This is a genomic window from Affinundibacterium flavidum, from assembly GCF_014284175.1.
GTDB classification, from domain to species: Bacteria; Pseudomonadota; Gammaproteobacteria; order Burkholderiales; family Burkholderiaceae_D; genus Undibacterium; species Undibacterium flavidum.
In genome coordinates, this window is sequence record NZ_JACOGA010000019.1 from 1 (window position 1) to 94,469 (window position 94,469).

General features: G+C 45.9%; 80 protein-coding genes and 1 tRNA gene. 30 read left to right on the forward strand and 51 right to left on the reverse strand.

The window, feature by feature from the left end:
- Positions 1-320 precede the first annotated feature (320 nt).
- Together H8K55_RS17910 and H8K55_RS17915 are read right to left on the reverse strand one after the other, a co-directional pair.
- Positions 321-1,673, reverse strand: a complete 1,353-nt coding sequence (locus tag H8K55_RS17910; protein WP_186943439.1) for a hypothetical protein — start codon at positions 1,671-1,673, stop codon at positions 321-323.
- A gap of 14 nt (positions 1,674-1,687) precedes the next feature.
- The gene (locus H8K55_RS17915; protein WP_230408697.1) at positions 1,688-2,572 is read right to left on the reverse strand and encodes a hypothetical protein; all 885 of its coding nucleotides are present in this window, start codon (positions 2,570-2,572) and stop codon (positions 1,688-1,690) included.
- 540 nt (positions 2,573-3,112) lie between these two features.
- Between H8K55_RS17915 and H8K55_RS17920 the strand changes: the two genes are divergently transcribed.
- On the forward strand, positions 3,113-4,570 hold the full coding sequence (locus tag H8K55_RS17920; RefSeq protein WP_186943441.1) for a M20/M25/M40 family metallo-hydrolase: 1,458 nt from the start codon (positions 3,113-3,115) through the stop codon (positions 4,568-4,570).
- A gap of 94 nt (positions 4,571-4,664) precedes the next feature.
- Here the strand turns inward: H8K55_RS17920 and H8K55_RS17925 are convergent, their stop codons facing one another.
- Entirely contained in the window at positions 4,665-5,360 is a 696-nt protein-coding gene (locus tag H8K55_RS17925) for a glutathione S-transferase family protein (RefSeq protein WP_230408698.1), read from the reverse strand.
- A 345-nt stretch (positions 5,361-5,705) separates the two neighbouring features.
- On the opposite strand from H8K55_RS17925, the gene H8K55_RS17930 reads away from it, so the two are divergent.
- Positions 5,706-7,421 (forward strand): serine hydrolase, encoded by a 1,716-nt coding sequence (locus tag H8K55_RS17930; protein ID WP_230408699.1) that lies wholly within the window; start codon positions 5,706-5,708, stop codon positions 7,419-7,421.
- A 90-nt stretch (positions 7,422-7,511) separates the two neighbouring features.
- On the opposite strand, the gene paeA is transcribed toward H8K55_RS17930, so the two are convergent.
- The 7 genes from paeA to H8K55_RS17965 form a co-directional block, all read right to left on the reverse strand.
- Positions 7,512-8,819 (reverse strand): polyamine export protein PaeA, encoded by a 1,308-nt coding sequence (paeA, locus tag H8K55_RS17935; protein WP_222612525.1) that lies wholly within the window; start codon positions 8,817-8,819, stop codon positions 7,512-7,514.
- A gap of 185 nt (positions 8,820-9,004) precedes the next feature.
- Positions 9,005-9,421: a hypothetical protein gene (locus tag H8K55_RS17940; protein WP_186943443.1), complete on the reverse strand. Its 417-nt coding sequence runs from the start codon at positions 9,419-9,421 to the stop codon at positions 9,005-9,007.
- Positions 9,422-9,924: 503 nt separating this feature from the next.
- Positions 9,925-11,304, reverse strand: coding sequence for a M28 family peptidase (locus H8K55_RS17945; protein ID WP_230408700.1), 1,380 nt, complete (start codon positions 11,302-11,304; stop codon positions 9,925-9,927).
- 200 nt (positions 11,305-11,504) lie between these two features.
- Positions 11,505-12,065 (reverse strand): hypothetical protein, encoded by a 561-nt coding sequence (locus tag H8K55_RS17950; protein WP_186943444.1) that lies wholly within the window; start codon positions 12,063-12,065, stop codon positions 11,505-11,507.
- A gap of 196 nt (positions 12,066-12,261) precedes the next feature.
- A complete protein-coding gene (locus tag H8K55_RS17955) occupies positions 12,262-13,611 on the reverse strand; it encodes an MBL fold metallo-hydrolase (RefSeq protein ID WP_186943445.1) in 1,350 nt (449 codons plus the stop codon).
- 89 nt (positions 13,612-13,700) lie between these two features.
- On the reverse strand, positions 13,701-15,461 hold the full coding sequence (locus H8K55_RS17960) for a M28 family peptidase (protein WP_186943446.1): 1,761 nt from the start codon (positions 15,459-15,461) through the stop codon (positions 13,701-13,703).
- A gap of 107 nt (positions 15,462-15,568) precedes the next feature.
- Entirely contained in the window at positions 15,569-15,955 is a 387-nt protein-coding gene (locus H8K55_RS17965; protein WP_186943447.1) for an Lrp/AsnC family transcriptional regulator, read from the reverse strand.
- A 125-nt stretch (positions 15,956-16,080) separates the two neighbouring features.
- Between H8K55_RS17965 and H8K55_RS17970 the strand changes: the two genes are divergently transcribed.
- Positions 16,081-16,599: a cysteine hydrolase family protein gene (locus H8K55_RS17970; protein ID WP_222612526.1), complete on the forward strand. Its 519-nt coding sequence runs from the start codon at positions 16,081-16,083 to the stop codon at positions 16,597-16,599.
- Between the two features lie 185 nt (positions 16,600-16,784).
- Here the strand turns inward: H8K55_RS17970 and H8K55_RS17975 are convergent, their stop codons facing one another.
- Positions 16,785-17,297: a hypothetical protein gene (locus H8K55_RS17975; RefSeq protein WP_186943448.1), complete on the reverse strand. Its 513-nt coding sequence runs from the start codon at positions 17,295-17,297 to the stop codon at positions 16,785-16,787.
- Positions 17,298-17,540: 243 nt separating this feature from the next.
- The gene (locus H8K55_RS17980) at positions 17,541-18,125 is read right to left on the reverse strand and encodes an HD domain-containing protein (RefSeq protein ID WP_186943449.1); all 585 of its coding nucleotides are present in this window, start codon (positions 18,123-18,125) and stop codon (positions 17,541-17,543) included.
- A 358-nt stretch (positions 18,126-18,483) separates the two neighbouring features.
- Here H8K55_RS17980 and H8K55_RS17985 point away from each other — a divergent pair, with 358 nt between their 5' ends.
- Complete coding sequence (locus H8K55_RS17985) at positions 18,484-20,274, forward strand: S10 family peptidase (protein ID WP_186943450.1); 1,791 nt, start codon at positions 18,484-18,486, stop codon at positions 20,272-20,274.
- Between the two features lie 73 nt (positions 20,275-20,347).
- Here H8K55_RS17985 and H8K55_RS17990 read toward each other — a convergent pair whose 3' ends face one another.
- The 3 genes from H8K55_RS17990 to polA all read right to left on the reverse strand — a co-directional run bounded on the left by H8K55_RS17990 (position 20,348) and on the right by polA (position 24,405).
- Positions 20,348-20,794, reverse strand: coding sequence for a hypothetical protein (locus H8K55_RS17990; RefSeq protein ID WP_186943451.1), 447 nt, complete (start codon positions 20,792-20,794; stop codon positions 20,348-20,350).
- A gap of 211 nt (positions 20,795-21,005) precedes the next feature.
- A complete protein-coding gene (locus H8K55_RS17995) occupies positions 21,006-21,563 on the reverse strand; it encodes a hypothetical protein (protein ID WP_186943452.1) in 558 nt (185 codons plus the stop codon).
- A gap of 43 nt (positions 21,564-21,606) precedes the next feature.
- The gene (gene polA, locus H8K55_RS18000) at positions 21,607-24,405 is read right to left on the reverse strand and encodes a DNA polymerase I (protein WP_186943453.1); all 2,799 of its coding nucleotides are present in this window, start codon (positions 24,403-24,405) and stop codon (positions 21,607-21,609) included.
- Positions 24,406-24,418: 13 nt separating this feature from the next.
- Here polA and H8K55_RS18005 point away from each other — a divergent pair, with 13 nt between their 5' ends.
- From H8K55_RS18005 to H8K55_RS18020, 4 genes are all read left to right on the forward strand, one after another.
- Complete coding sequence (locus tag H8K55_RS18005; RefSeq protein WP_186943454.1) at positions 24,419-25,156, forward strand: LOG family protein; 738 nt, start codon at positions 24,419-24,421, stop codon at positions 25,154-25,156.
- Between the two features lie 182 nt (positions 25,157-25,338).
- Positions 25,339-25,857 carry a hypothetical protein gene (locus H8K55_RS18010; RefSeq protein ID WP_186943455.1) on the forward strand — a complete coding sequence of 173 codons (519 nt, stop codon included), beginning with the start codon at positions 25,339-25,341 and terminating at the stop codon, positions 25,855-25,857.
- A 27-nt stretch (positions 25,858-25,884) separates the two neighbouring features.
- The gene (locus tag H8K55_RS18015; protein WP_186943456.1) at positions 25,885-26,844 is read left to right on the forward strand and encodes a homoserine kinase; all 960 of its coding nucleotides are present in this window, start codon (positions 25,885-25,887) and stop codon (positions 26,842-26,844) included.
- A 16-nt stretch (positions 26,845-26,860) separates the two neighbouring features.
- Positions 26,861-27,625, forward strand: coding sequence for a BPSS1780 family membrane protein (locus tag H8K55_RS18020; RefSeq protein ID WP_186943457.1), 765 nt, complete (start codon positions 26,861-26,863; stop codon positions 27,623-27,625).
- A gap of 115 nt (positions 27,626-27,740) precedes the next feature.
- Here the strand turns inward: H8K55_RS18020 and H8K55_RS18025 are convergent, their stop codons facing one another.
- Entirely contained in the window at positions 27,741-28,190 is a 450-nt protein-coding gene (locus tag H8K55_RS18025) for an OsmC family protein (protein WP_186943458.1), read from the reverse strand.
- A gap of 626 nt (positions 28,191-28,816) precedes the next feature.
- On the opposite strand from H8K55_RS18025, the gene rplM reads away from it, so the two are divergent.
- From rplM to glcF, 9 genes are all read left to right on the forward strand, one after another.
- The gene (gene rplM / locus H8K55_RS18030) at positions 28,817-29,245 is read left to right on the forward strand and encodes a 50S ribosomal protein L13 (RefSeq protein ID WP_186890749.1); all 429 of its coding nucleotides are present in this window, start codon (positions 28,817-28,819) and stop codon (positions 29,243-29,245) included.
- A gap of 9 nt (positions 29,246-29,254) precedes the next feature.
- Positions 29,255-29,647, forward strand: a complete 393-nt coding sequence (gene rpsI / locus H8K55_RS18035) for a 30S ribosomal protein S9 (RefSeq protein ID WP_186890750.1) — start codon at positions 29,255-29,257, stop codon at positions 29,645-29,647.
- Between the two features lie 477 nt (positions 29,648-30,124).
- The gene (argC, locus tag H8K55_RS18040; protein WP_186943459.1) at positions 30,125-31,162 is read left to right on the forward strand and encodes an N-acetyl-gamma-glutamyl-phosphate reductase; all 1,038 of its coding nucleotides are present in this window, start codon (positions 30,125-30,127) and stop codon (positions 31,160-31,162) included.
- 20 nt (positions 31,163-31,182) lie between these two features.
- Positions 31,183-31,908 carry a DUF6776 family protein gene (locus tag H8K55_RS18045; protein ID WP_186943460.1) on the forward strand — a complete coding sequence of 242 codons (726 nt, stop codon included), beginning with the start codon at positions 31,183-31,185 and terminating at the stop codon, positions 31,906-31,908.
- A gap of 234 nt (positions 31,909-32,142) precedes the next feature.
- Complete coding sequence (locus H8K55_RS18050; RefSeq protein WP_186943461.1) at positions 32,143-32,529, forward strand: bactofilin family protein; 387 nt, start codon at positions 32,143-32,145, stop codon at positions 32,527-32,529.
- 68 nt (positions 32,530-32,597) lie between these two features.
- Positions 32,598-32,948: an iron-sulfur cluster insertion protein ErpA gene (gene erpA, locus H8K55_RS18055; protein ID WP_186943462.1), complete on the forward strand. Its 351-nt coding sequence runs from the start codon at positions 32,598-32,600 to the stop codon at positions 32,946-32,948.
- Positions 32,949-33,110: 162 nt separating this feature from the next.
- A complete protein-coding gene (locus H8K55_RS18060) occupies positions 33,111-34,577 on the forward strand; it encodes an FAD-linked oxidase C-terminal domain-containing protein (protein WP_186943463.1) in 1,467 nt (488 codons plus the stop codon).
- Between the two features lie 22 nt (positions 34,578-34,599).
- On the forward strand, positions 34,600-35,652 hold the full coding sequence (glcE, locus tag H8K55_RS18065; RefSeq protein WP_230408701.1) for a glycolate oxidase subunit GlcE: 1,053 nt from the start codon (positions 34,600-34,602) through the stop codon (positions 35,650-35,652).
- Between the two features lie 44 nt (positions 35,653-35,696).
- The gene (gene glcF / locus H8K55_RS18070; RefSeq protein ID WP_186943465.1) at positions 35,697-37,160 is read left to right on the forward strand and encodes a glycolate oxidase subunit GlcF; all 1,464 of its coding nucleotides are present in this window, start codon (positions 35,697-35,699) and stop codon (positions 37,158-37,160) included.
- Between the two features lie 134 nt (positions 37,161-37,294).
- Here the strand turns inward: glcF and H8K55_RS18075 are convergent, their stop codons facing one another.
- The 4 genes from H8K55_RS18075 to glk all read right to left on the reverse strand — a co-directional run bounded on the left by H8K55_RS18075 (position 37,295) and on the right by glk (position 42,685).
- A complete protein-coding gene (locus H8K55_RS18075) occupies positions 37,295-37,906 on the reverse strand; it encodes an OmpW/AlkL family protein (protein WP_186943466.1) in 612 nt (203 codons plus the stop codon).
- A gap of 356 nt (positions 37,907-38,262) precedes the next feature.
- A complete protein-coding gene (locus H8K55_RS18080; protein ID WP_186943467.1) occupies positions 38,263-39,618 on the reverse strand; it encodes an alpha-amylase family glycosyl hydrolase in 1,356 nt (451 codons plus the stop codon).
- Positions 39,619-39,704: 86 nt separating this feature from the next.
- Positions 39,705-41,594 (reverse strand): glycoside hydrolase family 13 protein, encoded by a 1,890-nt coding sequence (locus H8K55_RS18085; protein WP_230408702.1) that lies wholly within the window; start codon positions 41,592-41,594, stop codon positions 39,705-39,707.
- 62 nt (positions 41,595-41,656) lie between these two features.
- The gene (gene glk / locus H8K55_RS18090; RefSeq protein ID WP_186943469.1) at positions 41,657-42,685 is read right to left on the reverse strand and encodes a glucokinase; all 1,029 of its coding nucleotides are present in this window, start codon (positions 42,683-42,685) and stop codon (positions 41,657-41,659) included.
- A gap of 686 nt (positions 42,686-43,371) precedes the next feature.
- Between glk and H8K55_RS18095 the strand changes: the two genes are divergently transcribed.
- Positions 43,372-45,318 (forward strand): glucokinase, encoded by a 1,947-nt coding sequence (locus H8K55_RS18095; protein ID WP_222612527.1) that lies wholly within the window; start codon positions 43,372-43,374, stop codon positions 45,316-45,318.
- 92 nt (positions 45,319-45,410) lie between these two features.
- Here the strand turns inward: H8K55_RS18095 and H8K55_RS18100 are convergent, their stop codons facing one another.
- The gene (locus tag H8K55_RS18100; RefSeq protein ID WP_186943470.1) at positions 45,411-46,778 is read right to left on the reverse strand and encodes a cytochrome-c peroxidase; all 1,368 of its coding nucleotides are present in this window, start codon (positions 46,776-46,778) and stop codon (positions 45,411-45,413) included.
- 414 nt (positions 46,779-47,192) lie between these two features.
- On the opposite strand from H8K55_RS18100, the gene H8K55_RS18105 reads away from it, so the two are divergent.
- The 3 genes from H8K55_RS18105 (at position 47,193) to H8K55_RS18115 (ending at position 50,067) form a co-directional block, all read left to right on the forward strand.
- A complete protein-coding gene (locus tag H8K55_RS18105; RefSeq protein ID WP_186943471.1) occupies positions 47,193-48,764 on the forward strand; it encodes an ATP-binding protein in 1,572 nt (523 codons plus the stop codon).
- The gene (locus H8K55_RS18110) at positions 48,761-49,468 is read left to right on the forward strand and encodes a response regulator (RefSeq protein WP_186943472.1); all 708 of its coding nucleotides are present in this window, start codon (positions 48,761-48,763) and stop codon (positions 49,466-49,468) included. The genes H8K55_RS18105 and H8K55_RS18110 overlap by 4 nt, the downstream gene beginning before the upstream one ends.
- Positions 49,469-49,803: 335 nt before the next feature.
- Positions 49,804-50,067, forward strand: coding sequence for a hypothetical protein (locus tag H8K55_RS18115; RefSeq protein WP_186943473.1), 264 nt, complete (start codon positions 49,804-49,806; stop codon positions 50,065-50,067).
- Positions 50,068-50,335: 268 nt separating this feature from the next.
- Here the strand turns inward: H8K55_RS18115 and H8K55_RS18120 are convergent, their stop codons facing one another.
- Positions 50,336-51,274, reverse strand: coding sequence for a hypothetical protein (locus H8K55_RS18120; RefSeq protein ID WP_186943474.1), 939 nt, complete (start codon positions 51,272-51,274; stop codon positions 50,336-50,338).
- Positions 51,275-51,780: 506 nt separating this feature from the next.
- On the opposite strand from H8K55_RS18120, the gene H8K55_RS18125 reads away from it, so the two are divergent.
- Positions 51,781-52,053 (forward strand): hypothetical protein, encoded by a 273-nt coding sequence (locus H8K55_RS18125; protein WP_186943475.1) that lies wholly within the window; start codon positions 51,781-51,783, stop codon positions 52,051-52,053.
- A gap of 736 nt (positions 52,054-52,789) precedes the next feature.
- Complete coding sequence (locus tag H8K55_RS18130) at positions 52,790-53,062, forward strand: hypothetical protein (RefSeq protein WP_186943476.1); 273 nt, start codon at positions 52,790-52,792, stop codon at positions 53,060-53,062.
- 117 nt (positions 53,063-53,179) lie between these two features.
- On the opposite strand, the gene H8K55_RS18135 is transcribed toward H8K55_RS18130, so the two are convergent.
- The 14 genes from H8K55_RS18135 to mutL form a co-directional block, all read right to left on the reverse strand.
- Entirely contained in the window at positions 53,180-54,469 is a 1,290-nt protein-coding gene (locus tag H8K55_RS18135; protein WP_186943477.1) for an NAD(P)/FAD-dependent oxidoreductase, read from the reverse strand.
- Positions 54,470-54,675: 206 nt separating this feature from the next.
- Positions 54,676-57,795, reverse strand: coding sequence for a bifunctional diguanylate cyclase/phosphodiesterase (locus tag H8K55_RS18140; RefSeq protein ID WP_186943478.1), 3,120 nt, complete (start codon positions 57,793-57,795; stop codon positions 54,676-54,678).
- A gap of 367 nt (positions 57,796-58,162) precedes the next feature.
- Positions 58,163-61,345: a type I restriction endonuclease subunit R gene (locus H8K55_RS18145; protein ID WP_186943479.1), complete on the reverse strand. Its 3,183-nt coding sequence runs from the start codon at positions 61,343-61,345 to the stop codon at positions 58,163-58,165.
- 103 nt (positions 61,346-61,448) lie between these two features.
- On the reverse strand, positions 61,449-62,138 hold the full coding sequence (locus tag H8K55_RS18150; protein WP_186943480.1) for an RloB family protein: 690 nt from the start codon (positions 62,136-62,138) through the stop codon (positions 61,449-61,451).
- Entirely contained in the window at positions 62,128-63,411 is a 1,284-nt protein-coding gene (locus H8K55_RS18155) for an AAA family ATPase (RefSeq protein WP_186943481.1), read from the reverse strand. The genes H8K55_RS18150 and H8K55_RS18155 overlap by 11 nt, the downstream gene beginning before the upstream one ends.
- 237 nt (positions 63,412-63,648) lie before the next feature.
- Positions 63,649-65,250, reverse strand: coding sequence for an ATP-dependent nuclease (locus H8K55_RS18160; RefSeq protein ID WP_186943482.1), 1,602 nt, complete (start codon positions 65,248-65,250; stop codon positions 63,649-63,651).
- Positions 65,251-65,327: 77 nt separating this feature from the next.
- Positions 65,328-66,611, reverse strand: a complete 1,284-nt coding sequence (locus H8K55_RS18165) for a restriction endonuclease subunit S (RefSeq protein ID WP_186943483.1) — start codon at positions 66,609-66,611, stop codon at positions 65,328-65,330.
- Entirely contained in the window at positions 66,601-66,801 is a 201-nt protein-coding gene (locus H8K55_RS18170) for a hypothetical protein (protein ID WP_186943484.1), read from the reverse strand. The genes H8K55_RS18165 and H8K55_RS18170 overlap by 11 nt, the downstream gene beginning before the upstream one ends.
- Positions 66,794-67,843 (reverse strand): PDDEXK nuclease domain-containing protein, encoded by a 1,050-nt coding sequence (locus H8K55_RS18175; protein ID WP_186943485.1) that lies wholly within the window; start codon positions 67,841-67,843, stop codon positions 66,794-66,796. The genes H8K55_RS18170 and H8K55_RS18175 overlap by 8 nt, the downstream gene beginning before the upstream one ends.
- Positions 67,833-69,515 (reverse strand): class I SAM-dependent DNA methyltransferase, encoded by a 1,683-nt coding sequence (locus tag H8K55_RS18180; RefSeq protein ID WP_186943486.1) that lies wholly within the window; start codon positions 69,513-69,515, stop codon positions 67,833-67,835. The genes H8K55_RS18175 and H8K55_RS18180 overlap by 11 nt, the downstream gene beginning before the upstream one ends.
- Before the next feature lie 66 nt (positions 69,516-69,581).
- Complete coding sequence (locus H8K55_RS18185; RefSeq protein WP_186943487.1) at positions 69,582-70,205, reverse strand: GIY-YIG nuclease family protein; 624 nt, start codon at positions 70,203-70,205, stop codon at positions 69,582-69,584.
- Between the two features lie 144 nt (positions 70,206-70,349).
- Positions 70,350-70,426 (reverse strand) — tRNA-Met (locus H8K55_RS18190).
- 106 nt (positions 70,427-70,532) lie between these two features.
- Positions 70,533-71,465, reverse strand: a complete 933-nt coding sequence (miaA, locus tag H8K55_RS18195; RefSeq protein ID WP_186943488.1) for a tRNA (adenosine(37)-N6)-dimethylallyltransferase MiaA — start codon at positions 71,463-71,465, stop codon at positions 70,533-70,535.
- 142 nt (positions 71,466-71,607) lie between these two features.
- The gene (gene mutL, locus H8K55_RS18200; RefSeq protein ID WP_186943489.1) at positions 71,608-73,509 is read right to left on the reverse strand and encodes a DNA mismatch repair endonuclease MutL; all 1,902 of its coding nucleotides are present in this window, start codon (positions 73,507-73,509) and stop codon (positions 71,608-71,610) included.
- Positions 73,510-73,691: 182 nt separating this feature from the next.
- Between mutL and H8K55_RS18205 the strand changes: the two genes are divergently transcribed.
- The 5 genes from H8K55_RS18205 to H8K55_RS18225 all read left to right on the forward strand — a co-directional run bounded on the left by H8K55_RS18205 (position 73,692) and on the right by H8K55_RS18225 (position 77,449).
- Positions 73,692-74,342 (forward strand): VTT domain-containing protein, encoded by a 651-nt coding sequence (locus H8K55_RS18205; protein ID WP_186943490.1) that lies wholly within the window; start codon positions 73,692-73,694, stop codon positions 74,340-74,342.
- A gap of 23 nt (positions 74,343-74,365) precedes the next feature.
- A complete protein-coding gene (locus tag H8K55_RS18210) occupies positions 74,366-74,692 on the forward strand; it encodes a hypothetical protein (RefSeq protein ID WP_186943491.1) in 327 nt (108 codons plus the stop codon).
- 200 nt (positions 74,693-74,892) lie between these two features.
- Positions 74,893-75,945 carry a methionine ABC transporter ATP-binding protein gene (locus tag H8K55_RS18215; protein ID WP_186943492.1) on the forward strand — a complete coding sequence of 351 codons (1,053 nt, stop codon included), beginning with the start codon at positions 74,893-74,895 and terminating at the stop codon, positions 75,943-75,945.
- A gap of 1 nt (position 75,946) precedes the next feature.
- A complete protein-coding gene (locus H8K55_RS18220; protein ID WP_186943493.1) occupies positions 75,947-76,606 on the forward strand; it encodes a methionine ABC transporter permease in 660 nt (219 codons plus the stop codon).
- A gap of 21 nt (positions 76,607-76,627) precedes the next feature.
- Entirely contained in the window at positions 76,628-77,449 is an 822-nt protein-coding gene (locus H8K55_RS18225) for a MetQ/NlpA family ABC transporter substrate-binding protein (RefSeq protein ID WP_186943494.1), read from the forward strand.
- Between the two features lie 185 nt (positions 77,450-77,634).
- Here H8K55_RS18225 and H8K55_RS18230 read toward each other — a convergent pair whose 3' ends face one another.
- On the reverse strand, positions 77,635-78,015 hold the full coding sequence (locus H8K55_RS18230) for a hypothetical protein (RefSeq protein ID WP_186943495.1): 381 nt from the start codon (positions 78,013-78,015) through the stop codon (positions 77,635-77,637).
- Between the two features lie 699 nt (positions 78,016-78,714).
- Between H8K55_RS18230 and H8K55_RS18235 the strand changes: the two genes are divergently transcribed.
- Positions 78,715-80,076, forward strand: a complete 1,362-nt coding sequence (locus H8K55_RS18235) for an ATP-binding protein (RefSeq protein WP_186943496.1) — start codon at positions 78,715-78,717, stop codon at positions 80,074-80,076.
- 133 nt (positions 80,077-80,209) lie between these two features.
- Here H8K55_RS18235 and H8K55_RS18240 read toward each other — a convergent pair whose 3' ends face one another.
- From H8K55_RS18240 to H8K55_RS18255, 4 genes are all read right to left on the reverse strand, one after another.
- Entirely contained in the window at positions 80,210-81,136 is a 927-nt protein-coding gene (locus tag H8K55_RS18240) for a methyltransferase domain-containing protein (protein ID WP_186943497.1), read from the reverse strand.
- A 211-nt stretch (positions 81,137-81,347) separates the two neighbouring features.
- Positions 81,348-81,863, reverse strand: coding sequence for a GNAT family N-acetyltransferase (locus H8K55_RS18245; RefSeq protein ID WP_186943498.1), 516 nt, complete (start codon positions 81,861-81,863; stop codon positions 81,348-81,350).
- Between the two features lie 11 nt (positions 81,864-81,874).
- Positions 81,875-82,645, reverse strand: a complete 771-nt coding sequence (locus tag H8K55_RS18250) for an alpha/beta hydrolase (protein WP_186943499.1) — start codon at positions 82,643-82,645, stop codon at positions 81,875-81,877.
- Between the two features lie 234 nt (positions 82,646-82,879).
- Complete coding sequence (locus tag H8K55_RS18255) at positions 82,880-83,767, reverse strand: DMT family transporter (protein ID WP_186943500.1); 888 nt, start codon at positions 83,765-83,767, stop codon at positions 82,880-82,882.
- A gap of 149 nt (positions 83,768-83,916) precedes the next feature.
- Here H8K55_RS18255 and gcvA point away from each other — a divergent pair, with 149 nt between their 5' ends.
- Positions 83,917-84,804 carry a transcriptional regulator GcvA gene (gcvA, locus tag H8K55_RS18260; protein ID WP_186943501.1) on the forward strand — a complete coding sequence of 296 codons (888 nt, stop codon included), beginning with the start codon at positions 83,917-83,919 and terminating at the stop codon, positions 84,802-84,804.
- Positions 84,805-84,863: 59 nt separating this feature from the next.
- Here gcvA and H8K55_RS18265 read toward each other — a convergent pair whose 3' ends face one another.
- The 10 genes from H8K55_RS18265 to H8K55_RS18310 all read right to left on the reverse strand — a co-directional run bounded on the left by H8K55_RS18265 (position 84,864) and on the right by H8K55_RS18310 (position 94,082).
- Positions 84,864-86,276 (reverse strand): TonB family protein, encoded by a 1,413-nt coding sequence (locus H8K55_RS18265; protein WP_186943502.1) that lies wholly within the window; start codon positions 86,274-86,276, stop codon positions 84,864-84,866.
- Between the two features lie 2 nt (positions 86,277-86,278).
- Positions 86,279-86,884, reverse strand: a complete 606-nt coding sequence (locus H8K55_RS18270; RefSeq protein WP_186943503.1) for a hypothetical protein — start codon at positions 86,882-86,884, stop codon at positions 86,279-86,281.
- Positions 86,885-87,038: 154 nt separating this feature from the next.
- Positions 87,039-87,434 carry a VOC family protein gene (locus H8K55_RS18275; protein WP_186943504.1) on the reverse strand — a complete coding sequence of 132 codons (396 nt, stop codon included), beginning with the start codon at positions 87,432-87,434 and terminating at the stop codon, positions 87,039-87,041.
- Between the two features lie 162 nt (positions 87,435-87,596).
- Entirely contained in the window at positions 87,597-89,120 is a 1,524-nt protein-coding gene (locus H8K55_RS18280) for a radical SAM protein (protein WP_186943505.1), read from the reverse strand.
- Between the two features lies 1 nt (position 89,121).
- Complete coding sequence (locus H8K55_RS18285) at positions 89,122-90,015, reverse strand: hypothetical protein (protein WP_186943506.1); 894 nt, start codon at positions 90,013-90,015, stop codon at positions 89,122-89,124.
- A gap of 10 nt (positions 90,016-90,025) precedes the next feature.
- The gene (locus H8K55_RS18290) at positions 90,026-90,772 is read right to left on the reverse strand and encodes a prolipoprotein diacylglyceryl transferase family protein (protein ID WP_186943507.1); all 747 of its coding nucleotides are present in this window, start codon (positions 90,770-90,772) and stop codon (positions 90,026-90,028) included.
- Positions 90,773-90,952: 180 nt separating this feature from the next.
- Entirely contained in the window at positions 90,953-91,177 is a 225-nt protein-coding gene (locus tag H8K55_RS18295) for a hypothetical protein (protein ID WP_186943508.1), read from the reverse strand.
- Between the two features lie 520 nt (positions 91,178-91,697).
- Positions 91,698-92,351, reverse strand: coding sequence for a CPBP family intramembrane glutamic endopeptidase (locus tag H8K55_RS18300; RefSeq protein WP_186943509.1), 654 nt, complete (start codon positions 92,349-92,351; stop codon positions 91,698-91,700).
- A 189-nt stretch (positions 92,352-92,540) separates the two neighbouring features.
- Positions 92,541-93,293 (reverse strand): substrate-binding periplasmic protein, encoded by a 753-nt coding sequence (locus H8K55_RS18305; RefSeq protein ID WP_186943510.1) that lies wholly within the window; start codon positions 93,291-93,293, stop codon positions 92,541-92,543.
- Positions 93,294-93,596: 303 nt separating this feature from the next.
- Positions 93,597-94,082 (reverse strand): DUF1579 domain-containing protein, encoded by a 486-nt coding sequence (locus H8K55_RS18310; RefSeq protein ID WP_186943511.1) that lies wholly within the window; start codon positions 94,080-94,082, stop codon positions 93,597-93,599.
- Positions 94,083-94,469: the final 387 nt, after the last annotated feature.

Below are 94,469 nucleotides of genomic sequence, written 5' to 3' on the forward strand. Positions count from 1 at the left end.
CGCGATAGTGGCGTGCATGCATAAGTTACTGACCATTTTGAACGCCATAATGAAATCAGGAAAACCATGGGACGACGAATATTTAATCAAAAATCCTTGACTCCAAACACAGTTGCTTCTCCCGCTTGCGGGAGAAGGGAGTTACTAGCTAAATTTGTCAAGCAAATTAATCCGGACAGCAGTGCGCCTTCGCGGGAATGATGAGACATAAGACAAGAGCCTAACAAAACGGCATTAGCCATCGATTGCAGTCTTTTTTGCCCGTATTTCTTTCAATCATAAACACAGGCAGCATCTTAGTAATACCGCCCAGTGTGATCCTAATTAGCGATTAATGTTGAACTGCCTTGATACCTATTTGATTCAGCATTTTTCAAACTACAGGCGCTTTGCGGAAAAGGTTTTCTTGCTTGTTCCGGGTCGAATGCAACTAGCGCTGCCTTGGCCAACGAAACATCCTTGCTGAATTCCTTCAAATGGCGTTGTCTTTCTTCGGTATCCGGTTCTGTATCTGAAAAACTTTTCAGTGTGTAGTTCTTGGTTTTGTAGGCGCTAGATTCAATTCTCGGCAGTAGTAAGCGATCTGGATCTTGGTCTTCTTTCAGCAAATAGCCGTCAATGTCCCGTAAGCTCAGTGGAAAGCTCGCTTGCTGATCGCGCAATAAATTACCGGCTGTGACTAGACGGATTTCTTGTCGCCCTTGTGCGAGCAGATCATTGAAACTCAATAAGGCAAAAGGCTGACCCTTGGCATCGTCCAAGCGCGCATTCACGATGTAACGCCCAGCTTGTCTTACTTCAATAGGTAAATAGAATACTAGTGCGCCATTCTCGTTGGCTTCGCGAATTTTCCCCGCCCAATTTGCGGGTAATTCTGGTGAGTAGATGACGTCAAAAAACACGGCACCTGCTTGTCCGTTCACGTGATAATTCACTTCTATTCGTATGGTTCCATTAAAGCTCGCCAGTCCGGTATTTGCAGGAGCAAACGTGCCGCAGGCGATACCATCATTCGCATGGACATCACCATCTTGCCCATTGTCCGCTAGCGTTACCGGTACCTGCGCTGCCGCACGCGTATTGCCAAAGCTTAAGCCGCTAGCGACGCTACGTGTTACGGAAAGGGGGAGGGTTTGATTATTCGCATCTTTCGCCTGCAGAATGAAATGCACATTTTCATTCGCCGCCATATAGACACGCGATTGACTACTACTAATCTGGATATCGCTATTAGTGCGCCCATTCCCCAGACGCATTGCATGTGTTTCGGTCACTGGCTGGTTCGGGTAAATTTGATCTGGGTGTTCACTGATAGGGCGTGAACTTAGCGGGTACTTAGTCGCCTCGCGATAACTGCACAGCGTATGGTCGACTTCTTCTAATTGGTTGATCAGTTTTTTCTTCAATTCCGCGCGATCAGCGATTGCCAGACTGGGATTGACCAAGGCCGTCGTGCTGCTCACAGGTTGGCTAGTGGCGGAAGCTGGAGGTATAGAGACCAGATTCCCTTCTGGCTGCACGTTGTTTTTCCAAATAAATCCACCTAGCCCGAGTATGAAAATGACCGCAACGACGATGCTTAATTTCGGCAGGAAAGGCTTCTTGCCAGAAGCCTGGACTTCCGCTTGCACAGCGCGAAGTCCAGCTTGGAGCCTATGCTTCTTATTCGACATGCTGAAAGACGAATCTAGAGGGCACTACTGACCATTGCCGTTCGTACGACAGAAACGATCCCTAGCCAATTTCCACTGGCGTAGTGATTGTAAGCTTCATTGTCGTCGCGGAAGGAAACTGAATGGAAGGCCCACTTACTCGAGCCGCCTTCATTGTTGACCGTGCCCATAGTCAAATCATTGCAAAACCAATCGCTGGGATTGCATAAAGAGCTGCCCGACGAGCCCGAGACACCGCCACTGCTGTGATACGCAACGGCTTCATCATCCTGACCCGGCAAGATGCCTGAGTACAGCGTGCCTTTAGCACCAGCGTACATATAGAACCAGACGTTCGCGGTGTTATTGTGGTTGTACATCGCACGTGCGGTCGTGGTTTTTAAGTCTTTGACGAGTGGTTCTGTTAACGCCCATGAACCTGCATCCGATAATTCTGAGCCGCCTCCAGCACCTGAGGCTGCGCGTATCCATTTAATATTCCAGCCGACTTGTGCTGTGCCGTCACTGTTGCCACATTGTCCGGATGAATTGGCGACCGCATTCTTCTTCAAGCGTGATGAACTACCGTAGTTGGCTAAGGTGTAACCCATCATCAAATCACCAGCGCTGTGGGTGGCGATATAACACCAGTTATTGCCCGTGCAAAAGCAATCGAGTGCATCGCGAATTTTGCCATTTTGTGAAGAAATACTATTGTAGCCATCCCAATTGACCGCTTTTTTATTCACGCCAGCCGCAGTGGATGAGGGACCCCAATACGTAAAACTGGTGTAGTCACCGACGACGCCACCGCCAGTGCGGCCGTTCACCCATAAAGTGTAATTTTCTGCACTGGCAATATTTGACATGGCGGTCAGCGCCAATAACAGTAAAGCAAAAAGACTGGTTTTAAATTTCATCATTTGACTCCTAACTCCCATTGAGTGCGGCTTAGTATTTTCAGTACAGCTATTTGCTAATTGCCGCGTGAGTGAAAAAACGAGATCGCTGTGATGTCAGACTTGCGCTTCTTAAATTAATTTAAATCAATTTAAATCAGTCTGCATCACAACTTTACGATGACCATTTTCTTGTGCATTCGCTTATCTTGGTGAAACTGGTCTGCATGGATTATTGAAATCGCGTCTTGTATGGTCAATTTGCGATGCAACAAAAAAGCACGCTGAAAAAAAGTCAGTACGCGTGCATTTAGCTATGAACGCAGAGAGAATTTTGCCAATTAGAGAATTGGTTCTAATCATGTTTTGTAGCCCGAAAGTGTCGCAAAACAAAAACACATCAAGGGGTGTCGTTATTCGCGCAGCTTGTAAGTAGTAGCCTGCATTTAGACGCTACAATGTTCGTCCAATCTTCTTGCTACTTACTTTCTGTAGGTGTTTTTCACCAGTTCCCTCCGCTTGTAATGCAGAGCAAAATTTCAACTCTACTTCAGGATTTTTATGCAGATATCATTGAATTCCCGTTTCACCAGAACCGTACTGAGTAGTGCCGTTTTATCTTGCGCGGCTTGGAGTGCCAGCGCGCAGCAGCCAGTGCCAACATCAATGCAGTTAGCCACGCAGGCTCCACCACAAGTCGCAGCAGAAGCGCGTGAAATATTGAGTGAAATGATCGCCTCGAAGTCGATACATGCGAATGGTTCAACTGCACTAGCACAGAAAATTGCAGCTCGTTTATTGGCAGCTGGTTATAGTCAAACAGACGTGCAAGTTTTGGCGCCTGCAAAACATCCAAACAAAGCGAATGTCGTGGTTCGTTTGCGTGGCAGCGGGAAAGCAAAGCCTGTACTGTATATCGGTCATTTAGATGTGGTTGATGCGAAGCGTGAAGATTGGAATTTTGATCCGTTTAGTCTGACGGAAAAAGATGGTTGGTTATATGGCCGTGGCACCATTGATATGCTGGGACAGGGTAGCGCGATGCTGGCAAGTTTGCTGCGTCTGAAACGAGAAAATTATGTCCCCGAGCGTGACATCATCGTCGCTTTCACCGCCGATGAAGAAGCCGAAGGCGAAGCGAATGGAGTAGAGTGGTTATTGAAAGAGCATCGCTCGTTAATTGATGCTGGATTGGTGATTAATCCGGATGCGGGTGAAGCGGCTATCAAGAACGGTAAGAAAATTTATCTGACTACGCAAACCAGTGAAAAGATTTTTATCAGCTATGCTGTAGAAGCGACTGATAAAGGTGGTCACAGCTCGCGTCCTACGGATCAAAATCCCATTTATCGTTTATCCAAAGGCTTACAGCGCTTGTCGGATTTTAGTTTTCCTTTGCATTTGACCGATACAGTGAAATTGTATTTTGCCGGACGCTCACAGTTAGAGAGCGGACAGAAAAAAGCCGATATGCTGGCGATCAGTAAAGCTAATCCAAGTGCTGCTGTCGTGCGTCGTTTATCGCAGGAAGTCGAAACCAATATCATGTTACGCACTACTTGTACCGCCACGGAAATTAGTGGAGGTCACGCCGAGAACGCCTTGCCACAACGTGCCAAAGCGACCATACAATGTCGTGTGATTCCCGGTGAAACACAAGCGCAGACGGAAGCGATTTTACGTCGTGTAATGAAAGACGATAGCATCAAAATTTCTGTCATGACCCCGGCTAAACCAACGCCAGAGTCACCACCTTCACCAGCGATATTTAAAGCGGTAGAGCAAGTGACAAAATCCATGTGGCCAGAAGTGATTATCTTGCCGAATATGTCGGCTGGTGCCAGCGACAGTGTATTTACCCGCAATGCTGGTTTGGTGACTTATGGTGTGGATGCGATGTTTGATGATTTGGATGATTCCAGAGCACATGGTCGCGATGAAAGAATCAGCGTCAAGGGATTCAATGAAGAAATTGAATTCGTTTATCGTTTGATGAAGAGTATTGCTAAATTACCCTAAACGATAGCACTGGTAACGACGGTCATATGCATTGCTTAATGCCTCATGACCGTCCTAGTTTTCAATAGTCGCTTAGAAAACGATGGAAAAACGATTAGTAATAAGGTGCACTAATGCCTTCTTGTGCAAAGCTGTTTTGTATTGATGGGCGATTAAACATACGCTCCAAATAGCCCGCCAATTGTGGATAGGCGCGTGCCGGTTTTTGCATGCCACGCGTCCAGCGGCAAAGCATGAATAGGAAAAGATCTGCAATGGAAATATCCACGCCCAACAAAAAATCACCACCAGAATGACTGAGCTGCGTGTCGATATACGTCAACATCTGTGCCACGCGTTCTTCCGCATGCGTCTTGACCTGTGCAGCACTATCAGCATCATCACATAAACGCTCGGGATAAAAATAGCTAAGCAATTCTGCTTGCAAAGTGTTTGATAAATACATCATCCATTGATACAACTGCGCACGTTGCAAACTGGCGGGAGCCGGATTGAAGTGCGCGTTTGCCGCATTTGTCGCATGAGTTGCGTATTTCTCAGCCAGATACAGACAAATCGCCGCGCTTTCGGTGAGTGATAAATCGGCATTGTTTTGGTCGATTAAAAGAGGGATTTTTCCTTTGGGATTCAGCTTGAGATAAGCCTCAGTCTGATGTTGTTGTTTGCTGGTATCGACTAACACCAATTCATAAGCGAGACCAAGTTCTTCTAAAAGAAAATGTGGTGCCAGGCAGGCAGTGCCGGGTGAGTAATAGAGTTGAATCATATTGTGCGAATCTTTCTTAGGCATGTAAGGGTAGGTGTAGATGTGCTCTGTCTGAGAACACTGAAGTGTAAGATACAGTATATAAAAAATATTAAGTATGCCATAGTCGAATGAAGAAAGTTGAGTCATCTGTCTTGTGGAAATTCATTAATCTTTGATCTAGATGGCTTCAATACACGATTTTTGCGTTCTATCGCAAATGTCAGGTAACAAGTTTGCAGTGCTATTAGGATGACTATCGCAATTGACTCAAAATCAATTAGAAAGCTATCAAAATCAATCTGTTTTTTCAGCAGCTTAAGCTTGACTATTTTTTTGACCTTTAGCTTTTACCTTTTATCTTTGACCACTTTTTAAAGGAATCACAGCATGTCAACTATGACCATTAAAGCCCTTACTCCAATTGCCCTGGCGGTATTGATGTTGGCGCAGCCAGCGTTGGCGTGGACGCAATCAGGCACCCCTCCAGCAAGCAGCAAGCAGGTGAGCAACGCTCCAACTACCCAGCAACTAGATAAGTTGGTCAGCAACTACTATCAAAATGATCAACCAGGCGCGACTGTAATTGTGATCAAAGATGGCAAGACCTTGCTGCGCAAAGCTTATGGCATCGCCAATCTGGCGAAAGCGGAAAAGCTGCAAGCTGATCATGTGATGCGCTTAGGTTCGATCACAAAGCAATTTACTGCGGTGGCGATCTTGCAGTTGGTGGAAGCCGGAAAGTTAAGTTTGAACGACCCTGTGACACGCTATTTCCCAGATTTTCCAGAAAGTGCCAAGCAGATTACGGTTGAACATTTGTTGACACATACTTCGGGAATACCAAGTTACACCGGCAAGCCAGGTTTTGTGGCGGGTGCAGGCAAAGATATTTCAGTGCAAGAAATGCTCGATAGCTTTAAAAACGATGCACTCGAATTTGAACCGGGAACCGCCTGGAAATACAATAATTCAGGCTATTTTTTACTGGGTGCTTTGATAGAAAAAGTGAGCGGCGAAAGCTATGCCAATTATGTGGCGAAACATTTGTTTGAGCCTTTGGGCATGAAGCACACAGCTTACGAAAATTTTGAACGTCATCCACAGATGAAAGCTTTGGGTTATTCCAAGCGTACAGAAAACTTTGAGCCTTCTATTGTGATCAGTATGACGCAGCCTTATGCGGCAGGTTCATTGTGCTCAACGGTCGACGATTTGGCGAAATGGGATGCGGCAGTTAGTGCGGGTAAGTTGCTGAAGGCAGAACATTGGAAGCGCGCGTTTACGTCTTACAAATTGAAGAATGGGCAAGACACGAATTATGGTTATGGTTGGGGTGTTGGTCAGTTTGAAGGACAAGCTATGCTTTCACATGGTGGCGGCATTCCTGGTTTTTCCACTTTCGCTTTAAGTCTGCCGAAAGATCATGTGTATGTGGCGGTGTTGACCAATGCGGATGGTGGATTGGCTCAGCCGGAGATGGTGGCGAGCAGATTGGCTGCTAGTGCAATAGGTAAGCCTATCCCGGAATTTAAGGCTGTGAAGTTAGATGAAAAAGCCTTAGATCGTTTCACCGGTGTGTATCGTATCGATGACAAGAATCGCCGTCTTATTGTGCGTGAGGATGATAAGTTAGTCATGACGCGCACCGATGGACCGCGAACGGTGATGCAAGCGTATTCTTCCAATGGATTTTTTAAGGACAATAATTCTCTGCTGCGCGTTGAATTTGCACAAAATAGTCAAGGAGAAGTTACAGGGTTGACGGTGCACCAAAACGGAACTTCAATTGTCCATCCAAAGTTGAACGAAGCCTTACCACAAGCGCCTAAAGCATTTGAGATGTCTGCAGAACAGTTTGCCGTATTTGAAGGCGATTACCAGATTCAGCCTAACTTTATTTTGAATGTTCGTCGTGAGGGAACTCGTTACATCACGCAGGCAACCGGGCAAGGCACGGTGGGCATTGTCCCCGTCAGCGCTGATACCTTCAAAGCTCCTGATGTAGGCGCGCAGTTGAAATTTGAAAAAGATACTGAAGGCAAAGTCACACAATTGATACTGACTCAGGGCGGACGGGACATTCCGGCTAAGAAAGTGAAATAAAACATCCAATTTCTTATAGTCTTAAAATGCGCCGGTTTGACAATGCCGGCGTATTTTTTTGAAAGGTTCGCAATCGCAGTGCGGTTTAATTTATGCCTTACTCTCGGTGGCGCTTTTCTTCACTACTAGCAATTGATCGATACGGAATTGGTCAATATCGACGACCTCAAACTTGTAATCACCAACCATCACGAAATCCGTACGTTTAGGGATTTTTCTTAACATGGTCATCATGAATCCCGCAATCGTTTCGTAATTGCCGCTCTCCGGTAAATCCTCAATATCCAAGGCACGGCACACATCTTCTATGGTGGTTGCGCCGTCGATTAACCAAGAATTATCATCGCGTCTGACGATTTGATCTTCGAGGTAAGGATGCACCATGCCATCCATTAACGTGCTTAATACATCGTTCAAAGTGATGATGCCGACGACTAAAGCGTATTCATTTAAGATCACCGCAAAGTCTTCACGAGTTGCCTTAAATTGTTCCAGCATCTCGGATAAGGTTAGAGAATCTGGTACGACCAAGGCAGTGCGTAAAGATAATTCTTGTACTTTAGAAAATGCCTGATTGGTGAGTATGCGCTTGAGAATATCTTTGGATTCGACATAACCGACGACTTTATCAATCTGCCCATCACACACCAGAAATTTGGTATGCGGATGTTCGGCAATTTTTTGCCGTATGCTTTCCTCATTATCTTGTAGGCTCAAATAGACGATGCTATCGCGCTGCGACATCGCCGACGGCACCGTGCGACTTTCTAGTTCAAACACATTGCCTATCATGTCATGTTCGCGGGTTTGCAAAATGCCAGCTTCGGCACCGGCATTTACCACTGCATGAATTTCATCTGAAGTGATTTGATCATCACGTTCGGTTGGTAATTTGAAAGTCGTAAAAATCAAATCAGATAAGCCATTGAATATCCACACCAAAGGCTTGAATAATTTTACGCACAACATCATCGGTGCGACTACAAACATTGCTACGCTTTCGGGTGCGACCATCGCCAGTTTTTTTGGCATCAAGTCGGCAAACAGAATGAAAACTGAGGTCACAAAAATAAATGAACTCATAAAACTTAGGGTGTCTAGCCAGCCAGCGTTACCGAATAGCGAATGAAATAATTGAGCGAAATAAGGCGTTAAGGATTGTTCACCCAAAATACCACCGAGAATGGCGATTGCATTTAAGGCGATTTGTACGACGGTGAAGAAGTGCCCAGGCTCCTGTTGTAGCGCAAGTACTTTACTTGCGCGCCCGTTCCCATCGGCTTCGAGAATTTGTAATTTAACCTTGCGTGCTGCAGCCAAGGCGATTTCCGACATTGAAAAAAAACCGCTGATCGCGACTAAAATCAGGATGACGATAAGATGATCGAACAGTGCCATGATGCCTCCAACTGGTTTTGCTGATATTGCTCCTATAGAACATCATAGCTGAGCTTAGGGCAAAACTGGAAATAGTTCCGTGATGAACGTGGTATCGCCTGAACGACGGACGTGCGACTGCCTAGGCAAAGACTAAAGCATAAATAAAGAGTGATTAAGAGGTGATAAAAAGGGGGGGGGCGTGGCTACGGAATGACTGCTGGGTGCGTTTTGAGCGCGTGCTCTGCCCAGATTTTGGCGCTGGCAAAATCAGGAAAGAAATGATGCAGACCTATACGGCGGTATGTCGATAGCACGAGATCCCGACCCTCTACATTGTCCGCTGCAACGATTAAATTGCCCAGACAGGGTAGTTGTGTGTGACTGTATTCTATGGCCTTGGCTATTCTGTCGATCGCATCGCCCGGGCATAAAATGGATTCGTAGACCGTCGTGATCGCAATATACGGACGCGCTGTAGTAAATTCTTGCGCCAATTCTAATGCCTGCGCCGCCCAATATTCTATGAGTTCGCGGTTCCATGGACCTGTGACTTCGGTCAGTAAAAACTGACCTTCTATCCAAATTTTGAACCGGCCATGCGGGCGGAAAATAGCGTTCATACCGATTCCAGTCGTGCAAACACGACGATAGATGTAAATATGTAAAAAATATATCGCTATTATAAACGCAAGATTAGAGAAGAGCTGTAGATGGAAGGCAATATATCGTTAAATATTTGCTCTAGCGGGGTGCTCACGATGCTCAGCTAAGACTGGTACTACGTACCGTCAATTCCGCGAAGAGTCAGTCGCAAATTGTGAGCTTGAATATTCCCTCTCCCGCACGCGGGAGAGGGCTAGGGTGAGGGTAGTTCAGCGATAGCGAAGTGCTTGAATGATACAAAATAGGGAGAAATTTTAATTATTTTTGCGTTGATGAATGTCATTCGAATCTGAACGTCCGTCAAAGCATGCTTTGATTCTGCGACCTTTGTATGCTGTTTCCGCTCGTGGTAGAAGGAAGTATTCAGCCAAAACTCCCAAGGAAACTATTCCAGACAGTAATGAAATTTCTCATCCTATGCGTGAAGCTCTCCTGTTGTAATAGCACGCTTATTATTTACTTATTTTTTTGAGACGGGTGCAATTTTCGCCCCCGACAAAATGGCTACCGCTGATAAAGTCGTCTGCGCTGCGTTCAAACCCAGCATGAAGTCTTTATCCGAATACGTGCTAAACACATCGCTGGGCTGGTGCCAGTTCGGATTCCAACCTGCACCAATTTGCATGCCACGCTCATTTTCACGCAAAGAAATTGCAGGTACCACATCCATGAACGGCACTGAGTCAGTATTCGTCATATGGAAACCCACTGCAGCAGGATAAGTCGTCGCATATTTATCATTCGCCGCACGGAAAAACCACGCCAATTTGGCCGCCCCTTCGGCTTGTTTAGATGTCGATTGAAATTCGATATTCACATCGGCTTCTGCACGTTGCTCTTTGGGCGAGACATAGACTGGTTTACCTTCGGCATCGAGAACTTGTTTGCCGTGCGCATCCAATTGCGGCACCGGCATGCCATGATCCCACAGCATCATATCGTGCTGTATCATGCCCAGCCATTTGGGTTCTGGGTATTTGCCAGAACCTTTTGGTGATTCTATGCCTTGCAAATCTTTGCGTTGTGCGACGTAGGCATAAGCACCGTTCAAACCAGTCTCTTCGTTATTCCATAAAACAAAGCGTATTGATTTATCGGTGTCGATTTCTGGTGAACTAAAGATACGTGCCAATTCCATCACTAAGGCAGTGCCCGAACCATTGTCATTCGCTGCTTCGCCAAAGCCTATGCCATCAAAATGCGCACCGACGATGTACATCTCATCTGGATTTTTCTTCCCGATTTTGGTGCAATACACGTTCTCACGTTGTGAAGTACCCACGGGTGTTTGTTCTGCATTTAATGTACGCAACTTTTCATTGGTTTGAAGTAGCGGGTCGGTATTTACTCCCGTCTTTGCGCGCTTACCAAATAAGGTGCTACCGCCCTGACCAGCGCCGCCGCCTAAGCCACCGCTAGGGATGACGTTTCTGCGCGGTGCAGGTGTCGCAGTGGTTGTGGCCGATGGTACTGACTGTGCCGATGGCGCTGACTGCGCTGAAGTTGCTGATGGTGCTTGCGTATAATCAAATTGCAAGCGCTCAGTATTTGTGCAACCGTAAGATTTCAGTTGGGCTTCTATCCAATCTAAGGCTCGGCGATTACGTTCAGTTCCCTGACGTCGATCACCAAACTCGGTTAAGGATTTAATCGTCGCCTTATATTTTTCCAGATCTAATTGACGCACCATGCTCACAACCAAATCATCTGGTTTGAGTGCACTGCTTTGCAAAATATCCAATGACTGTGCTTGGCTGTTAGTCGTCATACTCGAAGCAAATAAGCCTGCACACATGCTGGTGGCGAGGATAGATTGTTTGAATTGCCGAGGAAAAATCATGAGTGTCTCCGATATTATTTTTGGGAAAACAGGAGCTGGCAGTGTAGCGGTGAATGCAAAAAATGATCAATGGAATTAACTGTAGATAAAGTCTTACGTTCGCGCACGCTGGATTTTGCTTGAATCTGGTCGTAAAAAAAGACGTAATACCTGTGGCATTACGTCTTGTATTCAGTTTTATCAATTCAAGCGATAGTTGTTTAGTGTGATGGCCACAGTTGCCAGAACACGACGGCACTCACTGCACCGTAGATCAAAGAATCGAGAATATTTTTCAATGTGGCGGACCAAGGTCTACCCATCCAGATGGATTCTTGCACACTACCGCAAGCATAAGCAATCATCGTAAACAGTCCAATAAAATGTCCTGCGTAATGTGGATTGGCTTGAATTCCCATCGTTTGCAAAGCCAATAATCCACCTAAGCTAGCGATGACGATATTTAAGATAAACCACTGCAGTAAATATTTACCCATGGCAGGTGCACCTGGGGCACGAATCGTAATTAGTGCGACCGGACCTTGAATAAACTTCTGTTGCATGGCATCGGTTTGTATTTCCTTCATATCCGTGCAATGTGGTGTCGAATACAAACCGGGATTGAGTTTGACGCTCCCTAAGGCATTACGTACTTCATCTTCATTCGGCAAAGCACGATATTCCGAGTTATGCCATTTAAAAACCATATGTATCAGACTGCTGGCAAAAAATACGCCGATCGCAGCGACTAAAATAGGCAGCCATAATTGTAGTAGTGTCATGTTGTCTCCTCTTGATTTTAGAATAGGTTGACGCCTGTTTTGAAGAAGTTGAAGGCGTGTCAACAATATACGCTAAGCCGATGAAGATTTCAGCTTCAAAATATAAGGGCGTAAGCTAGGCGCAACAGTTCCAAATCAAGGGAACCTACTAGCTGGGCTATGCAAGCTAGTAGTTTCCCCCTGAACTATTTTGAGATTATTTCTTCTGCATGCGTAATCTGACGCTTTCTTTGAGTTCATTTAAATTGGTATGGCGACCGTGTACGCCAAGGATGCGATTGACGGTTAAGCGACGTTCTTGAATGAAGTTAAGCAGTTCTTCGTTGACCTTAAATCCCGCTGTAACAGGACCAATTTCAGCGAGCGTAATAAAATCACCTTGCAATAATGTTTGTGATTTTTGGTCATAGGCCACTAGCATCTCTGAAGCATGCGAACTATTGATGGGGAAAATGCGAATCGGCCGGTTTCCTAAATCAATCAATTGCTCGCTGTCAATTTCTCTGGTTTGTTCGTTAACTCCGTTAGTAAATTGGCGCGCGACTGAAATCTTACCGTTTTTGCCGGTTAAGAAATCTACGCCTGCTTGCAGATAGCTTGCGGCGCCGCCTATATGGTCGCGATGTGTATGCGAAAAAATGACATGGCTGATTTTTTTGCCCGGTACGGTTTTTTCTATCAGTGTACGAATTTGTGCCGTCTCGACTGGGCTGACTGGCGCATCAAATATGGCAATACTCTGATCGCCGACGACGAAATGGCTGTGATAATTCGACGCAGTACCGTTGATGCGATAGACGCCATCGCTCAACTCCTCAACACGCAAACTTCCTTTATCCTGTTTTTCCACATAAGCGCTGGCTACACTAAGTTCCAGGTTTTGTAATGGAGTGGCTTTTGTTTCTATGTGCCACTTTGCATTGAGTGCACCGTTATTCTTAACGGTCACGTCGTAACTACTATCTGTGCCTATCGCATATTCATAGCTGATATTGCCGACGCGTGCGGAGACGATGGCTTGATCCGATTTGCGTACCACCAGCGTGGCAGGCCTGGAGGCAAAGTCGATAAAACTTTCAAACTGGTAGTCTTGTTGATACTCAGCAGGTGTCGTCATAGCTTGACGATTTGTAGCAAGCGTTTTTAACAAACTTGGCGTCAAAAAACTGAGGTCGGCATAAGTTTGACGTGCTGCCTTGCTGTCAGCACGATCAAGTTCATAACCATTGCGCCAGAGCAGCATGTCCGCGGTGACCATGCCTTTGGCATTTCCCTTAATTAAAAAGCCAAATTCAATTTCTCCCGGATACAAAGTATTCGTTTGGATCTGAAATTGCGCTTGGTTATCTAGGTAAACGGTTTGCTTCGCATTGACCTCCGCTATGACCTGATCAGGTGTGCCAGCTTGATTCGGGGTAAACCGAGATCCATGCATGTTGAGTTGAAAAGTAAATGCCGCATTGTTTTGAGCATGGGCATTGGACAAGGCAGTTATGCTAGAGAGAAGAATCGTTGCCGTTAGAAAAGTTTTAGAAAATGTTTGCATAAAGTCGTTTTCATTACAAATACGTGAACACTTTCAGACAATCCTATCGGCAATTAGTTGCATTTCCCGACTATAAAAATTGAGTGCAACTATTTGCTTAATTGCGTTTGCATTCTTAGATTCTCTTGTTGCAGTTTCGCTTTCGCTGCATCAATTTGCGTTTGCAATTTTGAAGTGATGCCATTTACAGGGATATCTTGCATTTTGTCGAAAGCCTTTTGGTACCAATCCGCCCAAACTTCAATAATATGCTGTTCATCTTTTGCCTTAGCACCAGCAGCAATTGCTTTCTTACTTAGAGAGAATTCTGTTTCCAGACGCGATGTCGCGTTGTCCAGAAGTTCTTGCACCAGATAAATGCTGCTTTGCTCATCCGCACTACTCAATGTGAAGGCCGCAGCTAATGCGCTAATTCCCACATTTTGCATCGACGTTTTGGATACCATATCGAGTCTATCCGCATCGGTGTGGTAAAACACATCGGTGAAATGCCACATCAACAGTCCGGGGATTTTGGCGTTTAAAAATGGCGTGTGATCGCTACCACCTTCATAGGGATTGGCATTGATTACCCAGCCATTGTCTTTGCCTTGTTGACGGCAGCGGTTAATTAAAAAGTCGGTGAAATAATTGGGAACCATATCGGATTCTTTGAGGACAGAGCCTCCCCATTCAGTATGTTTGTCGTTGCCGCGTGTCCAGATTGCTGATGGATCAGGCATTTTCTCAATTAAGAAACTACCGCCCGTTTTTGCGGTGTCTTCGCCCACCATATCTAAACTCAGGCCCCATTTGATACCTTCAGCACGTTTAGGATTTTCACGAATATAACGATCGGTCGAACGTATTTCATCGCCCCACAAAAAAGTAATCGTGCGTTGTGGTGCGAACTTTTTATCTTGTACCAGACGCGCCGTCACACGCGCCATCTCGGCTAACGTTCCAACGCCGCTGGCATTATCGTTGGCGCCGGGTTCTTGCACATGCGCGCTGAATACGAAGCGTTCATCTGGCTTTGAAGTCCCGCGTGCATTCGCAATCAGGGTTAATTCTTCTGCTGGATAAATCGAGGTTTTAATATTTACCGTCGCCAAAGTCTGACCTTGTGCCAGACGTGCTTTCAACTTTTCTTTAGCGCGATACGATAAAACCAGACCCCATTTTTGCGTTTCCGGTTGATCAGGATTTAAAAAAGGGATGCCTTGAAACTGAATCGAATTGATATGCTTCTCTGGCTGGGTATAAGCTGGCATCGCATAAGACAAGACACCAATTGCCCCCGCCTTCATGGCGTTCATATACAAACTAGCGATGCCGCCTTCCGCGAAGACGATTTTCCCTTTGACGTCTTTATCCGTAAAATCTTGCGCACGGCCACGCCCAACATTAACGACTTCCGCGGTGACACCTCCGGCTACAGTGCTCGCGGAATTGATCGCCAACATATTCCGATTACTGCTAAATCGCAGCAAAGGCTCGGTATCACCTGCTAGGCTCAAGCTGCCATCAATTGGTTCCCAAGTCGGTTGCTTCATTTTTCTTGACTCGATTCGGTAGCTCAAAGGTGCTTCAGCTTCGCCGGATACCTCTTTTTTATAGCCCGCTTGCTGCAAGATTTTTTCTACGTGCCAGATACTTTCATTGAAACCCGTATTGCCAGCGATACGCCAGCGTTGCTCGACAAAGGCGACAGTTTGGTAAGGATTGTCCTGAATGAAATTGGTACGCAATAATTGGTAATACTGATTGATCGTGGCATTTTCTTGCGTTGATTGTGCGACTGCCGGGACTGTCAATAACAGGGAAGCGCAAGCCATCATCGTGATACGCGCAGTATTTTTTAGATTCATGATTATAGGGATTTATTTAACAGAGGTAAGGTCAAGGTGCGAATGTGGCTTGCAATGATAGATACACAGTGCGTAACAGGCAAAGCCGCATTACACCAATTAAAAGGCTATTTGATATGCCGGATCGCTGTCGCGACTTTGTAGCGACCATAGCTAAGCATGGCATTTAAAAACGGTTCCAGATCACCAGTATTTTGCGAAATAAAAATCAATTGATAACAGCCTTCTCCGGTCACTTTATAAGCCGCCTCGATATGAGTATCGTTTTTCAAAAAAAGTTCAAATCCAGCAAAATCAGAAGTCTCCATGAATACGGTAATAAAATGGCGTTCCGCATTATCTTGCCGTAGCGTATAGCCAGTGATCAGACCCTGATCTTCCATTTGCAATACACGCGCCGCCACCGCTTGCCCAGTTAAATGTACTTCCTTCCCAATCTGCTGCCAAGTCTTGCGACTATTTTGCTTGAGCTGATGCAAAATGGCGCGATTCATTTTGTCCATTATTTTTATACTTTCAAGATGTAAGCAAAAGCCTTTAAATTCACACAGTTTACAATTCTCAACGGAGCATCGAATGTCTATCATGTTCACTTTCCAAGCACAAATGAAAGAACATCATGCGCAAAGCACTCATTGTCATCGACGTACAAAACGATTATTTCCCAAGCGGAAATTTCCCTCTATGGAATGCAGATAAAACCTTAACACACATCGAATTAGCGATTGCCAATGCGATCAAAAACAAAGTTGAGATTATCCATGTCCAGCATATCGCTAATCCGGATAATGGTGTGTCGCCATTCTTCAATGAAGACAGTGAAGGTGTTCAAATTCACCCACGTATTTTAGCTGCCGCCCCCGATGCTCCTATCGTCATTAAGCGCCACGCAGATGGTTTTCATCATACGAATCTGGATAATATTTTGCAGGCACAAGATATACAAGAATTATTCATCTGCGGCATGATGACGCAAAATTGCGTGACGCATACGGCTATTTCCAAAGCTGCAGAAAAATACCAGGTCAGCATACTTGCAGACTGCTGCACCACGGTCGATGAAATGATACATGGCATTGCCTTAAGCGCGGTTTCTACCAGAGTAGTGCTCAGGCAATCGACGGAGGTGTTTTCGTAAGAATGAGCCGAAATAGTGTAGGTATCCTACCTTGTCTGATCAAACAATGATCATCATTCCCTAGATGCTTACAATTCATAAAGCATATCGCATCAATATGTTGCGTGGGCATGCTCTCATCGTGCCTACCTTTTATTATTGTCATATTAATTTCCCCTAGCGAATCGGCGATCGGACGCTTCGTTTCAGATACTGTTATAAACCGCCAAGTAGTGAGTTAGTTTTTCAAATGCGGCCTTATTTTCTAGCATCTCTTCGCTAATGACCGTAGTGCCGTTTATATGCTCTATCAGCAGCGATCTTTGTTTTTCCAGCGTTCTCATTTTTAGACTAAGAATGTGTTTATATTTGATTGAAATCATTTCGCTGCTGAAGGCACTTTTGGGCAAATTAACTTGTGAGTCAAAAACATAGATCTCTTTTTTTGTTGTGATGTTGGTGTAGAAAAAAATGATCGATATGAAGAAAATCAGGGTGAAACAAAGAGCAAAAAATGAATAAAGAACTGTCGCGCCGCGACGTGAAAAATGGAAGATGTTATTAATGACCAAACCACGATCATTATGTATTGCGTCATTGATCGAGAGATAGCTGAGGAGGGCAAAGACAAGAATTGCAAATAAAAGCCGCAAAAATTTAGGCTTATATTTGAATCTTATGGGAGTTTTCTTCTGCTGCGGATTTGTCGTAGCTTGCATCGGTTTATAAACATTAAAATAAACCCTTATGATCAGTTAATGTGTAATAAATTGCAATATTAAAAATTGATATTTAGAGAATATTGTTAAATATCCCGGTCTCGCGACATTGCTTACCTGATGTTAGGCAAGTAATTTCAGATAAGTCTTCATACTAATTATTCAAACCAAATCCAAACTATGGTGCGCCATCAGTTCGCAAAGACGAAATTACATTGAGCGCGCCTTGTTTAAAAAAGTGATTTACTGGTTTGGACCAAAATGCTTCTGAACCAACTGCTCACACAATTGCCACAATATAGGTGAACCACGTTGTATTGTTGGCCCATAGCGCTGTAGAACTAGCTCTAGTGATACGCCATTGTCGTTCCAGGTTCCGCCACCGGTGATCACGTTCACCAGTAAAGGTTGAACCCTATCCAAAGCTTTCGCAAACTTTGCATCTTCTGTCTGTGCTTCTTCAAACTCTTTCCACAGCGCCAGTAGTTCGCTGCTCTCTGGTTCTGGCAAGAGGCCGAATAAACGCGCGGCAGCCTGTATTTCCGCGTGATATTGATCTTCGGGTGAAGCTGAACTATGGAGCGGAGTATCACCCACATCCACCTCAACGATATCGTGTAGAAGTAACATTTTGATGACGCGGTTTGCGTCCACTGGAACTGTCGCATAGTCTTGCAATAACAGCGCATACATCGCTAAATGCCAAGAATGCTCCGCACTGTTTTCTTTGCGACTGCGATCAAGTAAAGGCGACTGTCGAATGACTGATTTCAGACGATCTATTTCGTGTAGGAACGTGAGTTTTTGGAGAAGTGGATTAGTTTGCATAGAGGATTATTTGATGAACTTAGGTCATTTGATTTGTATAAAGAGATCAGCGTTTCTTTGCTTGCTGCATTCACATAGCGCTGGAAACGCGAATATTGCGTATCGATTGCCTGCGTGAATCAGCTATGTTTTACGGGATTGTAATGCAAATAATTGAGTACGTCGGATGTAACAGGCGAAGCCGTAGTGCGGTAATAAATTATAGAGAAGTCGTTGCCAACGCCTCACGCTAAGACTGCGTGACTGTGCAGTGGCTCTAGTGATCACAGAAACGTTGATTGTGGTATTCGACTTGTTATGAAATACTGAGAGCGAGCGGCTGGAATTTGCTAAATGTTTGTATGCATGGAGGTGGAAGATGAAGACATCTGTACATCAATGGCTAAGAAGCGGCATGCTGACGTCGCTATTGCTGCTAGGTGCTTGTGGTGGAGGTGGCAGTAGTGGTGGCAGTGCCAGCACCTCCGATCCAGTGGCAGAATTGCCAGGCACCTTGGTTGATACGGTCAGTTATGCCTCAAATGCCAACGCCTCGCTGACCTCAGCCGTCGACGCGACCGCCAATACGACGCACAGTATCACTTTGAACGGCGTCACCATTCCCTACACTGCCAGAGCAGGCCACTTAACGGCAAAAGCGCCAGGAACAGGGCAGGATCAGGCTTCGTTTTTTTATGTTGCTTATACTGCCGATAATCAGCCAGCCGCAACTCGACCCATCACTTTCTTTTATAACGGCGGACCCGGTTCGGCAAGCGTCTGGTTGCATTTGGGTTCCTATGGACCTAAACGTTTGGCGACCGGGATCCCGTCTACTACCGTGCCGCGCCCCTTTGCTTTAGTGGACAACTCCGAAAGCTTGCTCGATACCAGCGATCTGGTTTTTGTCGATGCGGTTGGCAGTGGCCTGTCGCAGGCGATTGCACCTTTTACCAATCGTAGTTTTTGGAGTGTGGATGCTGATGCAGCGGTGTTTCGTGATTTTGTCCAGCGCTACATCACCGTTAATGCTCGTCAGGCGTCACCTAAATACTTGTTCGGTGAGTCGTATGGTGGGCCGCGTACTGCGGTGTTGGCAGCGCTGCTAGAAAGTGCAGGTGTGCGACTCACTGGCCTAGTGCTGCAATCGCCAGCAATGGACTACAACAGCAATTGTGGTGTCGTTAGCCCGGCAGTTATAAGTTGCGGCGGCTACTTACCTAGTTATGCCGCGACGGGTCAGTATTACCGCTTGACCCGACCGCTGGTAGACGATTTGAGTGCCTATATGACGCAGATACGTGACTTTAGTTCGCGTCGTTATACGCCAGCAGTGAATGCACTATTAGCTGGCGGTACTGTCCCTGCCGAGTTACCTCCGCTGCTCAGTGACTATACCGGCACGACGCTTACGCTTTGGCAAAGTAGTTTTAATATGCAAGCTGGACTATTTCGCAACCAGTTGCTAAGTGGTAGCTTGCTTGGTCGTTACGATGCACGTGTGTCAGCGCCAGTCGGCAGCGCATTGGCCAGTGAGGGCGATCCTTCCAGCACCATCATCAGCGCATCATTTTCCAGCGCAATCACTAGCTATCTGCGCGATACACTGCGCTACCGCAACGCGTCAACTTATGTGCTATCAGGCACCGCTATTGAAAACTGGGACTTTCGTCACGCGGGTAGGAATCTGCCAGACACCGTGCCAGACCTAGGCGCGGCATTGTCACTGAACCCACAATTGCGTGTACTGACGTTGAATGGCTATCACGATTTGGCAACGCCTTTCTACCAAACCGAACAGGATCTGGCACGACTGAATCAGCCCAGTCGCGTGATCGTGCGCAATTATGCCGGTGGACATATGACCTATTTAGACGACGCCGCTCGTGTGGCTAGCAAAGCGGATCTGCAAGCTTTTTATCGAGGAACTTTGACAGGAGTGCAGGCAACCACGCCAACGGCAAATACACTAGCCGCACCGCCAAGCTTTGTTGCGACTAGCATTGTCAGCACGCTTCCTTCAGAGGCGCAACAAACTCCACTACGCGACCCTTGGGTGCCATCGGCACAACGACCGCTTGTGGCTCCGCCGCCGCCTAGTCAAGGCTTAGCTTTACAGCGTGAGATCGAAGCAAGGATGCTTGAGGTGCATCAGCGGGATGGTAAGTAGGTTTTATTTATGGCCGCTTACCCTGGGGGTGTTGGCATCTTAGGAAATGATTAGGCTTGATCAGGCTGCAAAGTTAATTCTTAACTGCAAATTCGAGTTTTTCGAATAACTTTGCCTGAGCTTGCCTTCCAAGATCTGTCGTTTTGAAGCCAAACGAAATCTTCTCATTTTTTGCTTTTGCGTCTGCGTATTCGGCCGCGGTGTATTCTCGAATAAAGCCTAGTTCGGTTAATTCCTTGGTATTGTCTGAAAAAGATCCTGCGCTTTCTTGATAGCTCACCGAGTCACCAAGACGTATGACTTCATGAATTCCACTTCTTGTAAGTCGACGAAGTAGCTTATCCAATTCCGACTCTGAGTTAGTAGTTTCTTTGTGCAGAATCTGCATATTTGAAGAGTTACTTTTCGATTCGCTGTGGAGTTTTAACGCCAGAAAATCCAAGGCAAATATCCAGCAAGACAGCACAACGAGAAATTTTATGGGGTGAGATCTAATCCAAGCTGAAAACACATTGTCCATTTTTTTCTTTCATAGGAAGTAGTGCGTAGGGTTAATCGGCAGAACCGTATTGTACCGTCTGAAGGTGAAATGAAAAACAGCAAAGCACTTTATGTGCAAATCCAACGCACCTAAGAAAATGATGGATAGTCATTGTTAACGTTCATGCGGCACAATATACCTGCGGCGGTTGATATTTTACGAAAAGGTTACTTCTTATCGAATTGTCGAATCAAGTAATCCAAATATTTACTTGCTGGGTAATTTTCCATCGTCCGTTTTCCTTTGATAATAGGAAAAGATCACCAGCACCAAATTGACCTCCTGAGGAAATTGATAGAAGCACTAAAGCTTGTCTGCCTTCTTTATCTATGCCGACACGTGAAAACTTAATTAGACTGTGTGATTTCGGAAACTGACGGTAAAAATTCTTCCATGCTTCCTTTAATTTCATTGATCCATTGAATAGCTTTATGTAGTCTTTTTCTGAAAGTGCGATTACTCTATTACCAAGTGTGGACGTTAGTTTTTGAATGTCGAAATGCAGCTCCTTTTCGCCAACGTTTAAAAAATCTGAAATTACAGACTTCGTTGCAATTGGCATGAGCCCACTTATTTCATCTGCCTTTGATGTCAACAAGCTTTGTGATAACGGCCTTGTCTTCGCTAATATGACAAGGACTGGGTTTTGAGGGTTTTCTTTTGATAGTGCTTTCACTAAATCGGTATAGACACTTATTTCTTCCGATCTTATTTGTGCTAATGCAGGTCTATCGATGAATAAATTCATCAAAATGACGCACAGAAGGAGAAATATCGGTTGTCTCCACATATCAATGCGCCTCTTCCCAATTCAACCCAACCCCCACCTCAGCCAACAAAGGCACCTTCAATTCAGCCACCCCAGCCATTAATTCAGGCAACTTACGCTTCACTAATTCCAACTCTTCAGCCACAACTTCCAGCACCAATTCATCATGTACTTGCATAATCATTTTGGATTTGAGCTGATCGGTTTCTAACCAACCCTGCACCGCAATCATCGCCAGTTTAATCAAGTCCGCCGCCGTACCCTGCATAGGCGCATTAATCGCCGCGCGTTCTGCGCCTTGGCGGCGTGGGCCGTTCGGGCTGTTGATTTCTGGTAGCCAGAGTCGGCGGCCGAAGACGGTTTCTACGTAGCCGTGGGCTTTGGCTTGGAGTCTGGTGTCGGCCATGTAGTGCGCGACGCCTGGGTAGCGGAGAAAATATTTGTCGATGTAGCTTTGCGCTGCGCTACGTTCTATGCCGAGGTTGCCTGCTAAGCCAAATGCGCTCATGCCGTAGATCAGGCCGAAGTTAATCACTTTGGCGTAACGTCTTTGTTCGCTGGTGACTTCCGCTAATGTGACGCCAAAAATTTCTGATGCTGTTGCTCTATGCACGTCTTCGCCGTCGGCAAAGGCTTTGAGCAAACTCGCATCGCCCGAGATGTGCGCCATGATGCGTAATTCGATTTGTGAATAATCGGCCGAGACGATGCTATTGCCCGGTGCGGCGACAAAGGCTTCGCGGATGCGGCGACCTTCGGCGGTGCGTACGGGAATGTTTTGTAGATTAGGATCGTTGGATGCGAGACGGCCTGTGACCGCAACGGCTTGCGCGTAGTTTGTGTGGACGCGACCGGTATCGCTGTTGACCATCTTCGGTAATTTGTCGGTGTAAGTCGATTTGAGTTTGGCGAGGCCGCGATATTCCAATAACACCTTCGGCAGTGGATAATCTTCTGCCAGTTTTTGTAAAACTTCTTCGTCGGTGGATGGTGCGCCGGATGGTGTTTTTTTGACGACGGGCAGGCCGAGTTTGCCGAAGAAAATTTCACCGAGTTGTTTGGGTGAATTTAAGTTGAATGGCTGCTCAGCCAGCTCGTAAGCCTTTTGTTCCAGCTCTAATAAACGATTGCCGATTTCATGTGATTGCGTGGCGAGTAAATCTCGATTGATCAGCACGCCATTGCGTTCTATCTTTTGTAAAACGACGGACGTTGGCAATTCAATTTTGTCGTAGATGAAGCGTAATTTATCGTAAGGTTCAACTTGCGGCCACATTGCTTGATGGAGTTGTAGAGTGATGTCGGCGTCTTCTGCCGCGTAAGCTGTGGCACGTTCCAGATCGACTTGGTCGAATCCAATTTGCGACGCGCCTTTGCCACAGACTTCTTCAAAGCTAATCGTTTTGCGTTCTAAATGACGCATCGCTAAGCTATCCATGTCGTGCGATTTGTGTGATTCGAAGACATAGGATTGCAGCAAGGTGTCATGCAAAATGCCATGCAGCTGTATGCCGTGATTGGCGAAGATGTGGCTATCGTATTTGAGGTTTTGTCCGACCTTAGCTTTGCTCGCGTCTTCTAACCACGCCTTCATTTTGCCTAGTACAAATTCACGATTCAGTTGTTCTGGTGCGCCTGGATAATTGTGTGCCAGTGGAATGTAAGCGGCTATGCCAGCTTCGCAGCATAAAGAAATGCCGACCATTTGCGCGTTCATCGGTTCTAGCGACGTGGTTTCGGTATCGACCGAGGTGAGGGCGGCTTGATTGATTTTATCTAACCAAGTGTCGAGCTGAGCTTCGGTCAAAATCATTTCGTAATGTGTGACGGCGGGCGCGGCTGGGATTGCTGCGGGCGTATTGCTTGCGACAGCATTGTTGGTTGCATTGTTAGCAGCGTCGTCGCCAAACAAACCGCCTTGCGCTGGCGCTGCTTTGGCTGGTGCCGAGCCTGCCACAGGGTCAACGCCAAACTCACGCAATAAACTCTTGAAGCCTTGATGTTGCAAGAAGGCGATCATTTCTTCCCGATTTTCTTCTTTCGCTTTGAGCGATTCGTCGATAGAAATATGATGACCAGCGAGATCGCAATCGGTCTTCACTGTGATCAATACTCGACCTTGCGGTAACCAATTTAAGGCAGCACGAAGATTGTCACCGACCACGCCTTTGATCTTATCCGCATTGGCGATTACGCCATCTAGGCTATCAAACTCGGTCAGCCATTTCACGGCAGTTTTTGGCCCGCACTTGGCGACACCTGGGACGTTATCGACGGTGTCGCCGATCAGCGTTAAATAGTCGATGATGCGATTCGGAGGCACGCCAAATTTGGTCAATACGCCGGCTTCATCAAGCTTTTCATTGTTCATGGTGTTGATCAAAGTCACGTTGGCATTGACTAATTGCGCCAGATCTTTGTCACCAGTGGAGACGATGGTATTCATGCCACGTGCAGTGGCTTCCACCGCCAATGTGCCGATCACGTCATCAGCTTCTACGCCTTCGACCATCAAAATAGGCCAACCCATCGCCGCAACGGCTTGGTGTATTGGTTCGATTTGTAAGCGTAAATCGTCTGGCATAGGCGCGCGCTGTGCTTTATATTCTGGATAGAGATCGTCGCGAAAGGTCTTGCCCTTGGCATCGAACACGCAAGCCATGTAAGCTGCAGGATAATCTTGGCGCAGGCGACGCATCATATTGACCATGCCGTGAATCGCGCCGGTTGGTTCGCCGCGCATATTGCGCAGATCGGGCAGGGCGTGGAAAGCGCGGTATAAATAGCTGGAGCCGTCGACTAATAACAGAGTTTTTTGCATAAGGATTTGAGGTATGAATGACAGCGGAAAAAGAATCTTAAAATTGCGCCAGATCGTCGACAAGGATAAGGCCACCGCCTTAAAAGCCCGTGAGTCATGGCATATGTTCACGATTATGGCAGAGTTTATCGAATCTACCGAACGCCTGTCGGCACTGGGGCCGGCGGTGACGATCTTCGGTTCGGCGCGTATTGCTCACGATAATCCCTATTATCAGGATTGTGTGGATGTGGCGAAACGCTTATCCGACGAAGGTTTTGCCGTGATTTCTGGTGGTGGTCCGGGAATTATGGAAGCGGCCAATCGGGGCGCTTTTGATGGTGAATCTGCCTCGGTAGGTCTCAATATTGAATTGCCACATGAACAGACCACCAATCCCTGGCAAAACATTTCTTTGAACTTTCGCCATTTTTTTGCACGCAAAGTGTCTTTTGTGAAGTACGCCGATGCTTATGTGATTTTTCCAGGTGGCTTTGGCACTATGGATGAGTTAATGGAAGTGCTGACCTTGATGCAAACTGGTAAAACCAAAAAAATACCGGTGATCTTGGTCGGTACCAGCTTTTGGCAGGGATTCTTGGATTGGATTAAAACGCAAATGGCGGATAAGGGTTTGATTGAGGATAAGGATCTGAATTTGGTGCAGTTAATCGACGAGCCAGCAAATGTTGTTGATGCTATTTTTGCATTTTATGAAGCGCATGATATTGAGCCATCGGATGAAGAGCGTCAGCGTATGTTGTACTTGTAAGATTAGTCGTTTGTCTGATTTGCAGAGTAAGCCAGTGCATTTTCCCCGTGGAGAGCGCTGGCTTTGCTACAATGTTAGACAAGCTTGTGTATTTTGGCTGCATTGAGCGCAATTAATTTTGATCAGGCCAGAATAGACCGTATTTTCCGCATTACATATTGATCACATTTAAAGTGAAAATCATGAAAATTTCTTTGACTACCATCGCTAGCCTCATCGCTGCCTGTTTTGCAATTTCCGCCTCGACTCTGGTCGCAGCGCAAGAAAAGGCAGCGCCACCTCCACCGAAACTGGAAAAACTGGAAGAGGGTCCTGAAACCGACGTTAAGTTGATCAAGCCAGAAGGCACTAAGCTGAAAACAGTCGAGCGCAAAGAAAATGGCAAACTGACTGAAGTACAAGTACGTTCAGGTAAAAGCACTTACACAGTGAAACCAAACAACGCCCCAAAAGGGACGCCAGAGGGTGACGCAAACCGCGCTGCGCAATGGAAGGTGATGGAATTTGGCGGCAAGAAAGAGACTAAAGAGCCAGAGTCTTTGCCAGTCTTAGCACCTGGCCCTTACTCCACGTCAAAAACTGGTACGACGAAAGTGCAGTCCGCACCAGTAGCAAAACCTGCTTCGGCAAGCTCAGCGGCTGCTTCAGCAGCGAATGCGACCAGTGCAACATCGGCATCCATGCCGGCTGAGAAAAAATAATTTACCTAATCATTGATAAATAAAGACATGGCTGTATTTACATCGGTAACACTAGAAGACCTCGCCCCTTGGATGACGCAATTCCCACTTGGCAAAGCATTGGCAATTCGAGGCATCGCTTCAGGAATAGAAAACAGTAATTTCTTTATTGATACAGAACAGGGTGAATTTGTTCTCACGATTTTCGAAAATCTGAATTTTGAGCAATTACCTTTTTACTTAAAATTGATGCGGCATTTAGCTGATCGCGACGTTCTGGTGCCAGCGCCGATTGCGAATGCCGACGGTGAATTGTGTGTCGCTTTGCACGGTAAACCTGCAGCCATCGTCAGCAAATTGAGTGGTAGTTCACAGATGGAGCCATTGCCTGTGCATTGCGCTGAAGTGGGAACGATGTTGGCGCGCATGCACCTTGCTGCGCAAGATTTCACTATCTATCAACCAAATCTACGTTCGCTGGATTGGTGGCAAGTGACTGTGCCTAAGGTTTTGGGATTTCTGAGCGATGCCAATCGCCAGTTAATGCAGGATGAAATTGCATTTCAATCGAGTTTTGCACAGACGCCTACGTATCGTGCTTTGACGCAAGGCCCGGTACATGCGGATTTGTTCCGTAATAATGTGATGTTTGATGGCGACAAATTGACGGGCTTTTTTGATTTCTATTTCGCGGGTTGTGATAGTTGGTTGTTTGACGTCGCTGTGACGATTAATGACTGGTGCATCGACTTGGCAACAGGGGAGTTAGATTTGCCACGTGTCAACGCCATGCTTAACGCCTATCATGCGGTGCGTCCATTCACGCCAGAGGAATCCTTGGCATGGCAAGCGATGTTACGCGCTGCGGCTTTCCGTTTCTGGTTGTCGCGTGTATTTGATTTTTATCAGCCGCGTGATGCTGAAATGCTGACGCCGCACGATCCTACACATTTCGAGCGTATATTGCGCCTGCGAGTTTCGCAAGTGGTAGCGCCGCTGCCACAATAAAATTGATGTTAACTTCATGAGTACACCTAAAGCAATTGCAGGATGGCATTGGATTACCCACGCTGCTCAATTATTAAAGAAAAGGCCTTTTGAATTGCTATTTTCCTTTATGGGGCTGATTTTCTGCTTGTTCGGAATGGTGGCTATTCAGTATGTTGGCATCGTCATCTTGATGGTACTGGCGCCTGTATTGGGGATGGGTTTTATGCAGGTTTGCAGGCAGGTTGATGAAAATCAGGCTTTTCAACCAGGTGCGCTTTTCATTGCTTTCCGAACTCCTGCATTGAAGGCTTTGTGCATCTCTGGCTTTTTGCAATTATTGGCGTTAATGCTGTCATTTGCTGTGACGATGGCGGTTGATGGTGGGGTTTTATGGGATTTTGTGAGTAATAATCGCGTGATCGATGAGAGGGCTTTGCGTGAAACCTCGATCGTCGGCAGCTTGTTATTGGCGCGACTCTTCAATTTACCCGCAATGATGGGGTTTTGGTTTGCTGCGCCTTTGATTATGTGGAATGGTATGGGCGTTGGGAAAGCCATTTTCTATAGTTTTTTTGCCGTTTGGCGCGCTCGTGCTGTATTTGCGACTTACTTAATTGCCTGGGCAGGGATTTTGTTGTCTCTGCCTGCAATGCTGGCATTATTGGCGACTTTGCTGCCTGGCGTTTTGGGAGTAATAAATCTCTTTCTGTTGCCTTTGGTATTGGTGGTATTTGTCGTTCTGTACATCACCTTCTACACATCGTATAAAGAAATTTTCGCTCTTGATACGAAAGTCTGAAGCACGCCTATACGATGATTGATCTGAGCCTGATATAAGTTTGGTGCTCAACAATGGAAAATGCCGAAATCTATTCGGCATTTTTACTTTGAAGAGATGTGAAACTTGATATAGCTTACTTATCGTGTTCCGAAGCGAGGGTCAGGTCTTCAATAATCTCATAGCTGTGTGACATTTCTGCCGTTTTGGCCAGCATGATCGAGGCTGAGCAATATTTCTCGTGCGATAGTGCGATCGCACGTTCCACCAGATTTGGCTTGAGATTGCGGCCAGTGACGACGAAGTGGAAATGGATTTTTGTGAAAACCTTAGGCTCGGTGCTGGCGCGTTCAGCGGATAACTTAACTTCGCAGCCACGTACATCTTGTTTGCCTTTGCGCAATATCAGTACTACGTCATAAGCAGAACAGCCACCCGTCCCCAGTAATACCATTTCCATAGGGCGTGGTGCAAGGTTATGGCCGCCACCTTCCGGTGCACCATCCATCAAAACTGCGTGGCCTGAACCAGTTTCTGCTAAAAAACTCATACCGGAAGTACCGGTCCAACTTACCTTTGCTTCCATCGCATTCTCTCCTGCATTTGTATTAGTTTGTTTTGGTTTGGTTTAAATACCTAATCGGCTATTGTAGCTTATTGTAATTATGTTGTACGAAAGCACTAATTTGCGAATGTATTTATTGATGTATTCGTTTGAGCAAGAAAAGAGTTGTGGATTGAATTTGCACCAATTTTATAAAGAAAACTTAAAAAAGCATTGAAAAAGAGCAAATGACGGTACTTGTTAGGGCGAATTTTGATACTTTCCAGATAGCATTAAGTTTCCCTAGCATAAGACCAATGATTCGCCTACTATGCATATTCAGATTTCGTGTGAGCTTGTTTATCATCTCTTCACGCATCTCCTCCGTCACTCCAAGTGACTTCTTCCCGAAGCCTAGACTTCGGGTTTTTTTTGCCCAAAAGGACTGCATTTATCTCGTTTAGACGTGAAATGACGACGAAATCTACGGAGAATTTCCCTAAGCCTGCCTAAAACTTAAACAGTGCTTGCACTAAGTCTTTGAAAATACTATAATTTCCGACTCTCTGTTCGCCCAGGAGAGAATTTAACAAGGGAGCGTCTGCTAGATGTAATTAGCAGAACCACCGAAATCAGGGTGTTTTTTATCTTTTTATTTAGGATTCAACATGAAAACCTTTTCCGCTAAGGGCCATGAGGTTCAGCGCGACTGGTTCGTGATTGACGCGACAGACAAAGTTCTCGGACGTGTTGCCAGCGAAGTGGCACTCCGTTTACGCGGCAAGCATAAACCAGAATTTACTCCACACGTCGACACGGGCGATTTCATCGTCGTAGTTAATGCAGCTAAACTGCGCGTGACTGGTACTAAAGCTCTGAACAAGATTTACTATCGTCATACTGGATACCCAGGTGGTATCTACGAAACGAACTTCCAAAAAATGCAAGCTCGCTTCCCAGGTCGCGCATTAGAGAAGGCTGTTAAAGGCATGTTGCCTAAAGGCCCACTCGGTTACGCAATGATCAAGAAGTTGAAAGTGTACGCAGATGCAACGCATCCGCATGCAGCTCAGCAACCACAAGTACTCGACATCTAAGGAATAGCCATGATCGGTAATTACAACTACGGAACTGGCCGTCGCAAGAGCGCAGTTGCTCGCGTATTCCTGAAAACAGGTAGCGGCAAGATTGTTGTCAACGGCAAACCAGCTGACGAATATTTCTCTCGTAAAACTGGCTTGATGGTTATTCGTCAACCACTCGAGTTGACTAATCACCTCGAAACATTCGACATCATGATCAATGTACACGGTGGTGGTGAATCCGGCCAATACGGCGCGGTTCGTCACGGTATCACACGTGCTTTGATCGACTACGATGCAACTTTGAAATCTGAATTGTCCAAAGCTGGCTTCGTTACTCGTGATGCTCGTGAAGTTGAACGTAAAAAAGTTGGTTTGCGCAAAGCACGTCGCGCAAAACAATTCTCCAAGCGTTAATTTGCTTTTTGCAGATTTCTGCTGGAACAAAAAACCGCCAAATTTTTGGCGGTTTTTTTTCGCCTTCACATTAATTGACCACGTGAGATGAAAACCCCTCAACGCCGAGGCGCAAAGACGCTGAGGAGCGCCGAGATTTTGTACTAAGTAGAATAAATGCAGAGGAGCTACTTATTATTTTCTCCGCGCCTCGGCGTTGAGGGGTTTCAAGCTTTTAAGCGAGGCTGATGTTGAATAAGGCACTTTCATTTGGTGTAATCGTCTATTGAGACCTTTGCACAACCGTAGCGAGCGGTCGAAGTTTGAGCCGAGAAGCGCACCTGTGCTAGAGCACAGTGACGCATTTGCAAATAGCAGGCTCGAAATTCGGTCGCGCAGTAGGTTGTGCGGAGGTCTCCTATTGGGAATTCAGGTTTCGACTGCTAGAATGCACGCATAATTTCTTAATGGCATCAGCTTAAGTCTAGGACAGTAAAAATGATCAAAATCGGTATCGTAGGTGGAACGGGTTATACAGGCGTGGAGTTGCTCAGAATTTTAGCGACGCACCCACAAGCGCAATTGACTGCCATTACTTCGCGTAAAGAAGATGGCGTACCAGTTGCTCAGATGTATCCATCCTTGCGTGGCCGTGTTGATCTGGCGTTTTCTTCGCCCGATAAAGCGAACTTAAATGAGTGCGATGTGGTGTTCTTTGCGACTCCACATGGCGTGGCAATGGCACAGGCACCGGAGCTATTAGCCAATGGCGTGAAGGTCATTGATCTCGCTGCGGACTTCCGTATGCAAGATGTGGCACAGTTTGAAAAATGGTATGGTATGGAACATAGCTGCAAAGACTTATTGTCAGAGGCTGTGTATGGTTTGCCTGAACTGAATCGTGACAAAATTAAGAGCGCACGTTTGATTGGGAATCCTGGTTGTTATCCAACGACCATGCAACTGGGTTTCGCACCTTTATTGAAAGCTGGCGTGATTGATGCCGGCAATCTGATCGCCGATTGTAAGTCCGGTGTTTCGGGGGCGGGTCGCAAAGCAGAAATCGGGATTTTGTTTTCAGAATCTAGCGACAGCTTTAAGGCTTACGGTGTGGCTGGACATCGCCATACACCTGAGACTATCGAGCAACTACAACATCTGACACAAGACAAAGTCAGTCTCCTATTTACGCCGCACTTAGTGCCTATGATACGTGGCATGCATTCCACTTTATACGCACAGTTGACGCAAGAGATTAGCAATGAAGCTTTACAGGCCTTGTTTGAAGATGCTTACAAAGACGAGACCTTCGTTGACGTCATGCCATTTGGATCACACCCAGAGACGCGCTCAACTCGTGCTTCGAATATGCTGCGAATCGCTGTGCATCGTCCGGGTAATGGCAAGCATGTCGTGATTTTGGTGGTTCAGGATAATCTGGTCAAAGGTGCATCCGGTCAGGCAGTACAGTGCATGAATATCATGTTTGGTTTGGATGAAAGCACTGGCTTACAGCATGTGCCAGTGAATCCATAAGCCGCCCCCACATCACTACCATGCCAGTTTCTAAATTCTTTCATCGACGTATTACCGCGTCCAAGATGACGATCAACCAGCATTTGCCTTGGCCAATTAAGTTCGCCTTAATTGCCGTGGTGATAGGTGTTGGCGGTGCAATTGCGATGTGGACTTATGATATGGGACGCAGTTTTGCCTTTGGCCCTAAGTTTTCACCGGAGCAAATGACAGCTTTGCAAGATAAAGTGGCGAGTTTGAGTGCCGAGCGTGATAAGTTGCAAGCGGCCGCTGCGACCATCGAAAGTCAGCAAAATATTGAAAAATCGATACAGAAACAATTGACCGATCAGATTAATAGCCTGACTGCAGAAAATAACCGGATTAAAGATGATCTGGCATTTTTTGAAAGCTTGATGCCTTCGGCTGCTCGTCCGCAAGGGATTACTTTGCAAAAATCTAAGATCGAAATGGCTGGTCAAAATCAATTGCGTTACCGTACTTTAGTCATGCAAGGCGGCAAGGCCATGCGTGAATTTTCTGGTGAAATGCATATCAGCTTGACACTAGTTCAAGCTGGAAAACCTGTTATGATGGAATTTCCTGACCCTAAAGCAGGTGAAGCAGCAAAATTAAAACTCTCGTTCAAGCAGTATCAGAGGCTTGAAGGGCAAATTACTTTGCCAGAGGGAGCAACAGTAAAATCAGCACAAATGACAGTTCTCGAAAAAGGCGAATTACGGGCAAAGCAGTCACTGAGTCTGTAAGCGCAATAGTCTTATTTCTGGCCTATAGTGAATAGAGTGAATGCAGTGAAATAAGAATATGCTTTTATTAAACACCGTGAGACTTTCGCACGAGTGTCGCGAGCACCTAAAGTTTGGATCGAGAAGTGCACCTGTGCTCTTGCATAGCGAGCATCGCAGAGTCAAAATTTGGGCGCGAAGTAGCTCGTGCAAAGGTCTCATTGTCAATATTCTAAAAAAGATAGAGGAGTTTGCATGTTTAATCGTAAAAACAAGAGCACTATTGATAGCCTGATCGGATCTAGTACCAGTATAGAGGGCGATATTCACTTTAAAGGTGGATTGCGGATTGATGGTCATGTGAAAGGCAATGTCTTCGCAGAAGCAGGTACAGCGAGTATTTTGGTCATTTCTGAACAAGCGGTGATCGACGGCGAAGTGCGTGCTGGCCACGTTGTCGTGAATGGCGTGATTAATGGCCCTGTGTTTTCGACAGAATTAATTGAATTACAAAGCAAAGCCAGAATTTCTGGTGACGTGGTGTATAAAGCATTAGAAATGATGAACGGTGCCTTAGTTTCAGGAAAGCTTGCGCATGATCAAAATGCGGAGCCAGTTTTGAAGTTGGCCGCATCCAACTAGGTTTGTAAATACGGTCTATAATAGCAGCCTGATTTGAACGAATTTGAATTAACAAGCAGGAGTCAATTATGAACGCTGTTACCGATATGCCATCCCCAATTATCTTCACTGATAGTGCCGCCTCTAAAGTAGCACAACTGATCGAAGAAGAAGGTAATCCAGATTTGAAATTACGTGTATTCGTGCAAGGTGGCGGATGCTCAGGTTTTCAGTATGGTTTCACCTTCGATGAAGTCACCAATGAAGACGACACCGTCATGGATAAAAATGGTGTGCAATTATTGATTGATGCAATGAGCTACCAATATCTGGTTGGTGCAGAAATCGATTACAAAGATGATTTAGAAGGCGCACAGTTTGTGATTAAAAATCCAAATGCACAATCAACTTGTGGTTGCGGATCTTCATTTTCCGCATAAGCCTGCTTCACTATGCATACCAAAAAAAGACGCTTCGGCGTCTTTTTTTATAGGTAAAATTATTTCTCACTCACAAACTCTAGCGCACAGGCTACACTCGTCATGAAGCTTGCCAAGACTAATTGATAGATGAAAATGCATGACCATTACAAGAGGTAAAAGATGGAGAGTTCAAAGCTAAGAACGGCTATCGTCAAAGCCTTACGTCAAGTCATTCCCGCGCATTGCATACTGGCGGATGCCGAAGATACTCGTCCCTATGAATGCGATTCTTTGAGCACATATAAACAATTGCCATTGGTCGTCGCGTTGCCAGAAAATGAAGCGCAGATAGTCGCCATCCTTAAAGTCTGTCGCGAATTACAAGTCACCATTGTGCCGCGTGGTGCTGGTACCGGATTATCAGGTGGCGCGACACCGATAGAAAACGGTGTCGTCTTATCGACCGCCAGGTTGAATAAAATCATCGAAATTAATCCCTACGCACGAACCGCCAAAGTGCAGCCCGGTGTGCGGAATCTGGCGATTTCTGATGCGGCTGCGAGTAGTGGTTTGTATTACGCGCCCGATCCTTCATCGCAGTTAGCTTGCACCATAGGCGGCAATGTCGCAGAAAATGCTGGTGGTGTGCATTGTCTGAAGTACGGTCTGACCGTTCACAATGTCTTACATGTGCGGATTGCGACGATAGACGGTGATATTTTGGAGTTGGGGAGTGAAGCACTCGATGCGCCCGGTTTAGATTTACTGGCGGTGTTCATCGGTTCCGAAGGTATGCTCGGCATCGTCACAGAAATCACCGTCAAGTTAATTCCTAAGGCACAGACGGCGCAAGTCATCATGGCATCCTTTAGTGAAGTCGAACAAGCTGGTCACGCAGTGGCTCAAGTGATTGCAGAGGGTATTATTCCGGCCGGTTTAGAAATGATGGATCAGACTTCAATCAAGATGGTCGAGCCCTTTGTGCATGCAGGTTACGACATGAGTGCGGCGGCGATTTTGTTATGCGAAGCGGACGGCAATCCTGAGGAAGTCGCGGAAGAAATCATGCGTATGAGTGCGGTATTGAATGCGGCGGGGGCAAGCAATCTGACCGTTTCATTTAGCGAAGCAGAGCGTTTGAAATTATGGTCGGGACGTAAAAATGCATTTCCTGCGGCAGGTCGAATTTCGCCCGATTATTACTGTGTCGATGGCACCATTCCGCGCAAACATCTGGCGCAAGTCTTACGCGCGATCACTGAGATGGAAGGTCGCTACCAGATGGTTTGCGCAAATGTCTTCCATGCGGGCGATGGTAATTTACATCCATTGATTTTATTCGATGCGAATCATGTTGGTGCTTTTGAAAAAGCCGAAGCCTTTGGTGCGGAGATTCTGGAACTCTGTGTAAAACTAGGCGGCACGATCACTGGCGAACATGGCGTCGGTATCGAAAAACTTAATTCTATGTGTGTGCAATTTAACGCCGAAGAATTAGCGAGTTTTATGGCCGTTAAACACGCGTTTGATCCTCACAATTTACTTAATCCAACCAAAGGTATTCCTAGTCTGAATCGTTGTGCTGAGTTTGGTCGTATGCATGTCAGCAACGGTAGTATAAGCTTCCCTGACTTGCCACGCTTTTGAGGTAGATGAATTGGAAAAGGTATTGCAAGAATTTCGCGAACAAATTTTAGCTGCCAGTGCAGCAGGTTCTGCCCTCCGCATACAAGGTGGCGCAAGCAAGTCTTGGTATGGCAATGTTTGTGAGGGGGAGATTTTAGATACGCGTGCTCATACCGGCGTGATCGCGTATGAGCCGACCGAACTCTATATCACCGCCCGTGCAGGTACGCCATTACTGGAGATCGAAAACCTGCTCGCGCAGCATGGGCAAATGCTGGCATTTGAACCACCGCATTTTGGCGCTACCGCAACAGTCGGCGGAATGGTTGCGGCTGGCTTATCCGGCCCCAGACGCGCTACCAGCGGCGCTTTACGTGACTTTGTACTGGGCGTATCGCTAATGAATGGCAAGGGTGAGTTTCTGCAATTCGGCGGACAGGTTATGAAAAATGTCGCGGGTTATGATGTCTCTAGGTTGATGGCAGGCGCTATGGGGGAATTGGGTTTGTTACTCGATATTTCACTCAAGGTGATGCCGCGCCCTGTGGTCGAAACTAGCCTGGCATTTGCAATGTCAGAGGTCGATGCCTTGCATGCTTTGAATACTTGGGCGGGGCAAGCCTTGCCTATGTCTGCGAGTGCATATCACGCTGGACGACTCACAATACGCTTGTCAGGTTCGGAATCAGCTCTGCGTTTGGCGCGCGCTAAATTGGGCGGACAAGAACTTGGCGATATGCAAGCGTTCTGGACTAGCCTGCGCGAACAAGAGCATCAATTTTTTACGCCAGAAGAAGGTTTAGCGCTACTGCGTTTATCTTTGCCATCGAGCGCGCCAGAACTGAAGATACGGAGCAAAAATTTAATCGAGTGGGGCGGTGCGCAACGCTGGATTTGGACGCATGAACCGCTCAGTGCTGTGCGTGAGATGGTGCAAAATATGGGTGGTCATGTCACGCAATTTCGGTATGCCGATTCAAGCCAGCCGGTCTTCACGCCGCTTAATCCGGCGCTATTGAAGATACATCAGGAATTGAAAAAAGCCTTTGATCCTGCCGGTATTTTTAACCGTGGCCGTTTGTTTGCCAGTGCCTAAATTGATTAAGCTTAATCGTCTCATCAGAATGGTGATTACATCGTATGCAAACTAAGATCAGTGAAGAATTTAGTCACAGCGCGGAAGGGCAAGAAGCCGAACAGATTTTGCGTCAGTGCGTGCATTGTGGCATGTGCAATGCGACTTGTCCGACTTATCAATTATTAGGTGATGAATTAGATGGTCCGCGTGGACGGATTTATCTGATTAAGCAAGTATTAGAAGGCCAACAGCCAACGCAAAAAACACAAACACATTTAGATCGTTGCTTAACTTGTCGTAGCTGTGAAACGACATGTCCATCGGGCGTGCAATATGCGCGTTTGTTAGAAATTGGGCGTGACATTGTTGAGAAAAAAGTCGGACGATCAATCACGCAGAAAATGTTGCGTGGTGTATTGAAGAATGGCCTAAGCAATCCGCGTTTGTTTCAACATGCTTTAACGTGGGGGCGAAAAATCAAGCCCGTATTACCGCGCCAGTTACAGGAAAAAATTCCCGCAGCGACATCACCCGGAGTAATGCCGCAAGCCGAACATGCACGCAAAGTGATTATGCTCGAAGGCTGCGTACAGCCGGGTTTGGCACCGAATATTAATGCCGCAACGAGTCGGGTATTAGATCGCTTGCAAATCCAGACAGTCAGGCCGCAGCAGGCAGGCTGCTGTGGTGCGGTGCGTCTGCATTTGAGTGATACCGATGGCGCAATCGTGGCTGCTAAAAATAATATTGATGCCTGGTGGCCGTTGGTGAACGAGGCACTGGATACGCGCGTCGAACATATCGTCATGACCGCTGCCGGTTGTGGCGTCACCGTCAAAGATTATGGGCATTTGTTGGCACATGATAGTGCGTATGCAGAGAAAGCAAAAAAGATCAGCGCTTTGACTTGTGACTTGAGCGAACTGTTGACAGATAGCGTGCCCGAATTGATTGCACTGGTCGGCGGTGAAATCACAGAAAAGCTGGTCTGGCATGCACCCTGTAGTTTGCAACACGGACAGCAAGTGCGTGGCAAAGTCGAAAGTATATTGCAAAGCCTGGGTGTCGCCGTGCAAACCTGTGCGGACAGTCATCTTTGTTGTGGTTCCGCAGGTACTTATTCAATCTTGCAATCAGACTTAGCGCGGCAGCTACGCGACAACAAAATACGCGCACTCGAAGCGAGTGGGGCGGATGTAATAGTTAGTGCCAATATGGCGTGCCAACAGCATCTGCAAACCGGAACCAAGATGCCTGTGTTGCATTGGATAGAGGTACTCGATCAGGCGCTTGCCAATCGCTCTGCACTTATTGGGCCTGTTGATGCTGTTAGCGATGGGACCGATATCGCGACTGTCGCAGAACCCGTTGTTACAAGTCCAGTGCTTATGCCGTCAGAATCTGAGATTGCAGCGATGCTGCAAGCAAATGGCGAAACGACCGTAGCGAAGAAAAAGAGTGGCAAGGCGACGGGGCGTAAAAAAGCAGCGGGACCAACTAAGACCGGAAAATCTAAGAAGCAGTAGAGGGCTTAACTGAGGGGCACAACCTCTGTGCCCATTCAAAGAAAAAAGTCCTGACGCTTAACAGCACAAGGACTTTTTCACGTGTGTAGTAAGTGGGATCTCACTATTTAAGCCAGACCCTGCAAACGAACAACTTAGAAGCGATAGCCAACACCAACGCCGATCAACAATGGATCAACTTTAACGGCACTAGCTTTCGCGCCACCGATATTCACGTCGCTACGGATCTGTACTTTTTTCACATCCAGATTCACAGACCAATTTTTATCGATCTTGAAATCCACGCCAGCTTGTAAAGATAAACCGAAGCTGCTGCTTTCCAGACCGCCTTTGCCACCTAATAAATTCACTTTGGAAATATTTGTGTAGTTCACACCCAGACCGAGATATGGATTAACGTCCGCGTTTGGCGCGAAGTGATACTGTGCAGATAAGGTAGGTGGCAAGTGTTTGAATGTGCCGATATTGCCGCCATCCAGATACACATCATGTTTTTGTGGATAGGTCAAAATCAATTCTGCAGAAACATTTGGTGAAAAGAAGTAAGAGATATCGACTTCAGGAATGGTTTTTTTGCTGACGGTAATGCGATCTTCTGCGCCTACGCCACCAACCTGATCAGAATTGTTTGCGGGGCTGATATTCACTACACGAGCACGTACCATCCATGGGCTATTTTGTGCCATGGCTTGAGTACTGACGAGGCCGATTGCGGCCAATGAGAGTGCGAGAACGAGTTTTTTCATTTTCATTTCCTTAGTTATTAAGATTAATAAGTCGAAATTTGCAGAATTAATGTGCGCCATCATCTGCCTAGTTCTATCTGGCTGGCGCGCTTAAATTCAATGAAAGTAGTGTAGTTGCGCACTGCAACATGCATCTTGAGCTAAATCAAATTTACTGTTTGTGTAATAAGAAATCTGAAAGTGTGAAGTTTTTGTCAGGCGTAAAAAAACGCCAGTCATGATGGGATCAATGATCTGACATCATGGTGCTGGCGTTTTTTATTTTTGGTTTTTCTTGGTGATACTTCGCTGCTTGAGCGACACAACAAGGTACGACTAGGTACAACTAAGTGCAACGGCTTACTGCACTTTACATCTTACTGCGCAAACACTTTATATTCCCATGGCTTCAAATCAAATTTAATAGACGCGCCTTGCGGTGCTTTGCTACCATTACTGATATCTTTCAAGCCGCCTTTTGCTAAGGCGCCTTTGACTTCAGCCGTTTGCGGGTTCTTCGATAAATTGAAAACCGCCACGATTTTATTGCCGCCTTTTTCGCGGGCAAAGGCAAATACATTGCCATCATTGCCGGTATTGAGGCGTTGCATTTCACCACCTTCAACACCATTCCATAAAGCCTTATTGGTTTTCTTTAATTGAAACAGTTTGGTGTATAACTGCTTAAATGGATGGGCTTTCCATTCGATAGGGTCGCGATCAAAGAAATTTAAAGCCTTGTTATTGCCCGCTTCCTGCCCGCTATACATCAGTGGCATACCTTTCATGATGTTGGACAACACCAGGAAGGTTTCTACTGCATCACCGAGGCGTACAAACTCAGTACCTTCCCAGCTATTCAAATCGTGATTGGTAATATGCAACATGCGATATGAATTTGGATGATAGTGTTTCTCTTCACCGTTCAAATAGGCATCAAGATCCTTCACCGATTTTTTACCTTGCGCAATTTCATTGAATAAGTCTTTGTATTGCCAGCCATAGGTCATGTCAAAAGCTTTTTCTTGCAATTCAAATTCGTGCGCTTCTGCCAGCATAAAGACTTTTTTCGTTTTATCTAATTCTTTGCGTGTATCGTTCCAAAAGTCGGTTGGCACCATCGCTGCCACGTCGCAGCGGAAACCATCAATGTTATATTCCGTCAGCCAAAAACGCATGGCATCGACCATGGCTTTTCGCACTTGCGGATTGCTGTAATCGAGTGCGATCACATCGGCCCAATCTGGTACTGGCGGAACGAATTTACCGTCCTTATCTTTTTTGTAGAAGTCGGGATGCTCAGTCGCCCATGGATGATCCCAGGCTGTGTGATTCGGTACCCAATCGATGATGACATACATGCCTTGTGCATGAATTGATTTCACCAATTTTTTGAAATCAGCTGGTGACCCAAATTCTGGATTCACGCCCTTGTAATCGCGCACCGCATAGTAACTACCTAATTCACCTTTGCGATTGACTTTGCCGATAGGATTAATTGGCATAATCCAGATCACTTTGACGCCCATTTTTTTTAATTCAGGCAGGTAGGCTTCAAATTTCTGAAAGCTGCCTTCCTTGGAGTGTTGGCGAATATTTGCCTCGTAAATGGTGGCATTTTTAGTCCATGCCGGATGCACGACTTCCGAGTTCGATTGTGCGTGTGCGGGTAGAGTAGCTATGGCACTGATTGTGCCGATGCTGAGCAATAAAGAGAAGAGTAAGTGTTTCATGGTTTAGTCTCGTGTGTTCTTGCGTTGGTGTTTCAGTGGGGGGGAGAATTTGTTTTGCTTACTTAATGAAGTACTTAAATTTGATTTCAATTCAATTCCAGGATCAATGCACTTTTCGCTTTGACCTTCAGTTTGTGTTCTAAAGTGAATTCTTGTTCGCTAATAATGTCGCGTGCTTTTTGGGTAGGGCCTAAGACTTCTGCAAATCGTGCTAAATCGAGTTCAGTATTTTTATCATTGCGATTGATCACGACCATCACAGTCTCTTTACCAGCGATGCGGAAATACACATAACAATTATTTTCTGGTAAGAAGTGGATTAATTTTCCTGTGTGAATGGCTGCTTGTTGTTTGCGCCAGTTAAACAAACGACGCACAAAATTTTGCATATCCTGTTGTGCTGCACTCAGATTTTTACCGCTGAAAGCGTTCACTTGATCGCCATTCCAACCGCCCGGAAAGTCACCACGGACTTTGCCATCGTCGCGTTGTTTAGGGCTGGTCATTAAGATTTCAGCGCCATAAAACATTTGCGGAATACCACGCAATGTCGCCAGCATGACGAAGGCTAATTTATTTAGCGCGATGTCTTCATTTAATGCGGAAAAAATGCGCGGCGTGTCGTGATTGCCTTCAAAAATAGTGAGATTGTTGGGATGCGGATAAATGAAATCATTCGCAATCGCTTCGTACATCGTCATCATCTCTGCGGGTTTGCCTGCATCGCCAATCAAGCTCGTATGTAGTGCTTGGTACACGGGAAAATCCATCATGCTGGGCATGGATGAGCGATAGTTGTCGTGATTGTTTTTATCGCGCTGCCAGTAAGCGATGATGTTGGGATTCATACTCCATTCTTCACCGACGATATTTAGCTGAGGATATTCGTCCATGATCCTGTGCGACCAACGCGCCAAGAATTCACGATCCGAATAGGAATAAGTATCCGTGCGCAAGCCCGATAAATCTGCATACTCTATCCACCACAGGCTATTTTGTATCAGGTAATTTGCCAGAAAGGGATTACGTTGATTCATATCGGGCATGGTCTTGACGAACCAGCCATCGGCGAAACGGCGCTTATCACTTTGAGCTGCGTGCGTATCTTGTATCGTGCTGCGGATATGATTTGTCTCGGTATATTGACCTGGATAATTGAGCCAGTCTTTCGTCGGTAAATCTTTCATCCACCAATGATTCGAACCTATGTGATTGAGCACGATATCTTGAATCACGCCCATGCCTTTTTGTTTGGCCTCTTGCACTAATTGTTGATAGTCGAGATTGCTACCAAAGCGCGGATCGACTTTGTAAAAATCGGTCGCTGCATAACCATGATAGGAATTGATTGCCTGCGCGTTTTCCATCAGCGGTGTTGGCCACAGCATGGTGAAGCCCATTCCGGCAATATAGGCTAGGTGTAGGCGCATCCCTTGTATATCGCCGCCATGACGCGCACCGGGGACCTGCCGTGCTAGCTTATCGCTGTATCCAGGTACATTGTCGTTACCGCTATTGCCATTCGCAAATCGATCTGGCATCAATAGATAAATTGCATCGCTAGGCGTATATCCTTGTCGTTGTGCGGAGCCATTACGACGTTGCTGCAATAGAAAATTGTGGCGCGCTATGAGTTGTCCGGCTCTTTGAAATTTGATCTCAATATTGCCAGCCGCGCTGTTATCGGCGATCCGTAAATCAATAAACAGATAGTTAGGATTGTCACTGTGTTGGATTTTTTGGATAGTGACGCCGGGATAATCAATGACGGGCGTTAGCTCCGCAATCTTGTTCCCGTGAACCATCAATTGGACTTCGGGATGTTTCATTCCTATCCACCAGGAAGCCGGTTCCAAATGCTGTACCTGATATTCACTCGTTTGAGCCTGAGCCAAATTAAATGTACAGAAAAAAAATACAGCGCCGCTTAACACCTTATTGAGTGATGAAACAAGTGATGACATGAGTGGGGACATGTATCTGCTCAATGAGACGCGAGGAATAACATTTGGAGGAAATGTGCGGCGCTGCATACGACTTAAACTTCACTCTGTTCGATAGCAAAGGCAGCACCACTGAGTGCCGCCAAAGTATCGATAATTAAAGCAGTAGGGATTTGTTGCAGATAGGGCTGCAATCGACCTTTTGCTTCAAATTGGGTACGGAAGCGCGACTGAAAGAAATAGTCGCCCAGACGCGGCACAATCCCGCCGCCTATGTATAGGCCGCTGCGAGCGCCCACAGTTAATGCGATGCTGCCGCAGAAGCTGCCGAGCAAGGCGCAGAAGCAGTCCAAAGTTTTGGCGCAGACGGCATCTTGTCCATTCAAACCACGCTCAACAATTTGCTCTGTGCTGAGTTCTTGCGGCGTTTCATACAAGGTGCGGGCTACTGCGCGATACAGTACGGGCATGCCGATTCCAGACAACAAACGCTCGGCCGATACGTGGCTAAATTCTGTACGTGCGTGTGCGAGTACGCTAGCTTCAAAATCATCACTGGCAGCGAGCGTCGCATGCCCACCTTCGCCCGGAATAGCGATCCAACCGTGACGAGTTTGAATCACTGATCCGACGCCCAAGCCTGTGCCAGGGCCGACGACGGCCAAGGTGCCCGTGTGCTGCGGCAAGGCGTCGTGCGCGCGCACTTGTGTGGCATTCAGACATGGCAGCGATAATGCCAGCGCTTCAAAGTCATTTAAGGCGATAAAGCGGTCCAACTGCAACGCAGCTTTGACTGTCGCTTGAGAAAAACTCCAGTGACTGTTCGTGAAACTAATTTGATCTTGCCCCACCGCAGTAGCGACCGCAAATGCAGCACAACGCGGCGCTTGATAGCTTGTGCCAGCTTTGTGATTTGATTGTTGCAATTGTTGAAGATAAGCCTCACTGGCTGCAATCGGCGTGGCGAAATCAGAAACCGCCAAGGTCTGTACTTGAGTAATCCCCGCGCCAGCTGAAGCTACCCAGCCGAAGCGGGCATTGCTGCCGCCAATATCGGCTACCAGCCACGGATAGGGGGCTGTCGTGTTTGTCGAATTCGTGATGGCGGAGTTCGCTGTAGTCATTGCTGGCAATTCCTGCTGTGCAAATCGGATACGGTCGTGCAATTCAAGTTAGTACATTCGTCTTATGGTTGCCAGATCGTGGTTGCCAGATCGTGGTTGTCAGATAGCAGCGCGCATCGCTAAAGACGAGTAGGTGTTGAATGCTGTACGTATGCCGATCAAGGTAAATTAGTATTGTTGGAATATATTTTGATTGAATGTAGCAAAACTACAGAAATGTCGCAATGTTTTTGTTGCGTAGTTTCAGAATTTTGTCGAAAGTGTGGTTTTCCACTGAGTAAACTTTGCAAATAGATACCTGCGCAGTAGATTTTCCTCCTAATACCCGCGCCGATATTCTAAAAACCATGTAACTATTTGATTCTATAACTATTTTTAATCGCTAAGAAATGCGGCAAAGTTTGTGTAAATTGACATCGACACGTGATAGTTTGCGCTTATAAACATAATTATCGGCATAAATTTGTAGTCTAGTTACAAAATTTTGCGTATTAAGAAGAAAAATCTTGTTTAGAATTTAAGTGTAATCAGATATATCCATACGCGGTCTAGTCAGACTACAATGCAATCAGACTAATTTGTTAGCTGACGTCACCCGCAGGATTTGTCAACCTGCGAGGAAAATGAAGGTCACCAGCTGACTACCGTTATTACAAAGCAAGCAGAGCACTATATTCTGGAACCCTATGCAAGCAAATCAAGCAGCACGAATTCAAACAGTGCAGACCGCGCAACATCCAACGCCCCATTTATTGGCAGATATTGGCGGAACCTATGCACGCTTTACTCTGGAAATGAGTAAAGGGGATTTCCAATATACGCGTTCTTTATTGTGTGCCGACTATCCTGATTTTTATGCCGCGGTCAAAGCCTATGTGCAAACTTTGCCGAATATTCAAATTGAGCATGCGGCGGTAGCGATTGCTAATCCGGTTGATGGCGACCAAGTCAGTATGACTAACTACCATTGGCAATTCTCCATTGAAGAAATGCGGCAAAAACTGGGTTTTGATACGCTACTCATCGTCAATGACTTTACTGCTTTGGCGATGGCTTTGCCACGTCTCGGGGCGAATGATGTACAGCAAATCGGTGGCGGTGAAGTACGTAAGCAAAGCGTAATTGGCTTATTAGGGCCAGGTAGTGGTTTGGGAACTTCGGGTTTGATTCCGGCTGGAGATGGTTGGATCTCGCTAGGATCAGAAGGTGGACATACTAGCTTTGGACCACGTGATGAGCGTGAAATCGCGATTTTGCGCTATGTCTGGAAACATTTTGAACACGTCTCTTTTGAACGATTGGTGTCTGGCCCCGGACTTGAATTGATTTATCGTGCGCTCGCAGATCGGGCTCAGGTCGCGGCGAAAGAATTGACTGCACCAGAAATCACTCAGCATGCTCTGGATGCGAGCGACGCCCAATGTGTAGAAGCACTGGAAGTGTTTTGCGCCTTGCTCGGAACCGCCGCAGCGAATCTGGCAGTGACTTTGGGCGCGATGGGAGGTATTTATATCGGTGGCGGTATCGTACCGCGTCTCGGCGAGTATTTTGCGGCTTCCAGTTTCCGTTCTCGCTTTGAAGAAAAAGGGCGTTTTAGTCGTTATGTTGCCGCGATTCCAACCTTTGTAATCACGGCCGAACACGCGACCTTCATTGGTGCTGCCGCCATTTTGGATGCGCAATTGCGCACCCTACAAACTGAACCCGGCTCCGCCATACTTGGGCAGATACGACGCATACGCGCTGATCTGTCGCCAGCAGAATTACGCGTTGCTGAACACGTGTTGGCGCATGCCAGGGCAGTGGTGAACGATCCGATTGCAGAAATCGCACGCGCGGCGGACGTTAGTCAACCAACGGTGATTCGGTTTTGCCGCTCCTTGGGTTGCGAAGGTTTATCTGACTTTAAGTTACGTTTAGCATCTGGCTTGACTGGTACCGTGCCTGTCACCCATATTCAAGTAACTGACGATGACTCGGCATTAGAGTTAGGTGCAAAAGTTTTGGGAAATACCGCATCCTCAATTTTGCAGGTGCGCAGCCAACTTAATCGCGACATGATAGAGCGCGCGATTCAACTGATCAGTGGCGCGAATAAGCTCGAATTTTATGCGATTGGCCACTATGGCGTCGTTGCGCAAGATGCGCAGTTTAAGTTTTTGCGACTCGGCATACCGAGTATCGCGCATACCGATTCGCGCTTGCAGTTATTGTCAGCCAGTGTCCTGGGCGATAAAGATGTGGTTGTGATTAGTAGCAGCAGTGGCCGCTTGCCTGAGCTGATCGAAGTCGCCGAGAAAGCCCGTGAACGCGGCGCAAAAATTATTGCTATCGCCGCTAGTCATTCACCTTTGATACGCAAAGCCGATGTGGCCTTGATCGTCGATCATGTGGAAGATGTGAGTACCCATTTGCCTATGGTTAGCCGGATCTTGCATCTGCTGGTGATCGATATGTTGGCAGTTGGGGTGGCGATGGGACGTAATCCTGGCGCTGCGAACTTGATGACAGGCGAGGCCGACGAGCGACTGGATGAAACCAAACCCGTCGTCAGCAAACCAGCGGCACGCAATCAAGCTCCTGGCGTTAGCTTGGCATCGCCGTTGGCTAAGCTGACTTCGCATAGTCGCTAGGTAAATTGCTCATTCAATTTGCAAGGTCAAGTGATTTGCCTCTGCGAGTCTCTGCAAACCCTGTGCAGGGCAAATCACAGTCAGAACAATTTCTATTTTCTAAATGGATTTGTGGCACCGATCGACCTGTCTGCGGGCGCACTCAAGCCTTGTATATTTGGTGCAGCTTGAGGGGCGGCTTGGGGGCCGGCTTGAGATGTCAGAAATCCATCGCTTAAAGTACGTAAGAACGCGATCATGTCATCCGCTTCATTCGCGGTAAAAGCGGGTGGAGCGTTGCGTGGCAGATTGAACGGACGTTTATCATTCACGATATTTTTCTGGTATGCCAGCGGCAAATCATTCGGCACTGCGGCGATGCCATACCAACGACGCGGATCGACATTGCGAGTGGCATAGAAAGCTAAGACCTCACGCAGATCTTTGAAGAAACCGTTATGCATGAAAGCCTCGCGCTGCGCGACATTACGCAAACTTGGCATACGGAAGCGACCGCAAAATTGTTCTATCGAGACTGTCACTGGTACATTCGCACTCAATGCAGGACGAGTGCGTACTGGCCCACATAGCCCCAAATCAAAAAAACTAGGGTTGGCATTTTGTGGAATGGCCGTATTTCTTGGTACACCTAGCGCATAGTAAGTAAAATCCGAAAATAGATTGTCTTGTGGATTCTTAGAAGCCGGATTCATCGTATGACAAGCTGCGCAATTGCCTTTGTTCGGATTCATAAACAAGGCCATACCACGACTTTCGTTGGGAGTGAGTGTGGCTTTACCTTGTATCATTGCATCGTATTTAGAACTGAAAGCCTGCAAGCCAGGTGTGCTTTCAAAGGCGGCAATCGCTACGCCAATTTTTTGAAACGCTAATTCAGGATTGTTCAAAATAGTCGCCCCAAATTCCGCTCGCATTTCATTCGCATAGGGCGAGGCAGCGACTTTGCGAACTACGGCAGCGGCATTTAGGTTATTCATTTCTGCACTAGCTAAAAAAGGCCCCAAGGCTTGGAGTGCCAAAGTATCTGCGCGGCCATCCCAAAAGTGCCCACCTTTGGCTTCAATCACCCCTGCGGTATTGATGAAAGAAAAAGGTGGAATAAAACGATTGTAGGCATTGCTCATAGAATTGCGTAAGCCCAACGAAGTCGGCTTGCTGCCGAGAGCAACACCGATGCGTGATCCATGATTACCTGCAAATCCAGTGTTCGCCGCATGACAACTAGCGCAAGCAGTACCTGCAGGTTCTGAAAGATTTCTATCGAAGAATAGACGTTGTCCTAAACTTTCTAAACGCGTTAAAGTTGGTTGTGGTTGTGGTTGTGGTTGTGGTTGTGGTTGTGGTTGCGGCCGCGGAGCCTGTGCAAAGCTCGATAAACTAAATTGGCACAGCAATAGCAATGTGAAGATCAATTTCATTGCTGGTGAATTGATATGAGCGCCGGTTGATCTGGTTTGCATGATTCCTCCGATAGAATTTTGGGACATTCATTTATAAGCATCATGCGTATTTTGGGTCTCCAAAAATCGGATTAATGCTTACCCTGATGAAAATCTTAGAAGTCAAATGTGAAGGAAGAATGAATTTAGAAAATAATTTCAAGTTTGCGGATGAAGGTATCTACGCATCAGATAGTGCGTCTTTTGCAAAATCACAATTTCTTCACAATTACAGCTTATGATCTTTAAATTAAGGTGTTCTTGCGGTGAGCGATAAAGGGAAAAGGGCGTATTGACCTCAAGAATAAATGGAGTAAGGTAGGGTGCACCGTGCGCACCGAAGCAATCAATGTGTGGTGCGCATAGCGACTCCTACGCAATGAAGCTCTAGCTAGCGTAATTTTGTGCAAGTCTTAACTCAATACTATTAATCGCATGCGCTTAAATATTTCTAAAAAAATATCCCTGTCTTTAATACTCGTATTGGTACTGAGTATTACTACGATGGCATGGCTGACTGGCAGGAGCTTGCAATCGGGCTTTAACGCTTATCTCAAAGAAAAACAGTTAATCGATTTGAACAAAGTCGCATTGGTGTTGGCAGCTTATTACAGCGAGCACGGTGACTTCAGTAATTTGCGTCACAATCCGCGCGTAGTTCGTCCTTTGATTGATGGAGCATTGGGGCGTGTGCCCGATCACTTACAGCGCGAACCTGAGGGGGCATCTGAACGTGACCCTCGGGAAGAGTCCAGGCTAGATGATGAAATGCCGCCAGCTTTGAGTCGATCGCGCTTGAATCAAGAACGACGATTGACACTCACGCCGGTAGAGCCCGATGTTGCAAGAAGGCCGCCACGACCTGAACCAGATCGAGACGCACGGCCTCGGCCAGGGATTTTAGATCTGGGGCCGCGCCTGTCTTTGATCGATGAACATGGCGAACCCGTGTTTGGCCCTTTGCGTCAAGCTCAGGCAACTTTGCAGCAAGCCATAATCCATGATGGAAAATCAGTGGGGATAGTTTTAGCACCAGTGCCCGAGTTTGGATTTGAGAAATCTACGCTGGAATTTATTCGCAAGCAGATGAGTCACATTGTATTACTTGCCTTGGCTCTGATACTGATTGCTGCCTTAGTTAGTATTTGGCTAGGCAAGCATTTGGTACGCCCCATCGCCAGCTTACGGAGAACGACGCAACAGATCGCGAATGGTCATTTACATGCACGCGCTGAAATTGTGAACCAAGATGAAATCGGCGACCTGGCGCAGCATATTAATGCAATGGCCAAGCACTTGGAGCAGAACGAATTAAAACGCAGAAAAATCATGGCCGATCTGTCGCACGAATTACGCACACCTTTGACTGTAATGCGAGCAGAGGTTGAAGCAATGATCGATGGTGTGCGCGCACTCAATATCGAATCGGTGAGATCCTTAGAAACTGAAATCCGGCATTTGAACAAACTAGTCGATGATTTACACCAACTTGCGTTGGCCGATGCTGGCGACTTGCGTTTTCACTTCGAACAAATCGACCTGAGCGATTTGCTGCAACAACTAGGATCTCGTTTTCAAGCGCGCATGTTGCAGGCGCAATTAAGCTTGCAGGTTGAAGTGCCTGATCAGCCAGTGCAATTACTTGCGGACAGCGGCAGGTTGACGCAAGTGATAGAAAATCTACTGGAAAATAGCTTGCGGTACACCGATCCCGGTGGTCGAGTCTTACTTCGATTGAGCGCGGCGCTTGGCGTAGTCAACATTTGTATCGAAGACAGTGCACCAGGCTTAGCTGAAGGCAGACATCAAAAAATGTTTGACAGGCTGTATCGAGAAGATCAAGCACGCTCACGCGTTAAAGGTGGTAGTGGTTTGGGGCTCGCGATCTGTCGTAGCCTGATACTCGCTCACAGTGGCGAAATACAAGCTAGTGCATCAACACTAGGTGGTGTCAAAATCACGATATTGCTTCCTTCAAGCGACGTGAAACTGAGGAGCTCAATATGAATTCAATTGCCTCTGTTTTAGTCGTCGAAGACGATCACAAAATTGCCCAGGTTTTAATTGACTACTTGCAGGCAAGTGGATATCAGACTGCACATTGTGATAACGGTACGATCGCTCTACAACGCTTGCGTAGTGAAGCATTTGACTTGCTGCTATTAGACCGCATGCTACCAGGTATGGATGGTGTGGCATTGTGTATCGCCTTACGACAGTTTTCTACTGTGCCAGTGATCATGTTGACCGCCATGATAGAGGAAGACGATAAACTCGATGGGCTGGAAGCGGGTGCTGACGATTACGTGTGCAAGCCATTTAGCCCACGTGAAGTCATGGCTAGAGTCAAGGCGCAATTGCGACGCAGTTTATTGTCGAATAATGCAGAACCTAGTTCGTCCCTGTTTGAAATTAATGCAGAGAATATGAGCATTACTTTGCAAGGGCAGGTGTTGGCATTGACGCCGGTTGAATACCGTTTGTTTGCTGAGTTAATCAAACACCCAAGTCGCGTTTATAGTCGCCAGCAATTATTGAATGTCGCGAGTGAAGACTATCGCGAAAGCGGTGATCGCACGATCGATGCCCACATTAAAAATATCCGCAAGAAAATTACCAGTGTGAAATCCACAAGTACGATAGCGTTTGCTGATTGCCTGCAATCGGTTTATGGTGTTGGTTATCGTTTTGAATTGCCAGTTAGCTATTAAGTTCCTGTTTTTCAGATATGGAGCCCCCTTAGTTCCCAATAAGCTCCCAATAAACTTCTAATTAGCTTCTAATTAGCACTCATCAAGTCCTTTAGATAAAGCCCTGATTTCTTCGTACTTTCTCAATTTAGTACAGGGCGGTGCTGCAGCTCACGCGCAGCTCAAATGCAGTTTTTGTAGCTTAATCCCGCACTTCTCGCGTTTCGTCGCATGCCCATAGCACTTGACTTAGGGCTCGATTACAGTACAGCCATCGAATCACGATTCGATACAGAAAGCAAACAAAACGCCATACTTAATCACTCGTAATTTAAAACACTTTTTAGGAGAACATCATGAAAACAATTACCGCCACAGCGATCGTTTCTGCAGTATCTGCATGTGTAACATCGTTGATTTTTGTTGGTATCGTCAACGTCGCTACGACAACACAAGTCGAAGCTTCACCTGTGCCAGTACAAACAGTGACCGTCCGCCATGCACGCATGACAGAAGCAGAAAAGCTCGCTTATGATCAAGAAACATCGATGATGCAAACGGTCGTAATCAGCGCTAAACGTTTAACACCAGCGCAAAAAGCGGCAATGGCGGATGAATAAGAACGGATAGTATTCATCTACCATTGGTACCAGTTCACAATATTCACGCGCCTAATTATTCATGCGCCTAATTCTGCAAATTGCGTGATAAGTTGAATGGAAAAAAATAAGAGTTCGAGTGCCGACTCTTTTAGAAGTAAAAGGCAGTAAAAAAATCCGCCTGCGCTGTCTCTAGCGTGGCAATGACGAGAAATTAGCAAAGTAAAATCTCTTCAGGCACTCATTTCTTCTTTGTAGTCGTATCAATTAATTGAATCTTCACGGCCTCTCATTGGCCTTTACGCCAGCCACTATCCAGCCAGTCGTACATCATTAAACTATAGTTGATCGCTAGAAGTAGTGATTTTTGCGTTGTAGGCAAATCTTTGTTAAGCCATATTTTGGGCGTCGCACCATCTAAGGATGTAGCAGCGACAGTTTGATTCTTGTACTGTATTTGTAAGCCAGAAAATTGCTGTGGACCGAAAGTCATGGTTCGCCATTCGCCATTCACTAAGTAGCTGCTTTGCTTGATGAGTTCAAATCGCGTCTCGTTAGCTGTTGTCGGCATTTGCTCCTGTATTTGATCCGACACTTGCCGCTGTATTTGCCCTTGTATTTGCTCCTGTAATTCTATCTTTGGTGTTGATGCACTCTCCAGGTCAGTCGCATTGACGGTCAAACGCCACTGTTTGTCATTCTGCTGTAATTCACAGGCCAGATAACTATTTAAGCGCTGACGCAATTCTGTTGTACTTGAGCGTTGATTTCCTGAAAAGCGCACGATATCGAGGTGATCTTCTATCGCCACCCGGCGGCAGCGTACTTGCACTTTGTCGGCATTGTTAGGCGTGAGCGCAAATGCAAAATCTTGCTCGCTATGGAACAAGTAGCGATGACGCGTTTGTCGCCGCAAATCTAACAGATCCAGAAATAGCAAGCGCAAGAATTTATCTTTGATTTCAAATCCCTCTAGCAGGCCGCCAGATTCAGAAAACCATAGCTGCGTCCTATCTGTTTTTGCCCACGCCGTTTCTGTACTATGAATTTCGTAACCAGGTAAATGCTGTTGATAGACAGAATCACGTAAGCGCCAGGTGGGGCGTTTGATTTCTAATTGATCGGCATTGTCGAGAAAATTTTTGTGCAGGGGAATGGATTGATTTTGAACGGTCTGGCAGCCACTGAGTAAGACCGCGACACAGATGAGGGCATTCTTTAGTTGCATGATGATCATTTGTTGATTGGATTGAGGGTCGGTGCTTGCTAAAAGCGAAGTTCGACATTATGAAAGACATTGAGGCAAGTGATCTGGGGATATAGAGAAGGTAGCGAATAACAGCCCTAAAGGTTATTTAGGTAGGACTTGGACGCGTGATAAATGCTTGAAAGTAAGTATAAAATAAGTTTTGAAAATGAGTTTTGAAAGTAATCTTTTAGAGCATGCCTCTATTCTATGGACGAAGACTTGTACTTTGGCCTGTTATCAATATGCAGCAATCATGCGAGTAGCGTGTTAAGGCGCTTGATCTCACATTTTGCTACTTGAATCCCGGCTTTCGGCATTTCATCGCATGGCGCTCGCTATTGACTAAGCGCTTGGATAAAGTACACACATCGAAAGGCAAAACGAGATTCAGATTGAACTTCAGATGCCATACAGTTCGAAGTAAAAAACAGTGAAATCTTATAACCAAATACCGAAGTAAAACATACCAAATTTAGGAGAAAACCATGAAAACAATTACCGCAACCGCCATCGTCTCAGCAGCTTCTGCTTGCTTAACTTCTTTGATTTTTGTCGGCATCGTCAACGTTGCAACGACCGCAGAAGTCGGCGCAACCGTGACGCCAGTTCAATCGATCACAGTCAGCGCAAAACGTATGAGTGATGAAGATAAATTGGCTTATGATTTAGAGATGGCACAAATGGTCGTCACGCAAGTCGTCGAAATCCGCGCTAAGCGTTTGACTGCTGCTGAAAAAGCTAAAATGGCGAACGAATAAATCTGCCATTTTTGAAGATGTCGACTCGCTTCCATGATGCTTATTGTGACTTGAATTGATCAACATCCATATCACAAAAAATTTAGTGCGATCTCGTAAAAATTGCTTGTACTTAGGCCATATGAGGTAACTTGATGTGAGTCAAGGTTCATAGAATTAGACAGCACGCGTAATTTATTTTTTTGTGACTCCCTGCTTATGCATAGGCAAAAATTCCGGTGCGATAAACCTCTGTAACCGAGGTGAAGTTGGTGTGAATCATGCCATGGGCTGCTAGAGTCTTCATGTTATTTTCAATCGTAATTGCCTGACTTGATCTGACCACATTCCAGCTTGAAGGAAGATTATTATTTCTTCATAGTTTAGCCGCGATTCTCAAGCCCTCAAATCCTCAATCTCTCCCTTTTTTAAGCCAGTGCAACGACAAGCGCTGAAGTCCTTGCCTTCAGAAAACCTTTCGACCAATCTTAATTTAGATGATTTTGCATACTGGATGACCACGCTTTTTCACCACAGTTTTCACACAAAAAGTTTCATCATCGTCTCTACTAATTCCTGATTTACTTCGTTTAATCCCCGAGATTCGACGTTTCATCGCATAGCCATCGCAATTGACAGCGGGCTTGGATAAAGTACACACATCGAAGAGCAAAACAGTATTCAGCACACACTACACACACCATGATTTGCAGTTCGATACCAGGTTTGAAATCTCAACAAATTTAGGAGAACTATCATGAAAACATTCACCGCAACTGCCATCGTTTCTGCAGCTTCTGCTTGCTTAACTTCTTTGATTTTTGTCGGCATCGTCAACGTGGCGACAACTGCGGAAGTCGGCGCAACCGTAACGCCAGTGCAATCCGTGACTATCAGCGCAAAACGCATGAGCCCAGAAGACAAGTTAGCTTACGATTTGGAAATGGCACAAATGACTGTGACACAAGTGGTTGAAATCCACGGTAAGCGCTTGACTGCTGCTGAAAAAGCAAAAATGGCGGCAGAATAAGTGGTAGCAGAACAAGTGCTTGCAAAATAAATGACTGTAGATTCATTGCAGACATCTTTGTAATTTAGCAGCAATGAATGTGATCGTTAAGCTGTAGTAAGCGATTGTCGAAGCGAATTATTCACGCATCCAGTCGCGTAGTTCGTAGTACCAATAAGCGCATTGCGCTGCCAACAGGCCAAGAGAACCGAAGGTCGGCGGCAAACCATAGCGCTCCAAGCCTGCGGGTAGAACTTGTTTGTTGCAGATGGCAGTCGCCACGAGTTCACCCGCCACTGTAGTTGGCGCCACACCATGGCCGCCAAATCCCATTGCATACCACACACCATTCGGCAAACAACCGATTTGCGGCATTTTGTGCTGCGCGTAACTCATGAGGCCACTCCAGGCGAATTCCACTTTGGTGTCTGCAAGCTGCGGATAAACTTTGCGCATATCAGCCGCCAATAGCTTCGCCACTTCATGCACCTGACGTTCTCGAATTGAGATGCGTCCTCCCCACAAAATACGGGTGTCAGCGAGAGGGCGATAATAATCAAACGCAAAGCGCGTATCGTACACGGCGGGACTGTCGCTACCCTTGGAAAATACACTGCACAAGCGATCGCCTAGTACCTCTGTTGCCATTGCATACGTAGCAATTGGTAATACTGCACGCGCTAGCTGTGGGTAAAACTTTTCTATGTAACCGCCGCAGCAGACAACGACTTGTTTGGCGCGTACGGTCGCATGTGGTGTACGAATGATTTTTTCCGCGGCAGATGTTTCAATCGCCTTCACGCGAGTTTGAGTAAAAATTTGTACGCCTTGCTGAGTCAGTACGCGCGCTTTGCCGAGGGCATATTTGAGCGGATGAAAATGAAATGCGTTCTTCTCATGCAAGGCTCCAAAATAGCGTTGGCTTTGAAGGTGCTCACGGGTCTTTGTGATTGACAACGCATCCCATTCAACATCAAATTCACGCAACATCAAGTCACGTTGTTTCTGCAAAATTGTCGCATCATCAAACCAGTTCGCCAACAAGACTCCTTGGGTATTGATGTCGCAGTCTATCGTATATTGATCGATGCGACGCCGGATCAAATCGACTGCATCCAGACTGAGTTGATACAGTTGCTTGGCAGATTTGGCACCAAGTTGCTGGAGTAAATCGCGATTATCTAAACTGTAGCCGCCAAATACGAATCCACCATTGCGTCCTGATGCACCGTGTCCGATATCTTCTGCCTCCAACAGTACGATATTACGGATGCCACGCTCAACCAAGCCTAGCGCGGTGGCTAAGCCGGCGAAGCCACTACCGATAATGCAGATTTCGCATTCGATGTTTTCGCTTAATGCTGGGTAGTGGTTTGCGGTCGTTGTGGCTTGATAATAGGTGCTGGTGGAAAGGAGAGCTTGTGACATAGAGAGTGAACGGAAAAGGGCGAAAAATAGGACGAGAATCAATAAAGAAAGCAAAGAAAATGCGTTGCAGCTTGAAATTTGCCATTAAGGAAATTTAATTATTAATAGGTGCAATTTATTCTTTGCTAAGCTAGGTCGTCAAGTCCTCATTTTGAAAAGCTGTGTAAATCCACATACACTAAATCATCAATTCCTCGTATTGGATTTTAGAGTGCGTCAACAGTCGATGTCGCAGTGATAAATTCGATGAGTTGAGCGGCAGGTACCGGCCTAGAAAATAGGTAACCTTGACCAAAATCGCAGCCCATTTGCTTTAAGAGTTGGTGTTGCTCTTCGGTTTCTACACCTTCGGCAATCACTTGAATACCCAGTTTGTGTGCCATCACGATGATGGCTTCACATAAGGCGTATTCGGACGAATGTAGGGATAAGCTTTGGGTAAATGATTGATCAATTTTTAGATAATCAACGTCAAATTTTTTCAAATACGAGAGTGAAGAATAGCCAGTGCCAAAATCATCAATCGCTACTTGAATTTTTGCATCACGATATTGCAAGAGACTTTGGGTCACGCGGATATCATTGTTAATCAGAATTCCCTCAGTAATTTCAATGACAATATTGTCACCATCAATGCCAGAATCACGGATTTGATCCAGCCATTGATGTTGATCGCCTCGTTCAACCAAGAACTGCACCGGTGACTTATTGACGCTGATTTGAAATTTGCGCTTTGATATTGCCTGACAAGCTTTTACCTGTTCAATGGCTTGTGAAAATACCCAATTACCGATTTGATGTATGGTGCCGGTATCTTCAGCGATTGGGATAAAACTCGCTGGTGAAATAAAACCAAGCTCGGGATGTTGCCAACGTATCAGAGCCTCTGCTTTGTACACCTGACCACTGCTCAGATCAATAATCGGTTGGTAGTAGACGAGAAATTGGTTTTGTTTTAAAGCATGGCGCAAGTCGTTTGCCAAACGCATTCTGTGTGTGGCATCTTCCTGCATGGTTTTGGTGAAAAAGCGAAAACATTGACGACCATTATCCTTGGCCGAATACATCGCCTGATCTGCATGCTGCGTAAGTTCTACAACTGTTTGAGCATCATTTGGGTAAAGTGCAATACCGACACTGGCGGAGACGTAGGATTCAACTCCTGAAATGATAAACGGATGTGACAGCTGAGCGATAATTTTTTCAGCGAGTTTGCCGACGTCAACGGTATCATGAACATCTGTCAGGATGACAGTAAATTCATCGCCACCAATCCGCGCAACGGTATCATAAACACGAACCGAAGACTTGATGCGCGTCGCGGCCTGAATTAACAGCTGGTCGCCAACGTGGTGGCCGAGGGTGTCATTGACTTCTTTGAACCTGTCGAGATCGATAAAGAGTAAAGCGATCGTTTCATGTTCGCGTTGCGCTTTCTTAATATTCTCTTCGACACGATCATAAAATAGCCGTCGATTCGGAAGCTTGGTTAATGAATCATAATTCGCTTCAGTCCAAATTTTTTCTTCCGCATTCTTCATCGCAGAAATGTCAGTATGGGTACCTACCATCCGCAAAGATTGGCCTGCCTCATTGACACTTACTACCATCCCACGTCCAAAAATCCATTTGTAGCTACCATCTGCACATTGCATTCTATACTCAGCCGAAAATTGATCCGAATGCCCATTTCTATGATTTTCCATCTCCGACAATAGATGTGTTCTATCCTCTGGATGGATGAGTGGTATGAGCTCGTCGTAATTTTCTTCGAAGCTATGCTCAGGATAACCAAGCATACTCAAATAGGTTTTTGAAAATTTCCCTTTCTTGGTGAATAAGTTAATGTCCCATACACCATCACCTGCGCCTTCTAAGGCAAATTGCCAACGCATTTCCGCTTCTTTGCGTTCCGTAATGTCATTAAAATTGACGATGATTTGGCGTAACTGATTATGTTCATCATTTTCTAGAAATGCGCTCACTTGTACCCACCGTATCTCGTGTGCGTTGGGGCGACGAATTCCCTGCACCATTTCGGTGACAGATTGCTGGCTGCTTAAGGCGCGTTGCACTGGATATTGATCCGGCTGCATTTTAAGCCCGCTCTCATCGACAAAATACCAATTCTTATCTATTGCAACTTTGCCGAGCAATTCATCTTGAGACAATCCGAGTAATTCAGATGCGCGTGAATTACTAAAGACTATGCTGGTATCGGGTGCATGGACAACGATTGCGGTATGTAAGCGTTCTAATATGGATCGGTGTTTCGCCTCAGAGTCTATCAGTAGCTGATGTTTGTGCGAGAGCTGTTCTGCGCTATCTTTTAAGGTGAGAATCGCATCGTCATATTGACGCCACGCCGAGTCAATTTTTCGCGTCAAATATAAAAGCATGATAGCGAATACGGTGAGAATCAAACCAACAACTGTGGCTTGTTTTTCCCAGACTTTGAGTGCGACATCGGTGGCTAAGCCGATATTCGCAATGTAGCCATACTTTTGACTTCGCTGATAGGAATAGATACGCATGACCGCATCAGAGCTGGTCGTGTCGCTGGTATACGTGCCGCGATTTGGATTTATCTTTAGCGTATTTTTGAAAGTGTTTGAAATTGAATTGCTGCCGAGCGGAATTGTATTGTTGTGGTCAAATGTGGTGCGTGCAATTAGCAAAAAATTTTGATCTCGCAGCGCAATTGATCCGCCTTCTCCAATATGGATATTGTCAAAAATAGATTCGATTTCATCTGCGTAAACAGACGCATACACCATGCCAGCGAATGTGCCGTCGGCCCGGTTGATGCGGCGGGCAAACGGCCACACCCATTTCTTGGCTATTTTTGCGAATACAGGTGGACTGATGATCAACTGTGCTCGCGGATCGTTCATTAAGCGCTGGAAGAATTCCCGGTCATTTAAGTTCGTCGCTTTATCTTTATTCTCAACGCCAAATACTATATTGCCCTTATCGTCGGAGATACGCATGAAAGCCAGATGCGGGACACGCTTGGCCTGCCTTAGCAATAGCTGGTTAATATTTTCTGCATCCACCGTATTCTCTGCTTGTTGCCTGCTGAATTCATCAACCACCGATTGCAGGGCAACATCAATGGTATCGATCATTCCATCGAAAGTTTGTACCAACGAACTGGCGAGATTTTCAGACGAGCGTTGAATTTGCTGATGAGCCTCTTGTCGCAAATATAGTAGGGTAAGAAAGGCACTAGTAATGAAAAACAGGATGACAAAACAGACGCCTCCGTATAAAAGTGCGCGTTTATTGCCGGGAGTCAGTTGATCTAAACTGTTACTTATTTTCATTGCGCTTAACTGGTAGTGGTTAACTGCAAGTGCCCATACAAACTATAGCGATTGATTTGATGTTTTGAATTAAGCCTTGTGCTTAGATGCACTTTTAGGTTCGCTCTTAATATTCTGCGAAATTGGAGAAATTATCCAGCTAATTTTGTTGCTTTACGTAAATTAAGCGACAATTTTTTGTTGGCATTTTCCATCAATATAGATAATCGTATATAAAGATTCTTGTTTGGTAGGACTTGCGAAGTACAGACGCTAGCGTCGTTGTTGTCGCCTGCCTTCGCAGGGGCAGTCCAAGCAATTGTACTGTCTTCGGCGACACGCCTAGCTAGCGCAAATTTGCGTAAGCCCTATTTGGATTGTTAATTAACTAATTCACCCAACTTTGGCTCAATACCTCTGCCTGCTTTAAACACAAATCAATTGCCTCGTCCGCTTTGTCAGGTGGATACTTCCATTTTTTTAATGCCCGACGAACTAAGTTACGTAATTTGGCGCGCACACTATCGCGCACTTGCCAATCGACTGTGGTTGAGGAACGTAATTGCTCGGTAACGTATTTAGCCAGGTCCCGCAGATTATTGTCGCCCAATTCTTTGACCGCCGATTCGTTTTGGATCAAAGCGCGGTAGAAGGCGATTTCGTCTGAATTTAGTCCCAGTTTGGCGGCTTGTTCTGCATCGGCTGCCATTTCCTTCGCCATATTGATCAATTCCTCGATCACTTGGGCGGTTTCAATTGCGCGGTTGTGATACTTGCGTAGCGTTTCTAAAATGCGATCGGAATATTTTTTCTCGGACACGACATCGGTTTTCATGCGTGCTTTGACTTCATCGCGTAGCAATTTTTCCAACAGCTCCACCGCCAAATTTTTATGCGGCATACGCGCCACGTCTTCCATGAATTCAGGAGAGAGCAGGCCGATGTTCGGTTTGTCTAAACCCACCATTTTGAAAATGTCATCCACACCATCGGCAATAATCGCGTTATCAATAATTTGTTTCAGCGCGCTATTTTTCTCTTCGTCGGTGCGGCGTTTATCAATGGTCGTGAATTTGGTGATCGCGTGTTTTACTGCGCTTAAAAAGGCGATTTCCTTTTTCAACGGCTCAACTTCAGTCATGGTGCTGCACAAGGTATAAGCTTTATTGAGTGCCGCCATTACGTCGAGAAAACGTTTCTTCCCATCGAGTTCGCCGCTCGCGCCTTTCATTCCCAATAAATGATTCATTGCACCGGGCAATAGTTGCAGAGCTTTAGTTTCAAACTGGCTGTAATCAAAGCCATGAAACATCGCATGAACGATATCCATTTTCTCTAACAATATCGCATAGGCTTCACGCGTATCGTGGGTGGGTTGTCCTTTGCCTTGCGACCCTGTGTAGGTATGCAAGGCCTTTTTCAATTCGCTAGCGATGCCAATATAGTCCACCACTAAACCGCCCGGTTTATCTTTAAACACCCGATTCACCCGCGCAATCGCTTGCATCAAGTTATGGCCTTTCATGGGCTTGTCGATGTACATGGTGTGGCAATTCGGCGCATCAAAACCTGTCAGCCACATATCGCGCACGATCACCAATTGCAAGGGATCGTTCACATCTTTAAACCGTTTTTCAAACAGCTTTTTGGTTTCTTTGTTGTAGATGTGCGGCTGGAGTTTTGATTTGTCTGAAGCCGAACCTGTCATCACAATTTTAATCGCGCCCTTGTTCGGATCTGCATCGTGCCATTCAGGTTTGATCGCCACGATCGCGTCATACATAGCTACGCAAATTTCGCGGCTCATACATACGATCATGCCTTTGCCCGGCATGCTGGCGATGCGGTTTTCAAAGTGCGCGACTAAGTCTTTGCCGACTTGTTGCATGCGCGGTTCGCTGCCGACTAGTTTTTCTAAAGCCGCCCATTGCGATTTGGTGCTTTCACGGCTAGCGACATCTTCTTCATCTTCGATGACTTCATCGACTTCGTCATTCAGAGTTTCTATCTCATTCTGATTGATATCGAGTTTTGCCAAACGTGATTCGTAATAGATAGGCACAGTCGCGCCATCGTCCACCGCGTCTTGAATATCGTAAATAGAAACATAGTCACCAAACACTGCCTTGGTGTCTTTGTCAGCAGAATCAATCGGCGTACCTGTAAAGCCGATGAAGGACGCTTCCGGCAAAGCATCGCGCATATGCTTGGAATAGCCAAAGGTGTATTGCCCAGTCTTGGTATTGAATTTGGCCTTGTCACCATATTGACTACGATGCGCTTCATCGCTGATCACCACGATATTGTGGCGCGTTGAGAGGATAGGGTGGCTAGTTTCTTCGTCCAATAAAGCAAACTTTTGTACCGTTGTAAAAATAATGCCGCCAGCCTGACGTGAGCTGAGCAAGTCACGTAAATCATCGCGATCACCCGCTTGCACAGGGGTTTGCTTTAAGGCTTCTTGTGCTATGCAAAAAGTATTGTAGAGCTGGCCGTCCAGATCATTTCTATCCGTCACTACCACGATGGTCGGATTATTCATTTCAGGCTGCGCCAGCAGTTTCGCCGCGTAGCACAACATAGAAATCGACTTACCCGAACCTTGCGTATGCCACACCACGCCCGCTTTACCCGAGCCTGCGACCACCTCATTGGCGTAATTCGCACGTGGCTGCGCAATGCTGCGACTATCGGGACGCTGCGCCGCAATCACCGTCGCACGCACCGCCTCACGCACGGCATGAAACTGATGATAGCCCGCAATTTTCTTAATGATGTTGTCGCCATTTAGTTCAAACAAAATGAAATAGCGGATGTAATCAAGGAATAAATCGGGCTTAAAAAATCCCTTCACCAAAGTCTCTAAATGAAACTCAAACAGCGGCTTATCATGTTCATTCGCCACCGTGCGCCAAGGTAAAAAGCGCTCTTTGTTGGAAGTGAGCGAACCCACCCGCGCAACCAAACCATCACTCACCACGACCGCTTCATTAAAAATAAACAGATCAGGTATTTCTTCTTTATAGGTTTGTATCTGCTGAAAGGCTTGCCAGATATCGGCGTTTTGATCGGCGGGATTTTTCAGCTCCAACACCGCAAGCGGAATACCATTAATAAATACTAAAACATCAGGGCGACGATTACCTTTGCTGCCAGCCAAAGAATATTGATTGACGACCAAAAATTCATTGTTACGAGTGTTAGCAAAATCAATCAACTGCACATAATCGATCTTGCTCTCAGTATTGCCGTTGGCATCGACTTCCTGTGACTTAAACTCCACCTTTACGCCTTCGAGTAAAAGCTGATGAAAGGCTTTGTTATTCTTAGTGAGTATCGGGGTTTCCGGCTTAGCGATTTGCAGCGCGACTTGTTCTAAGGTGGCTGCGGGGATGTGCGGATTGATCTTTTGAAGAGCCGACAATAAACGCGCAGGCAAAATAATCTGGCGATAATCACTGCGCTCAGGACTAGCACCATCCGGCGCGATGTCATAGCCGCAAACATAGCTATAACCAATTTCAGCAAACCAAGTGAGGCAGAGTTGTTCTAGTTGGTCTTCAGTGATCATGCACAGCGTTCCTCGGTTGGCGCGACTTTTGCGTAATTCAAAAGCTTAACAAAAGGAAATGAGTATGATTTAAAAAGCACTTCTGCGCTAGAGGGAGGATCGACTATTTGTTGCTGGATGATAATGCTTGGATGTCTAGAACTAAGATATTCACATTCGTGGCAGGATTCATTGTCCGATTTTTTATAGACTCTTCACGCAATTTCTGCGCATGTTTTATGGCATCTGGTAACTTAGGCTTTAACTGCTTATAAATGCCCTGTGTGCCTTTGTCATAAGCCGCAAATCCCGGTTTCTTTTTTAATGCCGCAACTGCGTTATCACCCACAGACTTTTTGCCAGCTTGATGGAAAGCCGCATCGGTATAGCCAAAATGCAGCAATAACCAAAACTCGAAGCAAGGCGTGGAGGTAATCGCTTCAAAAGGTTTGGGCTTTCTCCCTGACTTTAAGGATTCTATGCGTTGTACAGACTCATCAAAAGTGCTATGCGTATCTCGATCAAACACGCAATACACTTTATCGTAAGCGTCGCCACTCAAGGCGTCTTCATCATAAAGAGCCAATGCATGATCAAGGATGCGGTCTGGTGTATTTCCATCGTTTTTGGGAATATTGACTTGCTTAGGATCGATACCCAAATCGGTTCGCAGATCTCGAAAATAATTGAATTCCGTCTTTGAACCTTCACAGATTATAAGAATACGTTTATTTTGCTTGCGAAATGCTTTTACACGCTTCAGATCTGAGGTTGATCGAGCCTTCCGTTTATGGAAATTGTCTTCACTCCCCATAAAAATCCAAATCTTTCAAGAAGGGGATACCGCCATAACGTCCATTTAAATAGCCTCGTTCTACAGCCTCATTATCTCTAGGGCTGAAGTCAGATAAAGGATAAAGCCGGGTAGCGCGATTACTATCTTTTTCCATAAACCAAACCTGATCGCGCCGTAAGAGTTTTTGGCTCAGCAAAGTTGTATCGTGAGTCGTAAAGATAAGCTGCGCTTTACTGCCTTCATGATGAAGCTTTTTCACAAGATGGTGAACTAGCAGTGGATGCAAACTCGTATCTAATTCATCCACCACTAGCACGCGATCATGCTCAATCACATCTAGCCAAGGACCCGCAAAGGCAAACAGTGCAAGCGTGCCGTCGGATTCCTCTTCCTCAGCGAACTCTACTAATTCTTGAGTGACTGCATCTTTGTGAAAAAAACGAGGCTCTAGATTTTTCTTCCCAGCCAATTCCTTAATGAGTCCTTCGCGCATTGTTGAGGGCATAGATGGATGTAAAGATTCTGCTGAGAACAAAGATTCTTTGATCTGGATATCCGCGATGGACAAATCTGCGGCATTCATAAATTCGATAACACGTTTACGATCCGGCTCATCTTGGCAACGCATAAGCGTGTAGCCTTGGCTAAATCCATGAACCGAGTCCACGACACGTAAGCGAGATCGAAACCAGCTAAAGGCAGGTTTTAATTGCTCATTATTGAGTTGAATGGCAGTCGAAAAAAACAAGGCGTTCGGTCTGGTTTGGTTTTCCCAAATCTGTCGCTGGCGGCCACCCAAAAAATTCGGGCTGAATTTGTATACATCTTTACCTGCTTGCACATCAAATACACGGTGAAACCATTTTTGTGGACGACCAGAAGGGTAGGCAAATAGCCATTCCTCGGTAAAACGCTCGCGGTTACAGCGGAAGCCGTACTCGTAACGCACTTCGTTTTCAATAAAAGTAATTTCAAATTCGCTGTCAGCTTGACGCGATTCCGCAGTGAGTTTGAAAGCAACAACGTCGATAGGATCGTCTGCCTGACTCTCTTTTTGCGAATTTAGAACTTGATACTCCATTAGACGCAAAGCCTGAATCAAGGTGCTTTTACCCGATGCATTTGGTCCATACAAAACACTAGAACGCAGCAATCTAGGCACGCCTTCATCGGCAACGGGTGCAAAAGTATTCAGAGCTTCAAGCTCTTTAAAATAGGAAGACGCCGTCATATTGAGCGTTTGACGCTCAAGAATAGATCGGTAATTAGTGACTGAGAATTCGATTAGCATGGCGCTATCTTACACTTATCATTTGATTTTTGCATTTTATGTGCAAAAAAACGACTTAAATGTGATTTTTATCAGTTTTTGTGGGATTCGTTCGCTATTCGCGAATAGCGAATGCCCACCCCCCCAAACCCCCAAACCCCCAAACCCCCAAACCTCAACACTTAATGTCCAAAGGATAGGTAAAAATATGTTGATCAGATCAACTGATTGTTGGGATGTGTCGATTCGATAAAAGTGTTAGACACCGTACGCTTTGTCCCAGCACGCTTCAAGGGCAGAAAATATCACTTTCATCTCATCTTCAAATAACTCGCGAGAAATGGTTCTACCTATCCGTGTCGCAAGAGGAACTTTTTTTGTGACGGCAGCAAACTTAGCCCGCTCGGTGGCTGGATAGTATTCTTCTAGCCCTAGGGTAGGTAAAACATGCGCGCGTTGACCATTACGAATATGTGGATGTTCATCCAAAAAGTTTTGTAACCTTTGTTCTTTGTCTGTCCCAGTTGGCTTATCGAAAAGCAGTACTGCGCGATTTTTGTATATCGGCGAATCTCCGAGCGGGGCGAATGCTTTCATGATCGCCCCAAGATATTGGGCTTGACGCTCGTCGTCGCCGGCTGCCGCGACAATTTGAATTCTAGGTTTGTCTTGATAGTAGCGTTTGCATACTTGTTCGATGAAGGCGACTTCGCTTGGTCCTTCAACGATCAAGAAGTTAGCAGGTAACAATAAATCTGTCGGACTACCTCCAAGTAGCTCGTATACGGTACGCATTCTTTCACGATTATTCATCGCTTGAACGGTGGTCGCACCTTCTTCTTTTTCAACCACAAACTCTGCCTGTTGAGGATGTTTGTCAGAAAGAAAAACAGAAGAATGAGTTGTGATGAACACTTGATCAACACTGTCAGCTAACGTACTCAAAGCATTTTTGAGTTGGCGTTGCGCCATCGGGTGAAGGTGTAATTCCGCTTCATCAATAAAAAACAAAAATGCTTTTCCTAACGCTTCACTTCGCCTCGCATCAGCATGCGCTTTGATAATTGCAAGCATTAAAGCACGCTGCATCCCGTCGCCCTTTGCATCAGCACTTGTCGCTACTCCGTCATCGACAGTGGTTGTGTAACTTTTTAGAAAATCTTCAAATGGTGGGATTTCAACTTTGAATTCTAGAGATGTGCAATCAGGGAATTGGAGAGCAAGATGACTTTTAACACGTTCACTTGTCTCTTGTAGTAACTTCTTTACGCTCGAATCGGGAGATTGAAAAAGTTCTTCAAATTTATTCTTGAATTCAATGTATTTTGCATCTTTCTCCAATGCTTCAGATACGACGTTGCTTAACATCTGCCCAATTGGAGTGGTAGATTTAAAAGCAGAAACCTCCTTGAGATTTTTATCCGTAAGAATAAACTCAAAACGTGGAATACAATTATTAAAGGCACTATCTGCGCCTGTTGGTTGCTTCTGCCACTTCTTATCGCGTGAATTAAAAATATAACGACTTTTAGCGTCAGCACTTGTTCTTCGCACTTGGAACATTTCGCTATCGCCAATGATATTTCGAATTTTCTGTTGATTGTCTACGTTTGAAATATAGGCTATGTCGGTTTGGACCCCGGAGAAAGTAATTTCCACAATTACTTCTTCGCCCGGTTCCGCGCCAACATATCTCAGTTCGCTTAGTTCACCTTTGCCTGAATAAAACCATTCGATAGCTTCAAAAATATTTGATTTTCCATGATTGTTACGACCAACTAATACATTAAAGCCGCTTGGTTGAAATTCAACCTCTTTCAAAGATCGAAAATTCTTGATAACGATGTTTGTGATTTTCATAAAAATCCGGTGGAAATTTAATTTGCGGTCAAACTGGTTTAAGTTGTTACCAAACTCAAATGTGTAACTTCATCTCATTAAATAGCTAATTCGCCAGATAATAGTTTCGGGAGTAACGCATCACGTAGATTTGATAGATCTTGAATGGAAACAGCGTTCAATGAAATTTGGTCCTCAAATTCCTGAACTAGCGAAGAATAGTTTGCACTTAACTCACTAATTGCAGCGTTAACCTTATAATTTTTCAAGACAGGACCATTCCAGCTAGGGAAAGTTGATCCGGTGGCATGGGTCAGCAATTTTTCTAAGCAATGTTTGAAAAGTTGATCTACGAAAGCTTGTTGATTATTTTTGCTTCGAATGGCGCATACGCCGCGACCCAGACAATACTTACCGTCACTCTTTACATACCGACCAGTGGTTGAACCGCGAACACACACAATTAAATCTTTATCGTCGGAGAACTTTGTTGGTGATGTAGTCCATTTGATTTTCTTGGGATGATATTCGCCGAATTCCACTGGCCCATTGATTAGTAGTTCTCCCTCACCGTTCTCATTGTAGCTATCGCCGTTCGGTGACTGACCCATGATGATTTCTGCTATCCCATCAAGAGGAAGAATCTCCCACCCCTCCGGTATCTCCCCCAGCTCCGAATCCACCAAAGCATCTGGAAATAGGGCTGCGGTGGTTTGTAGGTTTTGTTGGGTTTCTGCTGGTAGTTGGGCTAGTTGGTCCGGGGTTTTGCCGCTGATGACGCACATGGCGACACGTTCGATTTCTTCAGGCGATGCGCCCGCTTCTTTGGCGGCGATCTTGGCGCGTGTGGGTTCGAAATCGACAAACCAGCTTTTGAATAGGGTTTGTGCGATTTGTTCTAGGGTTTGGTTGGTTTGGCGGTTGAGTTCGATTTTGTTTTGAATCGACCACAAGATATCGGCGATTCTTGTTTGCTCTTCGTAGGACGGCAGTGCAACCTCATATGCATCGAGGATTTTCTTCGTTAGGAATTTAGTGGCGGTTCCGACGGACATCTGTTGCAGTTCGTTCGTAACAAACTGAATTCGAAAATATAGCCATTGGGGATTAACAACTTGTTTATCAATTGGGGTGATCACATATGTGCGTTGATATGCATTAAATTTGCCATTGAAATACTTCACTGGAAAAATTCCACTCGCATTATTCCCAGCCAATAATACGGCTTCGCAATCAAAAGCGTAGGAATTGATCGTTAGCGTAGTTGGTGAACAAGTAAAGAAGGGGTACGTGCCATTCTCTTCAGCAGCGTTCGAATCCAACTTTCCGGTTTGAAAATTCACGAGCTTTGATAGCTCTACCTTTTGCCAATCAGAACTCATAACCCAACCCCGCCAAGTTCTTCTTAATCTCCGCTTCCAAGCGATCACTCTCTTCAGACTTCGTTTTCAACCCGTAGGGCGCAATGTGTTGCGCCATCCGCAAAGTGCTCATCGCAACGGAATACCCATCGCCTCCACGCGGTGCGATGTGGTGCAATTTATTGCACCCTACATCCATTAATTCACGCATGTTTATCCCCTCCCAATTCATCCATCAACTCTGCTTCAATCGCGGCGATGCTCGGCAAATTTTGTGCGAGTTGTTCGGGTAGATCTTTGAGTAATTGGTATTCAGCTACACCTATGGGTTTGTCTATGCCGTTGACAGCGTATTGCGCGACCAGGCGGTTTTGTTTGCGGCATAGCAGTAAACCTATGGTGGGTTTATCGTCATCTGCTTTGATTTGCGCATCGATTGCGGATAGGTAAAAATTCAGTTGGCCGATATGTTCGGGTTTGAAAGCTGTAGCTTTGAGTTCGATCACGACATAACACTTGAGGCGCGTGTGGTAGAACAATAGATCAATAAAAAATTCGTCGCCTGCGACTTCGAGACGAAATTGTTTGCCAACAAAGGCAAAGCCTGCACCGAGTTCTAATAAAAAACGGGTGATATGGCGCACTAAGGCATTTTCTATGTCGCGTTCATGGGCGTCGTCGGCGAGACCTAAAAAATCGAATAGATAGGGGTCTTTGAGGGTTTCTTGCGCTAAGGCTGATTCAGGCGCGGGTAGGCTGAGTGCAAAATTATTGACGGCAGCGCCTTGTCGTTGCAATAAACGATTTTTGATATTCAATTCCAAAGTTAGGCGCGACCAGCCTTGTGCTACGGCTTGTATGGCATACCATTCACGTTCTTGGGTATCGTTTACTTTGGTCAATAAGGTCACAATGTGGAACCACGGTAATTGGTCAGCAGGCTGCTGACCAATTAGGCCGTCTGGGCAATGCTGGGCAAAATAGCGCATGTACTTAAGATTGCTGGCGGAAAAGCCTTTCATATCGGGAAAGGCGGCTTTGAGGTCTTGCGCCAAACGATCAACTACTTTACTGCCCCAAGCTTGCTGTTTTTGTTGTAACAGGTCTTTGCCAATCTGATGATAAAGCGCGACTAATTCGGCATTGACTGCTAGCGCGGCACGGCTGCGCGCCGATTGAATATTGCGCTTTAGTGCTTCAAGCCAGTCTGCATATTCACTTGATAAGGAGTCAGATACTAAGTCAGATGTCATAACCCAATCCTTTCAAATTCTTCTTAATCTCCGCTTCCAAACGATCACTGTCTTCAAACTGCGTTTTCAATTGCGCAGTCAATCGCGCCATTTTGTCGGCAAAGGCTTCGCCATCATCCGCCACATCTTCTGCACCGACATAACGCCCTGGTGTCAGCACGAAGTCGTTTTTTTGAATATCGGCCAAATTCGCGCTAGAACAAAAACCTTTTTGATCTTCGTACTCTTTACTCGTTTGCCATGCGTGATACACATCGCAAATTTTGTTTAAGTCGTCTTGCGTGAAGTCGCGTAACACGCGGTCTTTCATGTAGCCGAGATTACGCGCATCGATGAACAGCACTTTGTTTCTGCGGTTGATTAATTGACGACCACTTGCCGCCGTGCGGGCGTTTTTGTTTTTGGTGAGAAACCAGATGCAGGCGGGGATTTGGGTGTTGGTGAAGAGTTGCCCCGGTAGTGCGACCATGCATTCGACTAAGTCGTTTTCGATTAAGGCTTTGCGGATATCGCCTTCGCCGCTGGTGTTGGAGCTCATGGAACCGTTTGCTAACAACAGACCGAGGCTGCCGTTGGGTGCTAAGTGATACAGCATGTGTTGTAGCCACGCGAAATTGGCGTTGCCTGAGGGTGGTTTGCCATAGACCCAGCGCGGGTCGTTGTCATCCACACCCGTGTCCCATTCTTTCATATTGAAAGGCGGGTTCGCCATCACAAAGTCGGCGCGCAGGTCGGGGTGTTGGTCGTTGGTATAGGTGTTAGCGGGCTCTTTGCCGAAATTAAAATCAATGCCACGAATCGCCATGTTCATGGCGGCGAGTTGCCAAGTGGTGTGGTTGTATTCTTGGCCGTAGATGGAGACATCGCCGATTTTGCCTTTGTGGGCAGTGATGAATTGTTCGGACTGCACAAAGAAGCCACCCGATCCCATGGCGGGATCGTACACCCGGCCTTTGTAGGGCTCTAACATTTGCACGATCAAACTCACGATAGCTTTCGGCGTGTAGAACTGGCCACCTTTTTTGCCTTCTGCTAAGGCGAATTGGCCGAGGAAGTATTCGTAGACGTGACCGAGGATATCTTTGCTCGATAGCGATTCGTGTTTGAACGGAATGGTAGAAATCAAGTCGATTAATTCACCCAATTTGGCTTGGTCGATTTGTAATTGTGTGTAGCGTTTGTTTAGTACGCCTTTGAGCTTGGGATTGTCGATTTCAATTGCGTCTAAGGCATAATCAATGAGATGCCCGACGGAGCTGATTTTGATGTTTTTGATCTCGCCTTTGCTTTGCACGGGTAGCTCTGCGCCACCGATGACGACTTTGTTATTGTCACGCAAAAATTGCCAACGCGCGACGGGTGGCACCCAGAAGGTATTGGTTTCGAGATAGTAGTCGCGGCCTTCGAGTTCTGATGCGATGTCAGCTTGGTAGACGGCGTCGTCATCAAAATCGGCAGGGTCTACGAAGTAATCGTTATCGGGATTCGTGAATTGCGCCTTGAGTTCGTCACGGCGAATATCAAAAGCGTCGGACACATATTTCAAAAACACCAGCCCCAGCATGACATGCTTGTATTGCGAGGCGTCGAGTGAGGGCAGAAGTTTGTTGGCGCTGGTCCAGAGTTTTTTCTCTAGATTGTTGAGGAATTCTTGTTCGTTTTGGTCGGTCATGTTGTTCTTCGTTTTTTATATTCTTGTCGGATGAAACTTTATTGTTGGCGTGTTGGCCGTGCTGATCTACACGGTACTTTCAAATTGTTCGCTCTCAATGCGTTGGCGGCGCTCGTCCAGTGTTTCACCTTCATACATCCAGAATACCGAGCCGCTGACACTGCTCAGGCTATACCCTTTGGCTTGCAGAATGTTGAGTGCTGAGCGCGACAGGCTGGTGACGGTGCCTTGGTATTCGATTTGGGTTTCATTGAGTACTGTGCATTTGATGTCGGTATCGCGAGAGAAAACTAGTTCTGCACCGACAGGCACATCAATTGTGTGCAGATTAATGCGATCACGTCTAGCGCGTGTTTCGGTAACAGCACGTTGCTCTTCAGCGTCTTCGAATATGCCGACGCGCGGTGTGACATCTTGATGCTGCGTTAAGCGCAATGCCGTAACAACTTTTTCTGGCGATAAACGAAAGAATTCGCGATTGGGTCGTATGCGTTGTTCCGCAAACAGGGTATGCAAAATACGTTCAATTTCGAATGCGTTTTCGACGCGGGCTGCGTAGTGACATTCGAAAGGCAAGGGGAGTGAGGTGCGATCTAAAGTCTTGATGCGATTTTCTATATTGTCGGTGTAACCAATTTTGATGATGCCAGGCATCGCTTCATTGGTCATTACGTAAACTATGTCGCCCATTGTGCTAGTCCTTAGTCACGGTTTGATTTGCTTGCAAGCATTGTATGTGAGTTTGCAAGGAATCTTAAAGGCAGAATGATAGGTTTATTTCTTTCTACAACAAAAACAAAAAAGCCCTGTTATTGCTAACAGGGCTTTGTGTTCTGGTGGTGATAGGTGGATTTGAACCACCGACCCCAGCATTATGAGTGCTGTGCTCTAACCAACTGAGCTATATCACCAAGAAGCCCAAGATTATGCCAGTGGATGTGCAGTGCGTCAAGAATTAATCGGAATTGATTTGGTGTTGAGGATAAAGTTGCCTAACATCGCTTAAATGCTATTAATTTAATCTATTAAGACTCGCGCTTGCTGTAAGACTTGATCGCTAACATTGTCTTTGATGCAATCTACTATTACTCGTTCGGGTATTGAGCGACACCAGGTTAGCTGACGTTTGGCGAGTTGGCGGGTGGCGATGATGCCGCGCTCGCGCATTTCTTGGTAGTCGATGCTTCCGTCTAAATAATCCCAAGCTTGGCGGTAGCCTACGCAACGTATTGACGGCAGATCAGCATTGAGTTCTGGTCTCAGCTTAAGTTGACGCACTTCGTCGATAAAGCCTTGCTCTAGCATGACATCAAAGCGTTTGGCGATGCGTTCGTGTAAAAAGCTGCGGTCGCTGGGTTCTAGAGAGATCGGGAGCAATTCAAATGGTGCGGCAGCGCGCGTTTGTTGTGCGATTAAGGTGGACATTGCTTGCCCTGTGAGCTGGTAGATCTCCAGTGCACGTTGTATGCGTTGGCTGTCATTGGGCTGTAAGCGTGCTGCGGTGACCGGATCGATGTCTGTCAAACGTACATGCAGACCGGCTGCGCCTATTTTCGCCATGTCTGCATCGAGTTGCGCACGGATCGCAGCATCGGCAGGTGGTAAATCATCGATGCCGTTCATTAAAGCTTTGTAATACATCATAGTGCCGCCGACCAGAATCGGTAATTTGCCACGCGCGCGGATCTCTTTGATTAGGCGTGCGCTATCGGTCAAAAATTGCGCAACAGAATACGCTTCACTAGGATCGATAATGTCGATCAGATGATGCGGCGCGGCGGCAAGCTCTTCGGTATTTGGTTTTGCGGTGCCAATATTCATGTCACGATACACAAGTGCTGAATCGACAGAAATAATCTCAGCAGGGACTTCGCGTGCAATCGCCAAGGCTGCTGCCGTTTTGCCGGAAGCAGTCGGACCCATGATGGCGATGATTTTTTGTTGTTGCATAAATTTAGAAAAGATACCAACGATAAAGTGATGTCAGAAAAGGTCTTAGTCGGGATACAGCGCTAGGCGCACAACGGAGTAATACGCCGAATTGCGAGTAAGGGCCGCAACGCGGTGCGCCCGAAAAAGGCGTTTGCTGGCATTACTGCCCCCGCATGAACATTTTATCCAAATCATTTAAACCCATTTGCACCCAAGTCGGTCGTCCATGATTGCATTGATCTGCTCTTTCGGTTTGCTCCATCTGACGTAGTAAAGCGTTCATTTCGACTATCGTTAAACTGCGATTGGCACGCACTGCAGTGTGGCAGGCGAGGGTGCCGAGTAATTCGTTACGTCTATCGATTAACACACGTGAGCCGCCAAATTCTCGGACTTCGCGCAAGACATCGCGGGCTAAGGATTGGGCATCGGCATTTTTTAATAAGGCTGGTACTGCACGTACTGCTAACGTAGTTGGTGAAATCGCGGCAATATCAAAGCCTAGGGATTTTAGAATGTCTTGATTTTCTTCGGCAGTGCCGACTTCAACGCCGTCCGCATGGAAAGTCATAGGAATCAATAAAGACTGCACTGGCATCGCGTTTTCATCTAATGCGTTCTTGAGTTGCTCATACAAAATACGTTCGTGCGCGGCGTGCATGTCAACTAGAACGAGCCCCTTGCTGTTTTGTGCCAACACATAAATGCCGTGTAATTGGGCGAGGGCGAAGCCGAGTGGATGATCGTCATTCGGTAAATTGGATTCGGTTGCTTGCGCAGTTTTTGCACCAAAAAATGCACCATAACTTTCAGCCGATTGAGCAACGCCAGCACCCTGCGCACCCTGCGCACGCTGCTGCATGAAGCTGTAATCGTAGTTGCTGCTGTTGCCACTGCCGCTTTGATTCAGATTACTGTCATTGATAGCAAAAGCAGGAGATGCAAATTGCGCCGAGAAGCTAGTTTGCTCGCCACCTATCCACGGCAGTCGCCCGTTATTGCTTTGCGTATCGCTTATGCCTGCGGTCGCTGGTGCAGGCACCGTCCCAAAAGCAGTTGCCGAAGTTTGTGCTAATGCACGATTGACTGCATGAAATACAAACTGATGTATAGACCGGCTATCGCGAAAGCGCACCTCGATCTTAGACGGATGTACATTCACATCGACTAAAGCAGGATCGAGATCTAATGCGATCACATACGATGGATAGCGATCACCGTGTAATACATCCTGATAGGCAGCACGGACGGCGTGCGTCAATAATTTGTCGCGCACAAAGCGGCCGTTCACATAAAAATATTGCGAATCGGCGCGGCCTTTGGAGGCAGTTGGCAAGCCAATGAAACCATGCAGGCGCAAGGGGCCGGCGCTTTCATCTATTGGCAAACGGGCGTTGGCAAAGTTGTCGCCCAAGATGGTCGCGCTGCGTTTGTCGATAGCACTCACATTCCAGTGATCGACGGTCTTACCGTTGTGCGATAACGAAAACGACACGTCAGGGCGCGCTAAGGCGATGCGACGTACCACTTCGGCGCAATGTCCAAATTCAGTTTGTTCTGATTTTAAAAACTTGCGGCGTGCTGGTGTGTTGTAATACAGATCTTGTACATCGACGGTAGTACCCTGTGCGCCGGAGGCCGGTGTAATTTTGCCACTCTCGATTTGCCAAGCATGTGGCGCTTCGGCGGTGCGTGTAGTTAGCGTGAGAATCGCAACGGAAGAAATCGACGCTAAAGCCTCACCCCGAAAACCCAGGGTAGCGACATTCTCAAGTTCTTCCAACGAATTGATTTTTGAGGTTGCATGACGTTGCACCGCGAGTGGTAATTGATCGGCCGGAATGCCGCGTCCATTGTCGATAATGGCGATGCGCTTCACGCCGCCTTCTTCTAGTCGCACTGTAATCGTTGTCGCGCCAGCGTCCAATGCATTTTCGAGTAATTCTTTTACTACGGCAGAAGGGCGTTCAACCACTTCGCCTGCAGCGATCTGTGAAATTAAGTGATCTGGCAGGGCTAAAATTGGGCGCTGCGTCGTTAGGGGAGATAGAGATGTCGTCATGCTGTCATTATAACTGTGTTCGCTTGGTGTATGATGTCGCCGCTGATAGGTGAACAGCACCTTATTAAAAACAAATCAGCTACGATTCAAAACCGAATCAAAAAACGAAAAAAACGAATTAAAAATACGCCAAGAACAAACCAAAGACAAACAGAAGTTGCCCTGATAGAAAGTGGTACATAATGGATTTGATGCAGTTTTTACAAATGGTATTGCATGCCGATAAAATGGGTCAATTGATCGAACAATACGGAACCTTGATTTACGTCGTGTTATTCGCCATCATATTTTGTGAAACTGCATTTGTTGTTTTTCCTTTTTTACCTGGTGACTCCTTGCTCTTTATTGCCGGGACGTTTTGCGCAGCAGGCGCGATGAACCCCTGGTTTTTGATTGCGCTTTTATTGCTAGCCTCAATTTCAGGAAACACAATTAATTATTGGATAGGCAGTAGCATCGGTCACAAAGTGATGGCGAGTAATTCGCGGTGGATCGATAAAAGTGCTTTGGAAAAAACACATGCTTTTTATGAAAAGCATGGTGGTAAGACGATAGTGCTGGCGCGTTTTACGCCTATCGTTCGTACTTTCGCCCCATTTGTCGCTGGCTTTTCTGAGATGACGCACAAAAATTTTCAAATTTACAATGTGCTGGGAGCAGTCTTGTGGATAGGTTCCTTAATCTTGGCTGGCTTTTACTTTGGCCATATTCCTCTGATTAAGAATAATCTTTCTATCATTGTGATGATAGGCGTAGGCGCTGCGATCGTGCCTATCATCTTGGGCTTGGCGTGGAAGTTTGGACGCCAATTGTTGAAAAAGAAAACACCGTAGTGTTGTCCTAACGATGCATTTCTATGCGAACTTCTGGCACGGAAAATCAAGTTATTTGGTTGCATCCAGAAGCGTCAGCTAAGCCTGAGGCTGGGCAAGCTTGCAATGGCTGCGGTGTCTGTTGCAGCGCAGAGCCATGTCCTGTCGCTCGTGTTTTTCTGTGGCAATGGCGTGGTACTTGTCAGGCTTTAGAGTGGCACGCTGACCTGCGTTTATATCGCTGTGGCATGCTATTACGACCCGCACATTACCTCTTTTTATTACCTCAATTCTTACAACCGACGGCACGTCGTTTATTGGCACGCTGGATCGCCGCGGATACCGCCTGTGATTCTGATGCCGAGGTTTAGCAGGCTAAGTAGCGCTCAGGTTCGGCAATAACTTGACTTTTGCTCAAGTCTTATCTTAATCCAGCTGTTTTTGCATAAGCATGTGCTTTTAAAAGATTGGATAGTCTGCACTGAGTTCTATAGAATGCTCTGAGTTTTGCATAGCGATTACATGCTGAAACTGCAGTCAAATTCTTATCAACCTTCAAGGAAAACTTTCCGTGATAGAAATCGCGCAGCTAGAAAAAGATTACCAAGTGCAGGGGCGAACGGTATCGGCGCTGAGGAATATCAATTTGCATATCGCTCAAGGTGAAATTTTTGGCATTATTGGGCGTTCCGGTGCAGGTAAAAGTACTTTGTTGCGTGCCTTAAATCTGTTAGAGCGTCCTACGAGTGGCGTGGTCAAAATTGAGGGTGAAGATATTACCCAATTTTCTGCGGTGCAATTACAAGCTTTGCGCCAACGCACGGGCATGGTGTTTCAGCACTTTAATTTGTTGAGTGCCAAGACTGTCGCACAAAATATTGCATTTCCACTCAAGTTGGCAGGCAAAATGACTGTTGCACAACGCACGGCGCGTGTGACGGAATTGTTTGAATTGGTGGGCTTGAATGAGCACGCTGACAAATACCCAGCGCAACTTTCGGGCGGACAAAAACAACGTGTGGGGATTGCCCGCGCCTTGGCGAATTATCCGCATTTATTGCTCTGTGATGAAGCCACATCGGCGCTCGATCCTGAGACTACGCAATCGATCCTGCGCTTACTGTTAGACATTAATCAAAAATTAGGATTGACGATAGTCTTGATCACGCATGAGATGCAAGTGATACGCAGTATTTGTGACCGGGTGGCAGTGATTGATGGCGGTGAGATTGTCGAAAGTGGCAATGTAGTCGAAGTATTTTTGCACCCGCGTCATACAGTAACGCAAAGCTTGGTTGCAGAAAATCAAGCCTTAGACTTGAACCTCTTACAAGAATTAGCACAACGTGGACGCACTTCGGAACACAGTTATTTACTGCGTCTGACCTATGTCGGCACGGCGACGCATGAGCCAATCTTGAGTCGTATCACCGCCCAGACGCAGGCCGATATCACTATCTTGCAAGGTGTTATTGCGCGCATTAAAAATACCCCGTATGGACAACTGATTGTAGAAGTTTCTGGCGAGGAAGCTGAATTGGATAAGGTGCTGCAATTGTTCGGGCAGGCCGATATCCGGGTGGATGTTCTCAATGATTTATTGAAACAAACGTGGGGAGCCTGATATGGATTTTTCAGTGATTGAGTGGGAAGACATCTGGCAAGCGAGTTTCGATACTTTGACGATGACCGGTGCCTCATTGGTATTGACGATATTGTTGGGTTTGCCGTTAGGTGTTTTATTGTTTTTAACGAGTAAAAAACAATTGCTCGAACAACGTGGCATTTATGCGTTGTTGTCTTTCATTGTGAATATGTTGCGCTCAGTCCCCTTTATTATTTTACTGATTGTACTGATCCCTTTTACCTTATTTTTAGTTGGCACTTCGCTAGGCGTAGCGGGGACGATTCCGCCTTTGGTCATAGGCACCACACCATTTTTCGCGCGCTTGGTCGAGAATGTTTTGCGCGATGTAGATAAAGGCATTATCGAAGCCTGTCAGGCGATGGGTGCGACGACTTCGCAGATTATTGTGCGTGCTCTTTTGCCCGAGGCTTTGCCTGGGCTGTTGGCAGCTACTACCGTGACGACAATTGCTCTGGTGTCCTATTCTGCGATGTCCGGTGTGATTGGCGGTGGTGGTCTAGGTGATCTTGCATTGCGCTTTGGGTATCAGCGATTTCAAACAGAAGTGATGATCGTGACAGTTGCGATTTTGGTCATTTTGGTACAGCTAATTCAATGGTTGGGCGACGTGTTGGTCGCGCATTTTACTCGTAAATAATTTAAGAAAAACCTCATTGCTATGTTCTCTCATATTCAAACAAAAATTCAAAAAAAAATTCAATATTCCCTATCTGTGCTCGCGATAGCTAGTCTATCTCTGGCGGGACTTGTGCATGCGCAAGACACCCTGACCATCGCCGCGAATCCTGTGCCACATGCAGAAATTTTGGAATTTGTGAAACCACAATTAGCCAAGCAAGGTGTGGTATTGAAGATCAAAGTCTTCACCGATTACATACAACCTGCAGTGCAAGTGAATGAGAAACATCTCGATGGCAATTACTATTTGACTCAGCCGTATCTGAATGAATTTAAAAAGAGCCACAAAAATGATTTGCAAGTGCCGCTGGTGAAAGTGCATGTTGAGCCATTTGCCGGTTATTCGACTAAGTATAAAAAGCTCAGTGATTTGCCGAATGGCGCAACGATTGCGATCCCGAATGATCCTGCAAATTCTGGGCGGGCTTTGATCTTATTGGCGAAGCAGGGCGTGTTGAAATTGAAAGACATCAATAATATTTCTGCGACCAAAAAAGACATCATCGAGAACCCCAAAAATTTGAAATTCAAAGAATTAGAAGCGGCGACTTTGCCTCGTATTTTGGGGCAAGTGGATCTGGCTTTGATCAATACGAACTACGCGATTGAAGCTAAACTTAATCCTTTAAAAGATTCATTATTTATTGAAGATGCTAACTCACCCTACGCGAATTTATTGGTGGCGCGTGATGATAATAAAAACAGCCCAGCATTTAAGAAATTGGCCGCGGCCTTGAATTCACCAGAGGTAAGAAAGTTCATACAAGAACGCTATAAAGGCGCTGTGGTTCCTGCGTTTTAGCATGCGGTTTTTGTCAGGTAAAGGCGCTTCAATAATGATAAATGGTGAATAGTAGAGGTAACGCACAGCGTGGTGTGGCTGTTGTGAAGTGACGAGAGTTGCATTCACGTGATTTATCTCTTCATTTCATATTTTAGCCCTGATCATGAAGAAGCCAGAGTTATCTGGTGCGTTGCATCAATTGCCTAAGGCAAGGTTTTGATCGCAAATACATCACTATCTTTTAGTAAGCAGCCTTTCGCTTTCAATTGCTTATTTAAGTCCAAAATTTCTGGTAAGGAGCTGGTTAAATAGCTGCGTTGTACTTTGAGAATCGCCTTGCTGGTTTCCTTAGGATCGACGCTGAGTAGCATTTGATCATCGCTGCGAAAAAGCTGACGACAAGCTTCTATCAGCTCGACATTCGTTGATTCCATCGTGAATTGGAATTGCATTCTTTGTGTTATCTGCGCATTGGCCTTGGGGGCAGAGCGAGTTAAAGAAATCCGGTCTTTTAAGCCCCAGATTTGTGTGCTGTAATAGGCGATTCCGATTGCGCAGAGGATGATGATGAGTTTACGTGCCATTTTTCTAAGGTGAATTTTTTGGTCGATTTGTATTGAATGTGTTTAGCTTGTTTTGAATATATTCATACATTTTTGCAATGTAAAAAATGCTTGTTATCTAACTTCTCTAATTTGTCGATGACCTTGCTTCGAGCCATTGCTTACTATCGCTTACTATCATTCCTGCCCATCTTTATGGCAGGAAACAAACGAAAAAAAGGAGTTTATCCGATTTTTGATAGATGACGGCATTCGAATTGGTGCATACTTAAATTATTCCATGCTGGTATTTATTCCTTCTCTTCGTTTTGCAAATTGATCTAGGGCCTGTTGACATATATTTTAGGCAAGCGTTTCACTCAAGACGCAGGATGGCAAGGCGCATCTCGCCGCTGTGGCTGGCCGCCCCAGCAAGAGATGCAACGCTGTCCATCGTGCGTTTTGAGCGAAACCCTTTGGGAATGGCTCAAATGGGCACATGGCGTTGTTGCAATCTGCTTATAGTGCCAGCACTGCCGCGCCGATTGCGGTGTAGTCAGGGTTTCGTGCAGCATGCTGCACGCTGACGTAACGAAGTTCTCTTACAAGGGAACTTTCCCATAGCGATAGCCTAGCCCTGTGCCCATTTGCGCGCATTCGCTTGCCTAAAATAGATGTCAACAGGCCCTAGCAAGAACTTCGTACGTCTGATGGATAGACGCCATGAATTAGGAGACCACGATGTCGGAAGAATCCTCAGCCGATTTTAGCAGTCCGTCTGATTCTGATCCCATTGATCTGCTCACTGTCGATGAGCTCAGAGCACAATTGCGTGCTATGACGGCGTGGCGTGCTCGCATTTTACAAGCCCTCGATCATCTGCAATCTGGTTTGGTGATGTATGGTCCTGATGATGTGCTGGTTTTTTGTAATCGGCGCTTCAAAGAAATTTATCCTGAGATCGCGGATGTCCTGAACCCCGGTACACCATATAGCGAAATTGCGCGTCAATTTTATCGCCGTGAATTTCATAAACGTACCGACCAAACCGAAGACGAATACGTGCACAAGCGCGTGACGCAACATTTGCATCCAGATGAATGTGATGATGAATATTTGATGGCTCCTGGCTCGTGGATATTAGCATCCGACAGAAAGACTTCAGATGGTGGCGTGATTGGTTTTCGCCTTGATATTAGTGAGCGCAAAAGTGCTGAACAATTGCTGGCAGAAACAGAAATGCGGATGTTGACTGAGCTTGAGGGGAAGGTCGATGAACGCACGCAAGACTTGCAATTGGCGAATCAGCATTTGGAGCAGGTGTTAGAAGACCTGCGTGGGGCGCAGCGGCAATTGGTACAGAGTGAAAAGTTAGCGTCGCTGGGTTTTTTAGTTGCTGGCGTTGCGCATGAAATTAATACGCCTATTGGTAATGCTTTGTTAGTCGGCACTTCTTTGCGTGAAGAGATAGATCAATTTGATCAACAGACGAAACAAAAACTCACCCGTAGTTTGCTCGACAAGCATGTGGACTTTATTATTCGAGGTAGTGATGTGCTGGTGTCGAATCTCAAGCGTTCGGCGCAGTTGGTGCAGGGCTTTAAGCAATTGGCATTAGACCGCGCGACTGAGCAGCAAAGAATTTTTGTCCTGGTTGAAGTCATAGACGAAGTGATGTTGGCCATGGCACCTATCTTAAGGCGCACACCGCATCAATTGCGTATTGAGGTTCCCCATGATTTGCAAATGCACAGCTATCCAGGGCCCTTAACCCAAATTATTGTGAACTTCATCAATAATGCCTTGGTTCATGCTTTTGAAGGACAATCGTCAGGACATATGTGCCTGAGTGCCAAGTTGGTAGCGGATGACATGGTCGAGATTTTATTTAGCGATGATGGTTGCGGTATGCCAGAAGAAGTGGCGAATCACGTATTTGATCCTTTTTTTACCACCAAATTGGGGCAGGGTGGCAATGGTCTTGGTATGCATATCGCCTATAACATCGCTACGCAACTATTGGGTGGTGAGATAAGGGTTGAGACGGCACTGGGGAAAGGAACTTGTTGGCGTCTTCAGATGCCAAGAGTGTTAGAAGTTTAAGCCGAATTGTTGAATTAAATTTCAGAAAATGTCGATACTCACACCCGTTTTATGCGTGCGACGTGCAATGCTGTTGCGCTAGCCGCTATTCCTGATTTGGCAGAAATACCGGCTGCACTGCGAGAATGTTTCTTTACGCGACCGCCATATTAAATTGGCGCTGGTGCTGTTGGGTTTGAGCGCGGACACTGACTTTCATATTATTTTGCAGTGAGTCAATTGATGCGCCGGTACGATATTGAAAGCTGACATCAATCACGTCGCCAGCGACCACATCGATCGGTGTTTTTAATGGTAAAGCCATATAGTGATTTAACCAGTCGATTGTTGAATTGCTTCCCTGTACGATAGCCAAGACATTTTTTGTAATAAATCGAAGAGCACTGAGTTGACCACTTTGTTCTATCGTCATTTGACCTTCCCAATTAATCCATAAATCATTGGTTTCCTGGAAGTCGATGATTTTATACAAGGCTGGTTGCGCGAGTTCGACCGTATCAGCGGTAAATACGCCACCTAACTGAAATTGAATGATTGGCGCTTGGTAGCCAGAGAAATCATAACGCTGCTGCAAGGGTTGCACTGCCATCAAAATTGCTTCTGGAATAAAGACGGGCATTGCATGTGTAGGGAATTTTTCGGCGTAACGTTTCTTGAAGTTTTCTATCACTTCAACTTGTTTTTCACGCAGCATCGCAACATGGATCATTTCGCAAATGACGAAATCGACAGGCTCTGGTGGCAGATATTCAAACGCATCTGCATGGATGACTTCGACTCTATCGCCATGCTGATTCATCGCTAATAAACGACGCGCCTCCGCCACCATATCAGGATTAAATTCTACGCAATAAACCTTGGCTGCGGATTGTGCGGCGAACCACGACAGCACGCCTGTGCCACCACCGAGTTCTAATACGCGCGCACCAGCAAACACTTGGTATTGAATCGCGGCTTTAAAATTATCCATGCGATTCGCATCCATCAACATATTGTGATGGTATTGGAGTGGAATAAATTGGCCTAAATAGCAGCTCTCTGCTTCGCGTTCGACTAGCATAGTCTTCCTTCCATCTTATAAGTTGATATCGAATGCTGGATTAATGAGGGCAGCGATCGATCCATTCAGGCGTCTGCAAGATGCTCGCCGATGTCAGGATTATCTAATTTCCTTCCAGAAACGAAGGGCAGAGTTGCGCGGTGTTTCTGTGTCAATTCGGGCTTTGGATGCGCAAATTGCTGTTATGAAATTCAAAATGCTAGATCAAGTGTTAATCATGATCCGGATCGGGGGAAATTTTCGCTGCATGTGTCGCGATCCACTGTATGACCGTTTCATTATCCTCAGCAATTCGACTGCCGATATCGCGAAACCCCGCTTTCTTCACGGTCGCAATCGACGCAATATTGTCTGGCAAAATTTCTGCCAGCACCTCAATAGCACCGTGGTGGAAGGCTAATTCCAATAGCGCATTGACTGCCGCACTGGCGATGCCTTGTCGGCGGTGTTCGGCAGCGATGCCGTAGCCAATTTCAACTCGCCCATTTTGTGGTGTACTCTTAAAGCCACAACCGCCCACGATGCGTTGATCAGAGGTGCGCACGATAATAAAACTACTGCACCAGAATACCGATTGTCCATCGTCCAATAGTTTCAAGGCGCGTGCAGCAACAAAGTAAGGTGGTAGTGCACCAGGTGCCGCACGTGCTGCGAATTCTGTAGGCACTTGTGAAGCCGCGAGCGCTTGTAGTTGCTCGTAGCTGAGTGATTGAAGTGTATAAGACATTTGCGTGTTGATTACTCTGCCGCCGGACATGATTTGCCGACCAGGAATTGTTGTAAATCGATTAGTAGCTTTTCTTTGATTCGTGCGGGACCATTGTTATCCAGATCGCCATGTTTGGTGTTCTTCATTTTTTGCACGCAAACAAATTCACTTGATTGGTCAGGTACTACACCTGGATCTGGCAAGAATTCATCGGCGCGAAACGTCAATACGCGGGTAGGGCCCGTGCGTGGTAGGGCGACGCGGCGGTGATCGAGTGTGATTAGCGTGTTGACTATGGCTGGTGATTGATTGGCTAGTCGGCTGGAAATGTCGCCACCATTGGAATGACCGAGTAAGGTGACCTGAGACCAATCATATTGAGGGTAACGTGCACTCAGGGTTTGAATCGCGTAGCGGATATTTAATACACCTGATTCCCAATACGGAGTACGTACTTGTTGCAAATCGCCGGTCTTGGGGATCGGTACATCGGTCGGCAATTGGTTATCGATTTCTACGACTAGATAACCAAGTTGATTTAGTTTATTGCTTAAGAAACGGTATTGATTTGCCGTGCTTCCATAGCCTGGACTAATGAAGGCAACTGGACAGCGGGCGTTGTGGCAAAGTGTGGTTCCTACAGGCGTAAAGACACTGACCGGAATATCTCTGGCGCGACTGCTGTCATGTAAAACCTCAGTGAGAATTTCTTGGTGTGTTGTGGTGATCTGGCAAGCGCTGAACGCAAGAGTAATTAAAAGTAGGATGCTGAAGCTGAATAGTCTGAAGAGGCGTTTCATGTAGCAAATCAAAGATAGGCAAAGGTCATATTATGTTTTATTAAGTTGTCGCTGTGCGAATTCTCAGAAAAAAAGGGCAGAATAATTCTGCCCTTGTTGATGTTCACTTATGTTGCAGTCAAGCGTCTTGTGGCGCAATCAAACAAGTACTTAGTCACGCGCTCAGGTACGCACTCAGGTACGCGCTCAGGTACGCACTCAGGTACGCACTCAGGTACGCACTCAGGTACGCGCTCAGGCACTCAAAAATGCAGGTTTCTTCAATATTCCCAGAGACATGGCGGTCGCTAGCAATACGACGGCGATGCCAGTGATAATGCCGGTCGTGATGGGTTCACCCAGTAACAACCATGCCCAGATTGAAGCCGTAGCCGGTACCAAGAAGGTGACAGTCACTGCTTTGCTTGCGCCTTCAGTTGAGATTAAATGAAAGAACAAACCATACGCGACACCAGTACAAACTACGCCGAGTATGACCACTGACAGTAGTGCAGATGCTGTGCCATGTTCGATAGCATGTGGCACAGAAGGTAACGCAAATGGCAATAAGGCGAGCGCCGCGGCGAATTGACTACCAGCGGCAGTGGCCAAGGAGGGAATTTCTTTGGCGTGCATACGAGTGTAAGTCGCTGCGAATCCGTAATTGATCGCAGCACCCATGCCCGCTAACACGCCGCCGATGACTTGTGGTGTCACGGTGGTTGGGCCTATGCCGACTAAGATCGCGACGCCGACCAAGCCCAATAAGAATGCGGTAATGCGCAGTGCGCTCAGTCGTTCTGCCAATAACAAAAATCCAAATACAGCCGTAAAAATCGGTGCCAATGAATTCATAGTTGCCATGTAGGCGGACGGAATATAGAGCGCCGACCAGGCAAACAAGCTAAATGGAATGGCCGTATTCGTCACACCAATGATGAAGTAAGTCTTCGCATTGCGGCGCCATGCAAAGTCGATGCCCATTTTGCGTGCAAATAAATATAAGGCCAGCGCACCCAAAGACGCGCGCCCGAAAGTTGTCAGTATGGGACCAAAAACAGGGGCAGCAATACGCATCAACATGAAGCTGGTGCCCCAGATTAAGCCGAGTATGAGAAGTCTGGTGAGATTGGCGGTAGACATGGCGGTTTTCTTTGCGTGGTGAGTGAAACGATGAAATAAGCAATAAATTCACTTGCTGAGGTTGCTATCGTAGCTATCGTAGCGAGCGTTAAGCTAAAAAGCGAACGATACTTATTGACATCTGCTGTAAGAAAATCTAACAATACAGTATGTTACCTACTTCCTTAAACTCTCTCGTTACTTTCGAAGCAGCTGCGCGCCATAAAAGCTATTCGCTGGCAGCCGCAGAATTGCATATTACGCATAGTGCTATCAGCCAGCAGATGCGATTGCTGGAAGACTCCTTGGGTGTAGCTTTATTTGAGCGCAAGGCGAGGCAGATGCAGTTGACTGCCGAGGGGGTATTGTTACTCAAACAAATTCAACCTGCTCTACGCCAAATCAGTCGTGCTTTGGCTCAGGTCAAAACCGAAAAGCGGGCACCAGCGATACGCGTGGCGACTTTGCAATCATTCGCTACCTTTTGGTTACTGCCGCGTTTAGGGCAATTTCAGGCGGCGCATCCAGATCTGGCGATCCACATTCAAGCGGCGATAGGTTTGGTGAATCTGGACAAAACTCAGACTGATATCGCGATTCGTTTTGGTTTGGGGAAGTGGGAAGATTATGATGCTGAGAAATTGCTCGATGATCAGCTGTACCCAGTGTGTAGCCCAGATTTCAATGCAGGACGATTTCCGGGTAACCCCAAACAACTACGCAATTACCGTATCTTGTGTGTAGAAAATGGGCGCGAATGGCAGAACTGGAGTCAGATTGCCGGTATTGATATCGCCAGTTTCAAACACGAAACCCATCATAGCGACAGCAATCTGATGTTGACTGCCGCTAAAGCCGGGCAAGGAATCGCGGTAGCACGGCATAGCCTGGTAGCAGGTGAAATTGAGGCAGGGAATCTGGTACGCCTATTCGACGTGATCGCGCCATCCGACTATAGTTATTATCTGGTGACGCCCAAAGATTTGCAAAAGAACGAAGCGCTACAAGCCTTTGAGCAATGGTTAAAACAAGAGGCTAGGACTTTCGCTAAGCTATGAGGCTAAGCAAGCTGTGGTTATCGCTAGCAGTCCAGCCTCTTTTCTTTCAATCACCTATCTTATAAAGCCTCGCGTAATGCTTGTTTGTTTCGATAATTGAGAAGTTGCGTGTTCAGGTTTTCGAGTGGCAGGTCGAGATCTTTGGCGTCGCTGATGGCTTTTTCTAGCCACTGTTCCGCAGCATGAAAATCGGCATTTTCAGCGTAGACGGCGGCGGCTGTTCGATAGTAGGTTTGTTTATCATGGTAGTCTGGATCTATTGATTGCAGATAATTGAGTGCTAATGCCGCATTGCGTATCGCTTTGTCTGGGTGCGTTGCTAGTATCCAAGCCAGCCTGAGTTTTGGTGCGTTATTTCCTTTTGATATTGATGTGGCGGCTTTGTCTAGCCAATACATACCTTGATCTTCATTTTTTTGCAGATGCGTACCGCTGAGCAATTCTTGTCCTAATAAATATTGCGCATCAACGATTTTTTGTGACGCGGCTTTTAGGAGCCATGCCAAGCTCTTATTCGGATCAGGTATGCACATATTGCCATTTAAGACGTTTTGCCCCAAGAAAAAGCTCGATACCCCGCTACCATTGTTTGCCGCTAATTGGTACCACTTGTTGGCATTTTTATCTGATTCTGCTTTTGGTTTGTAGTTGGTAAACGAGGGCAGGACATCAAGGTAATAGGCATAAACAAATTGCGCTTCTGCATTGCCAGTGTCTGCTTTTTCTTTTTGTTTTGATATAGCTTTTTCGATTTTTTTCTCGTCAAATTCCGTATCGGTGATGAGGAAATGAAAACGTGTTTTGACACCGTGTGTATCTGCTGCTTTTCCCGCAATCATCATTGGTTCGTATTGCCACTGACGAACTGCATTGATCACCGCACGAGAAAATGCGGCATCTGAACTGTAGTACACCAGGTGATCTCTGGTAGTACCATCTTTGCTGACAGTAAAAAAGATATCAACCCAGCCCACTTTGCCTTCCCGTAACATCGAAGCTGGATACCTAGGATTCACATTTTTGATCATATGCAAACGGCTCGATAAGGAGCTAGCGCCGGTGTACACAGGCACCATACTTTTTTCTATCGCAGCAGGATTGAATTGTGCGTAGAGATCTTGGTAAAGGCGATCCGCAGATTTTTTTTGATCATCGGATAAGCTCGTATAAATTGTTAGATGCAAGCCGCGTTCTTTGTATTCAGCATCTTGTGCTGCTAAGGCCAACCACGCATAGGCTTGAATACTGTCTTTGCTAACAAATTCACCGCGAAAATACATGACGCCAAGATTGTATTGTGCGGACAGATCACCAAATTTTGCTGCTTGCTGGAATTCGCGAAATGCTTTTTCAAAATTTGCCTGTTCATAATATTTCATGCCCAGTTCAAAATCGGCTTTCGCAGTTCCGCTTAAGCCCATGAAAGAGAATGCCGCAGCACAAAAGCAGGCGCGGAAAAAAATCTTTGTCATTGTTATTGTCCTTGTGACGAAGTTGCTGGAGTTGCAGTTGCCGCGACTTCCGTGATTGCAGTGATTGCGGTGGATAGGGGCGTGTATTGCAGCTCACTGACTTTGATGGCATTTTTATTGTTGCTGAATTGAATCGCTTCAAAAGAAATATGCGGTTGCACGGTGATTGTTTCGTTGTTGACTGAAATCGAAGTGAGTCTATTTTTATCCCAACTGATCGAAACTGCTACGTCATGGTCCCACTGTGAAGGTACACGGAAATACTTATACCGGGACTCAGTATTGCTAGTGTAAAACTCGATATGCGCTTCTGGCCCGGTTGAACATTCGTAACCAGAAAAACGAATCTGTATCGGATCTTTGCTTAATTTCTCATCAGTCAATAAAGCGATTTGTGTTGTTCCATGTCGTGGAACTAAGAGCTTGAATCGTAGCTGTCCCGGTTCACGATTAAGTGGCATACGCCATTCTTTAGTTTCACCGATGCTGGTGTTCATTGGCGGATAGTTGGCCGGTGACATGTTGGCACAAGCGGCTAACAAGCAAATTGGCGCGATCAAAAAAATACGCGCCAAAAGGCGCGACGGAAAACGTGAATGATGATTCATACGGAGCGTGTTGTATGGTTATTGTCGGTGCAGAGAATTGAAAAAATCTCGCAAAGTATGATGCATTTAAGATATTGCTACAAGTACCATATTTTGAATGCATTGAATATCTTGAATATCATGCAGACCTTGAAGAATTCATGCTTGTGCGTTTTCACTCCGCTGTATGGCATACCGCTTCGACATTATTTCTATCGGGATCAAATACAAATGCGCCGTAGTAATTGGCATGGTAGTGCGGACGTAGGCCGGGTTTGCCATTATCTTCACCACCGTGTGTCATTGCTTCTTGGTAAAAGGCGTCAACTGCTGTGCGTGATGTTGCGGTAAACGCGACATGGCGCGGCGTCGCTTTCTCTTTACTTTCAATAATCCAGAAAGTCGGCTTACCTTCCACCCCAAACGCACACATTCTTTGCGTTGGAAAATCGGCATTCCATTCTGCGACAAATTCCATTTGTAGCGTAAAACCCAGTGGCGCAAACGCCGACAAATAAAAATCCTTAGTCGCTACATAGTCTGTTGCATAGGTACTTAGATGATCGATCATAATGTATTGTTCCTCGTCTTTGGGTTTACTCGTAATGTCGCTTGTACGTTTGGCGACCTTGTTAATCTATGGCAGTGAACATCTAGCAGTGTGCATAAGGAAGTGAGTCTTAACTGCTAGTAATTATCCCTGCGTTTTATCTTAATCGTTGCAATAAAAGGCTTAGTTCATATTCACGTGGCCAGAATCGGTATCCTCCGTTTTTTTGATTGGTGTGATGGGAAAAGTCGTGTGCCGATTTTTCGTCTTGGAACTGTTTCGCACTAGTTTATTGTCGTTGATACTGGCGCGTATTTCTTTGAGTTTGCTCGATTCTCGATAGAGTAAATTGAAACTTTCGAAAGGAATCATTTTGCCATCAGCTTGCGCAAAATGTATGCAAGATTTTTTCAGTGCACGAATGTCTAGCGAATAGGCGTCCATAAACTGCACGATTAAAACACGAAAAACATTGTCGTAACTGAGATTTTGGGGTGCGGAGATGAGTGGTAGGCAGCACATTAATTCAGACAGACAGTTGGCTTGTGACTCTGGCGAATGATTCGTGGAAAATAATTTGAATATTTGATCCTTTACATTGAGTTTTATCGCTTCATCGCGTTCAAAAACAATCGTGTTACCGCTACCCTCTACCAATGATTGTGGATCTAGATAGCGCGTTAGCGGAACTGCCTTGTCAGCGGTTTTTAAAGCATAGGCCATGGCCAAAGTATCCGGATTGCAGGGGACGGGCACAATATCTTTCAGCGTAAAAATCGGCGCTTGTTCAGCGATTTTTCGACGAACTTCTGACACCGTGAGACGATGTAACCGAGCATCGTATTTTTCAACTCTGCCTGCATCTTGAATCGGTTGGAGCGTGACGCCTCGCACGCATCGTTGCCTTAGTCCAAAGTGTATAACATCGCCAATTTCATCATCGTTTAGACCTTTTTTCAAGGTCATTACCAAGGTCGTTGATAGATTTACTTCATTGAGATTGTCTATGGCTTGCTGGCGAATTCGACGCAAATCTGCACCGCGTAAAGTTTTATGCACTTCAGCTCGGAACGAATCAAATTGCAGATACACCTCAACACCTGGTGCGTAAGTCGCCAAACGCGCAACGAATTCTTTGTCCTGTGCGAGTACGATGCCATTGGTATTGATCATGATATGTTTGATCGGCCGTGCTTTGGCGGCGTCCATAATTTCCCAAAAATTAGGATGCAATGTGGGTTCACCACCAGATAGTTGCATGACGTCGGCCTCACCTTCATTGGCGACGACGGTATCGAGCATCTTGATGATTTCTGCTAATGATTTATGTTGCAATTTGTGCGTGCCACTTTCTGCGTAGCAGACCGGGCAGTTGAGATTACAGTTGTCCGTGATTTCGACTATCGATAGGCAGGAGTGTTGCATGTGGTCTGGGCACAAGCCGCAATCATAAGGACAGCCATACTCCATTTTGGTATTGAAAATTTGCGGCATTTCGGGATGCTTCACAAATACTTCCCGGCACAGACGATAGTATTCAACATCGTCACTGATCAATACGCGTTCTGTGCCATGTGCGGAGCACCATTTGTCCATGTAGACTCGATCATCTTTGAAAATAATTTTGGCTTCTACGGGATGCAAACAGTTCGAGCAAATTGAACTAGTTGTGTCATAAAACAAGTAAGGGCGGATTTTTCGTGACATATTATGGGATACCAGCATACGTGTTGGGATTGGGGTAAGTGCTCTCTGAGTCGTGAACTAATTTTTTATATGTTTCTGCGATCTGATAGGCTTGCTCGATTTCTCGTGGTGTCAATTGTGTTTTGAAGTAAGCGATCCTCTGTTGAGTTGAATCTGTGTTGCGATATTCTGTTTTTCTATGAATTAAGAGAATGGCCAATGTTTCTGCCTGAGAGAGTTCTTCGTGCCCAACAATACGGAGTGGATCGCTAGGTTTAATAACGATGTAGGCTTTTCCGCAGTGTATGAGTTCACGTAAGTACCATAGCTGTGCGAGCGTCTTGTCTTTCTTCGTAACCCTGCCTTGCGAGTAGATCTCCGATAAAATTGCAGCGGGATTTTCGTTGGGATCGCTGGCGCGTGCATCTTCGGTGATCTGCGTTGAGTACAAGCTTTTCGCGAGACATATTTTACTTGCTGATTTTATGAGCAAGTTGATGCCAGCTTCTGGAGAACGTTGAAATTCAACTTCAGTTAAATCAAATTTCTTATATGGTGTAGCGGAACCATAGATGAGAAATTTTGCATAATAATATTCTGCGCTCGGGTATTGATCATCAACCGCACTTTTCAGGTAGGATAGTCCCGTGTTTAAGTCACGAGTAAAGTGCCCTTGAGGGTCTAGGTACGCGAAGCTTAGTATTGTTTTTGACACCGGATTTGTCTTCGCCGATAGAATTAAATCGCTATAGTATTCGTTCTCTTTTCTCTGCATCGCTACTTTCTCGGATGCGAGGCGTTTGTTAGTTTCTTCTGGCGACGGGCTAGATTTCAGTATATAGCTGACGCAACCTGTGCCGCCAATCAAACTCAATGCCAGTATCAGAATACTGATTTGTAGCTTTGCGTTCTTCATCATGTCCTTCCTAGGCTAATTTGCGTAATTGACGGATAGTGATAGGGAGGTATATGAGCAGGCTAATCGAGCAGATAATTTGAATGCCACTTAATCCAAAACCATAGTCAAACGGAAGTGGCTTGAAGCCATCAATAAATAAGCGCCAAAATAGATACCCAGTTAGGTAGAGTTTGAACATTAATCCTGGTGCAGTTTGCCAACGATTTTTATTTGCTATAAGCGAGCTCCCCCAGATCCATACAAAAAGAATGTCGTAGAGCTGCGTTGGATGGCGCAGAGTTCCATCGCCGAAATCTATACCCCAGACCATGCTCGTTGGATTGCCGTAAGTGCCGTCGTTTAGACCCGCGAGATAGCAACCTATACGACCTACCGTGGTGCTGACGATTAATGGCAACACAAAATTGTCACCCGTTGACTGACTTTGATGCAGTAATTTTTTACCGATTTCTACCCCGATCAACCCACCGATTAATCCGCCAACAATCGATTGACCCGAAAAAATTAAGCCTATGTGTGCTTCAATATTTTTCCAAAGGTGGGGATATTCTAGCCAGAACACCAATTTATTACCGATTGCCGCACCGAGTATGCAAGCAACAATGACGCCGAAATGTCCGCTTACTAAAATTCCAGATTGTTGATGTCGGGCACGCTGCAAGCGATATAGCTGCACGCCAATCGCGATGGCTAACCATTCAAATACGAGATGAGTAAAGTGTGCAGCAGATGGCGATAGAACAAAACTTTTCATGAAACCCTATTCACGCTGTTGGCGCTTTATTTCTTGATTTATTATTTTTTGATTTATTGTCTAGCGTCACCACTATTGCTTGCATATTCCACTCGACGCTGGAAGTATAGAATTTATCGTTCCTAGACAGCTAAAATCTTCACCATCATTCCGTCAGTGTTTTTTTTTGACGAGTGGTATTTATTCCTGCTTCTTCGATATTCGATAGATGGCGTAAGCGAAATTAATGGCGATGATTAATCCGACCAAGCCCGGAATTGCGAATATGAATCCACCGTTCATAAAGCCTTGAACGAAATCGTTGTTGAAGAAGCCTACCGACACACCGAACAGACCGCACCATCCAAATCCAACCATGAAAATAAGGCAGAACACGATTTTGATAATATTGAAGAAATTTTTCATCTGGGATTGAACCTCAATAAATAAGCGGGATTCAGTGAATACCTGCATTGGATTGCTAAGTTTTTGTGTATTTCTTATGCATGGAATAAATATCGGATTTACACAAAACTCCATGGGCTAGCGCTTGATTGCGCAGGGCGATTAGGACAAGGTACTCATTACTGACTCTAATTAATCTTCAGACCAATACAGCATTCCCTGTGATCGCGTATTCCACCGGAACACAACAACGTTAGCGCCTGTCTTGCGTAAGTCCTAAAATATTGAATAGTAAGCTTTGCAAAAAGGCATCCTAGCTTAGTCTTTTGTAAAAGACAAATACTTAATTGAAGTAGAGCTTGCTCATTTTGACGGAACTTCGATAGGCTGACAGTGAGTCGTCAAGCAAAGCTAAGTCTTCACGCTCGATCAGGAATTTGGTGTGCCTCAGATGAGTATTCGCGTTGTTGCGGTTAATTCCTCATGGAGGCATTTGATGGGCGAGACTAATCGGAATTGTGGTCTATGTGAGACCGCGTTTTTAGGCGAGAGCAATCACATCTATCAAAATATGCGCGAACGCGACTGGCCACAGCGAGCGCACGCGCCAGTAGTAAAGGCTAAATATCACGCCGACTACGACCACAGATATTGCGCCGATCGGGCCTTGATATAGATGGTAGAGCAATCGTATGAAAACACTAAGTCCGATAGCGATAGATGCGCCAGCTGCGGCAAATCCACGAACGAGATAGCCCAAGAGAAAGAATTCTTCGTAGAGTCCGTTCAATACGGACAACGCAGTCAAGTACATGAGCGATGGTCTCGCATTCGATGCGATGATCGCGATCGGTTCAGGTTCAAGCGATCGATATGAAAATACGGGCTCAATGAAAGACCACGCAAGTAGAGTAACAGCGCAAAGTAACATACCGTGAACGCAGCCTTTCAAGCTCGGCTTTGGCAATAGTTCACGAATTGAATATCCACAAAAATGCAAAAACAAGAATGCTAGCCCGCCAAGAATAAGCTCAATGAGCATCAGATTTGTAAGGCTGCTGTCCGAGAATGAGCCAGACGTCGGAAAATTGCTTGCCACGGCATCGATAGAAGCGATGATGAAGTAACCGAAAGCGATAGCAACGAGTATGCTTGCTTCGGCGAAGGATGGGGTGGTTTTGGATTGAGCGGACAAAGGAGAATTCTAAAGTTGAAATGCAAACGTGGTTATTTGTGAAAATTTATCGATGAAAACTTCGCATTCGCAGGCGCAATTGGTAGATCAATATGGATAAATTTAGCTATTCTTATGGCCAGATAATGCACTGCATCATCAAATTTATTATCAATCTTCATTATCAATCTTCATTGTCAATCTTCATTATCAATATTTATTATCGATATTTTTGTACGTGCCGTCGACCTTCATTTCGCGTAGTTTCGCGTTCAAGAGTGTGATGGTATCAGTATGCATCTTGGGATTACAAGCTAGGTAATAATCGGAAGTTTGATAATTAAAGAGCCAAACAACTTTGTTTTCAAGATGATTATCTAGAACGATTTTTTTACCGTGCGTTTCGCCTGCTGTTGCAAAATCAATTCTGCCTAACGCCACATTTTTGAATGTCGTAGCAGACTCAATGGACGTCACTATGTGGAAACCCTTTTCCGATAGATAGGGAACTGAGACATTGCCTACCTCGGTCCCTATACTCGATTGTTTGATATCTTCGAGCCGGGTGATTTTGCCCAGTTTGTCAGGGCTACCAAAGACTGCCCAATTGCCGGTAGCGATGGGGCCTATCCAATGAAACCACGATTCTCTCTCTTTAATCCTTGCTGTAGAAAACACACAGGTATCGGCGTTATTACGGGCTAATTCAAATGCGCGATTCCAACTCATCATGGTCATTCTATAGGGAAGCTGACTGCGTTTGAATAATTCACGCACTTTGTCGGCAGACTGACCGTAAATAGATCCGTTTTCTTTATTGACGATATTTAAAGGGTACAGATATTCAGTGGTGATATTGATCGTAGACGCTTTAGTTTTCGCCTCGCAAACTCCACCAATAGCCAGAGAAAGCACAAAGCAAATTGGGAATAACTTGAGCTTGAAATGCTTTATGTGTTTCATGGTGGCAGTACCAATGGTGGGTTTTAATTTGCAAGGGAGGGGCTAATGAACGACAGTGAAAGGCATTGCAGACCTCGTAAGTGTTTAGAATAATTCAAGCGGGGGCGCGGGTCAAATAATGTTCTGTTCTTGGCTCGTCGGTGCTTGGACGCGTGGGCACGGCTTCGTTGTGAACACGCGTTACGGTTGTTGAGGGTGAAAAAAGTGAATGAGTAGGAGATTCATTTTGCAATGATGAAGAAAACCGTATGGGCGCAAAAAGCTTGCACACTATGCATGGTTTTTTCGTTCGTTTACGATGATCTACAGCTTGCGACGATAGTGCTCTGTCATGAACTGATGCCAAGAACCATCTGCACTTTGCATACGTGAAGTTAATGTACGGTGATCGGGCGTGACGAATTCGATAATATCCTGATACTTTGCCATCGAGCCATCGCCAGCAAAGCTTGGCCCTTCAGAGTCTAGGGTAAGAATTTTTGCAGACGCATCGAGTGAGCCCTTGTACGGCCACAGATATGTCATCATTGATGCGATAAAAGTGCCGACAAAGCGCTTCGCTTGCGGGTCGTATCCCAGTGTCATAATCGAATCCCATGATCCGCCGTCCGGCGAATTACCTACGACCTCGCCGATAGTCCAAAATTTACCCAACGGACGAACCACCTCACGTCCCGTGGTTTTCATTGGCGGCTGATCTGGCCCCATGATGCATTCGGATTCGATAACCCACTCGCCGACGAGTTGATGTAGCCAAAGATATTCAGTGTGCGGATCTGGGATTTGCATGATTTCACTCCTTCAGTGGTGATGAACGAACGATAGTTGGGGCACGCGTACTACGGACGAACTTAGTTTAAGCGTCGTCATGAAAAGATACCGGAACGCCAAAGCAAATGCAATTTGTTTCAATTCTCTTGAAACCTGCACGGGGCTTGAGTGTAATTGGTCTTTCTCTGTAAAAATAGGTATAAGAAAATCGACAAAGAAGGAAGTTTTTAGCACTGTCGTACAGTCATTCGATCAACGGAACAGCGTTTTATTTGCAGTTCGTAGATCCTATGATTAAAAAAGAGTCGACAAGCAAATAGCAAACCTTAAAATAAAAGCTCGACCAATCAAATTAAGGAGAACGACATGCTTGCGACTCTTAGGGATGATTTTACTGCAGAAAAA

Excerpts from the sequence above, each read along its gene's own strand:
- H8K55_RS18025 (WP_186943458.1), bottom strand. The coding sequence starts at position 28,190 with ATGGAAGCAAAGGTAAGTTGGACCGGTACTTCCGGTATGAGTTTTTTA.
- H8K55_RS18170 (WP_186943484.1), bottom strand. The coding sequence starts at position 66,801 with ATGCGTGAATTAATGGATGTAGGGTGCAATAAATTGCACCACATCGCA.
- H8K55_RS18220 (WP_186943493.1), top strand. The coding sequence starts at position 75,947 with ATGGATTTTTCAGTGATTGAGTGGGAAGACATCTGGCAAGCGAGTTTC.
- rpsI (WP_186890750.1), top strand. The coding sequence starts at position 29,255 with ATGATCGGTAATTACAACTACGGAACTGGCCGTCGCAAGAGCGCAGTT.
- H8K55_RS18150 (WP_186943480.1), bottom strand. The coding sequence starts at position 62,138 with ATGGGGAGTGAAGACAATTTCCATAAACGGAAGGCTCGATCAACCTCA.
- H8K55_RS18175 (WP_186943485.1), bottom strand. The coding sequence starts at position 67,843 with ATGACATCTGACTTAGTATCTGACTCCTTATCAAGTGAATATGCAGAC.
- H8K55_RS18245 (WP_186943498.1), bottom strand. The coding sequence starts at position 81,863 with ATGTCTTATACACTTCAATCACTCAGCTACGAGCAACTACAAGCGCTC.
- H8K55_RS18145 (WP_186943479.1), bottom strand. The coding sequence starts at position 61,345 with ATGATCACTGAAGACCAACTAGAACAACTCTGCCTCACTTGGTTTGCT.
- H8K55_RS18015 (WP_186943456.1), top strand. The coding sequence starts at position 25,885 with ATGGCTGTATTTACATCGGTAACACTAGAAGACCTCGCCCCTTGGATG.
- erpA (WP_186943462.1), top strand. The coding sequence starts at position 32,598 with ATGAACGCTGTTACCGATATGCCATCCCCAATTATCTTCACTGATAGT.
- H8K55_RS18185 (WP_186943487.1), bottom strand. The coding sequence starts at position 70,205 with ATGGGCGACATAGTTTACGTAATGACCAATGAAGCGATGCCTGGCATC.
- H8K55_RS18075 (WP_186943466.1), bottom strand. The coding sequence starts at position 37,906 with ATGAAAAAACTCGTTCTCGCACTCTCATTGGCCGCAATCGGCCTCGTC.
- H8K55_RS18095 (WP_222612527.1), top strand. The coding sequence starts at position 43,372 with ATGCAAGCAAATCAAGCAGCACGAATTCAAACAGTGCAGACCGCGCAA.
- H8K55_RS18225 (WP_186943494.1), top strand. The coding sequence starts at position 76,628 with ATGTTCTCTCATATTCAAACAAAAATTCAAAAAAAAATTCAATATTCC.
- H8K55_RS18045 (WP_186943460.1), top strand. The coding sequence starts at position 31,183 with ATGCCAGTTTCTAAATTCTTTCATCGACGTATTACCGCGTCCAAGATG.
- mutL (WP_186943489.1), bottom strand. The coding sequence starts at position 73,509 with ATGACGACATCTCTATCTCCCCTAACGACGCAGCGCCCAATTTTAGCC.
- H8K55_RS18280 (WP_186943505.1), bottom strand. The coding sequence starts at position 89,120 with ATGTCACGAAAAATCCGCCCTTACTTGTTTTATGACACAACTAGTTCA.
- H8K55_RS18270 (WP_186943503.1), bottom strand. The coding sequence starts at position 86,884 with ATGAATCATCATTCACGTTTTCCGTCGCGCCTTTTGGCGCGTATTTTT.
- H8K55_RS18135 (WP_186943477.1), bottom strand. The coding sequence starts at position 54,469 with ATGTCACAAGCTCTCCTTTCCACCAGCACCTATTATCAAGCCACAACG.
- H8K55_RS18100 (WP_186943470.1), bottom strand. The coding sequence starts at position 46,778 with ATGCAAACCAGATCAACCGGCGCTCATATCAATTCACCAGCAATGAAA.
- H8K55_RS17910 (WP_186943439.1), bottom strand. The coding sequence starts at position 1,673 with ATGTCGAATAAGAAGCATAGGCTCCAAGCTGGACTTCGCGCTGTGCAA.
- H8K55_RS18230 (WP_186943495.1), bottom strand. The coding sequence starts at position 78,015 with ATGGCACGTAAACTCATCATCATCCTCTGCGCAATCGGAATCGCCTAT.
- H8K55_RS17965 (WP_186943447.1), bottom strand. The coding sequence starts at position 15,955 with ATGAATCGCGCCATTTTGCATCAGCTCAAGCAAAATAGTCGCAAGACT.
- H8K55_RS17980 (WP_186943449.1), bottom strand. The coding sequence starts at position 18,125 with ATGCAAACTAATCCACTTCTCCAAAAACTCACGTTCCTACACGAAATA.
- H8K55_RS18110 (WP_186943472.1), top strand. The coding sequence starts at position 48,761 with ATGAATTCAATTGCCTCTGTTTTAGTCGTCGAAGACGATCACAAAATT.
- H8K55_RS18020 (WP_186943457.1), top strand. The coding sequence starts at position 26,861 with ATGAGTACACCTAAAGCAATTGCAGGATGGCATTGGATTACCCACGCT.
- H8K55_RS17950 (WP_186943444.1), bottom strand. The coding sequence starts at position 12,065 with ATGACACTACTACAATTATGGCTGCCTATTTTAGTCGCTGCGATCGGC.
- H8K55_RS18275 (WP_186943504.1), bottom strand. The coding sequence starts at position 87,434 with ATGATCGATCATCTAAGTACCTATGCAACAGACTATGTAGCGACTAAG.
- H8K55_RS18285 (WP_186943506.1), bottom strand. The coding sequence starts at position 90,015 with ATGAAGAACGCAAAGCTACAAATCAGTATTCTGATACTGGCATTGAGT.
- H8K55_RS18160 (WP_186943482.1), bottom strand. The coding sequence starts at position 65,250 with ATGAAAATCACAAACATCGTTATCAAGAATTTTCGATCTTTGAAAGAG.
- argC (WP_186943459.1), top strand. The coding sequence starts at position 30,125 with ATGATCAAAATCGGTATCGTAGGTGGAACGGGTTATACAGGCGTGGAG.
- gcvA (WP_186943501.1), top strand. The coding sequence starts at position 83,917 with ATGTTACCTACTTCCTTAAACTCTCTCGTTACTTTCGAAGCAGCTGCG.
- paeA (WP_222612525.1), bottom strand. The coding sequence starts at position 8,819 with ATGGCACTGTTCGATCATCTTATCGTCATCCTGATTTTAGTCGCGATC.
- H8K55_RS17960 (WP_186943446.1), bottom strand. The coding sequence starts at position 15,461 with ATGAATCTAAAAAATACTGCGCGTATCACGATGATGGCTTGCGCTTCC.
- H8K55_RS18060 (WP_186943463.1), top strand. The coding sequence starts at position 33,111 with ATGGAGAGTTCAAAGCTAAGAACGGCTATCGTCAAAGCCTTACGTCAA.
- H8K55_RS18180 (WP_186943486.1), bottom strand. The coding sequence starts at position 69,515 with ATGACCGACCAAAACGAACAAGAATTCCTCAACAATCTAGAGAAAAAA.
- H8K55_RS17915 (WP_230408697.1), bottom strand. The coding sequence starts at position 2,572 with ATGAAATTTAAAACCAGTCTTTTTGCTTTACTGTTATTGGCGCTGACC.
- miaA (WP_186943488.1), bottom strand. The coding sequence starts at position 71,465 with ATGCAACAACAAAAAATCATCGCCATCATGGGTCCGACTGCTTCCGGC.
- H8K55_RS18115 (WP_186943473.1), top strand. The coding sequence starts at position 49,804 with ATGAAAACAATTACCGCCACAGCGATCGTTTCTGCAGTATCTGCATGT.
- H8K55_RS18235 (WP_186943496.1), top strand. The coding sequence starts at position 78,715 with ATGTCGGAAGAATCCTCAGCCGATTTTAGCAGTCCGTCTGATTCTGAT.
- H8K55_RS18310 (WP_186943511.1), bottom strand. The coding sequence starts at position 94,082 with ATGCAAATCCCAGATCCGCACACTGAATATCTTTGGCTACATCAACTC.
- glk (WP_186943469.1), bottom strand. The coding sequence starts at position 42,685 with ATGACTACAGCGAACTCCGCCATCACGAATTCGACAAACACGACAGCC.
- H8K55_RS18105 (WP_186943471.1), top strand. The coding sequence starts at position 47,193 with ATGCGCTTAAATATTTCTAAAAAAATATCCCTGTCTTTAATACTCGTA.
- H8K55_RS18205 (WP_186943490.1), top strand. The coding sequence starts at position 73,692 with ATGGATTTGATGCAGTTTTTACAAATGGTATTGCATGCCGATAAAATG.
- polA (WP_186943453.1), bottom strand. The coding sequence starts at position 24,405 with ATGCAAAAAACTCTGTTATTAGTCGACGGCTCCAGCTATTTATACCGC.
- H8K55_RS18165 (WP_186943483.1), bottom strand. The coding sequence starts at position 66,611 with ATGAGTTCTGATTGGCAAAAGGTAGAGCTATCAAAGCTCGTGAATTTT.
- H8K55_RS18140 (WP_186943478.1), bottom strand. The coding sequence starts at position 57,795 with ATGAAAATAAGTAACAGTTTAGATCAACTGACTCCCGGCAATAAACGC.
- H8K55_RS18010 (WP_186943455.1), top strand. The coding sequence starts at position 25,339 with ATGAAAATTTCTTTGACTACCATCGCTAGCCTCATCGCTGCCTGTTTT.
- H8K55_RS18305 (WP_186943510.1), bottom strand. The coding sequence starts at position 93,293 with ATGAAACACATAAAGCATTTCAAGCTCAAGTTATTCCCAATTTGCTTT.
- H8K55_RS17975 (WP_186943448.1), bottom strand. The coding sequence starts at position 17,297 with ATGCAAGCTACGACAAATCCGCAGCAGAAGAAAACTCCCATAAGATTC.
- H8K55_RS17940 (WP_186943443.1), bottom strand. The coding sequence starts at position 9,421 with ATGAACGCTATTTTCCGCCCGCATGGCCGGTTCAAAATTTGGATAGAA.
- H8K55_RS18265 (WP_186943502.1), bottom strand. The coding sequence starts at position 86,276 with ATGACAAAGATTTTTTTCCGCGCCTGCTTTTGTGCTGCGGCATTCTCT.
- H8K55_RS17985 (WP_186943450.1), top strand. The coding sequence starts at position 18,484 with ATGAAGACATCTGTACATCAATGGCTAAGAAGCGGCATGCTGACGTCG.
- H8K55_RS18255 (WP_186943500.1), bottom strand. The coding sequence starts at position 83,767 with ATGTCTACCGCCAATCTCACCAGACTTCTCATACTCGGCTTAATCTGG.
- H8K55_RS18050 (WP_186943461.1), top strand. The coding sequence starts at position 32,143 with ATGTTTAATCGTAAAAACAAGAGCACTATTGATAGCCTGATCGGATCT.
- H8K55_RS18240 (WP_186943497.1), bottom strand. The coding sequence starts at position 81,136 with ATGCTAGTCGAACGCGAAGCAGAGAGCTGCTATTTAGGCCAATTTATT.
- rplM (WP_186890749.1), top strand. The coding sequence starts at position 28,817 with ATGAAAACCTTTTCCGCTAAGGGCCATGAGGTTCAGCGCGACTGGTTC.
- H8K55_RS17925 (WP_230408698.1), bottom strand. The coding sequence starts at position 5,360 with ATGCCTAAGAAAGATTCGCACAATATGATTCAACTCTATTACTCACCC.
- H8K55_RS18155 (WP_186943481.1), bottom strand. The coding sequence starts at position 63,411 with ATGCTAATCGAATTCTCAGTCACTAATTACCGATCTATTCTTGAGCGT.
- H8K55_RS18250 (WP_186943499.1), bottom strand. The coding sequence starts at position 82,645 with ATGAAACGCCTCTTCAGACTATTCAGCTTCAGCATCCTACTTTTAATT.
- H8K55_RS17930 (WP_230408699.1), top strand. The coding sequence starts at position 5,706 with ATGTCAACTATGACCATTAAAGCCCTTACTCCAATTGCCCTGGCGGTA.
- H8K55_RS17990 (WP_186943451.1), bottom strand. The coding sequence starts at position 20,794 with ATGGACAATGTGTTTTCAGCTTGGATTAGATCTCACCCCATAAAATTT.
- H8K55_RS18085 (WP_230408702.1), bottom strand. The coding sequence starts at position 41,594 with ATGTCCCCACTCATGTCATCACTTGTTTCATCACTCAATAAGGTGTTA.
- H8K55_RS18290 (WP_186943507.1), bottom strand. The coding sequence starts at position 90,772 with ATGAAAAGTTTTGTTCTATCGCCATCTGCTGCACACTTTACTCATCTC.
- H8K55_RS18005 (WP_186943454.1), top strand. The coding sequence starts at position 24,419 with ATGAATGACAGCGGAAAAAGAATCTTAAAATTGCGCCAGATCGTCGAC.
- H8K55_RS17970 (WP_222612526.1), top strand. The coding sequence starts at position 16,081 with ATGCGCAAAGCACTCATTGTCATCGACGTACAAAACGATTATTTCCCA.
- H8K55_RS17955 (WP_186943445.1), bottom strand. The coding sequence starts at position 13,611 with ATGCAAACATTTTCTAAAACTTTTCTAACGGCAACGATTCTTCTCTCT.
- H8K55_RS17945 (WP_230408700.1), bottom strand. The coding sequence starts at position 11,304 with ATGATTTTTCCTCGGCAATTCAAACAATCTATCCTCGCCACCAGCATG.
- H8K55_RS18080 (WP_186943467.1), bottom strand. The coding sequence starts at position 39,618 with ATGAAACACTTACTCTTCTCTTTATTGCTCAGCATCGGCACAATCAGT.
- H8K55_RS18125 (WP_186943475.1), top strand. The coding sequence starts at position 51,781 with ATGAAAACAATTACCGCAACCGCCATCGTCTCAGCAGCTTCTGCTTGC.
- H8K55_RS18295 (WP_186943508.1), bottom strand. The coding sequence starts at position 91,177 with ATGAAAAATTTCTTCAATATTATCAAAATCGTGTTCTGCCTTATTTTC.
- glcF (WP_186943465.1), top strand. The coding sequence starts at position 35,697 with ATGCAAACTAAGATCAGTGAAGAATTTAGTCACAGCGCGGAAGGGCAA.
- H8K55_RS18210 (WP_186943491.1), top strand. The coding sequence starts at position 74,366 with ATGCGAACTTCTGGCACGGAAAATCAAGTTATTTGGTTGCATCCAGAA.
- H8K55_RS17995 (WP_186943452.1), bottom strand. The coding sequence starts at position 21,563 with ATGAATTTATTCATCGATAGACCTGCATTAGCACAAATAAGATCGGAA.
- H8K55_RS17920 (WP_186943441.1), top strand. The coding sequence starts at position 3,113 with ATGCAGATATCATTGAATTCCCGTTTCACCAGAACCGTACTGAGTAGT.
- H8K55_RS18130 (WP_186943476.1), top strand. The coding sequence starts at position 52,790 with ATGAAAACATTCACCGCAACTGCCATCGTTTCTGCAGCTTCTGCTTGC.
- H8K55_RS18120 (WP_186943474.1), bottom strand. The coding sequence starts at position 51,274 with ATGCAACTAAAGAATGCCCTCATCTGTGTCGCGGTCTTACTCAGTGGC.